General features: G+C 64.2%; 87 protein-coding genes, 1 tRNA gene, 1 pseudogene and 1 riboswitch. Of the genes and pseudogenes, 31 read left to right on the top strand and 58 right to left on the bottom strand.

The annotated features are described in order from the left end of the window. Positions 1-236: 236 nt before the first annotated feature. The 23 genes from LB535_RS26695 to LB535_RS26585 form a co-directional block, all read right to left on the bottom strand. On the bottom strand, positions 237-920 hold the full coding sequence (locus LB535_RS26695) for an ABC transporter ATP-binding protein (RefSeq protein WP_181164814.1): 684 nt from the start codon (positions 918-920) through the stop codon (positions 237-239). Continuing rightward, positions 917-2,203 carry a lipoprotein-releasing ABC transporter permease subunit gene (locus LB535_RS26690; RefSeq protein ID WP_140839951.1) on the bottom strand — a complete coding sequence of 429 codons (1,287 nt, stop codon included), beginning with the start codon at positions 2,201-2,203 and terminating at the stop codon, positions 917-919. The genes LB535_RS26695 and LB535_RS26690 overlap by 4 nt, the downstream gene beginning before the upstream one ends. After that, positions 2,200-3,528 carry a proline--tRNA ligase gene (gene proS / locus LB535_RS26685; protein WP_224634296.1) on the bottom strand — a complete coding sequence of 443 codons (1,329 nt, stop codon included), beginning with the start codon at positions 3,526-3,528 and terminating at the stop codon, positions 2,200-2,202. The genes LB535_RS26690 and proS overlap by 4 nt, the downstream gene beginning before the upstream one ends. Before the next feature lie 574 nt (positions 3,529-4,102). Beyond that, on the bottom strand, positions 4,103-4,387 hold the full coding sequence (locus LB535_RS26680; protein ID WP_224634295.1) for a DUF1467 family protein: 285 nt from the start codon (positions 4,385-4,387) through the stop codon (positions 4,103-4,105). Beyond that, on the bottom strand, positions 4,384-4,788 hold the full coding sequence (gene mce, locus LB535_RS26675) for a methylmalonyl-CoA epimerase (protein WP_224634294.1): 405 nt from the start codon (positions 4,786-4,788) through the stop codon (positions 4,384-4,386). The genes LB535_RS26680 and mce overlap by 4 nt, the downstream gene beginning before the upstream one ends. Positions 4,789-4,916: 128 nt before the next feature. After that, positions 4,917-6,587 carry a ribonuclease J gene (locus tag LB535_RS26670; RefSeq protein WP_224634293.1) on the bottom strand — a complete coding sequence of 557 codons (1,671 nt, stop codon included), beginning with the start codon at positions 6,585-6,587 and terminating at the stop codon, positions 4,917-4,919. 96 nt (positions 6,588-6,683) lie between these two features. Next, on the bottom strand, positions 6,684-7,505 hold the full coding sequence (locus LB535_RS26665; RefSeq protein ID WP_224600903.1) for a biotin--[acetyl-CoA-carboxylase] ligase: 822 nt from the start codon (positions 7,503-7,505) through the stop codon (positions 6,684-6,686). A gap of 4 nt (positions 7,506-7,509) precedes the next feature. Further along, entirely contained in the window at positions 7,510-8,946 is a 1,437-nt protein-coding gene (gene nuoN / locus LB535_RS26660) for an NADH-quinone oxidoreductase subunit NuoN (protein WP_224634292.1), read from the bottom strand. A 14-nt stretch (positions 8,947-8,960) separates the two neighbouring features. Further along, on the bottom strand, positions 8,961-10,466 hold the full coding sequence (locus LB535_RS26655) for an NADH-quinone oxidoreductase subunit M (RefSeq protein WP_224600899.1): 1,506 nt from the start codon (positions 10,464-10,466) through the stop codon (positions 8,961-8,963). Then, positions 10,466-12,439 carry an NADH-quinone oxidoreductase subunit L gene (gene nuoL / locus LB535_RS26650; protein WP_224634291.1) on the bottom strand — a complete coding sequence of 658 codons (1,974 nt, stop codon included), beginning with the start codon at positions 12,437-12,439 and terminating at the stop codon, positions 10,466-10,468. The genes LB535_RS26655 and nuoL overlap by 1 nt, the downstream gene beginning before the upstream one ends. Before the next feature lie 11 nt (positions 12,440-12,450). Beyond that, on the bottom strand, positions 12,451-12,759 hold the full coding sequence (gene nuoK, locus LB535_RS26645; protein ID WP_027168992.1) for an NADH-quinone oxidoreductase subunit NuoK: 309 nt from the start codon (positions 12,757-12,759) through the stop codon (positions 12,451-12,453). Position 12,760: 1 nt separating this feature from the next. Continuing rightward, positions 12,761-13,381: an NADH-quinone oxidoreductase subunit J gene (locus LB535_RS26640; protein ID WP_140545674.1), complete on the bottom strand. Its 621-nt coding sequence runs from the start codon at positions 13,379-13,381 to the stop codon at positions 12,761-12,763. 228 nt (positions 13,382-13,609) lie between these two features. Beyond that, positions 13,610-14,101: an NADH-quinone oxidoreductase subunit NuoI gene (nuoI, locus tag LB535_RS26635; protein ID WP_095764866.1), complete on the bottom strand. Its 492-nt coding sequence runs from the start codon at positions 14,099-14,101 to the stop codon at positions 13,610-13,612. Beyond that, on the bottom strand, positions 14,101-15,144 hold the full coding sequence (gene nuoH, locus LB535_RS26630) for an NADH-quinone oxidoreductase subunit NuoH (protein ID WP_095764865.1): 1,044 nt from the start codon (positions 15,142-15,144) through the stop codon (positions 14,101-14,103). The genes nuoI and nuoH overlap by 1 nt, the downstream gene beginning before the upstream one ends. A gap of 2 nt (positions 15,145-15,146) precedes the next feature. Next, positions 15,147-17,228, bottom strand: a complete 2,082-nt coding sequence (nuoG, locus tag LB535_RS26625) for an NADH-quinone oxidoreductase subunit NuoG (protein ID WP_224634290.1) — start codon at positions 17,226-17,228, stop codon at positions 15,147-15,149. A gap of 74 nt (positions 17,229-17,302) precedes the next feature. Then, positions 17,303-17,986 carry an NADH-ubiquinone dehydrogenase gene (locus LB535_RS26620; RefSeq protein WP_224545457.1) on the bottom strand — a complete coding sequence of 228 codons (684 nt, stop codon included), beginning with the start codon at positions 17,984-17,986 and terminating at the stop codon, positions 17,303-17,305. Positions 17,987-18,061: 75 nt separating this feature from the next. Beyond that, on the bottom strand, positions 18,062-19,366 hold the full coding sequence (gene nuoF, locus LB535_RS26615; protein WP_095764862.1) for an NADH-quinone oxidoreductase subunit NuoF: 1,305 nt from the start codon (positions 19,364-19,366) through the stop codon (positions 18,062-18,064). A 10-nt stretch (positions 19,367-19,376) separates the two neighbouring features. Beyond that, the gene (locus tag LB535_RS26610; RefSeq protein WP_224634289.1) at positions 19,377-20,699 is read right to left on the bottom strand and encodes an NADH-quinone oxidoreductase subunit E; all 1,323 of its coding nucleotides are present in this window, start codon (positions 20,697-20,699) and stop codon (positions 19,377-19,379) included. Beyond that, complete coding sequence (locus LB535_RS26605; RefSeq protein ID WP_224634288.1) at positions 20,700-21,890, bottom strand: NADH-quinone oxidoreductase subunit D; 1,191 nt, start codon at positions 21,888-21,890, stop codon at positions 20,700-20,702. Positions 21,891-21,956: 66 nt separating this feature from the next. Beyond that, entirely contained in the window at positions 21,957-22,334 is a 378-nt protein-coding gene (locus LB535_RS26600; RefSeq protein WP_140839930.1) for a four helix bundle protein, read from the bottom strand. Between the two features lie 61 nt (positions 22,335-22,395). After that, complete coding sequence (locus tag LB535_RS26595; protein WP_095764859.1) at positions 22,396-22,998, bottom strand: NADH-quinone oxidoreductase subunit C; 603 nt, start codon at positions 22,996-22,998, stop codon at positions 22,396-22,398. 4 nt (positions 22,999-23,002) lie between these two features. Further along, complete coding sequence (locus tag LB535_RS26590) at positions 23,003-23,584, bottom strand: NuoB/complex I 20 kDa subunit family protein (RefSeq protein WP_224634287.1); 582 nt, start codon at positions 23,582-23,584, stop codon at positions 23,003-23,005. Continuing rightward, positions 23,575-23,940: an NADH-quinone oxidoreductase subunit A gene (locus tag LB535_RS26585; RefSeq protein WP_042643187.1), complete on the bottom strand. Its 366-nt coding sequence runs from the start codon at positions 23,938-23,940 to the stop codon at positions 23,575-23,577. Before LB535_RS26585 ends, LB535_RS26590 begins: the two co-directional genes overlap by 10 nt. A gap of 334 nt (positions 23,941-24,274) precedes the next feature. Here LB535_RS26585 and LB535_RS26580 point away from each other — a divergent pair, with 334 nt between their 5' ends. From LB535_RS26580 to LB535_RS26545, 8 genes are all read left to right on the top strand, one after another. Then, on the top strand, positions 24,275-25,474 hold the full coding sequence (locus tag LB535_RS26580) for a winged helix-turn-helix domain-containing protein (RefSeq protein WP_224634286.1): 1,200 nt from the start codon (positions 24,275-24,277) through the stop codon (positions 25,472-25,474). A 30-nt stretch (positions 25,475-25,504) separates the two neighbouring features. Further along, a riboswitch (cobalamin riboswitch) is annotated at positions 25,505-25,708 on the top strand. A 39-nt stretch (positions 25,709-25,747) separates the two neighbouring features. Beyond that, complete coding sequence (locus tag LB535_RS26575) at positions 25,748-26,179, top strand: DUF1636 family protein (protein WP_224634300.1); 432 nt, start codon at positions 25,748-25,750, stop codon at positions 26,177-26,179. Further along, entirely contained in the window at positions 26,176-27,213 is a 1,038-nt protein-coding gene (gene cobW, locus LB535_RS26570) for a cobalamin biosynthesis protein CobW (RefSeq protein WP_224634285.1), read from the top strand. The genes LB535_RS26575 and cobW overlap by 4 nt, the downstream gene beginning before the upstream one ends. A 16-nt stretch (positions 27,214-27,229) precedes the next feature. Continuing rightward, positions 27,230-30,994 carry a cobaltochelatase subunit CobN gene (locus LB535_RS26565; protein WP_224634284.1) on the top strand — a complete coding sequence of 1,255 codons (3,765 nt, stop codon included), beginning with the start codon at positions 27,230-27,232 and terminating at the stop codon, positions 30,992-30,994. Continuing rightward, entirely contained in the window at positions 30,991-32,466 is a 1,476-nt protein-coding gene (cobG, locus tag LB535_RS26560) for a precorrin-3B synthase (protein ID WP_224634283.1), read from the top strand. The genes LB535_RS26565 and cobG overlap by 4 nt, the downstream gene beginning before the upstream one ends. Beyond that, entirely contained in the window at positions 32,467-33,099 is a 633-nt protein-coding gene (locus LB535_RS26555; RefSeq protein WP_224634282.1) for a precorrin-8X methylmutase, read from the top strand. It begins immediately after the preceding gene. Beyond that, the gene (locus tag LB535_RS26550) at positions 33,096-33,854 is read left to right on the top strand and encodes a precorrin-2 C(20)-methyltransferase (protein ID WP_224634281.1); all 759 of its coding nucleotides are present in this window, start codon (positions 33,096-33,098) and stop codon (positions 33,852-33,854) included. Before LB535_RS26555 ends, LB535_RS26550 begins: the two co-directional genes overlap by 4 nt. Next, positions 33,851-34,612: a precorrin-3B C(17)-methyltransferase gene (locus LB535_RS26545; RefSeq protein WP_224634280.1), complete on the top strand. Its 762-nt coding sequence runs from the start codon at positions 33,851-33,853 to the stop codon at positions 34,610-34,612. Before LB535_RS26550 ends, LB535_RS26545 begins: the two co-directional genes overlap by 4 nt. Here the strand turns inward: LB535_RS26545 and LB535_RS26540 are convergent. Beyond that, a complete protein-coding gene (locus LB535_RS26540; RefSeq protein WP_224634299.1) occupies positions 34,579-35,346 on the bottom strand; it encodes a cobalt-precorrin-6A reductase in 768 nt (255 codons plus the stop codon). The genes LB535_RS26545 and LB535_RS26540 overlap by 34 nt on opposite strands. A gap of 1 nt (position 35,347) precedes the next feature. Between LB535_RS26540 and cbiE the strand changes: the two genes are divergently transcribed. The 8 genes from cbiE (at position 35,348) to LB535_RS26500 (ending at position 42,219) form a co-directional block, all read left to right on the top strand. After that, positions 35,348-36,589, top strand: coding sequence for a precorrin-6y C5,15-methyltransferase (decarboxylating) subunit CbiE (gene cbiE, locus LB535_RS26535; RefSeq protein ID WP_224634279.1), 1,242 nt, complete (start codon positions 35,348-35,350; stop codon positions 36,587-36,589). Beyond that, on the top strand, positions 36,586-36,972 hold the full coding sequence (locus tag LB535_RS26530; protein WP_224634278.1) for a cobalamin biosynthesis protein: 387 nt from the start codon (positions 36,586-36,588) through the stop codon (positions 36,970-36,972). The genes cbiE and LB535_RS26530 overlap by 4 nt, the downstream gene beginning before the upstream one ends. Next, positions 36,969-37,733, top strand: a complete 765-nt coding sequence (gene cobM / locus LB535_RS26525) for a precorrin-4 C(11)-methyltransferase (RefSeq protein WP_224634277.1) — start codon at positions 36,969-36,971, stop codon at positions 37,731-37,733. The genes LB535_RS26530 and cobM overlap by 4 nt, the downstream gene beginning before the upstream one ends. Continuing rightward, positions 37,730-38,545, top strand: coding sequence for a uroporphyrinogen-III C-methyltransferase (gene cobA, locus LB535_RS26520; RefSeq protein WP_224634276.1), 816 nt, complete (start codon positions 37,730-37,732; stop codon positions 38,543-38,545). Before cobM ends, cobA begins: the two co-directional genes overlap by 4 nt. Continuing rightward, positions 38,542-39,858: a cobyrinate a,c-diamide synthase gene (locus tag LB535_RS26515; RefSeq protein ID WP_224634275.1), complete on the top strand. Its 1,317-nt coding sequence runs from the start codon at positions 38,542-38,544 to the stop codon at positions 39,856-39,858. The genes cobA and LB535_RS26515 overlap by 4 nt, the downstream gene beginning before the upstream one ends. Then, positions 39,855-40,622, top strand: coding sequence for an adenosylcobinamide-GDP ribazoletransferase (cobS, locus tag LB535_RS26510; protein WP_224634274.1), 768 nt, complete (start codon positions 39,855-39,857; stop codon positions 40,620-40,622). The genes LB535_RS26515 and cobS overlap by 4 nt, the downstream gene beginning before the upstream one ends. A gap of 24 nt (positions 40,623-40,646) precedes the next feature. After that, positions 40,647-41,657, top strand: a complete 1,011-nt coding sequence (cobT, locus tag LB535_RS26505) for a nicotinate-nucleotide--dimethylbenzimidazole phosphoribosyltransferase (protein WP_224634273.1) — start codon at positions 40,647-40,649, stop codon at positions 41,655-41,657. Positions 41,658-41,886: 229 nt separating this feature from the next. Beyond that, positions 41,887-42,219 (top strand): hypothetical protein, encoded by a 333-nt coding sequence (locus LB535_RS26500; RefSeq protein ID WP_224634272.1) that lies wholly within the window; start codon positions 41,887-41,889, stop codon positions 42,217-42,219. 176 nt (positions 42,220-42,395) lie between these two features. Here LB535_RS26500 and LB535_RS26495 read toward each other — a convergent pair. Both LB535_RS26495 and LB535_RS26490 read right to left on the bottom strand, forming a co-directional pair. Then, positions 42,396-42,471 (bottom strand) — tRNA-Lys (locus LB535_RS26495). Between the two features lie 162 nt (positions 42,472-42,633). After that, entirely contained in the window at positions 42,634-43,536 is a 903-nt protein-coding gene (locus LB535_RS26490; RefSeq protein ID WP_224634271.1) for a PhzF family phenazine biosynthesis protein, read from the bottom strand. A gap of 132 nt (positions 43,537-43,668) precedes the next feature. Here LB535_RS26490 and LB535_RS26485 point away from each other — a divergent pair. The 3 genes and pseudogenes from LB535_RS26485 (at position 43,669) to LB535_RS26475 (ending at position 46,867) form a co-directional block, all read left to right on the top strand. Then, a pseudogene (locus LB535_RS26485) lies at positions 43,669-44,944 on the top strand (efflux RND transporter periplasmic adaptor subunit). A 4-nt stretch (positions 44,945-44,948) separates the two neighbouring features. After that, positions 44,949-45,653: an ABC transporter ATP-binding protein gene (locus LB535_RS26480; RefSeq protein WP_224634269.1), complete on the top strand. Its 705-nt coding sequence runs from the start codon at positions 44,949-44,951 to the stop codon at positions 45,651-45,653. Continuing rightward, positions 45,650-46,867: an ABC transporter permease gene (locus LB535_RS26475; protein ID WP_224634268.1), complete on the top strand. Its 1,218-nt coding sequence runs from the start codon at positions 45,650-45,652 to the stop codon at positions 46,865-46,867. The genes LB535_RS26480 and LB535_RS26475 overlap by 4 nt, the downstream gene beginning before the upstream one ends. A gap of 74 nt (positions 46,868-46,941) precedes the next feature. Here LB535_RS26475 and LB535_RS26470 read toward each other — a convergent pair whose 3' ends face one another. Then, positions 46,942-47,658, bottom strand: a complete 717-nt coding sequence (locus LB535_RS26470) for a hypothetical protein (protein WP_224634298.1) — start codon at positions 47,656-47,658, stop codon at positions 46,942-46,944. A 5-nt stretch (positions 47,659-47,663) separates the two neighbouring features. Further along, complete coding sequence (locus tag LB535_RS26465) at positions 47,664-48,776, bottom strand: endonuclease/exonuclease/phosphatase family protein (protein ID WP_224634267.1); 1,113 nt, start codon at positions 48,774-48,776, stop codon at positions 47,664-47,666. A gap of 166 nt (positions 48,777-48,942) precedes the next feature. On the opposite strand from LB535_RS26465, the gene LB535_RS26460 reads away from it, so the two are divergent. Then, complete coding sequence (locus LB535_RS26460; RefSeq protein ID WP_224634266.1) at positions 48,943-49,527, top strand: BA14K family protein; 585 nt, start codon at positions 48,943-48,945, stop codon at positions 49,525-49,527. A 170-nt stretch (positions 49,528-49,697) separates the two neighbouring features. Next, positions 49,698-49,982, top strand: coding sequence for a PilZ domain-containing protein (locus LB535_RS26455; protein WP_095764807.1), 285 nt, complete (start codon positions 49,698-49,700; stop codon positions 49,980-49,982). A gap of 183 nt (positions 49,983-50,165) precedes the next feature. Here LB535_RS26455 and ilvC read toward each other — a convergent pair whose 3' ends face one another. From ilvC to LB535_RS26440, 3 genes are all read right to left on the bottom strand, one after another. Continuing rightward, the gene (gene ilvC / locus LB535_RS26450; RefSeq protein ID WP_140724924.1) at positions 50,166-51,185 is read right to left on the bottom strand and encodes a ketol-acid reductoisomerase; all 1,020 of its coding nucleotides are present in this window, start codon (positions 51,183-51,185) and stop codon (positions 50,166-50,168) included. A gap of 26 nt (positions 51,186-51,211) precedes the next feature. Then, a complete protein-coding gene (locus LB535_RS26445; RefSeq protein ID WP_263490954.1) occupies positions 51,212-51,862 on the bottom strand; it encodes a TetR/AcrR family transcriptional regulator in 651 nt (216 codons plus the stop codon). Between the two features lie 132 nt (positions 51,863-51,994). Next, positions 51,995-52,450 (bottom strand): MarR family winged helix-turn-helix transcriptional regulator, encoded by a 456-nt coding sequence (locus LB535_RS26440; protein WP_224634265.1) that lies wholly within the window; start codon positions 52,448-52,450, stop codon positions 51,995-51,997. A 96-nt stretch (positions 52,451-52,546) separates the two neighbouring features. Between LB535_RS26440 and LB535_RS26435 the strand changes: the two genes are divergently transcribed. Next, positions 52,547-52,852, top strand: coding sequence for a Rieske (2Fe-2S) protein (locus LB535_RS26435; protein ID WP_224634264.1), 306 nt, complete (start codon positions 52,547-52,549; stop codon positions 52,850-52,852). A 1-nt stretch (position 52,853) separates the two neighbouring features. Further along, positions 52,854-53,573, top strand: coding sequence for a glutathione S-transferase family protein (locus tag LB535_RS26430; protein WP_224634263.1), 720 nt, complete (start codon positions 52,854-52,856; stop codon positions 53,571-53,573). Here the strand turns inward: LB535_RS26430 and LB535_RS26425 are convergent. Next, the gene (locus LB535_RS26425; protein ID WP_224634262.1) at positions 53,527-54,756 is read right to left on the bottom strand and encodes an FAD-dependent oxidoreductase; all 1,230 of its coding nucleotides are present in this window, start codon (positions 54,754-54,756) and stop codon (positions 53,527-53,529) included. The two genes, LB535_RS26430 and LB535_RS26425, sit on opposite strands and share 47 nt — an antisense overlap. A gap of 83 nt (positions 54,757-54,839) precedes the next feature. Beyond that, the gene (locus LB535_RS26420) at positions 54,840-55,250 is read right to left on the bottom strand and encodes a winged helix-turn-helix transcriptional regulator (RefSeq protein WP_095764800.1); all 411 of its coding nucleotides are present in this window, start codon (positions 55,248-55,250) and stop codon (positions 54,840-54,842) included. 267 nt (positions 55,251-55,517) lie between these two features. Here LB535_RS26420 and LB535_RS26415 point away from each other — a divergent pair, with 267 nt between their 5' ends. Continuing rightward, on the top strand, positions 55,518-56,411 hold the full coding sequence (locus LB535_RS26415) for an SDR family oxidoreductase (protein WP_224634261.1): 894 nt from the start codon (positions 55,518-55,520) through the stop codon (positions 56,409-56,411). Between the two features lie 145 nt (positions 56,412-56,556). On the opposite strand, the gene LB535_RS26410 is transcribed toward LB535_RS26415, so the two are convergent. The 3 genes from LB535_RS26410 to LB535_RS26400 form a co-directional block, all read right to left on the bottom strand. Then, complete coding sequence (locus LB535_RS26410) at positions 56,557-58,473, bottom strand: potassium transporter Kup (protein WP_140839874.1); 1,917 nt, start codon at positions 58,471-58,473, stop codon at positions 56,557-56,559. A gap of 147 nt (positions 58,474-58,620) precedes the next feature. Beyond that, complete coding sequence (locus tag LB535_RS26405; RefSeq protein WP_224634260.1) at positions 58,621-60,534, bottom strand: potassium transporter Kup; 1,914 nt, start codon at positions 60,532-60,534, stop codon at positions 58,621-58,623. Positions 60,535-60,620: 86 nt separating this feature from the next. Next, a complete protein-coding gene (locus LB535_RS26400) occupies positions 60,621-61,361 on the bottom strand; it encodes a pyridoxine 5'-phosphate synthase (protein WP_224522795.1) in 741 nt (246 codons plus the stop codon). Between the two features lie 109 nt (positions 61,362-61,470). Between LB535_RS26400 and LB535_RS26395 the strand changes: the two genes are divergently transcribed. Then, positions 61,471-61,869, top strand: coding sequence for an STAS/SEC14 domain-containing protein (locus tag LB535_RS26395; RefSeq protein ID WP_224634259.1), 399 nt, complete (start codon positions 61,471-61,473; stop codon positions 61,867-61,869). A 230-nt stretch (positions 61,870-62,099) separates the two neighbouring features. Here the strand turns inward: LB535_RS26395 and LB535_RS26390 are convergent, their stop codons facing one another. The 9 genes from LB535_RS26390 to LB535_RS26350 all read right to left on the bottom strand — a co-directional run bounded on the left by LB535_RS26390 (position 62,100) and on the right by LB535_RS26350 (position 73,045). Beyond that, positions 62,100-63,227: an ATP-dependent RecD-like DNA helicase gene (locus LB535_RS26390; protein WP_095764795.1), complete on the bottom strand. Its 1,128-nt coding sequence runs from the start codon at positions 63,225-63,227 to the stop codon at positions 62,100-62,102. 140 nt (positions 63,228-63,367) lie between these two features. Further along, positions 63,368-63,709: a nitrile hydratase accessory protein gene (locus tag LB535_RS26385; protein WP_224634258.1), complete on the bottom strand. Its 342-nt coding sequence runs from the start codon at positions 63,707-63,709 to the stop codon at positions 63,368-63,370. Continuing rightward, on the bottom strand, positions 63,696-64,355 hold the full coding sequence (nthB, locus tag LB535_RS26380) for a nitrile hydratase subunit beta (RefSeq protein WP_224634257.1): 660 nt from the start codon (positions 64,353-64,355) through the stop codon (positions 63,696-63,698). The genes LB535_RS26385 and nthB overlap by 14 nt, the downstream gene beginning before the upstream one ends. Further along, positions 64,352-64,969: a nitrile hydratase subunit alpha gene (gene nthA / locus LB535_RS26375; protein WP_224522798.1), complete on the bottom strand. Its 618-nt coding sequence runs from the start codon at positions 64,967-64,969 to the stop codon at positions 64,352-64,354. Before nthA ends, nthB begins: the two co-directional genes overlap by 4 nt. A gap of 64 nt (positions 64,970-65,033) precedes the next feature. Further along, positions 65,034-68,186 (bottom strand): efflux RND transporter permease subunit, encoded by a 3,153-nt coding sequence (locus tag LB535_RS26370; RefSeq protein ID WP_224634256.1) that lies wholly within the window; start codon positions 68,184-68,186, stop codon positions 65,034-65,036. Then, positions 68,183-69,487, bottom strand: a complete 1,305-nt coding sequence (locus LB535_RS26365) for an efflux RND transporter periplasmic adaptor subunit (RefSeq protein ID WP_224634255.1) — start codon at positions 69,485-69,487, stop codon at positions 68,183-68,185. Before LB535_RS26365 ends, LB535_RS26370 begins: the two co-directional genes overlap by 4 nt. A gap of 356 nt (positions 69,488-69,843) precedes the next feature. Then, complete coding sequence (locus LB535_RS26360; RefSeq protein ID WP_224634254.1) at positions 69,844-70,440, bottom strand: LysE family translocator; 597 nt, start codon at positions 70,438-70,440, stop codon at positions 69,844-69,846. A 106-nt stretch (positions 70,441-70,546) separates the two neighbouring features. Next, on the bottom strand, positions 70,547-71,122 hold the full coding sequence (gene ilvN / locus LB535_RS26355; RefSeq protein ID WP_027169049.1) for an acetolactate synthase small subunit: 576 nt from the start codon (positions 71,120-71,122) through the stop codon (positions 70,547-70,549). Positions 71,123-71,263: 141 nt separating this feature from the next. Continuing rightward, the gene (locus LB535_RS26350) at positions 71,264-73,045 is read right to left on the bottom strand and encodes an acetolactate synthase 3 large subunit (protein ID WP_140839856.1); all 1,782 of its coding nucleotides are present in this window, start codon (positions 73,043-73,045) and stop codon (positions 71,264-71,266) included. A 583-nt stretch (positions 73,046-73,628) separates the two neighbouring features. Between LB535_RS26350 and LB535_RS26345 the strand changes: the two genes are divergently transcribed. Beyond that, positions 73,629-75,437 carry an NAD(P)/FAD-dependent oxidoreductase gene (locus LB535_RS26345; protein WP_224634253.1) on the top strand — a complete coding sequence of 603 codons (1,809 nt, stop codon included), beginning with the start codon at positions 73,629-73,631 and terminating at the stop codon, positions 75,435-75,437. 52 nt (positions 75,438-75,489) lie between these two features. Here LB535_RS26345 and LB535_RS26340 read toward each other — a convergent pair whose 3' ends face one another. Together LB535_RS26340 and LB535_RS26335 are read right to left on the bottom strand one after the other, a co-directional pair. After that, on the bottom strand, positions 75,490-76,080 hold the full coding sequence (locus LB535_RS26340; protein ID WP_224634252.1) for an HD domain-containing protein: 591 nt from the start codon (positions 76,078-76,080) through the stop codon (positions 75,490-75,492). After that, positions 76,077-77,228, bottom strand: coding sequence for a gamma-butyrobetaine dioxygenase (locus LB535_RS26335; RefSeq protein ID WP_224634251.1), 1,152 nt, complete (start codon positions 77,226-77,228; stop codon positions 76,077-76,079). The genes LB535_RS26340 and LB535_RS26335 overlap by 4 nt, the downstream gene beginning before the upstream one ends. 110 nt (positions 77,229-77,338) lie before the next feature. Between LB535_RS26335 and LB535_RS26330 the strand changes: the two genes are divergently transcribed. Continuing rightward, a complete protein-coding gene (locus LB535_RS26330; protein WP_224634250.1) occupies positions 77,339-78,223 on the top strand; it encodes a LysR family transcriptional regulator in 885 nt (294 codons plus the stop codon). On the opposite strand, the gene LB535_RS26325 is transcribed toward LB535_RS26330, so the two are convergent. Genes LB535_RS26325 through LB535_RS26315 form a run of 3 tightly spaced genes read right to left on the bottom strand, consistent with a single transcriptional unit; the run spans position 78,215 to position 79,673 of the window. After that, positions 78,215-78,754 (bottom strand): GNAT family N-acetyltransferase, encoded by a 540-nt coding sequence (locus tag LB535_RS26325; RefSeq protein WP_224634249.1) that lies wholly within the window; start codon positions 78,752-78,754, stop codon positions 78,215-78,217. The genes LB535_RS26330 and LB535_RS26325 overlap by 9 nt on opposite strands. A 38-nt stretch (positions 78,755-78,792) precedes the next feature. Next, positions 78,793-79,101, bottom strand: a complete 309-nt coding sequence (locus LB535_RS26320) for a hypothetical protein (protein ID WP_140839842.1) — start codon at positions 79,099-79,101, stop codon at positions 78,793-78,795. A gap of 5 nt (positions 79,102-79,106) precedes the next feature. After that, positions 79,107-79,673, bottom strand: a complete 567-nt coding sequence (locus LB535_RS26315) for a helix-turn-helix domain-containing protein (RefSeq protein WP_224634248.1) — start codon at positions 79,671-79,673, stop codon at positions 79,107-79,109. Between the two features lie 153 nt (positions 79,674-79,826). Between LB535_RS26315 and LB535_RS26310 the strand changes: the two genes are divergently transcribed. Further along, on the top strand, positions 79,827-81,659 hold the full coding sequence (locus LB535_RS26310; RefSeq protein ID WP_224634247.1) for an ATP-binding protein: 1,833 nt from the start codon (positions 79,827-79,829) through the stop codon (positions 81,657-81,659). Between the two features lie 167 nt (positions 81,660-81,826). On the opposite strand, the gene LB535_RS26305 is transcribed toward LB535_RS26310, so the two are convergent. Then, positions 81,827-82,618 (bottom strand): GGDEF domain-containing protein, encoded by a 792-nt coding sequence (locus tag LB535_RS26305; RefSeq protein ID WP_224634246.1) that lies wholly within the window; start codon positions 82,616-82,618, stop codon positions 81,827-81,829. 125 nt (positions 82,619-82,743) lie between these two features. Continuing rightward, positions 82,744-83,688 (bottom strand): tRNA (adenosine(37)-N6)-dimethylallyltransferase MiaA, encoded by a 945-nt coding sequence (gene miaA, locus LB535_RS26300; protein WP_224634297.1) that lies wholly within the window; start codon positions 83,686-83,688, stop codon positions 82,744-82,746. Here miaA and serB point away from each other — a divergent pair. Further along, the gene (serB, locus tag LB535_RS26295) at positions 83,678-84,565 is read left to right on the top strand and encodes a phosphoserine phosphatase SerB (RefSeq protein WP_224634245.1); all 888 of its coding nucleotides are present in this window, start codon (positions 83,678-83,680) and stop codon (positions 84,563-84,565) included. The two genes, miaA and serB, sit on opposite strands and share 11 nt — an antisense overlap. Continuing rightward, entirely contained in the window at positions 84,562-85,134 is a 573-nt protein-coding gene (locus tag LB535_RS26290) for a GNAT family N-acetyltransferase (RefSeq protein WP_140839832.1), read from the top strand. Before serB ends, LB535_RS26290 begins: the two co-directional genes overlap by 4 nt. A 46-nt stretch (positions 85,135-85,180) precedes the next feature. Here the strand turns inward: LB535_RS26290 and LB535_RS26285 are convergent, their stop codons facing one another. The 6 genes from LB535_RS26285 to LB535_RS26260 all read right to left on the bottom strand — a co-directional run bounded on the left by LB535_RS26285 (position 85,181) and on the right by LB535_RS26260 (position 90,881). Next, positions 85,181-86,698, bottom strand: a complete 1,518-nt coding sequence (locus tag LB535_RS26285; RefSeq protein ID WP_224626145.1) for a DegQ family serine endoprotease — start codon at positions 86,696-86,698, stop codon at positions 85,181-85,183. A gap of 147 nt (positions 86,699-86,845) precedes the next feature. Beyond that, entirely contained in the window at positions 86,846-87,031 is a 186-nt protein-coding gene (locus LB535_RS26280) for a DUF2065 domain-containing protein (protein ID WP_224634244.1), read from the bottom strand. A 5-nt stretch (positions 87,032-87,036) separates the two neighbouring features. Next, on the bottom strand, positions 87,037-87,987 hold the full coding sequence (gene hflC / locus LB535_RS26275; protein WP_224522814.1) for a protease modulator HflC: 951 nt from the start codon (positions 87,985-87,987) through the stop codon (positions 87,037-87,039). Further along, positions 87,987-89,102 (bottom strand): FtsH protease activity modulator HflK, encoded by a 1,116-nt coding sequence (hflK, locus tag LB535_RS26270; RefSeq protein WP_140839826.1) that lies wholly within the window; start codon positions 89,100-89,102, stop codon positions 87,987-87,989. The genes hflC and hflK overlap by 1 nt, the downstream gene beginning before the upstream one ends. Positions 89,103-89,349: 247 nt before the next feature. Next, positions 89,350-89,868 (bottom strand): dihydrofolate reductase, encoded by a 519-nt coding sequence (locus LB535_RS26265; RefSeq protein WP_224545409.1) that lies wholly within the window; start codon positions 89,866-89,868, stop codon positions 89,350-89,352. After that, positions 89,868-90,881 carry a DUF4424 domain-containing protein gene (locus LB535_RS26260; RefSeq protein ID WP_224634243.1) on the bottom strand — a complete coding sequence of 338 codons (1,014 nt, stop codon included), beginning with the start codon at positions 90,879-90,881 and terminating at the stop codon, positions 89,868-89,870. The genes LB535_RS26265 and LB535_RS26260 overlap by 1 nt, the downstream gene beginning before the upstream one ends. Positions 90,882-91,024: 143 nt before the next feature. Here LB535_RS26260 and cobF point away from each other — a divergent pair, with 143 nt between their 5' ends. Further along, the gene (gene cobF / locus LB535_RS26255) at positions 91,025-91,789 is read left to right on the top strand and encodes a precorrin-6A synthase (deacetylating) (RefSeq protein ID WP_224634242.1); all 765 of its coding nucleotides are present in this window, start codon (positions 91,025-91,027) and stop codon (positions 91,787-91,789) included. Positions 91,790-91,884: the final 95 nt, after the last annotated feature.

Genomic DNA, 91,884 nt, shown 5'->3' with positions numbered 1-91,884 from the left:
CGTCGCAAGGAAGCTCCTGGTCGTCCTCAACGCTATCATTCGCGACAAAACCGCATTCGCGTGAACACAGTTGCCATTCCGTGAGATTGATGCTTCGCTACGGTGCGGAACAAGGCTTCTAAAAGCCACCCTCTGCCCCCTCTGCGGCGTCGCATTCTTCGGCAGAGGTAACGGAATGGATCCTAGGGTCTTCGCTCCGCTTCGCGGAGCTTTGCCCTAGGATGACGACATTGGGCCTATAGCGGCACGACCTTACCCTCGGCCAACGTCACGCGCCGGTCCATGCGTCCGGCGAGCTCATGGTTGTGGGTGGCGATCAGCGCCGCGAGGCCCGATTGCCTGACCAGCGCCTCCAGCGCATCGAACACATAGGAGGCGGTGACCGGATCGAGATTGCCGGTCGGCTCGTCGGCCAGCAGCACCAGCGGCGCGTTGGCGACGGCGCGGGCAATGGCGACGCGCTGCTGCTCGCCGCCGGAAAGCTCGGCCGGCCGGTGCTGCGCGCGCTTGCCGATCTGCATATAGTCGAGGAGCTGCGCCGCGCGCTCGGATGCTTCCTTGCGGCCGAGCCCCTTGATCAGCTGCGGCATCATGATGTTCTCGAGCGCGGAGAACTCCGGCAGCAAATGATGGAATTGATAAACGAAGCCGACATCGTTGCGGCGGATCGCGGTGCGCTCCTCGTCCGACAGCCGGCCGCACGCACGGCCGGCGAGGATCACGTCGCCCGCGTCGGGCCGCTCCAGCAGCCCCGCCGTGTGCAAAAGCGTCGACTTGCCGGTGCCCGACGGCGCCACCAGCGCCACCATCTCGCCGCGCCTGAGCGAAAAGTCGGCGCCATTCAAAATGGTGAGCTTGCGCGGCCCCTGGACATAGTGCCGCTCGACGCCCTTCAACTCGATAATGGCCTCGGCCATCATTCGTACCTCAAGGCTTCGACGGGATCGAGCCGGGCGGCCCGCCAGGCCGGGAACACCGTCGCGAGGAACGACAGGCCAAGCGCCATGATGACGACATAGGTGGTCTCGCGCGGATCCATCTTTGCCGGCAGCTGGCTGAGGAAATAGAGCTCGGGATTGAACAGGATCCTGCCGGTCATCCAGGAGAAGAACTGGCGGATCGATTCGATGTTGAGGCAGATGACGACGCCGAGCAGCACGCCGGCGATCGTGCCGGTGACGCCGATCGCCGCGCCCGTCATCAGGAAGATGCGCAGGATCGCGCCGCGCGAGGCGCCCATCGTGCGCAGGATGGCGATGTCGTGGCCCTTGTCCTTCACCAGCATGATGAGGCCGGAAATGATGTTGAGCGCCGCCACCAGCACGATCAGCGTGAGAATCATGAACATGACGTTGCGCTCGACCTGCAGCGCCGAGAAGAAGGTCTCGTTGCGCTGGCGCCAGTCGACGAGGTCGACCGGCCGCTGCGCCGCCTGCTCGACCAGCGGCTTCAGCGCGTCGACATTGTCGGGATTGTCGACATAGATCTCGATGGTCTGGGCTCGCCCGTCCATGTTGAAATAGAGCTGCGCTTCCGAGAACGGCATGTAGACGATCGAGCTGTCATATTCCGACATGCCGACCTCGAAGATCGCCGCCACCTTGTAGCCCTTCATGCGCGGCGTGGTGCCGAGCGGCGTCACATCGCCGTCCGGCGAGATCAGCGTGATGGTGTCGCCGAGCACTAGCCCGAGGCTTTCGGCCATGCGCTTGCCGATCGCCACGCCGTCGCCGGTGTCGAAACCGTCGAGCGTGCCCTGCTTGATGTTGCTGGCGACGATCGAAATCTTGCCGAGGTCCTCGCCGCGGATGCCGCGCACCAGGGCGCCCGTGCCGCCGCCGACATTGCCTTGCGCCAGGACCTGGCCGTCGATCAGCGGGATGGCGTATTTGACGCCCGAAACACCGTTGATGCGGCTCGCCACCTGGGCGTAGTCCTCCAGCGGCGAATCGAGCGGCTGCACGATGAGATGGCCGTTGACGCCGAGGATGCGGGTCAGCAATTCGGCGCGGAAACCGTTCATCACGGCCATGACGACGATCAACGTCGCGACTCCGAGCATGATGCCGAGAAAGGAGATCGAGGCGATGACCGAGATCACCGTCTCCTTGCGGCGCGATCGCAGATAGCGCCACGCCACCATGCGCTCGAAGCCGGAGAAAGCGCCCGCCGCTGACCTGGCCGCTGCCGCCGCCTCGTTCATGCGGCGATACCCAGGCGTTTCTTGGCCTCGGCGATCGGCAGCGTCTCGCGCTCGCCCGACCTGCGGTTCTTGATCTCGATCTCGCCGGCGGCCACGCCGCGCGGACCGACGATCACCTGCCAGGGCAGGCCAATCAGGTCGGCGGTGGCGAATTTGCCGCCGGGACGCTGATCGGTGTCGTCATAAAGCACGTCCTTGCCGGCTGCGTTAAGCGCCGCATAGAGCTCGGCGCAGACGCGGTCGCATTCGCCGTCGCCGACCTTCATGTTGATCAGGCCGATATCGAAGGGCGCCACCGCTTCCGGCCAGATGATGCCGTTCTCGTCATGGCTGGCCTCGATGATCGCCGCGACCAGGCGCGACGGACCGATGCCGTAGGAGCCGCCCGAGGCGTAATGGTCCTTGCCGTCGGGGCCGGTCACCTTGGCGTTCATCGGCTTGGAGTATTTCTCGCCGAAGTGGAAGATGTGGCCGACCTCTATGCCGCGCGCCGAGACCTGCTCGCTTGGCGGAACGTTCGCCCAGGCCGCCTCGTCATGCATCTCGTCGGTGGCGGCATAAGGCGTCGTCCACTTCTTCACGATGTCGCCGATCTCTGCATCGTCGGAGAAGTTGGTGCCGGCGCCCGGCACGTCGAGCGTCAAATAAGCGCGGTCGCAGAACACCTGGCTCTCACCGGTCTCGGCCAGGATGATGAACTCATGGCTGAGGTCGCCGCCGATCGGACCGGTGTCGGCGCGCATCGGAATGGCCTGCAGGCCCATGCGTGTGAAGGTCCTGAGGTAGGAGACGAACATGCGGTTGTAGGCGGCCTTGGCGCCCTCGAAATCGAGATCGAACGAATAGGCGTCCTTCATCAGGAACTCTCTGCTGCGCATGACGCCGAAGCGAGGGCGCACCTCGTCGCGGAACTTCCACTGGATATGGTAGAGGTTGAGCGGCAGGTCCTTGTAGGACTTCACATAGGCGCGAAAAATCTCGGTGACCATCTCTTCGTTGGTCGGCCCGTAGAGCATGTCGCGGTCCTGGCGGTCCTTGATGCGCAGCATCTCCTTGCCGTAGTCGTTGTAACGGCCGCTTTCGCGCCACAGATCCGCCGACTGGATGGTCGGCATCAGGATTTCCAGCGCGCCGGCGCGGTTCTGTTCCTCGCGGATGATCTGGCAGACCTTGTCCAGCACGCGCTTGCCCAATGGCAGCCACGAAAAGCTGCCCTGCCCCTGCTGGCGGATCATGCCGGCGCGCAGCATCAGCCGGTGCGAGACGATCTCGGCCTCGCGGGGATTTTCTTTGAGAATGGGCAGGAAATAGCGCGACAAACGCATGGACTGGTCCGTGAGTGAAAATGGCGGCGCGGGGAATCGGCGCAACCGAGGCTGCTTGCCCGGGCTTCATAGCCATTTCATGGCCGAATGGAAACCCGAGTGCCCCAAAGTATCGGGCCTTCTGCACCTTACCAAAAAGGCGATTTTGGCTGCAAAGTGCCGCAAATGGCTTTTTGATCGATTCACAAGCAAGCCCTGCCGCACTATTGTGCAGTGCAGCACGATATTGCCTGTTTCGAGGCAAAATTCTTCGTGACATTTTCACCTGCCTTGGTCTAGTGTGCGCCGATAACCGAGAGGGCGGAGAAAAATCTGCTCTCCTACGCGGTCAAAGTCTTGGGAGGATGCGATCTAGGCGCGGTAACTCGCTGCCGCCGGACACCGGAAACGGATCGGACGCGTTTAAATTGCAAGGCCTTGTGCCTTGCATTTTTTTTGTGCAATCATCTGCTTAGCGCGATCATCTGCCAAACGGCGTCAGCCACGGTTGGCCGCCGAATTCGGAAGCCGGCTTCCGAATTCAACCTTGGCGCGCGTATGCTGCTCATTACTTGCGGAAACTATAATGACGGTCTCAGTGACTGGCGTCTGGCGTGAAGTCCGGCATGAAACGCATGATATCGTCGAAGCTGAATCCCAGGCCCATCGTCAGGCCGTAGAGAATGCCCATCACGACCACCGTTACGATCGTCGCGCGAACGAAGGCGCGCAGCATGTGCGGGCCGCGCGGTGCGCTGGAAACGGTGCCAAGCGTGACATCCTGGTCGTCGTCCTGGGTGCGCAGGCTGAACGGAAGAACAACGAACAGCACCAGCCACCAGGTGACGAAGAACAGCGCGGCGAACAGTATCCAATTCATGCCTGCTCCAGTTCGACCAGCGTGCCGAAGAAATCCTTGGGATGCAGGAACAGCACCGGCTTGCCATGCGCGCCGATCTTCGGATTGCCGTCGCCAAGCACACGCGCGCCGCTTACCTTCAAATGGTCGCGGGCAGCCATGATATCGTCGACCTCATAGCAGACGTGATGCATGCCGCCCGAAGGGTTCTTCTCCAAGAATGCCGCTATGGGCGACGTCTCGCCCAGCGGCTCCAGCAGCTCGATCTTGGTGTTGCCGACATCGATGAACGCCACGGTCACGCCATGCTCCGGCAGCGCCTGCGGCTCGCCCACTCGCGCGCCCAGCGTATCGCGATAGGCGGCCATTGCCGCGGCCAGATCCGGCACAGCAAGCGCGACATGGTTCAGGCGTCCAAGCATAAAGCGCTCCGCTTTTAGGGGACTAAGGGAGTAGGGCAGTAAGGGAGTAGGGAAAAAATCTCGGCGTATACAAATCTATCGCCTTTTCCCTACTGCCCTACTGCCTTACTCCCCTACTCCCTTGTTCGTCACCGCGTGACGAACACCGTCACCAGCGGCTTCTTGCCCCAGGCTTCGTTGGCGGCGCCGCGCACTGCGCGGCGCACCGCCTCCTGCACCAGGTCGAGGTCTTTTCGGCGCTGACGCGGAATGGAGTCCACCGCGCCGATTGCCGCATCGAGCATCAGATCCTCCAGCGTCTCGCCGCGGGCATCCGCTTCGGCGACGCCGATCGCCACCAGGTCGGGGTCGCCGGCAAGCTCATATTTGTCGTCGAGCACGACATTGACCGCGACATGCCCGGCGAAGGAAAGCTTGCGACGGTCGCGTATGCCCATCGCCTGGTCGGTGCCGATCAGCGAGCCATCCTTGTAGAGCCGCCCGAACGGCACCTGATCGATGATCGTCGCCGGCCCTGGCCAGAGCCTCAGCATGTCGCCGTCGCGCACCTGCGCCACCTGGCCGATGCCCGACATCGACATCAGCGAGCCCTGCGCCACCAGATGCGCCGCCTCGCCATGCACGGGGACGCCGATCTGTGGCCGCACCCATTCATACATCTTGCGCAATTCGCTGCGGCGCGGGTGGCCGGAGACATGCACCAGCGCGTCGCCGTCCTCGATGATCTTCATGCCGAGATCGATCAGCCGGTTCTTGATCTCGAGAATTCCCTTTTCGTTGCCGGGAATGGTGCGCGAGGAAAACACCACCGTGTCGCCGGCCGTCAGCGCCACCGACTTCATCTCGTCGCGTGAAAGCTTTGCCAGCGCCGCCAGCGGCTCGCCCTGGCTGCCGGTGCAGATGATCACCAGGTTCTCGCGCGGGATATAGCCATAGTCCTCCTCGGCGATGAACTCCGGCAGCCCGTCCATGTAGCCGAGCTCGCCCGCCACATCGATAACACGCTTCAGCGATCGGCCGAGCACAAGGCATTGCCGGCCGGCATCGCGTGCCGCCTTGGCGATCGAGACGATACGCCCGACATTGGAGGAGAAGGTCGTGACCGCGACGCGCCCCTTCGCGCTCTCGATGACACCCTTGAGGCCTTCGCCGACAGCGACTTCCGACGGCGACTCCCCTTCCCTCAGCGCGTTGGTGGAATCGCAGATCAGCGCCAGCACGCCCTTGTCGCCATAGGCGCGGAAACGCGCCTCGTCGGTCTTCGGGCCGATCGTCGGCGCCGGGTCTATCTTCCAGTCGCCGGTGTGGATCACGGTGCCGGCGGGTGTGGTGATCGCCAGCGACATCGGCTCGGGAATCGAATGCGCCACTGGAATGGCCTCGATCTCGAAAGGTCCGATGGTGAATTTCTCGCCTGCCCGGTAGATCGACGCCGGGATCTTCGGCGCGCCCTGCTCGCCCTGCCGCTTGGCCTCGAGCAGGCCGGCGGTGAACGGCGTCATCCAGACCGGGACTTTAAGCTTCGGCCAGATATCGAGCAGCGCCCCGTAATGATCCTCATGCGCATGGGTGATGACGATGCCGCGCAGGCCGTCGATATTCTCCTCGATGAAACGCGTATCGGGCAGGATGAGATCAACGCCGGGATGTGCCGAGTCCGGAAAGGTGACGCCGACATCGACGATGATCCATTCGCGCGCGTCGGCGGGCCCATAGCCGTAAAGGGCGAAGTTCATGCCGATCTCGCCGACGCCGCCCAGCGGCGCGAAGACGAGCTCGGCGTTTTCTCTATTCGCCATCAATTCTTTCCTTCCTGGCCGCTTTGGCCAAGTCGTTGGCGCAATTTCGGGAAAAGCGTGTCACAGCTTTTCGTCCGGAATTGCACAAAAACAAAATTATACCCGGGCCGAGGCGACCGCGCCGAAATGCACGTCGCCGGCCGCGATCGTCAGAACCGATCCCTCATCGTCGCGGATCACAAAACGGCAGTCCTCGTCAATGGTTTCGAAGACGCCGCGCACCACATTGCCGTCAATTCTGACAGCAACCTCGCCGCCGAGCCCTGCCGCGCGGGCAAGCCAGCGCTTCCTGATAGCATCGAGCCCGCGCCCGTCATCCCACAGCCTGGCATACTCGCTCCAGGCATCCGAAAGCGCCAGGAACAGCGTTTCGGCATCGCAAGTCGCGCCCAGCGCCTGCAGCGACGTCGCCGGATAAGGCAAATCCTCAGGGTAAGCCACGACATTGACGCCGATACCGATGGCGACGGCAAAGCGGCCGCCATCGAGCATCGCCGATTCCAACAGGATGCCAGCAAGCTTGGCGCCCGACGCCAGCACGTCGTTCGGCCATTTCAATTCGAAGCGGTTGCGGCCCTGGCTCGCGCCGTCGACGGCGACGGCGATCCGGCCCTTCGGCACGACGGCGTCGAGCGCGTCGGCCAGCGCAAGCCCCGCGACGAAGCCGAGCGTCGCGGCAAGCCGGAGCTCGCCGCCCGGAACCAGAAGCAGCGTCGCCGCGAGATTGCCTTCTGGCGTTGCCCAGGCGCGGCCACGCCGGCCGCGGCCGCTCTCCTGCTTCTTCGAAACGACCCAGAGCTTGCCGGGATCGCCGGCGCGCGCGTGTTCCAGCGCCAGCGCGTTGGTCGAGCCGACGCTGTCATGCGCCTCGAGCCGGAACCCCTCCGACGCCGCGGTTGGAGCCAGCCGAAATGCCATCCCGTCAGAAGAAGGTCTTCGCAGCGGCTTCGGCATAATTGCCGATCGGCCCGCCGATCAGCACATAGAACAGCACGAAGGCGCCGCTGACGCCGAGCACGAGGCGCAGCTCGCTGGCCATCGGCACGAAGCCGCCGACCGGCTCGTCGAACCACATGATCTTGATGATGCGCAGGTAATAATAGGCGCCCACCACCGAGGCCAGCACGCCGATAATCGCCAGCGCGTAGAGATGCGCGTTAATGGCGGCGAGGAACACGTACCACTTCCCCCAGAAGCCGGCGAGCGGCGGAATGCCGGCCAGCGAGAACATCAGGATTGTGAGGATTGTGGCCATGATCGGGTTGGTCGAGGCGAGACCGGAAAGATCGCTGATCTGCTCGACATTGCCTTCCTTGCGCCGCATGGCGAGGATGAAGGCGAAAGTGCCGAGCGTCATCACCAGATAGATCAGCATGTAGATGGCGACGCCGCGCACGCCGGCCTGGCTGTTGGCGGCAAGGCCGACCAGCGCGTAGCCCATATGGCCGATCGAGGAATAGGCCATCAGGCGCTTGATGTTGGTCTGGCCGATGGCCGCGAAAGCGCCAAGCGCCATCGAGGCGATCGAGATGAAGACGACGATCTGCTGCCAGTCCGAGGCAATCGGCTTGAAGGCGCCCATGGTGACGCGCACGATCAGCGCCATCGCCGCCATCTTCGGGGCGGCTGCCAGGAACGCGGTGATCGGCGTCGGCGCCCCCTCATAGACGTCCGGCGTCCACATATGGAACGGCACGGCCGAGATCTTGAAGGCGAGGCCTGCCAACACGAACACCAGGCCGAAGACGAGGCCGAGCTGGCGCTCGCCGCTGCCAAGCGCCGTCGCGATTTCCTGGAAACCGGTATTGCCGGTGTAGCCGTAAACGAGGCTGATGCCGTAGAGCAGCATGCCCGACGACAGCGCGCCGAGGACGAAGTATTTCAGGCCGGCTTCGGTCGAGCGCAGATTGTCGCGGTTGATCGCCGCCAGCACATAGATCGCCAGCGACTGCAGCTCGAGCCCGAGATAAAGCCCTATCATGCCGTTGGCCGAGATCATCAACATCATGCCCAGCGTGCAGAGCAGCACCAGCACCGGGAATTCGAACTTGTCGAAATGTTCCTGGCGCGCGAAGCGCATCGACATGACCAGCGTCACCGCTGAGCCGATCAGCGCCAGCATCTTCATGAAGGCGCTGAAGGCATCCTGCACGAAGGCGCCGCCATAGGCTGAGCCCTGCCCGCCGGCGAAGGCAAGCCACAGTCCGGCCACCACCAGCACGAGGACGGCCAGGCCGGTCACGGTCATGGTGCTGTTGGAGCGCGAATAGGCCCCGATCATCAGGAGCGCCAGCGCACCGACGGCGAGGATCAGTTCCGGCGTCGAGAGCGAAAGGCTGGAGAGAAGGTCCGGCGTCATGGTCTATTCCCCAGTCAGTTCGCCGCCGCGGTCTGCGCGGAATTGATGGATGCGGTGACGTTGGTGACGAGCGTCTTGACCGACTGGGCCGTCGCGTCGAACACCGGCGCCGGGTAGACGCCGAAGAAGATGACCAGCACCACCAGCGGGTAGACGATCGCCTTCTCACGCGGCGAAAGGTCGAGCAGGTTTTTCAGGCTGTCCTTGGTCAGCGCGCCGAAGATCACCCGGCGATAGAGCCACAGCGCGTAGGCCGCCGACAGGATGACGCCGGTGGCGGCGAAGAACGCCACCCAGGTGTTGACCTTGAACACGCCGAGCATGGTCAGGAACTCGCCGACGAAGCCGCTGGTGCCGGGAAGGCCGACATTGGCCATGGTGAAGATCATGAACACGGTGGCGTATTTCGGCATGTTGTTGACCAGACCGCCATAGGCATCGATCTCGCGCGTATGCATGCGGTCGTAGATGACGCCGACGCACAGGAACAGCGCGCCCGAGACGAGGCCGTGGCTGAGCATCTGGAAGATCGCGCCCTGCACGCCTTCCTGGTTCATCGCGAAGATGCCCATGGTGACGAAGCCCATATGGGCGACCGACGAATAGGCGATCAGCTTCTTCATGTCCTCCTGCATCAGCGCCACCAGCGAGGTGTAGATGATGGCGACGACCGAGAGCGTGAACACCAGCGGCGCGAACATCGCCGACGCCTCCGGGAACATCGGCAGCGAGAAGCGCAGGAAGCCGTACCCGCCCATCTTCAGCAGGATGCCGGCCAGGATCACCGAACCGGCGGTCGGCGCCTCGACGTGGGCGTCCGGCAGCCAGGTATGCACCGGCCACATCGGCATCTTCACCGCGAAGGAGGCGAAGAAGGCGAGCCACAGCCAAGTCTGCATGTTGGCCGGGAAATTATGCGTCAGAAGCGTCGGAATGTCGGTGGTGCCCGACTGGAAGAACATCGCCATGATGGCGAGCAGCATCAGCACCGAGCCGGCGAGCGTGTAGAGGAAGAACTTGAACGAGGCATAGACGCGCCGCTTGCCGCCCCAGACGCCGATGATGATGAACATCGGAATCAGGCCAGCCTCGAAGAAGACGTAGAACAGCACGATGTCGAGCGCGCAGAACACGCCGATCATCAGCGTCTCGAGGATCAGGAAGGCGATCATATAGGCCTTGACCCGCTTCTCGATCGCATCCCAGGAGGCCAGTATGCAAAGCGGCATCAGGAAGGTGGTCAGGATGACGAACAGCATCGAGATGCCGTCGACGCCCATGTGGTAGGAAATGCCCGAATCCAGCCAGGCGTGCTTCTCGACGAACTGGAAGCCGGCCTGCGAATTGTCGAAGCCCGTCCAGATGAACAGCGAGATCACGAAGGTGAACGCCGTCGTGATGAATGCGATGGCGCGGATGTTGCGGCGCGCGTTTTCGCTGTCGTCGCTGATGAATAGGATGAGCAGAACACCAACCAGCGGCAGGAAGGTGACCAGCGAGAGGATTGGCCAGTCGGTCATCAGAGCATCATCCAGGTGACGAGAGCGGCCACGCCGATCAGCATGGCGAAGGCATAGTGATAGAGATAGCCGGTCTGCAGCTTGACGACCCTGTTGGTGACGTCGACGACGCGCGCCGAGATGCCGTCGGGGCCGAGGCCGTCGATGACGGCGCCGTCTCCGGTCTTCCACAGGAACCTGCCGAGGCGCTTCGCCGGCCGCACGAACAGGAAGTCGTAGAGCTCGTCGAAATACCACTTGTTGAGCAGGAACCCATAAAGCAGGCGATGATTGGCGGCGACGCTTCGGGGAAGTTCCGGCGAGCGAATATAGAATTTCCAGGCCACCGCGAGGCCGATCAGCATGGCGACGAACGGGGCGAGCTCTACCCAGAGCGGCAATTCATGGATCTCATGCAGGATGTGGTTTTCCGGCAGCGTGAACAGCGAAGCCTTCCAGAATTCGGCGTAACCCTCGCCGATGAAGGCGCCGTGGAAGATGATACCGGCAAACAGCGCGCCGGCGGCCAGCACATAGAGCGGCACCAGCATCACCGGCGGCGATTCGTGGACATGGTGCATGACCTCATGGCTGGCGCGCGGCTCGCCGTGGAAGGTCATGAAGATCAGTCGCCAGGAATAGAAGCTGGTGAAGCAGGCGGCGACCACCAGCAGGATAAAGGCGAAGCCGGCGACCGCATTGTGGCTGGCGAAGGAGGTCGCGATGATGGCGTCCTTGGAGAAGAAGCCGGCAGTGCCGATCACCGTTGCCGGAATGCCGACGCCGGTCAGCGCCAGCGTGCCGACGATCATCATCCAGTAGGTCGCCGGGATCAGCCTGCGCAGGCCGCCCATCTTGCGCATGTCCTGCTCGTCGGACACGGCATGGATGACCGAGCCGGAGCCGAGAAACAGCAGCGCCTTGAAGAAGGCGTGCGTGAAAAGGTGGAAGATCGCCGCGCCATAAGCGCCGACGCCTAGCGCCACGAACATGTAGCCGAGCTGCGAGCAGGTCGAATAGGCGATGACGCGCTTGATGTCGTTCTGGACGAGGCCGACGGTCGCCGCGAAGAAGGCGGTGAATGCGCCGATGAAAGTGACGACGGTCAGCGCCGAATGCGAAAGCTCGAACAGCGGCGAAAGCCTCGCCAGCATGAACACGCCGGCGGTCACCATGGTCGCCGCGTGGATGAGCGCGGAGACCGGCGTCGGGCCTTCCATCGCGTCCGGCAGCCAAGTGTGCAGCGGCACCTGCGCCGACTTGCCCATGGCGCCCATGAAGAGCAGCAGGCAGACCACCGTCAGCGCCGTCTGCTTGTCGAGCGCTTGGCCGAGGAAGGTGAGCACGGCAGCACCCGCCGGCGCGCCTTCGGCCGGCAGGAAGGATGCGGCATTGGCGAACACGGTGCTCAGATTGACCGAACCGAACAGCACGAACACGCCGAAGATGCCGAGCGCGAAGCCGAAGTCGCCGACGCGGTTGACGACAAAAGCCTTGATGGCGGCGGCATTGGCCGACGGCTTCTTGTACCAGAAGCCGATCAGCAGATACGAGGCGAGACCGACGCCCTCCCAGCCGAAGAACATCTGGATGAGGTTGTCGGCCGTCACCAGCATCAGCATCGCGAAGGTGAACAGCGACAGATAGGCGAAGAAACGCGGCCGGTTCGGATCGTAGTGCATGTAGCCGATCGAGTAGATATGGACCAGCGCCGACACGGTGTTGACGACGACCAGCATAACCACCGTCAGCGTGTCGATCCTGAGCGCCCAGGAGGCGTCGATGCCGCCCGACTGGATCCAGCGCAGCACCGGCACGGTGAACACCTCGCCATGGCCGAAGCCGACGGTGAAGAAGGCAACCCACGACAGCACCGCCGCGATCACCAGGAAGCCGGAGGTGATGTATTCGGAAGCCTTGGCGCCGAGCGAATTGCCGAACAGGCCGACGATCAGGAAGCCGAGCAGCGGAAGGAAGACGATAGCCTGATACATGATGGTTCCCGTCAACCCTTCATCGCGCTCACGTCTTCGACCGCGATCGAGCCGCGGTTGCGGAAGAAGACGACAAGAATGGCAAGTCCGATCGCGGCTTCAGCGGCTGCGACCGTCAGCACGAACAGGGCAAAGACCTGTCCGACAAGGTCATGCAGCGCCGCCGAGAAAGCGACGAAGTTGATGTTGACCGCAAGCAGGATGAGCTCGATCGACATCAGGATGACGATGATGTTGCGGCGGTTCAGGAAGATGCCGAACACGCCGAGCGTGAACAGGATCGCCGATACCGTCAGGTAGTGTGCAATGCCGACGACCATCTCAGATGCCCTCGCCCGATTTGACCTTGCGGATTTCCATGCCCGTCGCCGGCGTGCGGGCGACCTGCGCGGCGATCGACTGCCGCTTGACGCCTTCCTTATGGCGCAGCGTCAAGACGATGGCGCCGATCATGGCGACCAGCAGCACAAGGCCGGAAATCTGGAAATAATAGAGGTAGTCCGTGTAGAGGATGTCGCCGAGCGCCGCCGTGTTGGAGCGCGTGGCGAGATCCGGCGTCGCCTTGGCGACCGTCGAGGCGAGCTGCGGCGCAAATGTGTAGCCGCCGAGCACGACGATCAGCTCCGCCGCCAGGATCAGCCCGACCAGCGCGCCGATCGGCGCGTATTGCAGCGCGCCCTCTTTCATCTCGGCAAAGTCGACGTCGAGCATCATGACGACGAACAGGAACAGCACCATAACCGCGCCGACATAGACGACCAGCAGGATCATCGCCAGGAACTCGGCGCCGGTCAGCATGAACAGACCCGCGGCGTTGAAGAAGGTGAGGATCAGGAAGAGCACCGAATGCACGGGGTTGCGCGACGAAATGACCATGAAGGCCGACGCCACGGCGATAAAGGCGAAGAGGTAGAAAAAGGCCGCCTCTAGTCCACTCAGCATGGGTTCCCCCGGGTTCCAAATTCCGACTCCGACCCGCCTCCGGTTCGAAACCGCGTGTTCCTTAGACGGACGACGTTGCGCCGTCCACTTTCTTGTTCCTTCTCCCCGTTTGCGGGGAGAAGGTGGCCCGAAGGGCCGGATAAGGGGCACAGCAAGTTTCCAGACGCTGGCGCCGCCCCTCATCTGCCTGCCGGCATCTTCTCCCGTAAACAGGGAGAAGCACGCTAATCACCTATAGGGCGCATCCAGCGCGATGTTGCGCGCCAGCTCCCGCTCCCAGCGATCGCCGTTCGCGAGCAGCTTTTCCTTGTTGTAGTAGAGCTCCTCGCGCGTCTCGGTCGCGAATTCGAAATTCGGCCCTTCGACGATGGCGTCGACCGGGCAGGCTTCCTGGCAGAAGCCGCAATAGATGCACTTCACCATGTCGATGTCGTAGCGCACGGTGCGGCGCGTGCCGTCATTGCGGCGCGGGCCGGCCTCGATGGTGATGGCCTGCGCCGGACAGATCGCCTCGCAAAGCTTGCACGCGATGCAGCGTTCCTCGCCGTTCGGATAGCGGCGCAGCGCATGCTCGCCGCGGAAGCGCGGACTGATCGGCCCCTTCTCATGCGGATAGTTGATCGTTTCCTTCGGCGCGAAGAATTGGCGCATCGACAGGAAGAAGGCGCTGACGAAATCCTTCAGCAGCAGCGATTTTGCGGCCTGGGCCAGAGCGGACATCACGCAAACCCCGTGATCTTGAGGAAGGCCGCGGTGGCGACGACCATGAACAGCGAGATCGGCAGGAAGACTTTCCAGCCCAGCCGCATCAGCTGGTCGTAGCGGTAGCGCGGCACAAAAGCCTTCACCATGGAGAACATGAAGAACATCAGGCAGATCTTCAGCACGAACCAGATCACCCCAGGTATCCAGGTGAAGGGCGCGAAGTTGAACGGCGGCAGCCAGCCGCCGAGAAACAGGATGGTCGCCAGCGCGCACATCAGGACGACGGCGACATACTCGCCGAGGAAGAAGAGCAGGAACGGCGTCGACGAATATTCGACCATGTGGCCGGCGACGAGCTCCGATTCCGCTTCCACCAGGTCGAAGGGCGGACGGTTCGTCTCGGCAAGCGCGGAAATGAAGAACACCACGAACATCGGCAACAGCGACAGCCAGTGCCAGTCGAGGAAGGTGTTGGGCAGGCCGAGCCGCGTGCCGAGACCGTCCTGCTGCGACATGACAATGTCGGAGAGGTTGAGCGAGCCGACGGTGAGCAGCACGGTGACGATGACGAAGCCGATCGAGACTTCGTAGGACACCATCTGCGCGGCCGAGCGCAGCGCGCCGAGGAACGGGTATTTCGAGTTCGATGCCCAGCCGCCCATGATCACGCCATAGACCTCGAGCGAGGAGATGGCGAAGACATAAAGGATGCCGACATTGATGTTGGCGATCGCCCAGCCCTCATTGACCGGAATGACAGCCCAGGCCGAAATCGCCAGCACCGCCGAGACCAGCGGCGCCAGAAGGAACACGCCCTTGTTGGCGCCCGACGGGATCACCGGCTCCTTGAAAACGAATTTCAGAAGGTCGGCAAAGGCCTGCAGCGTTCCCCATGGACCGACGACGTTCGGCCCACGCCGCAATTGCACCGCCGCCCAGATCTTGCGGTCGGCATAAAGCAGATAGGCGACGCCGATCAGAAGCACGACGATCAGCACGACCGACTTCAACAGGATCAGCAGCGTCGGCAGCACGTAGAAGGAGAAGAAGGTGTCCATGCTTATTCCGCCGCCTGCTTGAAGCCGCTCTTGGCCAGCGCCGAGCATTCGGCCATCACGGCCGACGCCCGCGCGATCGGGTTGGTGAGATAGAAGTCCTTCACCGGCGAGGTGAAGGTGCCCTTGTTAAGCCGGCCGCCGAGCTTCGCCACTTTGGCGATGTCATCGCCGCTGCCCGCCTGCACCTGGTCGATGCGGGCGAGATGCGGGAATTCGCCATAGAGTTTGGCACGCAGCTGCGCCAGCGAATCGAAGGGCAGCTTCTTGCCGAGCACGTCGGAGAGCGCCCGCAGGATCGCCCAGTCCTCGCGCGCCTCGCCAGGGGCGAAGCCGGCGCGGTTGGTCTGCTGCACACGGCCTTCCGTGTTGACATAGGTGCCCGACTTCTCGGTATAGGCCGCGGCCGGCAGGATGACATTGGCGCGGTGCGCGCCGGCATCGCCATGCGTGCCGATATAGACGACGAAGGCGCCGCCGGTCTTGGCCATGTCGATCTCGTCGGCGCCGAGCAGGAAGAGCACATCGGTCTCGCCCAACATGCCGGCGACGTTCTTGCCGCCCTCGCCCGGCACGAAGCCGACATCGAGGCCGCCGACTCTTGCCGCTGCGTTGTGCAGCACCGCAAAGCCGTTCCACTCGGCTGTGACCGCGTTGACGGCAGCCGCGAGCCTGGCTGCCTGGCCGAGCACCGCTGCGCCGTCGGTGCGCGCCAGCGCGCCCTGGCCCACGATGATCAGCGGATGCGTGGCCTTGCTCAGCACCTCGAAGAACTTGCCGTTGCCGTCGGCAAGGTCCTTGAGCGATTCCGGGCCGGCGCCGATCAGCTCATAGTCGTAGCGTGTATCGCCGATCTCGCCGATGACGCCGACCGGCAGATTGCCGACGCGCCAGCGCTTGCGGATGCGGGCGTTGAGCACCGAGGCCTCGAAGCGCGGATTGGCGCCGATGATCAGCACCGCATCGGCCCGCTCGATGCCTTCGATGGTCGGGTTGAAGATATAGCTGGCGCGGCCGAGCGACGGATCGAGCGCTGCGCCATCCTGGCGGCAGTCGATGTTCTTCGAGCCGAGCGCGGCCATCAGCAGCTTCAGCGCGTAGATTTCCTCGACCGCGGCGAGATCGCCGGCGATGGCGCCGATCCGCTCGGGCGCGGTCTTTGCAACCTCGTCCTTGATCGCGGCGAAGGCTTCCGCCCAGCTTGTCGAAACGAGCCTGCCATTCTTGCGCACGTAAGGGCGGTCTAGGCGCTGCGTGCGCAGGCCGTCCCAGATGAAACGGGTCTTGTCGGATATCCACTCCTCGTTCACCGCCTCGTTGACGCGCGGCAGGATGCGCATCACTTCACGGCCTCTGGAGTCGACGCGGATCGCCGAGCCGACCGCGTCCATGACGTCGATCGATTCCGTCTTGGTCAGTTCCCACGGCCGCGCCTGGAAGGCGAACGGCTTGGAGGTCAGCGCGCCGACCGGGCACAAATCGATGACGTTGCCCTGCAACTCCGACGTCATCGCCTGTTCGAGATAGGTGGTGATCTCGGCATCCTCGCCGCGGCCGATCAGGCCGAGCTCGGAAATGCCGGCGACCTCGGTGGTGAAGCGGACGCAGCGCGTGCAATGGATGCAGCGGTTCATCACCGTCTTGACCAGCGGGCCGATATACTTGTCCTCGACCGCGCGCTTGTTCTCATGATAGCGCGAGGAATCGACGCCGAAGGCCATTGCCTGATCCTGCAGATCGCATTCGCCGCCCTGGTCGCAGATCGGGCAATCGAGCGGATGGTTGATCAGCAGGAACTCCATCACGCCTTCGCGGGCCTTCTTGACCATCGGCGTGTTGGTGAAGATTTCCGGCGGCTCGCCATTCGGGCCCGGGCGCAGGTCGCGCACGCCCATGGCGCAGGAGGCCTGCGGCTTGGGCGGACCGCCCTTCACCTCGATCAGGCACATGCGGCAATTGCCAGCGATCGACAGCCGCTCGTGGAAGCAGAAGCGCGGCACTTCCGCGCCGGCGTCCTCGGCCGCCTGCAGCAGCGTGTAATGGTCGGGTACCGTGATCTCTTTCCCGTCGACCTTTAGCTTTGCCATTCGCCTCAAACCTCTGCGGATGTCCCGCAATCTATCCTTCCGGGCGCGACTGAAGCCGCGCCCGGCATTTCAATTCACTTCTTCGCGGCGAGCGCCGCGGCCTGGGCAGTCCAGTTGTCGCGGCCGATACGGCCGGCGAGCGACAGGTAATCTTCCACCCAGGCGATCTCTTCCGAGGTCCAGGCGGCGATCTGGCCATAGGTCCAGATGCCGAGACCGTTGAGCACCTTTTCCAGCTTCGGTCCGACACCCGAAATCGCCTTCAGGTCCGACGGATTTGCCGGCTTGTCGACGGCCTTAGGCTGCCTGAAATCCTCAGGCATCAGCCCCGTTGCGGCCGGTTGGGCGACAATATCGGCCCCGGTCGCGTCGAGCGCTTTCTCGGTCGCGTTCGCCGCTATGTCGGTCACATCCTGGGCGAAGGTCTGAGCCCTGGCGATCAACGTCTCGGTCGCCTTGCGCGCCTTGGAGGCGTTGGCGGCCGCTTCATGCTGCGCCTCGAGATCGTCGAGGAAAGGCTGGAACATGCGCTGCGAAGCCTCCAGCGCGCCGGTGAACGCGCCCATCCACATGCCGACGGCGTGGTTGGCCAGACCGATGCTGAGCGCCGACATCGCGGCGGCGCCCGCGACTGGATGCGCCAGAAGGTTGACGGCGCTGGCCATCTCCTTCGGCATCATCTTGGTCAGGTCCTGGTTCATCTTCTCGAGTTGGTCCAAATCAGGCACGAACGGATAGGGTATCGAATACGGCGCCATAGAGATCTCCTGGTCGTTTCTTCGTATGCCCGCCCCAGTTTTTCAGTCTTCGGGCCAAGCCCGTATTTCGTAGTCTTATTCCGCCGCCACCATTACCGGCTCGACCCGGTGCGCGTTGCGCGAAAACTCGTCGATGCGGCGTTCCACCTCGCCGCGGAAATGCCGCATCAGGCCCTGGATCGGCCAGGCGGCCGCGTCGCCCAGCGCGCAGATCGTGTGGCCCTCAACCTGCTTGGTGACGTCGAGCAGCATGTCGATCTCGCGCTTCTGCGCCTCGCCGCGCACCAGCCGCTCCATCACCCGCCACATCCAGCCGGTGCCTTCGCGGCACGGCGTGCACTGGCCGCAGCTCTCATGCTTGTAGAAGTAGGAAAGCCTGGCGATCGCCTTCACGATATCCGTCGACTTGTCCATGACGATGACGGCGGCCGTGCCGAGGCCGGATTTCAGGTCGCGCAGCGCGTCGAAATCCATCGGCGCATCGATGATCTGCTCGGCCGGCACCAGCGGCACTGAAGCGCCGCCCGGAATGACCGCGAGCAGATTGTCCCAGCCGCCGCGGATGCCGCCGCAATGCGTCTCGATCAGCTCGCGGAACGGGATCGACATCGCTTCTTCGAAAGTGCACGGATTGTTGACGTGGCCGGACACGCAGAACAGCTTGGTGCCGGCATTGTTCGGGCGACCGAAGGACGAGAACCAGGCGGCGCCCCGGCGCAGGATGGTCGGCGCCACCGCGATCGATTCGACGTTGTTGACGGTGGTCGGGCAGCCATAGAGGCCGACATTGGCCGGGAATGGCGGCTTCAGCCGCGGCTGGCCCTTCTTGCCTTCCAGGCTTTCGAGCAGCGCCGTCTCCTCGCCGCAGATATAGGCGCCGGCGCCATGATGCATGTAGATATCGAAGTCGTAGCCGGATGTGTTGTTCTTGCCGATCAGCTTGGCCGCGTAAGCCTCGTCGATGGCGCGCTGCAGCGCCTCACGCTCGCGGATGAACTCGCCGCGCACATAGATGTAGGCGGCGATCGCGCCCATCGCGAAGCCGGCGACCAGCGCGCCCTCGACCAGCGTGTGCGGATCGTTGCGCAGGATATCGCGGTCTTTGCAGGTGCCGGGCTCGGATTCGTCGGCGTTGATGACCAGATAGCTCGGCCGTCCGTCGCTCTGCTTGGGCATGAACGACCACTTCAACCCCGTCGGGAAGCCGGCGCCGCCACGGCCGCGCAGGCCCGACGCCTTCATCTCGTTGATGATCCAGTCGCGCCCCTTGGCGACGAGGCCTGGCGTGTCGTCCCAGATGCCGCGCGACTGCGCGCCGGCCAGCGACTTGTCGAACAGGCCGTAGATGTTGGTGAAGATGCGGTCTTTGTCCTGAAGCATTTGTCGTCCCTCAGACCGGCTTCTTGCCGAAGACGCGGATGTATTCGGCGACGCCGCCCTTGGCGAGCGCCTTGGCCTGCTTCACCCAGTCGTCGCGCTCGATGCGGCCGCGGAAATTGAGATAGCCGTCGACCCATTCGCGCTCGGCCGTCTTCCAGGCGGCGACCTGCGCGAAGGTGTAGATGCCCAGCGAATGCAGGGTGCCTTCTATCTTCGGGCCGACGCCGGAGATCAGCTTGAGATCGTCGACCGTTGCCGGGCGCTCGATGCCGGCCGGCCGGTTCTTGTCATCGAGCGAAGGCTTCGTCGTCTTGGCGACAGGCTGCTTGGTCTCCGGCGCCTTGAAAGCCGTGGCCGGCTCGGCCTTGGTCTTCGGCCCGCTGCGCGGCTTGGAAACGGCCTCGACTTCCGGAGAAGCCTGATTGGCGTTGGCGGCCGAATGGCGCGGCGCCCTGACGCTGGCGCCATTCTCGGTGGCCGGGGCGACCTTGACCGGCGACGGCGTGTTGAGCGCCGGGCTGGTTTCAGCCGCATGGGTCTTCGGCTTGCTGGATTTTGACGGTCCAACCGGGCCAGAGGCGGCCGGAGCTGGCGCCGAGCTTACCGGCGCAGCGGGTGCCGGGGCTGCGGCGGAAGCTGCAGGCGGCGCCGACGCGAGAGCTTCCTTGGCGGCTTTCGCCGCCGCCCTGGCTTCCTTGTCGCGCGTCGACTTCAGGATCGCCTTTTCGCTGGTCAGCGTCGTCAGCCCGGTAGCCGGCTCGGACCCGTGGCGGCCGTTCTGCGGACCAGGCTTCACCTCGGCGCCCTTGCCGGCGTCGTAGAGATCGATGATCTCGGCCAGCCGCTCGGGCGTCAGGTCCTCGAAAGTGTCCTTGAAGATCATGACCATCGGCGCGTTGACGCAGGCGCCGAGGCATTCGACCTCCTCCCACGACAGCGTGCCCTTGTCGTTGGTATGGAACTGGTCGTGATGGATTTTCGAACGGCACACATCCATCAGCGCTTCCGAGCCGCGCAGCATGCAGGGCGTGGTGCCGCAGACCTGGATATGGGCGCGCGTGCCGACCGGATTGAGCTGGTACTGCGTGTAGAAAGTCGCGACTTCGAGGCCACGGATGCGCGGCATGCCGAGCATGTCGGAGATCGTCTCGATCGCCGCCTTGGTGACCCAGCCTTCCTGCTCCTGCGCGATCATCAGCAGCGGGATGATGGCCGACTGCTCGCGACCCTTTGGGTATTTGGCGATCCACTGCTGGGCGGCTGCCGCGTTCGCCTCGTTGAAGGCGAAGGTGGCGGGCTGGACGCTGGCTTCTGCGAGACGGCGGACTGACATTTAGCGATCGACCTCACCAAACACGATGTCGAGGGAGCCAAGCACGGCAGTGACGTCGGCCAGCATGTGGCCGCGGCACAGGAAATCCATGGCTTGCAGATGCGCGAAACCGGGCGCGCGCAGCTTGCAGCGATAGGGCTTGTTGGTGCCGTCGGAGACCAGGTAGACGCCGAATTCGCCCTTCGGCGCCTCGACGGCCGCATAGACCTCGCCGGCCGGCACGCGGTAGCCCTCGGTATAGAGCTTGAAGTGATGGATCAGCGCTTCCATCGAGCGCTTCATCGCGGCGCGCTTCGGCGGCACAACCTTGCCGTCGAGGTTCGACACCGGGCCGGCGCTTTCCTTGCCGAGCAAGAGATCGACGCATTGGCGCATGATCCTGGCCGACTGGCGCATCTCTTCCATGCGCACAAGATAACGGTCGTAGCAGTCGCCGTTCTTGCCGATCGGAATGTCGAAATCCATCTCGGAATAGCATTCATAGGGCTGCGATTTGCGCAGGTCCCAGGCGGCGCCCGAGCCGCGCACCATCACGCCAGAAAAGCCCCAGGCCCAGGCGTCGGCCAGCGACACCGTGCCGATATCGACATTGCGCTGCTTGAAGATGCGGTTGCCGGTCAAGAGCGCGTCGAGATCGTCGACCGACTTCAGGAACGGGTCGATCCACTTGCCGATGTCCTCGACCAGCTTCTGCGGCAGGTCCTGATGGACGCCGCCCGGCCGGAAATAGGCCGCATGCATGCGCGAACCGCTAGCGCGCTCATAGAACACCATCAGCTTTTCGCGCTCGACGAAGCCCCACAGCGGCGGCGTCAGCGCGCCGACATCCATGGCCTGCGTCGTCACATTCAAGATGTGCGACATGATGCGACCCATCTCGGAATAGAGCACACGGATCAGCTGACCCCGCTTCGGCACCTCGATGCCGAGCAGGCGCTCGGCCGCGAGCGCGAAGGCATGCTCCTGGTTCATCGGCGCGCAATAGTCGAGCCGGTCGAGATAGGGCACGGCCTGCAGATAGGTCTTGGCCTCGATCAGCTTCTCGGTGCCGCGATGCAGCAGACCGATATGCGGATCGACGCGGTCGACCACCTCGCCGTCCAGCTCCAGCACCAGGCGCAAAACGCCATGCGCCGCAGGATGCTGCGGGCCGAAGTTGATGTTGAAGTTGCGGACGGAGGTTTCAGCCATCGTGGCGCCTCTGGCGACGAGTCAGTAGTGAGTAGTGAGTAGTATTCATCAATCTCAATGCCTGCTTCATTCCGCCTGCTTGGCCTGCACCGTCCGAATGAGAGATCTCGTCATCTTTCCAATCTCTTCGCATCGCACCAGCAGTTCAATCTCATTGTCTTTTTCTAACAAGCCAACCCGGCATGCCAGGAGTATGTGCGTTTCCAGTTCCTTCAACGAACCCTGCGCCATGCGCAGAAATTGAACGAATGAACCTCTGTTCTCACGACCATACCCCTCAGCGATATTGGCGGCGATAGATGCCGCCGAGCGGCGCATCTGGGAGGTCATTCCATAGATCTCGTCCTTCGGAAAACCTTTGGTGACGCGATAACAATCTTCGGCAAGGACCATCGCCGATTGCCACACCATCAGGTCGCGATAAGATTCGATCCGCTTTTCCAATTCCTTCCCTACTGACTACTCACTACTCACTACTCACTACTCACTACTCACTACTTCCTACTCACTGTTTCGCCTTCTCATCCCCGGGAAGGACGTAATCCGTTCCTTCCCACGGGCTCAAGAAGTCGAAATTTCTGAATTCCTGCTTCAATTCCACCGGCTCGTAGATCACCCGCTTGGCCTCGTCGTCGTAGCGCACCTCGACGAAACCGGTCAGCGGGAAATCCTTGCGCAGCGGATGCCCCTCGAAACCATAGTCGGTGAGAATGCGGCGCAGGTCCGGATGGCCCGAGAACAGCACGCCGTAAAGGTCGTAGGTCTCGCGCTCGAACCAGTCGGCACCCGGATAGACGCCGGTCAGCGACGGCACCAGCGTCTCCTCGTCGGCCTGGACCTTGAGCCTGATGCGGACATTCTGCTTCGGCGACAATAGGTGATAGACGACGTCGAAGCGCCTGGCGCGCGACGGGTAGTCCGCTCCGCAGACATCGATGATCGAGATGAACTGGCAGCGCGGATCGTCGCGCAGGAAGGTCGCGACCTCGATCAGGTTGCCCGGTTCAACTGAAACCGTGAGCTCACCATAGGCAAGCACGGCTTCGCCGATGCGGCCGGAGAGCTTCTCGCCGAGATAGGTGGAGAGTTCGTTCAACGCCAGGGTCATCGGCTCACCGTTCGATCGTGCCGGTGCGGCGGATCTTCTTCTGCAGAAGGAGAATGCCGTAGAGCAGCGCCTCCGCGCTCGGCGGGCAGCCGGGCACATAAATGTCGACCGGCACGACGCGGTCGCAGCCGCGCACCACCGAATAGGAATAGTGGTAGTAGCCGCCGCCATTGGCGCAGGAGCCCATCGAGATGACGTAGCGCGGCTCCGGCATCTGGTCGTAGACCTTGCGCAGCGCCGGCGCCATCTTGTTGGTCAGCGTGCCGGCGACGATCATAATGTCGGACTGGCGCGGCGACGCGCGCGGCGCGACGCCGAAACGCTCCGAGTCATAGCGCGGCATCGAGGTGTGGATCATCTCGACCGCGCAGCAGGCGAGGCCGAAGGTCATGAACATCAGCGAGCCGCTGCGCGCCCAGGTGATCAGCGCCTCGGTCGAGGTGACGAGAAAGCCCTTGTCGGCCAGCTCATTGTTGATTTCGAGGAAGAAGGGATCGTCCTCCCCCACCGGCCTGCCGGTGTTGGGGTCGATGATGCCCTTGGGCTTCGGCGCGACGAGGGTGCCTGAACTCTCGTTCAATCCCATTCCAGCGCTCCTTTTTTCCATTCATAGGCAAAACCGATGGTCAGCACCGCCAGGAACACCATCATCGACCAGAAGCCGAGCATGCCGAGCTTCGAGAAGGACACCGCCCACGGGAACAGGAAGGCGACCTCGAGATCGAAGATGATGAACAGGATCGACACCAGGTAGAAGCGGATGTCGAACTTCATGCGGGCGTCGTCGAACGAGTTGAACCCGCATTCATAGGCGGAAAGCTTTTCCGGGTCGGGATTGCGGTAGGCCACAAGGAACGGAGCGATGATGAGCGCCAGACCGACGATCATCGCCACGGCGATGAACAGCACGATAGGCAGGTACGAACTTAGGAGTGCGCTCATGCGGCGACTTTCCTTCGGCGGGGGCAGTTCATTTTGATTACAGCAACGAACTCTAATGCGGAAGCGTGACAGATTAACCGCTGAACCGTTTTAAGGGGCCCATGCTGCAACGCGGCGAGGGTTAGCGCAGCGGTTTCGGTGACGCAAGTCAAACGTTGTTCAAATCGCGGCTCTGGACGCCTTATCGGAAGAAACTGGTCCGATCCGCTCCTGTTTGATTTCCTTCAGTTTTTACTCCAGTTTTCTCTCCTGACATATCTACCGCCATTTGCCTGCTAGCATGGCCGGAATCACCGGCTAAAAATCCAACGGACGATCGGGGCAAGGACACCTGATGAAGGACAAGATTTCGCTGGCCATGGCGAGGCGCGTCGCGCTGGGCGCGCAAGGGTTCAACGACCCTCGCCCCGCAGGAGTTCCGGATCGTCGGCACCTCGCCCGGGTGCTTTCGCGAACCGGCCTTCTGCAGATCGATTCCGTGAGCGCGGTGGTGCGGGCGCATTATATGCCGCTCTATTCGCGCCTCGGCCCCTACCCGCTTACGCTGCTCGACAATGCCGCAGTCACCCGCAAGCGCGCCGTGTTCGAATACTGGGCGCATGAGGCGTCGTTCCTGCCCGTGGAGACGTACCCGCTGATGCGCTGGCGCATGCAGCGCGCCGAGCAGGGCGACGAGATGTATCTCGGCCTGGCGAAATGGGGCCGTGAACGCAAGGAAATGATCGACGAGATATATAGAGAGGTCGCCGATCGCGGTCCGATCGCCGCGTCCGACATCGAAGGCCACAAGGGCAATGGCGGCTGGTGGGGCTGGAGCGAGGCCAAGCACGCTTTCGAATGGCTGTTCTGGGCCGGGCGCATCACCACCGCCTACCGCCGCGGCTTCGAACGCTATTACGACCTGCCCGAGCGCGTTTTGCCGCAGGCGGTCCTCGACCTTCCCATTCCCTCGGTCGAGGACGCGCATCGCGAATTGCTGCGCATTTCCGCCCGCGCCCATGGCATCGCCACCTATGGCGACCTGCGCGACTATTTTCGTCTCGCGCCGGGCGACACGAAGGATCGCATCGAGGAACTGGTCGATGCCGGCGAATTGCTGCCGGTGAAGGTCGAAGGTTGGGACAAGACCGCCTATCTCCACAAGGACGCCCGTTTCCCGCGCCGGATAGAGGCGCGCGCCCTGCTCGCCCCTTTCGATCCCGTCGTCTTCGAACGCACCAGGACGGAGAAACTCTTCGATTTCCGCTACCGCATCGAGATCTACACGCCGGCCGAGAAACGCCAATATGGCTACTACGTGCTGCCCTTCCTGCTCGGCGATCGGATCGTCGCCCGCGTCGATCTGAAAGCTGACCGCCCGGCCAGCATCTTGCGCGTCCACGCCGCCTACGCCGAGGCCGGCGCCCCACCCGAAACGGCCGCCCAGCTCTTCGACGAGTTGAAGCAGATGCAGGGCTGGCTCGGCCTGGAGGCGATCGAAGTGACGCCGGCCGGCGACCTCGGGCCGGCGCTGGCCGACATCGCGGTGTCGTAGCTGCGCGTTGACAGGGACCTAGCCGTAAGCCTAAATCCTGACCCAGACGGTCTTCTCCCGGCAAAGGGAGGAGCCAAGAGGGAATGCGGTGCGGGCCAACACCCAAATCCGCGGCTGTCCCCGCAACTGTAAGCGACGAGCCTCTGCCGAAAACCACTGGGATGTTCCCGGGAAGGCGGCATTCAGGGTGACGACCCGCGAGCCAGGAGACCTGCCGTCTGAGACTTTAAGTATCCGAATGCCCGGCGGGTTTTCCGGGCAAGGAGCATGGTTTTGGATCGCAACGGCAGTTTCCCGGCAAACAGTGCGGACATTCCGTCCGAGCCCGATGCTTTGGCTGGCGTCACCGTCATCGTCTGCTCATCCTGCCGCGACGAGACCGGGTCGGATGCGCATCCGCGCGCCGGCGCGCTGCTTGCCGAAGACACGCGTCGGGCTGCTTGCGGCGAAAAGATCGACATCCGTACCGTCGAATGCCTCGGCAACTGCAAGCGCCGGCTAAGCGCCGCGCTGCTGCGCGACGGCTGCTGGAGCTACGTCTTCGGCGATCTGGACACGACCAGCGGCGCCGATCTCGTCGCCGGCGCAAAGCTCTTCGCCACCTCGACCGACGGCCTCATCCCCTGGCGCGGCCGGCCCGATTCTCTCAAGCGCGGCCTGGTTGCCCGCATCCCTCCCCTCGACATGCTGAAGGACCGACCATGAACGCATCCGTTTCCCGCGTGCCCTGCACCGTCGTCACCGGCTTTCTCGGCGCCGGCAAGACGACGCTGATCCGCAACCTGCTCGAGAACGCCAAGGGCAAGCGGCTGGCGATCATCGTCAACGAGTTCGGCGATGTCGGCATCGACGGCGAGATCCTCAAGGGCTGCGGCGTCGACTCTTGCCCTGAAGAAAACATCGTCGAGCTCGCCAATGGCTGCATCTGCTGCACCGTTGCCGACGATTTCGTGCCGGCGCTCGACCAGATCCTGTCGCTCAACCCCAAGGTCGATCACATCCTGATCGAGACCTCGGGCCTCGCTCTGCCGAAGCCGCTGGTGCAGGCGTTCCAGTGGCCGAGCGTGAAGAGCCGCGTCACGGTCGATGGCGTCATCGCCGTGGTCGACGGCCCGGCGCTCGCCGACGGCCGCGTCGCTTCCGATGTAGATGCCCTGCAGGCGCAGCGTGCGGCGGACGATTCCCTCGACCATGACGATCCGGTCGAAGAGGTGTTCGAGGACCAGATCGCCTGCGCCGACCTGATCATCCTGTCGAAAAGCGACCTGATGGATGCGGCAGGCTCCGCCCGTGCCAACGCCGTCATCGGCGAGCATGTCGCGCGCGCCGTCAAGGTCGTGCCGACAGCGCAGGGCAAGGTCGATTCGGCCGTGCTGCTCGGCCTTGGTCTTGCGGTGGAGGACGACATCGAGAACCGCAAGACCCATCACGACGACGAGCTCGATCACGAGCACGACGATTTCGATTCCTTCGTCATCGACATCCCGTCGATCGCCAACCCCGACGAGCTGGCCAAGCGCGTCGCCCTTGCCGCAGAGCAGGAGAACGTCTTGCGCGTCAAAGGCTTCGTCGAGGTCGGCGGCAAGCCGATGCGGCTCCTGCTGCAGGCTGTCGGCCCGCGCGTCAATCATTACTACGACCGCGCCTGGACGGCTGAGGACGATCGCCGCTCGCGGCTCGTTGTCATCGGCCTCAAGGGGCTGAACCGCCCGGCGATCGAGCGTATCCTCGCCGGCTGAGGCAATCCGGACCGCGATGCACATCCTCGCCACCACATCCGCTTCGCTCGACGATCTCGCCGAGCCGATCGACCTCAGGCAGACGCCTGCGGATGTCGTGGCCCTGTCCTTCACCGACAGCGATCTCTCCGGCCTGGCCGCTGCCTGGAAGGCGGATGCGGAGCGGCTGCCGTCGATGCGGCTTGCGGCGCTGCGCGACCTTCGCCACCCGATGTCGGTGGACCTGTGGATCGACAGCGTCACCCGCCACGCCAGGGTCATCCTCGTCCGCATCCTCGGCGGCTATGACTGGTGGCGCTACGGCTGTGACCAGCTCGCCGCCCTGGCGCGCGAACGCGGCATCAAGCTGGCATTGCTGCCCGGCGAAAGCCATGACGAGGACCAGCGCCTGATCGAAGCCTCGACCCTGCCGCGCGCCGAGCTGGACGCGTTGCTCGGCTATTTCCGCGAAGGCGGTCCGGCCAATATGAACGCGCTGGTGCAAAGGCTGGCAAGGCTCGCCGGGTCGGATGCGGCCGTGGCCGAACCGGTCAGCGTGCCGAAGGCGGGATATTATCAGCCTGGGCTGGGAGTTGTCGAAAAGCCAGTCCTGTCGAGCGTCGGCGATCCTTCGCCCCCCCCTCTGTCCTGCCGGACATCTCCCCCTCAAGGGGGGAGATCAGCTGTCACCCAAGCCGGCTCTATCTCTGCTTCGTCAAATATCGAGCTAGCTGAAACATCTACAGTTGGCGAAACCGTCGACCACAGAGCAATCTCCCCCCTTGAGGGGGAGATGTCCGGCAGGACAGAGGGGGGGGCGACAGAACTCGACGCTACCAACTTCAGCGCCCCGGTCATCCCCATCCTCTTCTACCGCTCGATGCTGCTTGCCGCCGACGTGGCACCGATCGACGCACTCGTTGACGCCCTGTGTTCGCAAGGCCTAGCGCCTGTGCCGATCTTCGTCTCCAGCCTCAAAGACGCGGCATCCCTGGCCTTCGTCGAAACCGCCCTCACCTCCCTGAACCCCTCCGCTATCGTCACCGCCACCGCCTTCGCCTCCGGCGCGGAACCCGGTGCCGAGACCCTCTTCGACCGCGCGGGCGTACCGGTGTTCCAGGTCATCGTCGCCACCACCAGGCGCGAGGTCTGGGAAAAGAACCAGCGCGGCCTGGCGCCTGCCGACCTTGCCATGCATGTCGTCCTGCCCGAGCTCGACGGCCGCATCCTGGCCGGCGCCATCTCCTTCAAGGGCGAGGTCGAGACCGATCCGGCGCTGGCCTTCCGCGCCTTGGCCAACCGGCCCGAGGTGGACCGCGTGGCGCAAGTTGCCAAGCGGATCGCGGCGTTCATCCGCCTGCAGCGGATGGAGCGGGCCGAGCGCAAGCTGGCGATCCTGATCCCGGATTATCCGAGCGCGCCAGGGCGAACCGGTTACGCCGTTGGGCTTGATGTGCCCTCCAGTGTGCTTGCGATGCTGCATGACCTGAAGGAACAGGGCTATGCGGTTGAGGGGATTCCGCAATCGCCGCGGGCCTTGCTGGATGTGCTGGAAGTGGGCGGGCTTGGCCTCTCCTTAGGGGACTACTCCGCCTTTTCGGTCGAACTCCCGAGGGAAGCGCGCGATGCAGTAGAGGCCGCGTGGGGCAAGGCAAAAGGGATAGGTTCGCGCGAGGCACCCCCCTCTGTCCTGCCGGACATCTCCCCCTCAGGGAGGGAGATTGCCCTGTCACTACCGCTTTCGCCAATCGGCAGTGTTGCAGGTGGAGCGCCGGCGCCCGAACTGCCAATCTCCCCCCTAGAGGGGGAGATGTCCGGCAGGACAGAGGGGGGCGCGACAGAACGCCAGCCTTGGCAGCTAGCAGGTGAAACAACCTTCCCCTTCCGCGCCGCGACCTTCGGCAACGTCACCGTGGCGCGGGCACCCGACCGCGGCCGCTCGGCCGACCGCCGCGCCGACTATCACGACCCGACGCTGCCGCCGCGCCACGAGCTGATCGCTTTCGGCCTCTGGCTGCAGAAATCGCTCGGCGTGCATGCCATCATCCATGTCGGCGCGCATGGCACGCTGGAATGGCTGCCGGGCAAGACGGTGGCCCTCTCCGGAACCTGCTTCCCGGAGATCGTCACCGGATCGCTGCCCGTCATCTATCCATTCATCGTCTCCAATCCGGGCGAGGCGGCGCAGGCCAAGCGCCGCATTTCGGCCGTCACCCTCGGCCATCTGCCGCCGCCGCTGACCGGCGCCGGCCTCGACGAGGCGCAACTGAAACTCGAGCGGTTGGTCGACGAATATGCGCAGGCCGACGGCCTCGACCGCCGCCGCCGCGACCGTCTGGCCAAATTGATTGTCGAGACGGCGCAAAAGACTGGCCTTGCTTCCGAAGCCGGCGTTGCCGGCACAGACGCTCCGGACGAAGCGCTGCGCCGCATCGACGCCTGGCTCTGCGACCTCAAGGATTTCGCCGTCAAGGACGGGCTGCATGTCTATGGCCGCGCACCGGAAGATGAAGTCGACCCGCTGCGCCGGCAAAGCGCGGCGGCCGAAATAGCCAACCTGCTCGCCGCGCTCGATGGCCGTCACGTCAAGGCCGGCCCTGCCGGCGCCCCGGCGCGCGGTCGCTCCGATGTGCTGCCCACCGGCCGCAACCTCTTCACCTCCGATCCGCGCACAATGCCGACGCCAACCGCCTATGACCTCGGCCAGGCGGCGGCGGAGGAAGTGTTGCGCAGCTATATGCAAAGCCATGGCGACTGGCCGCGCTCGCTGGTCATCGACCTCTGGGGTTCCGCCTCGTTGCGCACCGGGGGCGAGGAGATCGCGCAAGGTCTGGCGCTGATGGGCTGCCGGCCGCAATGGGATGCCGCGACGGGCCGCGTCACCGGTATCGAGGTGCTGCCGCCGGCCACGCTCGGCCGCCCGCGCGTCGACGTCACCTGGCGCATCTCCGGCCTGTTCCGCGACATGTTCCCGACCCAGATCGCATTGATCGACGCCGCTGCCAACGCGGTCGCCAGCCGCGACGAGGACGATACCGAGAACCCGCTCGCCGCAGCGACGCGCGCTCAGGGGAAGATCAGCCCGCGCATTTTCGGCACCTCACCGGGAACTTATGGCGCCGGCGTCGAGGACTTGCTGTCGCGCGGCGAATGGGGCGCGCGCGAAGAGATCGGCCGTGCCTATCTCGACGCCACCTCGCACGCCTATGGCGGCGCCGAAGGCGAAGCGATCTCGGCGCCCGGCGCTTTCGAAGGCCGCATCGCCGAAGCCGATCTCCTCGTCCACACCGGCGATGACCCTGGCCGCGACATCCTTGAAGGTTCGGCCGACGTCGCCTTCATCGGCGGCTTTTCGGCCGCCCTTGCCGCGCTCGGCAGGAATGCCGACGTCATCGTGCTCGACACGACCGACCCGAAAAAGCCGAAGCCGCGTTCGGTCGGCGAAGCGGTATCGCGCGTGGTCCGCGCCCGTGCCGTCAACCCGCGCTTCATTGCCGGCCAGATGCGCCACGGCCCGCGCGGCGCCTCGGAATTCGCCGAGACCGTCGACCGTCTGGTCGGCTTCGCCGAAACCACCCATGCCATTTCGGGCGCGCTGATCGAGGCCGTTCATGACGCCTATGTTGGCGACCCGGACGTCCGCGCCTTCCTGCTGCGCGAGAACCCGGCGGCTGCCAAGGTCATCGCCGAACGGTTCCTCGCCGCGCGGCGACGCGGCCTTTGGCATCCGCTCAGGAATTCCATCGACGACGATCTCGCGGCCTTGTTCGCCGAGGCCCAGGCAAGCGAGGTGGCGGCATGAACGCATTCTCGCGCCGTGGCGCTTGCCCTGCTCTAAGCGCGCCGATGCAGACCGGCGACGGGCTGCTGGTGCGGCTCAACCCAGTCGCTGGAGGAATTTCGCCGAAGTCGCTGATCGGGCTCGGCGAATCCGCCTTGCGTCACGGCAACGGCATCATGGAGGTGACGGCGCGCGGCAACCTGCAGATTCGTGGTTTGACGGCCGAAAGCGCCCGGTTGCTGGCGGACGAAGTGGATGCGCTGGGCATCGCGGTGCGCAGTGGCGTTCCGGTCGAGACGGGGCCGCTGGCGGGAATCGATCCGGAAGAGAACGCCGATCCGCGGCCGGTGGCGGAGCGGATCAGGGCGGCGATTGAAAAGGCCGGGTTGACGCCGCGGCTGGGGCCGAAGGTGTCGGTGGTTGTCGATGGCGGCGGACAGCTGACGATGGATGCCGTGACGGCCGATGTGCGGCTGAAGGCGATGCAGGCTGCGGCGGGCATCTGGTGGAGCGTGTCGATTGCCGGCGACGGGCGGAGTGCGAAGCCGCTCGCGGCGGTCGATGCTGATGGCGCACGCGACATTGCAGTCGCGGCTCTTCGGATGGTCGCCGAAAAAGGTCGCGAGGCGCACACCCGGGATCTTTCGGAGAGACAGTTGGCTTCTCTCGCAGGCTGGCATTCCGTCGCGCCCCCCTCTGTCCTGCCGGACATCTCCCCCTCTAGGGGGGAGATTGGCAGTTCCCGCACCGGCTCTCCACTTTCCGCGTTGGAGATTGGCGAAAGCCGCGGTGACAAGGCAATCTCCCCCCTTGAGGGGGAGATGTCCGGCAGGACAGAGAGGGGGGCGCAGGAACGCCAGCCCGCGAGAAGTCCCATTGGCCTATTCAATCTAGGAAACAACACCGCCCTAGGCATCGCCCTGCCCTACGGCAGCATGCCGGCGCAAAACCTCATCGATCTCGCCACCCAAGCCGCGAACCTCGGCGCCTCCGAAATCCGCCTCGCCCCAGGCCGAGCCCTGCTCTTCCTCGGTCTCTCCGCCCCCTCCACGCTCCAATCCTCCGCCGCCGCTCTCGGCTTCGTCACCGACCCCGCCGACCCGCGCACCCGCATCGCCGCCTGCCCAGGCGCGCCGGCCTGCGCGTCCGGCCGCATCGCCACCCGTGCCATCGCCGAAACGATCGCAAAAGAAAGCGCGGACCTTCTCGACGCCTCGCTGTCTCTCCACATCTCCGGCTGCGCCAAGGGCTGCGCGCATCCCGGCACCGCTGCGCTCACCCTGGTCGGCGACGAAAACGGAGCCGGACTTGTCGTGGACGGGACTGCGAAGGCTCTTCCTGCCGCGTACAGGCCGGGCTATGACGCCGCGCGCGGGGTCGCCGGCATCCTTGCCGCGATCCGCGACGGAAGACATCAGCGCGAAACCGCCGCCGCCTGCCTGAAAAGACTTGGCGCGGCCGGCATCGCCGAACTCTATCGACGGAACCAGTGAATGGCCGCCTACGACTATATCCATGACGGAACGGCGATCTACGAGCGCTCTTTCGCCATCATCCGCGCCGAGGCGGACCTGTCTCGCTTCTCGGAGGCGGAGGCCGATGTCGCGATCCGCATGATCCATGCCTGCGGCCAGGTCGAAGTCGCCAGCCATTTCGTCTTCTCGAACGATTTCGTAGCCGCCGCCCGCACGGCGCTCGCCGCCGGCGCGCCGATCTTCTGCGATGCCGAGATGGTGGCGCACGGCGTCACCCGCGCCCGTCTGCCGGCCGGCAATGAGGTGATATGCACGCTGCGCGAACCGCGCACGCACGACATCGCCAGGCAAATCGGCAACACCCGCTCGGCCGCGGCGATCGACCTCTGGGGCGAGCGCATGGCCGGCTCTGTCGTCGCCATCGGCAACGCGCCGACCGCGCTCTTCTATCTGCTTGAGAAGCTGCGCGACGGCGCGCCGAGGCCGGCCGCGATCATCGGCATGCCTGTGGGCTTCGTGGGTGCCGCCGAATCCAAGGATGCGCTGGCCGACAATTCCTACGGCGTGCCTTATGCCATCGTGCGCGGCAGGCTGGGCGGCAGCGCCATGACCGCCGCCGCGCTCAACTCTCTGGCGAGGCCCGGCCTGTGAACGCGATCGTGGAAGGCCGTCTGGTCGGCGTCGGCACCGGCCCCGGAGATCCGGAGCTTCTGACACTGAAGGCGGCGCGCGCGTTGGCAGAGGCGGACGTCGTCGCCTATTTCGCCAAGCGCGGCAACAACAGCAATGCGCGTGCCATCGTCGAGGCGCGCTTCCGGCCGGACATGATCGAGCTGCCGCTGCTCTATCCGGTGACGACGGAGATCGACAAGGATCACGACGACTACCGCGCGCAGATCGCCGATTTCTACGAGCAATCGGCCGAACAGGTGGCCGAGCATCTCGGCGCCGGCAGGATGGTGGCGGTGCTGTCGGAGGGCGATCCGCTCTTCTACGGCTCCTACATGCATCTGCATGTGCGGCTTGCGCACCGCTTCTCTACGGAAGTCATCCCCGGCATCACCGCCATGTCCGGCTGCTGGTCCGCCACCGGCCTGCCGATCGTCCAGGGCGACGACGTGCTGAGTGTGCTGCCCGGCACGATGAGCGAATTCGAGCTGACCCGCCGCCTCGCCGACACAGATGCCGCCGTCATCATGAAGGTCGGCCGCAACCTGCCAAAAATCCGCCGCGCGCTGGAAGCGACCGGCAAGCTGGCGAAGGCCGTCTATGTCGAGCGCGGCACCATGCCGGGCAGCGTCTCGATGCGGCTTGCCGAAAAGCCGGACGACAAGGCGCCCTATTTCGCCATCGTGCTGGTTGCCGGCTGGTCGGCCCGCCCGGGGGCCGCCGGAGCAAAATCATGAGCGGCCGTCTTACCGTCATCGGTCTCGGGCCCGGCAATGCCGACCAGGTCACGCCGCAGGCTGCCAATGCCGTGGCCGAGGCTTCCTTCTTCTATGGCTACAAGCCCTATCTCGACCGGCTGGAACTGCGGCCGGACCAGACCCGCATCGCCTCCGACAACCGCGAGGAGCTCGCCCGCTCCAACGAAGCGCTGGCCAAGGCCGCAGAAGGCCACAATGTCGCCGTCGTTTCCGGCGGCGATCCCGGCGTCTTCGCCATGGCCGCCGCCGTCTGCGAGGCGATCGAAGCCGGCCCTGAAGAATGGCGTGCCATCGACGTCTCGGTTGTCCCGGGTGTGACTGCAATGCTTGCCGTCGCCGCCCGCATCGGCGCGCCACTCGGCCATGATTTCTGCGCCATCTCGCTCTCCGACAATTTGAAGCCGTGGGAGCTGATCGAATTGCGCCTGCTGGCAGCGGCCGGCGCCGGCTTCGTCGTCGCGCTCTACAATCCCATCAGCAAGGCTCGCCCCTGGCAGCTTGGCCGCGCCTTCGAATGCCTGAAGGCGATCCTGCCCGGCACCACGCCAGTGATCTTCGGCCGGGCTGCCGGCCGGCCCGACGAGCGCATCGAAGTCTCTCTGCTGGCGGACGCCGACGCCGAAAAGGCCGACATGGCGACCTGCATCATCATCGGCTCGCCGGAGACCCGCATCATCAAGCGCGGCGAAAAACCAGCGCTGGTCTACACGCCGCGTTCTGCAACGGGATCGAAATGATGATCGACCTTTGCCGCCAGCGCATCGACGGTCTCAGTCGAAGGAACGTCCGGCAAACGCGGTCGGCGGATCAGGATCACTTCGATACCAAGCGCCCGCGCAGCGGCGATCTTGCCATAGCTCGCCTCGCCGCCGCTGTTCTTCGAAACGACGGCATCGATACCGTATTTTTCGAGCAACGCCCGTTCATCCGCTTCCGGAAACGGTCCGCGCGCCAAAAGGTAAAGTGCATCGGGCACGGCAAGCTTCGGCTCGACCGGGTCGACGCTGCGGATCAGGTAGCGGTGCTGCGGAGCGACTTCGAAGGCGCCGGCCTCCTGACGGCCGATCGCCAGGAAAACGCGGCGCGGCGCCTCGCCAAGCGCCTTCGCCGCCTCAGTGACGCTGTCGACCAGCGTCCAGCGATCACCGGCCACGGGCTCCCATCCAGGACGCCGCAGCGCAAGGACCGGCACGCCAGCCTGCGCAGCCGCTTCTGCGACGTTGGCCGAGATACGCGCGGCGTATGGATGCGTGGCGTCGATCAGCAGATCGACGTGTTCTTCCCGAAGATAGGCAGCCAGCCCATCTGCGCCGCCAAAGCCGCCGACACGCACCGGCACGCCTTGCGCGACCGGGCTTTCAGTGCGGCCGGCCAGCGACAGCGTGACCGAAAAATCGTCGCGACGGGCGAGCTTCCCGGCCAATTGCCGGGCTTCCGTCGTTCCGCCGAGGATCAGGATATGGTGGGTCATCATGCCTGCTAAGGGTCCGCGCGCCGCCAAGCCAGCCTCAAAATGGCTCACGATCGTCGGCATCGGCGAGGACGGTGTAGCGGGTCTCGGCGACGAGGCCAAGCAGCGGATTGCCGAGGCCGAGATCGTCTTCGGCGGGAAGCGGCATCTCGGCCTTGTCGCGTCGCTGGCCAAGGGGAAAGCGCGCCCGTGGCCGACGCCCTTCGATGCCGAAATGCGCGACGTGCTGGCGGTCGCGGGCAAAAAAATATGCGTGCTCGCGTCCGGCGACCCGTTTTTCCATGGTGTCGGCGCCACGCTGGCGCGCAAGGTCAATCCGGATGAGATGCTCGTCCTGCCGGCGCCCTCGTCTCTGTCGCTGGCCGCGCCCCGTCTCGGCTGGGCATTGCAGGACGTGGAGACAATCTCGCTGCACGGCCATTCGATCGACCTGATCCGGCCTCTGCTCCATTCCGGCGCGCGTATCCTGGCGCTCACCTCCGACGCCGACGCGCCGGCGGCCATCGCCGCACTGCTCGACGAGCTCGGTTTCGGCCCTTCGCGACTGACGGTCCTCGAAGCACTCGGTGGGCAGGATGAGGCACGCCGCACCGCTCGCGCCGAAGCCTTCGATCTCGAAAACGTCAATCCGCTCAACGTGCTGGCGATTGAAATTGAATCAACACCGGATGCCCGCGTCCTGCCTCTGACCGTCGGCCTTGCCGATCACCTGTTCGAGCATGACGGTCAGATCACCAAGCGCGAGATTCGCGCGATCACGCTGTCGGCGCTGGCGCCCCGGCGCGGTGAGTTGCTGTGGGACATCGGCGCCGGTTCCGGCTCGATCGGCATCGAGTGGATGCTGGCTCATTCCTCTATGCGCGCCATCGCCATCGAAGCCAATAGCGAGCGCGCCGCCCGTATCCACCGCAACGCCGCGCATTGCGGCGTGCCCGGCCTCGTCGTGATCGAAGGAGCCGCGCCTAAGGCGCTGGCAAAATTGGAGACGCCCGATGCCATCTTCATCGGCGGCGGCGGCAGCGATGCCGGCGTGCTGGAGAAGGCAATCAAGGCGCTGCGTCCCGGCGGCCGGCTCGTCGCCAATGCGGTGACGCTGGAGATGGAGGTGCTGCTGCTCGACCAGCACAACAGACGCGGCGGCGACCTGACCCGCATCGCCCTGTCGCGCGCGGCGCCTGTCGGCTCGATGCAGGCGTGGCGACCGGCCATGCCGGTCACGCAGTGGAGCTGGGTCAAGCCATGATGGTCGCAGGTATCGGCAGCCGCAAAGGTGTGACGGCGGGCGACGTTCGCGCCGCGATCGAGACCGCGCTTGAGGCGCATGGGCTTACGATGACGGCGCTTTCTGCATTGGCGACGGGTGAAATCAAGCGCGATGAGCCGGCGATCTTCCTTGCCGCCCGAGACCTCGACCTCCCCGTGCTCGTCATCTCCGACGCCGCACTGCAATCCGTCTCGTCCGGCACAGTCAGTCGCTCCGACGCGTCGCAGGCCCAGGCCGGCACGCCTTCGGTTTCGGAAGCCTCGGCCCTGGCCGCGGCCGGAAAAGGTGCGAACCTGCTTGGACCGCGCATCGTGCTCGGTCCGGTGACCTGCGCCATCGCCATCAGCGGAGATGCGCCATGACCGTCCATTTCATCGGCGCCGGTCCAGGTGCGGCCGATCTCATCACGCTGCGCGGCGCCCGGCTGCTGGCCAGTTGCCCGGTCTGCCTCTATGCCGGCTCGATCGTCGCGCCGGAACTGCTCGAGCATTGCGCGCCAGGCACCAAATTGATCGACACCGCGCCGATGTCGCTTGACGAGATCGAGGCCGAATATGTCGCCGCGCACAAGGCTGGGCAGGACGTCTCGCGCCTGCATTCCGGCGACCTTTCGGTGTGGAGCGCGGTGGCCGAACAGATCAGGCGGCTGGAAAAGCACGGCATCCCCTACACATTGACACCTGGCGTTCCCTCCTTCGCGGCGGCAGCGGCCGCACTTCGCCGCGAGCTCACCATTCCCGAACTCGCGCAAAGCCTGGTGCTGACCCGCGTCTCCGGCCGCGCCTCGAAAATGCCGCCGGGCGAGACGCTGGCCGGCTTCGGCCGCACTGGCGCCACGCTTGCCATTCATCTCGCCATCCATGCCATCGAGCGCATCGTCGCGGATCTGACGCCGCTTTACGGCGCCGAATGTCCGGTCGCGGTCGTCTTCCGCGCCTCCTGGCCGGACGAGCGCATCCTGACCGGCACGCTGGGCACCATCGAAGCGCAATTGGCGGAAAACCCGATGGAACGCACGGCGATCATCTTCGTCGGCAGCGCTCTCGCCGCGCAGGATTTCGGCGAAAGCTCATTGTACGACGCCCACTACCAGCGGCGTTTTCGCGGACGGGATGGATTGTGAACGGCAGCGCCAATACGAACGGACGGGCTAATGTGGAGCAGGCGCTGGCGCGGCTGAACTTCAAGCCGCGCGAGCTTGAGCCAGGCCATGTCTGGCTGGCCGGCGCCGGCCCCGGCGACCCCGGCTGCCTGACGCTGGAGGTGCTGGCGGCACTTGGGCAATGCGATGCGCTGGTCTATGACGCGCTGGTTTCGCCCGATGTCGTCGCGGTAGCCCAGGGTGCCGAGCTTTTCTACGCCGGAAAACGCGGCGGCCAGCCCTCGATGAAACAGGACGACATCAACACCCTGCTGGTGCGGCTGGCCCGCGAAGGCCGTCGAGTCGTGCGCTTGAAGGGCGGCGACCCCTATATTTTCGGCCGTGGCGGCGAAGAGGCTCTGGCGCTCGCGGGCGAAAGAATTCCGTTCCGGGTGCTCTCCGGCCTGACCTCGGGCCTCAGCGCGCTGGCCGCCACCGGCATTCCCGCCACCATGCGCGGCATCAACAAGGCCGTGATCCTCGCCACCGGCCACGGCGCCGGCACCGATGACGACATCGACTGGTTGGCGATCGCCCGCACCGGACAGCCGGTCGTCGTCTATATGGGCATGGCCAATTTGCCGGTGATCGCGGCAAAGCTGCTCGAGGGCGGCCTCGCGCCATCGACCCCGGCCGCCGTGATCGTGGCGGCAACCACTCCGCAGGAGCGCATCGTGGTCGCCACGCTCGCCAACATCGCTGACGAGGCCGCGGCCGCCGGGCTCGCTTCGCCGGCGCTGATCGTTGTCGGCGGCATCGTCGCCATGCGCGCGGCACTGACGGGCGGCGCATGACGGCGCGCGCAATCATCATCGGCGCGCCGCGCTCCGGCTCGGGCAAGACCAGCGTCACCATCGGCCTGTTGCGTGCGCTTGCGCGGCGCGGGCTGAAAGTGCGCGGCGCGAAGTCCGGACCGGACTATATCGACCCGGGCTTCCACGCCGCCGCGACCGGCCTGTCAGGCGTCAACCTCGACAGCTGGGCGATGTCGCCTTCTCTGCTCAATGCGCTAGCGGCCGAAGCCGCGGACGACGCCGAATACATTATCCTTGAAAGCGCGATGGGCCTGTTCGACGGCATCCCCGCGCCGCAAGGCCGCTCCGGCTCGGCTGCCGATCTCGCCCGCCTCTACGGCCTGCCTGTACTTCTGGTGCTCGACGTTTCCGGGCAGTCGACCACGGCGGCGGCAGTGGCCAAGGGGTTTGCCACCTACGACCCGGACGTGCGCATGGCCGGCGTCATTCTCAACCGCTTGGGCAGCGAACGCCACCGGCGGCTTTCCGGCGACGCGATCGAGGCAATCGGCCTGCCCGTGGTCGGCGCCATCCTGCGCGATCCGACGCTGAACTTGCCGGAGCGGCATCTCGGCCTCGTCCAGGCCGGCGAGCACGAGAACCTGATGGCGCATCTCGACCGGCTGGCCGACATGGTCGAGAAGTCGCTCGACATCGACGCCATCCTGGCGCTGGCGACCCCGCTGCAACCCGCGGCCGGCGATTTTGGCGATGCCTTGCGGCCGCCCGGGCAGCGTATCGCGCTGGCGGAAGACGCGGCCTTCACCTTCCTCTATCCACATGTCGCCTCGCATTGGCGCAAGGCAGGCGCCGAGATCGTGCCTTTCTCGCCGCTTGCCGACGAGGCGCCCTCGCCGGACTGCGATGTCTGCTGGCTGCCCGGCGGCTATCCCGAGCTCCATGCCGGCAAGCTCGCGGCCGCGACCAACTTCCAGTCAGGAATGGCGCGCTTCGCGGCGGCGAAGCCGGTTCACGGCGAGTGCGGCGGCTTCATGGTGCTGGGCGAAGTGCTGGAAGACGCAGAGGGCGAGAGCCACAAAATGCTTGGCCTGCTTGGCCATTCGACCAGCTTCGCCAAACGCAAGATGAACCTCGGCTATCGCGAGGCGCGGCTGCGCGCCGCCTGTCCGTTGGGACCGGAGGGCACGCTGATCCGCGGTCACGAATTCCACTACGCGCAGATGCTTGCTGCCGGCAATGACGAGCCCTTGGCCGACCTCGCCGACGGCCAGGGCAATCCGCTCGGCGCCTCAGGCTACCGGCGCGGCCATGTCAGCGGCACCTTCTTCCATGCCATTGCGAGGGGCGCATGAGCGGCCCTTCCGCGCCCCGGCAAGTGCTTGACGATATCGGCCTCAGCCTCGTCTTCTTCACCCGCCTGCGGTTGCCCTCGAGCGATTTCGGCGGCCGCAGCCTGGCGGATGCGATCTGGGCGGCGCCCTTTGCCGGCCTCGCGGTGGCGATCATCGGCGCACTCGTCTACGCCATCGCCTACAGTTTGGGTCTTGCCAGCGGCCCGGCCGCGGCGCTCACCCTCGCCGCGACGATGCTCGTTACCGGCTGCCTGCATGAGGACGGACTTTCCGATATCGCCGACGGCTTTTGGGGCGGCAGGACGCGCGACAGGAAGCTGGAGATCATGCGCGACAGCCGCATCGGCGCCTATGGCGCGGCCGCGCTTGGGCTGTCGCTGCTCATCCGCTGGAGCGCGCTGTCCGAGCTCGCCGGTCCGGGCCACGTATTCCTGGCCCTGCTTGCCGCGCATGCCGGCTCGCGCGGCCTGTTCGGCGCCTTCATGCATCTTCTGCCACCGGCCCGCAGCGACGGCCTGTCTGCGAATGCGGGCTCTGTCACAAGCGAGACCGCCATCATAGGTGCTGCGCTTGGCGCGGTGGTGTTGCTGGCGCTCGGCCTTGGCGGCGCGATCGCGGCGCTCATCCTGCTCGGCCTGGTCTTCATGGCGTTCCGCGCTCTTTGCCTCAGCCAGATCGGCGGGCAGACCGGCGACACGATCGGCGCGCTGCAGCAGCTCGGCGAGATCGCCGTGCTGCTCGTCGCTTCCATCTGCCTTTCCTGATTCACTTTCGGAGACCTTTCCCCCATGAGCTTCAAATCCCTCGAAGACCTTCGCGCCGCCTGCCTCGACCTCCCGTCCGGCAGCGATGCGGCCGCCAGCGCCGTCGCGAGGCGCCAGGACACGCTGACCAAACCGCAGGGCAGTCTCGGCCGGCTGGAAGCGATCGCCGCCTGGCTCGGCCGCTGGCAGGCGCGCGACATGCCGAAGCTCGACCATGTGAAGGTTGTCGTCTTCGCCGGCAATCACGGCGTCACCGCGCAGGGCGTGTCGGCCTATCCTTCGGAAGTCACGGTACAGATGGTGGCGAATTTCGCCGGCGGCGGCGCGGCCATCAACCAGCTTGCCCGCGTCGCCGGCGCCAAGCTCGACGTCATTCCGCTCGACCTCGACCATCCGACCGGCGATTTCACGCAAGTGCCGGCGATGGACGAAAAGGCGTTCCTCGCCGCCGTCTCGGCCGGCTACGACACGGTAACCAAGGATCTCGACCTCGTCTGCTTCGGCGAGATGGGCATCGGCAACACGACGCCTGCGGCGGCGATCTCGACGGCGCTTTTCGGCGGCGGCGCGGAAAAATGGACCGGCCGCGGCACCGGCGTCGACGATGCCGGGCTGCTGCGCAAGGTCGTGGCCATCGAGGCCGGCCTCAAGCGCCATGCCGATGCGCTCTCCGATCCGCTGAAGATCGCTGCCGCCCTTGGCGGGCGCGAGCTGGCGGCAATCCTCGGCGCCACACTCGCCGCGCGCAAGAACAACGTGCCGGTGCTGCTTGACGGCTTCGTCTGCACCGCAGCCGCAGCACCTCTGGCGAGGCTGCATCCGACCGGGCTGGCCCACACCATCGCCGCCCATGTCTCGGCCGAAGCCGGCCACCGCCGCCTGCTCGAAGCGCTCGGCCTGCCGCCGCTGCTCGATCTCGGCATGCGGCTCGGCGAAGGCTCCGGCGCCTGCCTTGCCGTCAACATCGTGCGTTCGGCACTGGAATGCCACGCGAAGATGGCGAGCTTTGCCGAGGCCGGCGTTTCTGAAAAGTGACGGGATTGGTCCGGCTTACGCAATTTCTGTTTCTGCAAATCGGCTTAATATTATCTAAACTTAGCGGATTTGACGGCTGCACTGATCTGACCACGGATCACTTAAAGATCCTCTTACCAACAATTGCAAATGATTTGTGATCATCCTCACAGATAAAACTCTGACGCCATGCCAAATCATACCTCGTTATTACCCCATAATTGAGGTTTCTTCAGAAAAGGAGGAAGGCATGGCTCGTTCAATTAGAGTACTCTACCGGGGAATGAAAGGTACAATTCGTCAGAACTTCAATTGGGACCCGATCAACCTAGACTCGGTGGTGATCATAACAGCAGCGGAATTTATACCTGCCTTCGGTGGCTTTGGTGGCGGACCGAAGACGCTTGGGCGCCCAAATCTTGGCTCCGCTAATGTTTATGTGACCAATGTTGGCCCCCACGGCGTGGCCGGCGGGGAAGCAGGAGGCGTTGAATTCCTTCTTCATGTCGACTGGGACAACCCATTGGACATCGTTGCGACCATCACCGTTCTGGATGACATCGAGGAATTCTTCCAGGCGTAGCGGACATCTTCCGTGGCCTAGTGCGGCATTGGCACTTGCGGCTTGATCCTGCGATCGCCGGTTGGGCATCAGTCGTCATGAGAGCTGTCTGACGGGCGATCGTTGCAGGTCTTGAGCTTTAACAGCTCAATCCGCCGCGAAGGCGGGCTAAAAAGGAGAAATACCATCGGAAAAAATGGTGGGTGTGCACAGGATCGAACTGTGGACCCGCTGATTAAGAGTCAGCTGCTCTACCAACTGAGCTACACACCCACACCGCCGGAAAACTCAGCGTCGGCGGCGCATATAGCCGCCGCTTTCGGTCATGTCCAGCCCTGCCGGATCATTTCCCGACAAATCGACACGGCATGATCGCGAAAAGTGGATTCCGGTTTTTCGGGAAAAGATCATGCCTGCCAAAAAAGCCCGCAGGTGTCACACGAATAGCTTGCCTTCAGCCACCTTGACCGCGTGGCCGCCAATGCGCGCGGAGGCCAGTTTCCCGCCATCGACATTGAGCTCGAGCCGGATGCGCGACGGCCGGCCCATTTCCAGCCCCTGCTCGATCCAGAGCTGCGAGATGCCGTCGGTCGGGGCGTCGAAATGCATGACGGCGCCGGCAAAGGCGGCCGCGGCCGAACCGGTCGCCGGGTCCTCATAGGAAGGCGTGCCGGGCACGATCATGCGCACGTGGAAGGCGCTGTCGTGATGGACCCGCTCGCGGCAATAGACATAGGGGCTGGCGAAGGCCCATTCGCTCTTGCGCGGCGCCAGTTCCGACCACGCCTGGTTGTCGAGCCGGATCTTGGCCGCCTCCTCCAGGCCGGCAACGGGAATCGTCACATAAGGCACGCCGGCCGACCAGAAGGCAACGCGGTGATTCTCGAAGCCGATCTCGTGCGGGGCAAGGCCGAGCGCGGCGCCGATCGCGTCCGGGTCAGCCTTGAGCTCCAGCGGTTCCGGCAGTTTCGCCAGGTCGAACTCAGCGAATGTCGAGCCGTCATGCTTGCTCACCGCGCAACGCACCGGCCCGATATTCTCCTCCAGCACGAAAATGCCGGCGGCCTCGCCGGCGAGTTCGGCCAGCGCGATCGCCGAGCCGACCGTCGGATGCCCCGCGAAAGGCATCTCATAGTCGGGCGTGAAGATGCGTATGCGGTTGCGATGCTTCGGATTGTCGGGAGGCAGCACGAACACTGTCTCAGACAGATTGAATTCACGTGCGATCGCCTGCATGCCGGCAGTGTCGAGCCCGTCGTTGTCCAGCACCACCGCAAGCGGATTTCCAGCCAGCCTTTCGGTGGTAAACACATCGTAAAGCAAGTAATTGCGCGCCATGGAGAAAACCTTTCGCCTCGCCCCGAATTTCTGCCTCAATCCAAACATGAGGGAAATTTAATTTGAAATTCGAACCTTAAGGCCTGATTTGTGGACGGATAGGGACATCCATTTTCAGCATAGGGGTCCGGCGTGGACCAGCTTGTCAATCCGCCAAACGCGGAATCCGGTACTTCCATAGAGGCTCGACCGCAAGGGCGTAAGCCGCAAGCGTCGCCGCTTCTGGTTCTACGCGCTGCTGACGATAGCGATCATCACGGCCGGCATTGCCCTCTATCGGTCGTATGCCGCAGCACCTCCCAGGATAGAATACACCACCGTGCCCGCGGCGATCGCCGACCTCACTGTCGCGGTATCGGCCACCGGCACGCTGCAGCCGCTGACCCAGGTCGACATCTCCAGCGAGCTTTCCGGAATCGTCCGCTCGGTCGCGGCCAATGAAAACCAGCAGGTCAAGAAGGGCGACGTGCTGGCGACGCTCGACACCGCCAAGCTCGAAGTCCAGATCGAGCGCGCCACCGCCTCCGCCAAGGCGGCGTCGGCCGCCGTCGAGGACGCCAAGGTGACCTTGCAGGAAAACGAGAACGCGGTTGTGCGCGCAAACGCGCTGACCAAGCGCGGCATGGCGACGGACCAGTCGCTCGAAGCGGCGACGGCGACGCGCGACCGCTCGAAGGCGGCGCTCGACAGCGCCGAAGCCAATCTCGCCATCGCCCAGGCAGATCTCAAGGCGCAGCAGACCGATCTCGCCAAGAGCACCATCTATGCGCCGATCGACGGCATCGTGCTGACGCGCTCGGTCGATCCCGGCCAGACCGTCGCGTCCTCCCTGCAGGCGCCGGTGCTCTTCGTCATCGCCGCCGACCTTCGCAACATGGAATTGCAGGCCGCGGTCGACGAGGCCGATATCGGCCAGGTCAAGCCCGGCCAGCATGCCCGCTTCACCGTCGACGCTTTCCCGGACCGACCCTTCGACGCCGAGATCCGCGACATCTCCTACGCCTCGGTCACCACCGATGGCGTCGTCACCTACAATGCCCGCCTCGAAGTCGACAATGGCGAGCTTCTCTTGCGGCCCGGTATGACGGCCACGGTCTCGGTCGTGACCCGGCAGGCCAAAAGCGTGCTTACCGTCCCGTCGACCGCCTTCCGCTATCGCCCGATGCAACAGCAGGCACGCGGCTGGAGCCTTAGCGACCTCTTCACCGGCCGCGTGGGCCGCCCCAACCGGCAGCGCGAGGCAACGAAGGCGCCGACCGACGGCTCGCGCACGCTCTATGTGCTGGAGAATGGCCGGCCACGTCCGGTCAACGTCAGGATCGGCTCGACCGACGGCGAGCTGACCGAGATCACCTCCGGCCTCGACGAAGGCGCGCAAGTCATCACCGGCGCGCAGCAGCGGAGCTGACGAAATGTCGGCTCCCCTGCTCATCGATTTCGACCAGGTCTGGAAAACCTATGGCGAGGGCGAGGCTCGCGTGCAGGCGCTGGCCGGCGTCGATCTCGCCATCCGGCGCGGCGAATTCGTCGCCATCATGGGTCCCTCGGGCTCGGGCAAATCGACGGCGATGAACATCATCGGTTGCCTCGATACGCCGACGGCCGGAACCTACTGTTTCATGGGCATCGATGCGGGCCGCCTCGACCGCAACCGCCGCGCGCTTTTGCGCAACCTCTATGTCGGCTTCGTCTTCCAAGGCTATAATCTGCTGCCGCGCACCACCGCCGCGGAAAATGTCGAGCTGCCGCTGATCTATCGCGGCGTTGCAGCGCGTGAGCGCCGAGATCTCGCCATGCAGGCGCTGGCCGAGGTCGGACTGGTCGGGCGCGAGCACCACACGCCGGCCGAGCTTTCCGGCGGCCAGCAGCAGCGCGTGGCGATAGCCCGCGCCATCGTCACCAGACCGACGCTACTCGTCGCCGACGAGCCCACCGGCAATCTCGACACGGCGCGCACACACGAGATCATGGAACTGCTGACAAGGCTCAACGCCGAACTCGGGCTCTCCATCGTCATGGTCACGCATGAGGCCGATGTGGCGGACTATGCCGGCCGCACCGTCCGTTTCCTCGACGGCCATGTCGCCTCCGACACCTTAGCGGAGCAAGCGGCATGATCTGGGAGACCGTCCGCCTCTCGCTGCGCTCGATCCGCCGCAACGTATTGCGCTCGTTCCTGACGCTGCTTGGCATCGTCATCGGGGTCGCGGCCGTCATCGCCATGCTCACCATCGGCTCCGGCACGACGGAGAAGGTCAAGGCCGATATTTCCAAGCTCGGCAGCAACCTGCTCGTCGTCCGCGCCGGCCGGCCGGCAGGCCCCGGCGGACCGGGAGGGCTCGACCAGGCGGTGCGGCCGCTGGCCGAAAAGGATGTCGCCGCGCTCGTCGCGCATCTGAGCGGCGCGCGCGCGATTTCGCCTGCCTCGCAAAAGCAGGTCCGCGTCATCTTCGGCACCGAAAGCCTGACCTCGGGCGTGACCGGCACCGACAGCGCCTATCTCGACGCCCGCGACTGGAAACTGGTGTCAGGCCGCCCGTTCAGCGATTCCGAAACGCGCGCCGGCGCCGGTGTGTGCCTGATCGGCGAAACCGTGCGCCAGCAATTCTTCGGCGCCGGCGATCCGGAGGGTGAGGTCATCCGCGTCAACCGCACCTCCTGCAAGATCATCGGCCTGCTCGAGGCCAAGGGCTATACCGGCTTCGGCCAGGACCAGGACAATGTCGTGCTGATGCCGCTGCACGCCTATCAACGGCGCATCGCCGGCAACCGCGACATCGACAACATCTATATCGCCGCCGACGACCGCACCCCGACCACCGAGCTGCAGCCGCGCGTCGAGGACATTTTGCGCGACACACGCCGTATCACGCCCGACCGCGATCCCGATTTCGCCATCCGCGACATGACCCAGATCGCCGATGCGATGACCAGCGCCACCACGACCATGACCGGCATGCTCGGCGCCGTCGCCGGCGTCAGCCTGCTGGTCGGCGGCATTGGCATCATGAACATCATGCTGGTCTCGGTCACCGAACGCACGCGCGAGATCGGCATCAGGCTGGCCATCGGCGCGCATGAAAAACACATCCTCATCCAGTTCCTGGTCGAGGCGACGGTGCTGTCGCTCTTTGGCGGCATCATCGGCATCCTGATCGGGCTTTCGCTGGCTGGCCTCGCCTCGATGACGCTGACGATACCTTTCGCGCCAAGCCCCGCCGTCATCCTGCTCGCCGTCGGCTTCTCGGCGCTGATCGGCATGGTGTTCGGCTTCTTCCCGGCGCTGCGCGGCGCAAGGCTCGACCCGATCGACGCGCTCAGGCACGAATAGTCAGAAAACAACGTTCCGCGCCTGTGCCCCCCTGATCTTGCGGTGAGGCGGCGCTGAAAGAGCGGGGGGTGCCGCTAACGATCGCCGCCGAAATGCCATTCGACCAGCGGCTTCATGTGCGGCATCAGGCCGGCGGGCAGATCGCCGGCGTGGCGGATGATCACCGGCCCTTCGATCTCCGGGTCTGTCTCGGTAGCGACGAAGGCGCTGATGCGGCGCGCCAACTCGTCGGCGGACTCCGCGACCCGGTAGCGGCGGAAGATGACCGTACCGCTTGCCGTCGATAGCGCGTGATAGCGCCGTCCGCGTTCAGCCGTCGAAAGGTCGAGGCCGGTCTCCTCCCTCACCTCGCGGATCATGTTGAAGTCGACATCGACCAGTCCGTCGCGGAAATCGATCGGCTCGAACGAGCCGGCGGCGAAATAGACGCGGCCGGCATTGACCGTATGCGGCCCCATGCGGATCGCGACCAGCGCATTGTCGCCGGCGACCAACACGGCATGCGCGTAGGCGTGCTCGGCGCCGGAATTCTCGCGCCGCTTGCGCCACAGCATGAAGGTCGAATAGTTGACTGCGTGGCAGCGGCCGACGAGGCGACCGTCGCGGTAGGCAAGCTCGGCAAGCAGCACCACAGCGCCGTCGAACAATGCCGGATTGGCGGCGATCTCCCGCCGCCAGTTCTCGGCGATGGCTGCCGCATTGCTCAGCGCGAAGGGATGTGGGCCGGGATCGAGGCGGACGTCGACCGCATCGACCGGAAGGATGACGTTGCGCGGCAGGTCGAAACTCAACAGCGTCATGCCATGTCCAGTGTGATCGCCACCGGGCAATGGTCCGACGCTTTCGGCCTGTCCCAGCCCGCGCGCGGGAAACGTACGACCTCCTGTCCGGGCGGAAAGATGGTGCGCCAGGGCTGGCCGTTGCGGATGATGTCGGGAACGGCGGTGGCGTTCTTCGCGGCCAGCCCCTTCGACAGCAGGATATAGTCGAGCTGGCAAAGGTGCCGCTCCTCCGGGCCGCGTGTATGGTAGAAGCTCCAGCGGTCCATCTCCGGACGCCGCTCGACAACATTCTCGCAAAAGCCGCCGGCGGTGAGCACATCGATCGAGGACCGGGCTTCGTCTATGACCTCGAAACGGTAGCCGTCGATGGCGTCGCCATCGATCTTCACGCGTTGCCGGTAATCGTTCATGTCGCCGCAGATCGCCCAGCGTTTGTCGGCGGCATGGTCCTTGCCGAAACGCTCCTCGACGATTCGGCGCACCGCTTGCGCTTCCGCGATGCGCAGCGGCATCGACGCCTGGCGGCCATCCAGCCCGTTGCGCGGCGGCCCCATCGATTTGAAATGCACCAGATAGAGCGTTAACGGCACGCCGCCGACCCTCAGGTCGATCTCCAGGCAGTCGCGGCGAAAGACACGCTCATTGGCGAGATAGCCGAGCGCGGCGAGCTCCGGCGTGAACAGCCCGAACTCCTCGAAGGTGACATAGGCGTGGCTGGTCATGCGCACGAAGTCGATCGGCTGCCCTTGCGCTGTTTCGTTGCGCATCATCACCGCGACATCGATGCCGCGCGTATCGTTGCCGGCGGTGGTGTATTTCTGCCGGTAGCCCTGGCCGATCATCTTGAACAGATAGCCATATTCGAAAGCCTTCAGCGCCTCGATATTGTCGACCTCCTGCATGCAGATGATGTCGGCGCGGGTGGCTGCTATGGCGAGCGCCGTCAGCTGGCGCGTGTCGTCGGACTGGGCGATGGCACGGGCCTGCTCGAGAACCCGGTATTCGGCCTCGCTCTGGATATCGAACAGCGCCAGCGTGCGGTCTTCATTGAGCTGGTTGCGATAGCCCGAGAAATCGAACCTGCTCATCAGGTTCTCGACGTTGAAGGTGGCAAGCCGAAGCGACATGGCCGTGACCTTTGCCCGCAAGCGGGGACGAAAACAAGAGCCAGGCCGATGCTCGTTATGGTTGATGGAACCTTTCCGTTCATCCTCCGTTCAGACGGAAAGTTCCAACAATGGGCCTCTTCCCGGGGTGTGCTGGGCGTGGGGCCTTTGCTCCTTGGAGAGTGAAATGAAACCGCTTTTCTCTTCCCTTCGATCCGGGCTCCTGGCCCTCGGTTTCGTTGCCGGCGTGACGGCACCGTCGGTGGCCGGCCCGATCCTGCAACCCGATCTGTCGACCGCAACCAGCACGGCGGCAACCATCATACCCATCCGCGACAGCTGGGCCGGCGGCAATGACCGGCGGGGGATGTATGATTGGCGCTGGCGGCGCGGTGGCGACTGGCGGGGCCGGGATTTCAGATGGCGCGGCGACGACTTCCGCTCTCGTCATTTCTCCCGCAACTGGGATGGCGGCGACTGGCGCTGGCGGCATCATCGCCATCATCGGCGCTTCGACAATGGTGACGCCGCCCTTCTGGGGCTTGGGCTAGGCCTGGGCCTGGGTAGCCTCGCCTACAACAACTACTACGATCCATATTATTACGACCCCTACCCGCGCTACGTTCAGCCGCGGCGCATCTACCGGACCGAGCGGCTTTCCAGGGCCCATGTCCAATGGTGCTACGACCGCTACCGGTCCTATCGGGCCTGGGACAATACGTTCCAGCCCAATTACGGCCCGCGCCGGCAGTGCATATCGCCCTATATCTGAGCCCTTCGGCAGGAAGGATGAGACGGCGCCCTTCGCGGCGCCGTTTTATTTTGCCGAACCTGTGTCCGCCATCGGCCGATAACCCTAAATTCATCGGCGGCGGCTATTCATCCATGCCGTTGTCCCTCAATATGACGATTCGCGCGAACGGGGTGCGAGACGTGCACGCCATGGCCGAAAACGAACACAGAAACCAACACAGGCAACGCGTGCTCAAAGGCGCGGCGATCCTGACCGGCATCAACAATTCCGAGGTCAGATGCACGGTGCGCAACATGCATGCTAACGGCGCAGAGTTGAAAGTGCCGATCGATGCGCGCGTGCCGGACGAATTCCTTCTCTATGTGCCGATCGACGGCATCGGCTACAGGGCGGTGGTGCGTTGGCGCCGCGAGGACCGCATCGGCGTCGAGTTCACCGGCACCGAGCCCAAGCCGCACTGGCACTACGGCTAGATCCCGGACCCGACCAGCTAGCTTGGCAAAGAAAGGCCGGCGGATCGCTCCGCCGGCCTATGGGATGCAACGGTGAAATCGAAGATCAGTTCTTCGCCTTGTCGACCAGCTTGTTCTTGGCGATCACCCGCGCGACCGCAGGGCGAAGCCCGAGGACGCGCAGGCAAAAAGATGTGGATCGCCTTAGTTCTTCGCCTTGTCGACCAGCTTGTTCTTGGCGATCCACGGCATCATCGCGCGCAGCTTGGCGCCGACTTCCTCGATCTGGTGGCTGTCGTTGCCACGGCGGATGCCCTTGAAGCGCGACAGGCCGGCGCGATATTCCTGCATCCATTCCGAGGTGAACTTGCCGGTCTGGATGTCCTTCAGGATGCGCTTCATCTCGGCCTTGGTCTCGGCGGTGATGATGCGCGGACCCGAGACATATTCGCCCCATTCGGCGGTGTTCGAGATCGAGTAGTTCATGTTGGCGATGCCGCCTTCATAGATCAGGTCGACGATCAGCTTCACCTCGTGCAGGCACTCGAAATAGGCCATTTCCGGCGCGTAGCCGGCTTCCACCAGCGTCTCGAAACCAGCGCGGATCAACTCGACCAGGCCGCCGCACAGCACCACCTGCTCGCCGAACAGGTCGGTCTCGCATTCCTCGCGGAAATTGGTCTCGATGATGCCCGAGCGGCCGCCGCCGACGCCGCAGGCGTAGGAGAGCGCGAGGTCGAGCGCGTTGCCCGAAGCGTCCTGGTTGACGGCCACCAGGCACGGCACGCCGCCGCCCTTCTGGTATTCGCCGCGCACCGTGTGGCCCGGGCCCTTCGGCGCGATCATGACGACGTCGACCGAAGCCTTCGGCTCGATCAGGCCGAAATGCACGTTGAGGCCGTGCGCGAAGGCGATCGCGGCGCCGTCGCGGATGTTCGGCGCGATCTCGTTTTTGTAGATGTCGGCCTGCAATTCGTCGGGCGTCGCCATCATCATCAGGTCGGCCCATTTGGCGGCGTCCGCCACGCTCATCACCTTGAGCCCGTCGGCCTCGACCTTCTTGGCGGTCGCCGAGCCGGCCTTCAGGCCGATGGCGATCTCCTTGACGCCGGAATCCTTGAGATTGAGCGCGTGCGCCCGGCCCTGGCTGCCATAGCCGATGATGGCGACCTTCTTGCCCTTGATGAGGTTCAGATCGGCGTCACGATCGTAATAGACACGCATTGTGGTCTTCCTTCCCGTTTTGAAGATCAGAGGGCCTGCGGCCCGGTTTTTGCTCCGAAAAGAGCGAGAAACTGTTGCGTCGCGCGGCGGGCATCGCCGCCGATCGTCGCCCCAGTCAAATCCACCCGATCGCCGAGCAGCAGACGAATCTGCACGTCCCGGCCGACCAGGCCGAAAAAGGTCCGGAACGCCGTCTCGGCGTCCTCGAAATCGAGCAGTCCTGCCTGGCGTCCGGCTTCGAGCACAGGCTTCAGGCGCTTCGCCAAGGCAAAGCGGCCGTTCTGCAGCACGACGGCGCCGAGATCGTCCTTGCCCGAGCCGGCATGGCTGACCGCGACACGGTTGAGCGCAATCGAGGTGTCGCTGGAAATTACCTTGAGCCAGTCGGATGCGAAGCGTTCGAGGCTCGCGGTCAGCGAGGCAAGGTCGAGCCCTTCGCGATCGACCGGCGCCACGCGCACTTTGGACGCCTGCCACTGCACTGTCGCCGTCAGCAGCCCGTCGCGGTCGCCGAACCATTTGTAGAGCGTTTCCTTGGAGCAGCTTGCCCGCCGCGCCACCGCGGTCATCGTCAGGTTGTCGCCCTCCTCGACCAGCAGGCGAAGCGCCGCATCCAGAACGGCCTGCTGGCGCTCGGTGAGCGTCTCGCTGTTGTCGATGTCGGCGCCTGCCTGCAGCACGTTCTGTCCTGTTTTTCCGGTCGCTCGGATGCGTACCGTACGTTACGGTTCGGCTTATTGCGCATTCCGGTTTTGGATGCAAGGGGCGCGGCGAAAAATGACCGGCGGAAACAGCGAAAAGCTCGGCAGCTAATCGCTCGTCGGTGGATCGCGAAGCCGTCCGAGCAGGCTGGCCAATGTCTTCAGGTCCTGGGCCGGAAGCCTGTCGCCCATCAGTTGCGCGATCGAAGCGCCATAGACGGCCCAGATGCGGCGGCGCATGTCCCGACCGCTTGGCGTGATGCGCACGGTCTGGCCCCGGCCGTCATCGGAGACCGGCAGCTTTTCGACCAGGCCGTCCGCCTCCAGCCGGGCCAGCAGCCGGGAGACGCTATACTGCGCCAGCAAGACGCGGTCGATCAGCTCGAACGGCCGCAGCCCTCCCTCGCCCGCTTCCGCCAGCTCGTGCAGCACATCATACCAGCCTAGCGGCGGCAGCCCGCTGGCCTTCAGCGCGTCCTCGGTCTTTTCGACCAGTTGGCGCGAGACGCGCATGAGGCGCGCCCAGGCGGTGACGGCTTCGGGCGATGGGGATTTCTTCGTCATCGGCGCAGCCTAGCGGATAGATGCAAATGCATCAAGCTTGACGATCGATGCAAATGCATTCATATAGATGCAAACGCATCGATATGGAGTTCTCCGATGAAACATGAAATCTGCAAGATCGCCGATATCCCGCAAACCGGCAGCCTGATCGCGCCCTTCTTCGGCCGCGAGGTCCATGTCTGGCGCAGTGGCGAGCGCATCCGCGCCGCGGCCAATGCCTGCCTGCATTTCGGCGGGCCGCTGGAATGCAAGGACGGCTCACTTGTCTGCCAATGGCACGGCGCGAAATTCGACATGGCAAGCGGCGAGCGCCTGGAAGGCCCGGCGCCGAAGGGCTCCCGCCTGATGTTCCTGTCGACCCGCGTCGAAGACGGCGCGCTGAACTATGTCTGGGGGGAATGAGATGACCGCCAGGCTCACCCTCGTCAGCCATCACCTCTGCCCCTACGTCCAGCGCGCCGCGATCTCGCTTGCCGAGAAAGGCGTGCCGTTCGAACGGGTCGATGTCGACCTTGCCAACAAGCCCGACTGGTTCAAGGCGGTCTCGCCGCTCGGCAAGGTGCCGCTGCTGCGCGTCCGGCATGGCGACGCGCAGGAAGTCATTTTCGAATCCGCCGTCATTCTCGAATTTCTCGAGGAGACGGAGGCCAATCCCTTGCACCCTGCCGATCCGCTGCTGCGGGCCAGGCATCGCGCCTGGATCGAATTCGGCTCGGCGATCCTCAATGCCATCGGCGGTTTCTATTCCGCTGCCGATGAAGCCGCTTTTCTCCATGAAAGCGGAGGTTTGTCCGGGATGTTCGCGCGTGTGGAAGCAGAACTCGCGGCAAGGCAAAGCGGTCCGTGGTTCGCCGGAGATCGTTTCTCGCTGGTCGACGCCGTCTACGGACCGGTCTTCCGCTATTTCGACACGTTCGACCGCATCGGCGACTTCGGCATTCTGGACGGCAAGCCGCTCGTCCAGGCATGGCGCGCGGCCTTGAGCAAACGGAAATCGGTGAAGGAAGCCGTCGGTCTGGACTATCCGCAGCGGCTGCATGCCTTCCTGCGGGCAAAGGGATCTTACCTGTCCGAGATCATCCGGCTGCAGGCCATTGCAACTCCGCAAGCCCGATCCGCCTGAACGGGTCGACTACCGTACCAGCAACCATGGCCGCAAGGAATTGCGGCCCTGGCGGAACTCTCGCCAGCGCCGCCACCATACGGTCGCGGACAAAGGGCAAGGCCGCGGAGTCCGACTGGTAGAATGGCGTCAGCGACCGTGACAGCGCCTGGAAGACGCGCACATGCCAACGGCGCGCACTTACATAGGTCGCCAGCGCTTCATCTATGCCGTTCGCGTGCTCCAGCGCATGGCTGAGCGCCGCGGCGTCGAGCAGCGCCATGTTCGCGCCTTGCCCGAGCTGCGGGCTGGTCGAATGCGCGGCATCGCCGATGACGGCAAGCCGCCGGCTGGCGGGCAGCGTCATCGTGTGGTGGCCATAGCGGGCGAGCGAGAGCTGCTCGAAACTGTCGATCTGGCTGGTGAAAGCCTCGCACTCTGGCCACACAGAGACCACCCTCGCTTTCCAGGCATCGAGTCCCTTCGCCTTTATCTGTTCAGCATCGGCCGGCTTGAGGCTCCAGAAGAAGGCCGCCATCTCTTGCGCGCCGGGCTCCGGCCGGCCGATCGGCAGCACGCCGACCATGACGCTCGCCTTGTCATAGCGCTGCAGCAGCGCGCTTCTGTCAAAGCCGTCCCGCCATCCAAGCGACGCCCAGAATGCGCCATAGGCGAGCGGCCGTGGCATGGCGTTATCGCCGAGATATGACCGCAGTTTCGAGCGCGCGCCGCTGGCATCGACAATGAGGTCGAACGGTCCTAGCCGCCTGCCGTTGCCGCAGACCAGCGTCGCGCGCTCGCCGACTTCCAGCGTTTCGACCTCGACATCGGTTTCGATGGCAATCGCTTCGCGCAAGGCGGCGCGGTAGAGCACCCCGAACAGCGCCGCCCGATGCACGGCGAGGCCGAAGCGGCGGCCGCGCCGCGCGTCATAGCGGACTTCGAGCACCGTGCGCCCGCTGCCGGCGTCAGTGCCGTGCAGCCGCTCGATGCGGCTGCCAAGTGAAAGGATCTCATCGAGCAGGCTGAGATCGGCGAGCACGGTCAGCCCGGTCGGCTGCAGGATGAGGCCTGAGCCGACAGGCCTCGGCGCGTCGAAACGCTCGAAAATGATGACCTTGTGTCCGGCCCGCTTGAGGTAAAGCGCTGCCGCCAGCCCGGCCGGACCAGCGCCGGCAATCGCGATCTCGTAAGACTTGCCCATCGTCCCCCAACCCGACCCTGCGGGGACAATCCCGCTTGGAACGCGCCGGATCAATCGGGCGCTTTGACGCTTGTGTCGAGAGATCAGCCCTGGGCGGTGTCGAAGGCGGCGCGCGCATCGCGCACCGCGTCATGATTGAGTTCGGCCCATTGAACGAGCTGTTGCAGAGGCAGGAACATCGAACGTCCAAGATCGGTCAGGCTGTATTCGACGCTCGGCGGCTTGGTCGGAAACACCTCGCGGTGCACGTAGCCGTCCCGCTGCAGATCATGGAGCGTCTGCGTCAGCATGCGCTGCGAGATGTCGGGAACCAGCCGGCGCAGCTCGCCAAAGCGATAGGGCTTCTCGGCCAGTGCCATCACCAGCAGCGAACTCCATTTGCCGCTGATGCCCTGGATCACGTCGCGGACCGGACAATCGGCGAAATTGGCGCCGTTCGTCATGGCCTTGTAGACCTCGAGCTTGGCTTTCAGATTGAAGATCTTGCTGTCCATCACGACATCCGCTGATCGAAACTAAAGCATGTCTCCCGAAAGTGGGAACCGGTTTCGGGATAAAGACATGCGTAAAATCAAACCTAGCGCATGGAGCGAATCTGAAAGATCGCGACGCGCTTTAGGCCGGCCGGGGTGGTTCCCTGGCAGTGCCTACCTCCCGAAAAACTGCCTTCTTTACGGCCTGCGGTCAATTCCTATTTTAGCGCTGGTCTCTTTTTGAGACCAGCAATCAGACCCGCCATTGGCATTTTCAAGGGATACCCGATGACCGAAACCCTTCTCGTAACCGGTGCTTCCGGCCATCTTGGCCGCGCCGTCATCAATCATCTGCTTGGCGAACGGAAAGTCGCGCCAGCCAATATCATCGCCACCACACGCAACCCGGAAAATCTCGCCGATCTGGCTGCGCGGGGCGTCGCTGTGAGAGCCGCCGACTTCGACGATAAGGCTTCGCTGGAAGCAGCGTTCACGGGCGCCGACCGGGTGCTTGTCATCTCGACCGGCGAGCTCGACCTGAAAAGCGACCGGCGCCTGAAGCAGCACCAGGCAGCGGTGGCCGCCGCCAAGGCGGCCAAGGTCTCGCATCTGCTCTACACCTCAATGCCCAATCCGGAGCCCGGCTCGCCGGTGCTGTTTGCCGGCGACCATTACGGCACCGAAGAGGCGATCAAGGCGAGCGGCATCCCCTACACCATCTTCCGCAACGGCTGGTATCAGGAGAACCTGTTCAGGTCGCTGCCGCATGCCATTTCGTCGGGCAAGTGGTACAGCTCGGCCGCCGACGGCCGCATCGCTCACGGCGCGCGCGACGATATGGCGGCCGCCATCGCCGCCGGCCTCGCATCCGGCTCCAAGGAAAGCCACATCTACACGCTGACCGGCCCGCAGGCCTATACCACGAATGAAATTGCGGCGCTGGTAAGCGAAGTGACCGGCAAGCCGCTGGAGGTCATCCAACTGCCGGACGAGGCGCTGACCGAAGGGGTGAAAGCGGCGGGCGTTCCCGAGGACTTCGCCCGCATCATCGTCTCCTTCGATGCCAACACCCGCGCCGGCCGCATAGGCGAGGTGACCGATGCGGTCGAGAAGCTCTCAGGCCGCAAGCCGCGCACGCTGAAACAGTTCCTCGAAGCGAACAAGGCCGCATTGCTCGGCTGAAGTCTGGCGCGCCTGGGAGGTCGTCCCCCCGGCGCGCTTCACTTCGATTTCTTGGGGATCCGAGCCGGATCAGGCTCTCAGCGGTCGCGACAAGCGCGCCTTTCCGAGATGCGGTGTCCAGCCGCGACCGGCACGGCGCAGCCTCTCAGATCGCGACCTGCGTGCCAATCTCCACCACGCGTCCGGTGGGAATCTGGAAATACTCCGTCGCGTCCGACGCGGTCTTCGCCAGGCCGATGAACAGCCGATCCTGCCAGATCGGCATGCCGGAATTGGGCGAGGCCTTAAGCGAGCGCCGCGACAGGAAGAACGACGTCGTCATGATGTCGAACTTCCAGCCCTGCTTGCGGCAGATGGCCAAGGCGCGCGGAATGTTCGGCTGCTCCATGTAGCCGAAGGTCAGCGTCACGCGCATGAAAAGCTCGTTGACCGTCTCCAGCTTGACGCGCTCGCTGTCGGGCACCACAGGCTGCGGCGCCGTCACCACCGACAGGATGACGTTCTTTTCGTGCAGCACCTTGTAGTGCTTGAGGCTGTGCATCAGCGCCGTCGGCGCGCTCAGCGGATCGCTGGTCAGGAACACGGCGGTGCCCGAGACCAGCTGCGGCTTCTTCTTCAACAGGTTTCCCGCCAGGAAATCGAGCGGGATCTCGTTGCGCCGCGTCTTGTCGAAGAGGTAGCGGCTGCCGCGCACCCAGGTCCACATGCCCAGGATGATGGCGAAGGCGACCGCGAGAGAGGCCCAGCCCCCCTCGAACACCTTGACGATGTTGGAGGCGAAGAAGCCTATGTCGATCAGGGCGAACACCGCCGTCAGGCCGATCGCCGGCCAGATATTCCACTTCCAGATGCGTGTCATGACGATGAACAGCAGCGTCGTCGTCACCAGCATGTTGCCTGTGACGGAAATGCCATAGGCCGAGGCCAGCCTGCTGGATTCGCCGAAGCCAACCACCAACAGCATCACCACCAGCGCCAGGAGCATGTTGACGCGCGGCATATAAACCTGGCCGGACTGCTTCTCCGACGTATGCAGGATTTCGAGTCGCGGCAGCATGTTGAGCTGCACCGCCTGTCTGGTCAGCGAATAGGCGCCGGAGATGACGGCCTGGCTGGCGATCACGGTCGCTGCGGTCGCAAGGACCACCATGGGGATGAGTGCCCAGCCCTCATTCATCTCGAAAAACGGGTGGCCGACCGTGCCCCCCTTGGCAAGCACATAGGCGCCCTGCCCGGCGTAGTTCAAAAGCAGGCAGGGAAACACGATCGCAAGCCAGGCCAGCACGATCGGCTTACGGCCGAAATGGCCGAGGTCGGCATAGAGCGCCTCGGCGCCGGTGACGGCCAGGAAGACGGCGCCGACCGTGACGAAGGACACGTCGGGCGAATTGATGAAGAAGGCCACGATGTAGTGCGGGCTTATGGCCCACAGGATTTCCGGGTCCGAGATGATGTGCTTCAGCCCGGAAACGCCGATGGCAAGGAACCATATGGCGGTGACCGGCCCGAACACCAGGCCCACACCGCCCGTGCCGAAACGCTGCACCGCAAACACGGCTGCGAGAATGAGCAATGTCAGCGGCACCACATAGGGCTGGAAGGCGGGTGTGACGACGTTCATGCCCTCGACCGCCGACAGCACCGAGATGGCTGGCGTGATGACGGCATCGCCGAAGAACAGCGACGCGCCGACGATGCCGATGCCGAGCACGATCGCCGAGCGTGTCGGAAAAGTGCCGCGCGCCAGCGCCATCAGCGACAGCACGCCGCCCTCGCCGCGGTTGTCGGCGCGCAGCACGAACATGATGTATTTCACCGTGACCGTGATGGTGAGCGACCAGATAATCAGCGACAGCACGCCTAGAATGTCGGCGCGGTTGGCCACGTCGCCGCCCGACGAGGCGTGCAGCGCCTCGCGGAAGGCGTAGATCGGGCTCGTGCCGATATCGCCATAGACGACGCCGAGCGCCCCCAGCATCAACACCTTGGCGCTGTGCTGTTCGATCTCTGGATGGCTCGATTGGTCGACGGGTTCTGCCTCAGCACCATTGGCAAGGGCCATGGACCACACTCCGATAAAACGCGCGGTGCTCTACGCTTGCTGCAGTGCAATATCAAGTGCCCTAGCGTGAGGGCTCCCATGCCGCCGACGCACGGCTTCACTGTGCACGGAGCGCGCCTGCATCGTCATCCGATAGAAACGGCCTCGTCAGATAGCGACCTGCGTGCCGATCTCGACCACGCGTCCGGTGGGAATTTGGAAATACTCCGTCGCATCCGCTGCCGTCCGCGCAAGGCCGATGAACAGCCGGTCCTGCCAGACCGGCATGCCGGAATTGGGCGAGGCCTTAAGCGAACGACGCGACAGGAAGAACGACGTCGTCATGATGTCGAACTTCCAGCCCTGCTTGCGGCAGATGGCCAAGGCGCGTGGAATGTTGGGCTGCTCCATGTAGCCGAAGGTCAGCGTCACCCGCATGAACAGCTCGTTGACCGTCTCCAGCTTCACGCGCTCGCTGTCCGGCACGACCGGCTGCGGCGCCGTCACCACCGACAGGATGACGTTCTTTTCGTGCAGCACCTTGTAGTGCTTGAGGCTGTGCATCAGCGCCGTGGGGGCGCTCAGCGGATCGCTGGTCAGGAACACGGCGGTGCCCGAGACCAGCTGCGGCTTCTTCTTCAACAGGTTTCCCGCCAGGAAATCGAGCGGGATCTCGTTGCGCCGCGTCTTGTCGAAAAGGTAGCGGGTTCCGCGGATCCAGGTCCACATGATCAGGCCCATGAGGCAGGCGACGGTGATCGACACCCAGCCCCCTTCGACGATCTTGACAACGTTGGCCGAGAAGAAGCCGAGATCGATGACGCCGAACAGCAATGCCAGCGCCAGTGCGGCCGCAACCTGCCATTTCCAGAGCCAGCGCATGACGACGAACAAAAGGATCGTCGTCATCAGCATCTCGCCGGTCACCGAAATGCCATAGGCCGAGGCGAGCGCGCTCGAGCTGCCGAAACCGACGACCAGAAGCATCACGCCGAGTGCCACCAGGAGATTGACCCTCGGCATATAGATCTGGCCGCTCTGCATCTCGGAAGTATGCTGCACTTCGATACGGGGCAGAAGGTTGAGCTGCACCGCCTGCCTTGTCAGCGAGAAGGCGCCGGAAATGACGGCCTGGCTGGCGATGACGGTGGCCGCGGTCGCCAGGCCCACCATCGGCATCAGCGCCCATTCGGGCAGCATCTGGAAGAACGGGTTGGTGGGCTTGCCGCCATGCGAGAGCACGAAGGCGCCCTGCCCGAAATAATTCAGGAGCAGGCAAGGGAAAACGATTGCGAACCAGGCCATCACGATCGGCTTGCGGCCGAAATGGCCGAGGTCGACATAGAGCGCCTCGGCGCCGGTGACGGCCAGGAACACGGCACCCACCGTGACGAAGGCGCCCGTCGGCGTGGTGGCGAGATAATAGATCGCGTAATATGGATTGATCGCCAGGAAGACGGACGGGTCGTCGACGATATGATAGACCCCAGCCGCTCCGATGGCCACGAACCATGTCGCCGTCACCGGTCCGAACACCGCCGCCACCTTGCCCGTGCCGAAGCGTTGCACGGCGAAAAGCACGGCCAGGATGACCAGCGTGATCGGGACCACATAGGCATCGAGCGCCGGGGTGACGACTTTCAGGCCCTCAACCGCCGAAAGCACCGAGATCGCCGGCGTGATGATCGAATCGCCGAAGAACAAGGCCGCGCCGCAAAGGCCGATAACCAGGATGAAACGCGAGCCCGGGGGGTAGGCGCTGCGCGCCAGCGACATCAGCGACAGCGTGCCGCCTTCGCCCTTGTTGTCGGCCCTGAGCACGAAGGCGACATATTTGATCGTGACGATGATGGTGAGCGCCCAGACGATCAGCGACAGCACGCCGAGCACGTCATGGCGGGCGACCGAGCTTGACGAGGCATGCAGCGCCTCGCGGAAGGCGTAGATCGGGCTCGTGCCGATATCGCCGTAGACGACGCCCAGCGCGCCAAGCATGAGAACCTTGGTGCTGTGCTGCCGCTCGGTTTCGGCATGGCCCGAGCGTTCGAGGGATTCCGTCTCGCTGGCGTTGGCTAGCACCATGAACCCCATTTCATCAGATTCGCCACGCTTCGAGGTCGCCGCAACGCGCGGGACGCACCGAAACTGCCGGAGTTACGCAAGGCGCCCTACCATCCGCAGGCCTTCAAGAACCGCCCGACAGTGCCGGCCATGCCATACTCCAGCGCATCCGCTGTCAACCCATGTCCGATCGATACTTCGGCTAATGCCGGAATGCGTTTGGCCAGCGGCGGCAGGTTCTTCACGGTCAGATCGTGGCCGGCATTGACACCGAGCCCGGCCGCGAACGCCGCATCAGCGGTTTTTCCCAACCTTTCCAGTTCTTTCGCCGCCTTTGCGGAATCAGAATGGTAACCTCCATATGGCCCGGTATAGAGCTCGATGCGGTCGGCGCCGGTGTCGCGAGCCGCACTGACCGCGTCCGGATCCGCGTCGGAAAACAAAGACACGCGAAACCCGCCCTTCTTCAACCGCTTGACGATCGGAGTGAGGAACGCCGCCTGGGCGACGAAGTTCCAGCCATGGTCAGAAGTCGCCTGCGCAGGGTCGTCCGGCACCAGCGTCACTTGCTCGGGCTGGTTCTTTTCGACAAGCGCCAGAAAATCCTCGGTCGGGTAGCCCTCGATGTTGAACTCCGCGCCCGGAAACTCATCATCGATCAGCGCCCTGATCTCCGGCAGGTCGGAATACCTGGTGTGCCGCTCGTCAGGGCGCGGATGGACCGTCAGCCCGTGCGCGCCGGCGGCAAGCGCTATGCGGCCAAGTCCGGTCACGCTCGGCCATGGCAGGTCGCGACGGTTGCGCAGCATGGCGACGGCGTTGAGATTGACCGAAAGCTTGGCGGGCATGAGCTGGGGTCCAGTGGATCGGCGCGCATCTATAGCGCCTTTGACGGGAACAGATAGAGGGTTTCGCGTGTTCCAGGGGATAGATGGAGGCTAAGATAAGGATTTGCCAGTGAATTTCCTCGAAGCCGTGCCGGCGATCCGCCGCATCGAGACCAATCGCGATGCGCTTTTCGCCATCGAAGTCGTCGGCGATGTCTCGCCGGCCGATGCGGAAAACCTGTTCGGCCTGCTGGAGGCCGCCTACGCGCTGCATCCCAGGATCGACGTGCTGGTGAGGTTGACTGACGAGGAAAGCGTCGACTGGGCCAATATCAAGCAAGACACGCTCAAGCAGGGCGTGGCCGACGCGATGCAACATGTCGTGCGCTGCGCGGCCATCGGCGAGCCGAGCTGGGCCCCGCTCGTCGCCGGCCTTTTCCCCAAGACGCTGCCTTTCGAATTCAGGCGCTTTGGCGTCGACGACGAGGAAGCCGCCTGGCAATGGCTTGGCGCAAGACCAACGGACTAGGGTTGTTGAGATTCAGGTCAGACCGAGCCGGAGTCGAAGACGGGCGCGAAGCGACCAAACTGGATGGTTTCCGGGAACCGGCCTACGCCGGCCTTAGCCTTCCTAGAGCGGAGACGCTTATGAGAGCTTCGGCCGGCGAAGGCCGGAGCGGAGCGTGCTTGACGTATGTGAGCACCGGAAGCGCAGGAAGCCGCCATTTGCAGGCCGGCCTCACCTGAATGCCAACAACCCTAGCGCACGACCGTCAGCCGCTCGGCGGCGCGGGTGATGGCGGTGTAGAGCCAGCGCTGCCTGGTCTCCTTGAACGCCCAGCTCTCGTCGAACAGCACCACGTCGTTCCACTGCGAGCCCTGTGCCTTGTGCACGGTCAGCGCATAGCCGTAATCGAAATCGTCGAAGCGCTTCTTCTGCTGCCAGGGGATCTCGGCATCCGGATCCTCGAATGCCGCCTTGAGCAGCTTGATCTTGGCGACGCCGCGGTCGGGGTCGTCCTCTTCCGGCGAGACCAAAAGGTTGATGCCGGGCTTCACCGTCTCGCGCGACGAGGTCATCACCTTCCACAGCGAACCGTTGAGCAGCCCCTTGGCCGGGTCGTTGCGCAGGCAGACCAGCTTGTCGCCGGCTTGCGGGAAGTCGGCGTTGAACCCCTTCAGCTCGCGCAGCCTTTGATTGTAGCGCCGGCGCGTGCGGTTGGTGCCGACCAGCACCTGATCGGCCTTGAGCACCAGCTCCTGGTTGACTGCTTCCCTGCCGATCACCTGCGCCGTGCCGTAGTCGCCATGCATGAATTCGCGGCCCTCGCGCACGTCGAGCGCCAGCCGGATGATCGGATTGTCGCGCGCCTGGCGATGGATCTCGGTCAACAGAACGTCCGGCTCATGCTCGGTGAAGAAGCCGCCGCCCGAGATCGGCGGCAGCTGCGCCGGGTCGCCGAGCACCAGGATCGGCGTGCCGAAACTCTGCAGGTCGCGACCGAGCTGCTCGTCGACCATCGAGCATTCGTCGATGACGACAAGCTTGGCGCGCGAAATCGGGCTTTGCCGGTTGAGCGAGAAGGTCGGCGACATCGAGGTCTTGCCGGTCACCTCGTCCTCGACCGATTCCTCGCCCTTCGGCCTGTAGATCAGCGAATGGATGGTGCGGGCGTTGGTCGCGCCCTTCGAGCGCAGCACCTGCGCCGCCTTGCCAGTGAAGGCGGCGAACTGCACCTGGCCGTCGACATGCTCGGCGAAATAGCGCGCCAGCGTCGTCTTGCCGGTGCCGGCATAGCCGAACAGCCGAAAGACCTGCGGCCGGCCCTCCTTGAGCCAACGCCCGACCGCTTTCAAAGCCTCATCCTGCTGGGGAGAAAATTCCATCAGTGCGACAGACCGGATTCGCAGGCGAAAGACAAGATTGGCCGCCATATCGACCGTTGCCGGCTGCTAGCGCTAGCCTCGACAACTCAGGCTACCAGTCGCCAATCGGAACGTAAAGAGAACAAAACGATCTATCGGCCTTAGCCTGGATCGTTCTCCAGCAGGATCGGCTTGCCATGCGGTGTGGCGTGCGCGGCACGTTCCCAAGCGGCGGCCAGTTCATCCACCTCACCCTTGCCGGCGACCCCTTTTCGCGACAACAGCTTCTCCAGCGCCGCCAGCCAATGCTCGTAATAATCGTGACCGTCCGTTGCCGCGCCTGGCTGCTTCACCTCGGCGGCTAAGGCCTCCGCCCATTCGCTCCACGAAAACAGGCCGTTGCCGTGCAGCGCAACGGTCAGTGCGAAGGCTTCGGCCTGCCACGGCTCGGCAAAGACCGGCTCATCGAAACCAGCCGGCAACGCACCTTCATGCCGGCTCAAGATAGCTCTCCCAGGCGTCGATCGAGACGCTGAGCGTCGGATCGGCGCCTTCGCCCCAGATCTCGGCCCCGTCGAACACCACGGTGTAGACCCATTGCGGGTTCTCGCCCTTGCCGTGCGCATTGCTGTCGGGGAAGACGAAGCCGTCGCGCACCGCCTCGATCCTGCCGTTCTTGCCGCGCGCATAACGCGGCAGGCGCGTATGGCCGGTCGGGTTGAAATTCTTCGTCCGCACACGATCGCCCGCGCGGAAACGCGCCGGCGCGGCGACCGGCCGGTTGCACGGCCCGCCCTTAGCGAGCACTGCGGGTACATCCGCCGCCTTCAGCACTCTTTTCGGCACCGTGGCCGCATCCACGGCCTTGCCGGCGGCAAGGTCGCGCTCGGTGATGAAGCCGTGGCGTTTCAGGAGCGTTTCCAGGGCCTTGATCCAGATCTGGTAGTAGCTCGATGAGTAATAGTCGGCGGGATGCAGCGATTCCCGCGCATGCCGGCTCTCGTCGATATTCCAGGCGCCCATGCCGCCGGCGGTGAGCGTCACGCCCAGCGCCCGCCGCTCCCACGCCGCGTGGAAATAGGGCTCGTCCTTCTCGGGCGCGACCGGCCCGAAACCCATTTGACCGCCGAGATCCTGCGGTCCGTTCATGCCGGTTCCCCTTCCGGCTCTTTGGCAAGCGCGGTGCCGATCATCGCATCGCGGCTGACCAGTCCGGCGAGCTGCTCTTCGCTCCAGCCCTCGGTCCCCTTGGGACGCATCGGCACCACCAGGTAGCGAAGCTCTGCCGTCGAATCCCAGACGCGGATTTTCTTCTCCGCCGGCAGTATCAGTCCGAACTCCTCCAGCACCCCGCGCGGATCGATGACCGCCCGCGAGCGGTAAGGCGGCGCCTTGTACCAGACCGGCGGCAGGCCGAGCACCGACCACGGATAGCAGGAGCAGAGCGTGCAAACGACGAGGTTGTGCGTCTCCTCGGTGTTGAACACGGCCTGCATGTGCTCGCCCTGCCGGCCGGTGTAGCCCAGCGACGCGATCGCCGCGGTCGCGTCGCGCTTGAGCCATTCGGCATAGTCAGGATCGTTCCAGGCCTTCGCCACCACCCGCGCGCCGTTGCGCGGGCCGATCTTCGTCTCATAGGTGTCGACGATGACGTCGATGGCCGCAGGGTCGATCAGGCCCTTTTGGGTCAGGATCGTCTCCAGCGCGCGCACGCGCGCCGCGAACGGATCGAGCTCGTTGTCGTGGTCATGATCATGGGACATGGTCACAGACTAGGATCGGCTGCGGCCGGCCGCAAGCGCCACGGCTTGGGCCAGTCGGAGCGATCTACTCGGCTGCCGTCTTCTGCGGCTCGGGTTCGCCGTCGAACAGCGAGGCTTGCTCGCCGCTTTCCACCACATGCAGCGCCGGCCGGCTCTTCTTCGACGAGAAGCTGAGCAGCCAGCCCGAGAAATTCTCGAAATAGACGTAGATCACCGGCGTGACGAACAGCGTCAGCGCCTGCGAGGCGAGCAGGCCGCCGACCACGGCAACGCCGAGCGGCTGGCGCAATTCGGCGCTGGCGCCGGTGCCGAGCGCGATCGGGAACGTGCCCATCAACGCCGCAAGCGTCGTCATCATGATCGGCCGGAAGCGCATCAGGCAGGCTTTGTGGATGGAGTCCCTCGCCGACATGCCCTGCCGCCTGAGCTCCAGCGCGACGTCGACCATCATGATGCCGTTCTTCTTGACGATGCCGATCAGCATCAGGATGCCGATCACCGCGATCACCGACAGATCCATGCCGGCGAAGCGCAGCGCCACCACGGCGCCCAGCACCGCCGACGGCAGGCCGGTGAGGATGGTGAGCGGGTGGATGAAGCTCTCATAGAGCATGCCGAGCACGATATAGATCGTCAGGATCGCGCCGCCGATCAGCAGCCCCTGATTGGCAAGCGAATCCTGGAAGGTCTTGGCGGTGCCGGCAAAGCTCGTCGAGATCTCCTTCGGCATGCCGATCTGGTCTTTGAGCTGGTCGATGCGGGTCACCGTGTCGCCGAGCGATACGCCCTGCGGCAGGTTGTAGGAGATCGTCACCGCCGGAAGCTGACCGAGCTGATTGATCGTCAGCGCGCCGGCCGTGCGGTCGACATGGGCGAAGGCGCCGAGAGGCACCAGGCTGCCGCTCGCCGTCCGCATCTGGATGGCGAGCATCCGCTCGGGCGACCATTCGATCTTGGGATCAAGCTCGGTGATGACCTCATAGCTGTCGGCCGAACCGAAGATCGTCGAAACCTGGTCGGTGCCGAAGCCGCCATAGAGGGCGGAACGCAGCGTGTCGGTGTCGATGCCGAGTTGGGCGGCCTTGTCGCGGTCGATTACCAGCGAGGCCTGCAATGCGTTGTTTTGCAGGTCGCTAGTGACGTCGGTGAATTTCGTATGGTCCGCGGCCATCGCGTCGTTCAGCTTCTGCGCCCAGATGTCGGTCTGGCCGGTGTCGAGCCCCTGCACCACGAGCTGATAGGCGCTGGCCGACGACCGCGAGCCGAGCCGCAGGTTCTGCACGGGCTGCATGTAGGTCTCGATGCCCGCCACGCCGGCCAGCTGGCGTCTGAGATCCGAAAGCACCTTCTCGATGTTGGGCCGCTGATCCTTGCCCTTGAGCTGGACGAAGAGCTGGCCCTGGTTGAGCGCGTTGTTGCCGCTGCCCGCCGACCAGGCCACATGGTCGACATAGGGCGACTTCGAAAACACGCTGGCCACCTGCCCTTGCAGCTTCGCCATGGCGTCGAACGAGATGTCCTGGCGCGCGATCGTGGTCACCGATATCTGGCCGATATCCTCCTGCGGAAAGAAGCCCTTCGGGGAGACCTGGATCACCCACACCGACGCCGCGGCGGTCGCGATGAAGACGAGGAACACCAGGAAAGTGTTTCGCAGGCAGAAGCCCAGGATCCGGTCATAGCCGCGCGTGATGAGGTCCGGCTTATGGCCGGGGGCGTGCTTTTCGCGATCGGCCTTGGTCACCGACAACAGACGCGAGCAGAGCATCGGCGTCAGCGTCAGTGACACGAACATCGAGGCCAGGATGGCGACGGTCACCACGACGGCGAATTCGTTGAAGATGCGGCCGATGACGCCGCCCATCAGAAGCACGGGAATGAACACCGCCACCAGCGAGATCGAGATCGAGATGATGGTGAAGCCGATTTCGCGCGCTCCCTTCAACGAAGCGTCGAAGGCGGACAACCCGTCCTCTTCCATATGGCGGAAGATGTTTTCCAGCATGACGATGGCGTCGTCGACGACAAGACCGACGGCCAAAGTCAATCCCATCAGCGAGATATTGTCGATCGAGAAGCCGAACAGGAACATCGCGCCAAGCGTGGCGATCAGCGAGATCGGCACCGCCACCGCCGGGATGATCGTCGCCGTCACCCGGCGCAGGAATACGAAGATCACCAGCACCACAAGCGCGATGGTCAAGAGCAGCGTGAACTGGACGTCGTCGACGGCCTGGCGGATCGATGTCGAGCGGTCATTGAGCAGCTTGATCTGGGCGGCGCCCGGCATCTGGTCCTGGAAGGACGGCAGCATCGCCTTGACCTTATCGACGACGTCGACGGTATTGGCGTCGGGCTGGCGCTGCACGGCCATGATGATCGCGCGCGTGCCGTCATACCAGCTCGCCGTCGTCGTGGTCTGCACGGAATCGACGACCCGCGTCACGTCGCCCAGCCGCACCGGACGGCCGTTCTTGGTGGCGATGATGAGGTTGGAGAAGCCTGCGGCGTCGGTAAGCTGCGTGTTGGCGGTAATCGTCAGCTGCTGCTTGTTGTTCTGCAGCACGCCGAGCGGAGTGTTGCTATTGGCCGAAGTGACCGCAGCCTGCAGCTGATCGATCGAGATTCCGCGCGCGGCGAGCGCGGTCGGATCGATCTGGATGCGCACGGCGTATTTCTGCTGGCCGAAGATCGAGACCTGGGCCACGCCGTCGATGGTCGACAGCGACGGTGACATGACGTTTTCCGCGAAGGCGTCGAGGTCGGTCAGCGGGACCGTGTCGCTGACCAGCGACATCAGGAGGATCGGCGCGTCGGCCGGATTGACCTTGCGATAGCTTGGCGGCGAGGTCATTTCCGGCGGCAGCGATCTTTGCGTTCGCGCGATCGCCGCCTGGACGTCCGCCGCCGCGGCATCGATGTCGCGGTTGAGCACGAACTGGATGGCGATCGAGGTCTGGCCGAGCGAATTGGTGGTCGAGATCGAATCGATGCCGGCGATCATCGCGAATTGCTTGATCAGCGGCGTCGCCACCGATGTCGCCATCGTCTCCGGCGACGCGCCGGGAAGGCTGGCCGAAACGTTGACCACCGGAAATTCGGCGCTGGGCAGCGCCGCTACCGGCAGGAACTTGTAGGCAAAAATACCGCCCAGAATGAGGGCGAACGACATCAGAAGGGTGGCGACAGGCTTGCGGATGCAGAATTCGGAGATCATTGGCTCGCCCCGCCGGCCTTGTCGGCCTCCGCGACCTTGGGCGATGCCTGTTCACCGGATCCCGCGGCGGCTTTGCCTTCATGCACTGCTGCGCCGTTTTTCAACCGTGTCTGGCCTTCGACGACGACCTTCTCGCCGCTCTTGAGCCCGTCGCTGATGGCGCTGTTTTGGCCTTCCGTCAGCGCCACCTGCACCGGCCGCATCTCGACGGTGTTGTCCGGCTTGACGACATAGACGAACGGCCCCTTCTGGCTGGGCTGCACCGCGACCGTCGGCACCGAGGTCATCTGCGGCATCATGCCGGCCTCGAGCACCACGTTCACATATTGCCCAGGCCACAGCGAAAGATCCGGATTCGGTATGCTCGCCCGCGTGGCGATGGTGCCGGAGGCCGTATCGACGCTGGAATCGACGAAATCGAGCGTGCCCTTGCCGATCGGCGTGGGATCGCCGCTCTTGGTCAGCGTCACGTCGCCTTGCTGCGGGTCGGCTAGCGCCTTATGCAAAAGGGCAAGGTTGCTCTCGGGCAGCGTGAAGTTCACCTGCAGCGGATCCATCTGCGTGATGGTGACCAGCGGCGTCGAGCTGCTCGAGTTGCCGTTGCTGGTGGTGACGAGATCGCCGACCGAGACGTTGACCGCGCCGAGCCGGCCCGAGATCGGCGCCGTAATCGTTGCATAGCTCAATTGCACGGTGTCGGCATCAATGGTCGCCTTGTCGGCGTCGATGGTGGCGGCCGCGGCCTTCTGGGCCGCCAGCGCCTGATCGTAGGTCTGCTGCGTGCCGGCCTGCTTGGCGACGAGGTCCTTGGCGCGCTGCAGATCGGCCTGGGCGCTCACCAGCATCGCCTGGTCCTTGGCGAGCTGCGCCTGATCCTTGGCGAGCTGCGCCTTCAGTGCGCGGTCATCGAGCGAAATGAGCAGATCGCCGGCCTTGACCATCTGCCCGTCCTTGACCGCGATCGACACGATCTGGCTGGAAACACGGGCATTGATATTGACCACCTCCGGTGACGAGACGAAGCCGATGGCATAGCGGCGGATCGGAAAATCGGCTGTCGTCGCGGTGGCGGAGACGATCGAGGCCGAACGCGGACCGCCGCCTTTCGCATTGTCGCCTTTCGCATTGTCCGGGGCACCGGCCGCTTTATCGCCGCTCGCCGTCTTGTCCGTCGCGGCCGCGCTTTCCTGCTTGCTCGAAATCAGCTGTTGGACCTTGGCCAACGTCGTCGGCGAAAGATAAAGCCCGGCGCCCGCCAGGCAGGCGACCGCAACAACTGCAAAGGCGATTTTTCCGCGCATCGACAAATAAGCCTTCTACCCGACACGCCGATCCCGGTGGTCCATTCTAGCTCGCTTCACGGCCTCGTGCCGCGATTTTCGTGGAGTAGATAGGACAAGGCTTTGGCCGAAAAGGGCCAAAACGGGGCATTACGAAGATTTAATGTGCACTGCACAATAGCTAAGCAGCCGGCAAACGAACCCAACGAACGCCTCTGCGACCAGTCCGAAAACTGTCAGATGTGTTGAGATTCAGGTCAGGCCGAATCGAAAACGATGGTTTTCGAGAACCGGAGCGGAGCGTATTTTCCTACGTGAGCATCGGAAGCGCAGAAAGCCAGCGTTTGCAGGCCGGCCTCACCTGAATATCGGCACATCTAACGGAGCATCGGCCACAGCGTCGCCGCCAAGAGCACGCCCATGGCGATGTTGAACCGTTTCAGCCGCACCGGATCCGACAGGAAGCCGCGCAGCGCCGTGCCGAAGCCGGCCCATACCGAAACGCTGGGCAGGTTGACGATGGTGAAGGCGATCGAGATGAGCGCCACCGAGACGAACGGGTGATCGGCATTGGTGTAGACGGCCATCGCGGTGATCGCCATCACCCATGCCTTGGGATTGACCCACTGGAATGCGGCGGCGTCGATGAAGCGCATCGGCCGTCCCTGCGCCCCCTTTCCGTCGCTTATCGAGCGCGACATGGCGATCTTCCAGGCGAGGTAGAGCAGGTAGGCGGCGCCGGCGATCTTCAGCGCCGTATGCAGCGCCGGCACCGCGGTCAACACCGCGCCGAGCCCGAAGCCGACGGCCAGCAGCAGGACCAGAAAGCCGATGCTGATGCCCAGCATATGCGGAACCGTCCTGGCGATGCCGAAATTGACGCCGGAAGCGAGCAGCATGAGGTTGTTCGGCCCCGGCGTGATCGAAGTCACGAAGGCATAGACCAACAGGGCAAGGAATGTGTCGAGCGACATGTTATCCTCCCAGATATGTCAGCCTTACTGTCCTTTTAGCAAATGCGCAAAAGCCAGAAACGGGCAACCGCCGGGCCAAAGTTTTGAAACAGGACGGTCGTCCTGTTCACATTCCCTGCGGACCGCGGTTCATCGCGGCGACGCCGGTGCGGCAGATCTCGACCAGGCCGAGTGGCTTCATGATGGCGATGAACTGGTCGAGCTTGGAGCCCTTGCCGGTGATCTCGAAGATGAAATGCTCGGTGTTGGCGTCGATGACCGAGGCGCGGAAAGCATCCGCGAGCCTCAGCGCCTCGACCCGGGCGTCGCCTGTGCCGGCGACCTTCACCAACGCGAGCTCACGTTCCAGCGGGCGCTCCTGCCCAAGCTCATGCGAGCGCACGGTCAGGTCGACCACCCGGTGCACCGGCACGATGCGCTCGAGCTGATGCTTGATCTGCTCCATCACATGCGGCGTGCCGCGCGTCACGATGGTGATGCGCGACAGATGCTTCTCATGCTCGGTCTCTGAAACGGTAAGGCTTTCGATGTTGTAGCCCCGACCGGAAAACAGGCCGATGACGCGGGCAAGCACGCCCGGCTCATTGTCGACCAGCACTGAAAGCGTGTGCGTTTCCGGCTTTTCGGTTTCCTTGGCGATAAAATAGGCGGAGCCGGTCGGTTGAAGGTGCTGTGCGTTCATAAGGTGAATCTCGATTTCAGACTTTGAGCTAATTCTCTGTTTGCGCACGGCTTTCTTGCGACAGCCCCGCCTTGATGGCTGGTGTTATGGATGGAGCATGATGTTGCCCGAAAACCGCTTCTCACTTTTCGGCATCATGCTCTAAACCAATTCCCTGCCCTTGGCGTCGATGGCGTTGGCCACCGCCTCGTCGGTCGCCTCGTCGGGCAGCAGCATCTCGTTATGCGCCTTGCCCGACGGGATCATCGGGAAGCAGTTGGCCAAGGTCGCCACGCGGCAGTCGAACAGCACCGGCTTCTTCACCGTGATCATCTCGCGGATCGCGTCGTCGAGCTCGTCCGGCTTGTCGCAGCGAATGCCGTGGCCGCCATAGGCTTCCGCCAGCTTGACGAAATCCGGCATCGCCTCGGTGTAGGAATGCGACAGCCGGTTGCCGTGCAGCAGCTGCTGCCATTGGCGCACCATGCCCATATACTGGTTGTTGAGGATGAATATCTTGATCGGCGCCTCGTATTGCACCGCCGAGCTCATCTCCTGCATGGTCATCTGCACCGAAGCATCGCCGGCAATGTCGATGACCAGCGCGTCGGGATGCGCGATCTGCACACCGAGCGCCGCCGGCAGGCCGTAGCCCATCGTGCCCAGCCCGCCCGAGGTCATCCAACGGTTCGGCTTGTCGAAATGATAGTGCTGCGCCGCCCACATCTGGTGCTGGCCGACCTCGGTGGTGATGTAGGTGTCCTTATCTTTGGTCAGTTCGTAGAGCCGCTGGATCGCGTATTGCGGCATGATGACGTCGTTGTTCATCTTGTAGGCGAGCGAATCCCGCGCCCGCCATTTCGCGATCTGCTCCCACCAGGGATAGAGCGCCTTCTTGTCGACCTTGGCGGTCGCCCGCCACAGCCGCACCAGATCCTCCAGCACCCGGCCGACATCGCCAAGGATCCCGACATCGGCATGGACGTTCTTGTTGATCGAGGACGGATCGATGTCGATGTGGATCTTCTTCGAGTTCGGCGAGAACGCACTGAGCCGGCCGGTGATGCGGTCGTCGAAGCGCGCGCCGATGCAGACCATCACGTCGCAATCATGCATCGCCATATTGGCTTCGTAGGTACCGTGCATGCCGAGCATGCCGACCCAGTTCTTGCCGGACGCCGGATAGGCGCCGAGCCCCATCAGCGTCGAGGTGATCGGAAAACCGGTGAGATCGACCAGCTCGCGCAGCAGATGGCTGGCTTCCGGACCGGAATTGATGACGCCGCCGCCCGAATAGATGATCGGTCTCTTCGCGCCCGCCATCAGCTCCACAGCGGCCTTCACCTTCTCCAGATCGCCCTGGACCTTCGGCTGGTAGCTGGTGCGCGGCGCCGTCTGCGGCGGCACGTAGATGCCCTTGGCGAACTGCACGTCCTTCGGGATGTCGACCACGACCGGGCCGGGACGCCCCGTCGTCGCGACATGGAAGGCCTCATGGATGGTGGCGGCGAGCTGGTTGACGTCCTTCACCAGCCAGTTGTGCTTGGTGCAGGGCCGCGTGATGCCCACCGTGTCGCATTCCTGGAAGGCGTCGGAGCCGATCAGCGAGGTCGGCACCTGGCCGGTCAGGCAGACCAGCGGGATGGAATCCATCAGCGCGTCCTGCAGCGGCGTCACCGCATTGGTGGCGCCGGGGCCGGACGTCACCAAAAGCACGCCGGCCTTGCCGGTCGAGCGGGCATAGCCTTCGGCCGCGTGGCCGGCGCCCTGCTCGTGCCGCACCAGAATGTGCTCGACCTCGTCCTGCTGGAAAATCTCGTCATAGATCGGAAGCACGGCGCCGCCCGGATAGCCGAACACATGCTTGACGCCGTTGTCCTTCAGCGCCTGCACCACCATTTCAGCGCCCGTCATTTCGCGCCGCTCGTTCTGTCCGTTGCTCATCGGTCTGGTCCCGTAATGTTCGCCGCCTGGCGATTTGCTGGTCGTTTAGTCGTGTTCAAGGCAATAAAAAAGGCCCCCGAGGGAGCCTGTGTGATGCGCATGGGAGGTTTTCGCCCGGCGGTTACACCGCCTTGCCCACGCGCCAGCCTACGAGAATGAGTGCCGTTTTCATGGGCGCGGACAATAAGGGCCAAAACGCGGGCTCGTCAATGGGGTCCAGCGCGAATTCACTCGCCTGTGAGAGACGGCGCCTGCGCACAACCACCCACAGCTACCATAGTACAGTTGAGCGTCGCTCTCCGACGCACCACTATACGCTGGCAAAAGACGTGCGAGGAGGACGCATGGCTGGCGAGCACATACGCGAGATCGAGCAGGTCCTGTCCGGCGTGCGATCGTCTCGCGACGATGTCATAGTTCAATCCTGGCTGCGCTGCATCGATACCCGTCGACTCGACCCGGCACGGCCGATCCAAGCCCATATCGTCCTAACAGATTGATTTCATTGCAATCGCTCATGAGCATCGCGGTTGGCAGGCTGCTTACTGCTCATGCCGGACTCTAGCAAAGTGGAGGAGAACAAATGCTCGAGAGAACACCCACCACCAAGGCGCAAGCGCTGCTCGACAAGTTCGGCAAGGCGCTGGAAGCCGGCGACATCGACAGCGCCGTCAACTGCTTCCAGGCCGATTGCTACTGGCGCGACCTCGTCACCTTCACCTGGAATCTGAAGACGATGGAGGGCCAGGACCAGATCCGCGACATGCTGCAGGCGACGCTGGCCAGCACCAAGCCGGCCGGATGGGCGGTGGCCAAGGGCGAGGAAGCGAGCGAAGACGGCGGCGTCATCACCGCCTGGATCACCTTCGAGACGAGCGTGGCGCGCGGCTTTGGCCTCGTGCGGTTCAAGGGCGACCTGATCTGGACCCTGCTCACCACCATGGCGGAGCTGAAAGGCCATGAGGAGAAGGCCGGCTTCACGCGTCCTCTCGGCGCCAAGCACGGCCACGGCAAGGGCCGCAAGACGTGGCGTGAGGAGCGCGACGACGAGATCGCCGAGCTCGGCCACACCAAGCAACCCTATGTCGTGATCATCGGCGGAGGCCAGGGCGGTATCGCGCTCGGCGCCCGGCTGAAACAGCTCGGCGTGCCTACCATCATCGTCGAGAAGAACGAGCGTCCGGGCGACTCTTGGCGCAAGCGCTACAAGTCGCTCTGCCTGCACGACCCGGTCTGGTACGATCACCTGCCCTATATCGACTTCCCGAAGAACTGGCCGGTCTTCGCGCCCAAGGACAAGATCGGCGACTGGCTGGAAATGTACACCAAGGTGATGGAGCTGAACTATTGGTCTTCCACCACCGCCAAATCCGCCAAATACGACGAGAAGGCCAAGGAATGGACGATCGTCGTCGAGCGCGGCGGCAAGGAGATCGTGCTCAAGCCGAAGCAACTGGTGCTGGCGACCGGCATGTCGGGCAAGGCGAACTGGCCGAAATACAAAGGCCAGGACATCTTCAAGGGCGAGCAACAGCACTCCTCGACCCATCCCGGACCGGACAAATACCGCGGAAAGAAGGTGGTGGTCATCGGCTCCAACAACTCGGCCCACGACATCTGCGCGGCGCTGTGGGAAGGCGGCGCCGACGTGACCATGGTGCAGCGCTCGTCGACCCACATCGTCAAGTCGGACACGCTGATGGATATCGGGCTTGGCGCGCTCTACTCCGAGCAGGCGGTGGAGAGCGGCATGACGACGGGCAAGGCCGACATGATCTTCGCTTCATTGCCCTACCGCATCTTGCATGAGTTCCAGATCCCGCTTTACCGGCAGATGAAGGAACGCGACGCGAAATTCTACGACGACCTGGAAAGGACCGGCTTCATGCTCGACTGGGGCGACGACGGCTCGGGCCTGTTCATGAAATATCTGCGCCGCGGCTCCGGCTACTACATTGACGTCGGCGCCTGCGACCTCGTCATCGACGGCTCGATCAAGCTGAAGAGCGGACCGGGCGCCGCGGTGCAGGAACTCACCGAAACCGGCGTCAAGTTCGTTGACGGCACCGAATTGCCGGCTGACTTGGTGATCTATGCCACCGGCTACGGCTCGATGAACGGCTGGGCCGCCGACCTCATCTCGCAAGAGGTGGCGGACAAGGTCGGCAAGGTCTGGGGCCTCGGCTCCGCCACCACCAAGGATCCGGGTCCCTGGGAGGGCGAGCAGCGCAACATGTGGAAGCCGACGCAGCAGGAAGCGCTCTGGTTCCACGGCGGCAACCTGCACCAGTCGCGCCACTATTCGCAGTATCTGTCGCTGCAGCTCAAAGCCAGGCAGGTCGGCCTGCCGACGCCCGTCTATGGGCTGCAGGAGGTGTACCACAAGAGCTGATGCACGGCGCTCTCGCAGAAAGCAGAAGCCCGGCCAACCGGGCTTCTATCATCTAAGCCGCGTTTTCAGCCGCGAACTTCTTCACCACCCGCTCGAGCAACGGCACGTAGTCGCGAAAGGCCCGCGTCTTCATGTCGGCGATTTTGCCGCTTTCGTCCCAGATGCGCACGCGCACCGCTTCCTCGTGGAAGGGATTGCTGCGGAACTCAGCCACCTCCTCCGCGCTCATCGGCCCGCCCTGCAGCGACAGCGTATGCACCGAAGCCGGCGACAGCTTGCTGAAATAGGTCGGATCGGTGGCGCAGAGATAGCGCTTGGCCGAGACATGCAGCCTAACGCATTCGACGATGAGCGGCGGGAAGAAGGGCGCCAGCACCTCACCGCCCGCCTCGTCATGGTGCTTGTCCTCGACGTCGTCGGGCGAATAGGTGCCGAACTCGCTGGTGTAGTGGCCGATGTCGTGCAGCAGCGCCGCCGCCACAAGCTCCTCCGGCGCGCCGTCCTGTTCGGCCAGCCACGCGCCCTGCAGCATATGCTCCGACATGGTGACCGGCTCGCCGAGATAGGATTCGGCGCCGCGGCGCTCGAAAATATCGGCGATGAATTCGACGATGTTGCCTGCGTTCAATTCGTTGGGCTTCATTCCACCGCCTCCTTGCAACCATGCTCGATCGCCGCAAGCGTCGACAGCACGCCGTCCTTGTCGGCGTAGCAGCCCTGCAGCCAGCGCTTGCCGCTGCCGGAAAACGCCTTGCGCGCATGCATGACGCGGGTGTTGTCGACGATGAAGGATTGCCCCGCCTCGAGCTTGAACGTCACCTCGAAGGCAGGATCCTCGATCAGCTCGGCGAAACGGCGATAGGCCGCGTAGTATTTCTCCATGTCGGCGAAGGGCACGTCGACCGCCGGCGCCAGCGAGCGGTTGTTGAAGCGGATGCAGATGAGCTCCCCATCGGGCCCGAGCTCGATCATCGGCCGCTTGGACTGCAGCCGCACGCCCGACGAGCCGGCATATTCGAAACGCGCCGGACAGGAAGAGAGCAGCCGGAAGCCATCCGGATTTTCCGACTGAAGTGCGGCAGCCACCGCGAACCCGTCGATGACGCTGGACTCGCCGCCTTCGACCGTGTTCTCGATGCAGGCGAGGATCTGCAGCGTCGGCACCGGATCGCGATAGGGATTGTCGGTATGCGCCTGCAGCCCGAGATTGGTGTAGGCGAGATTGTTTGGATTGACCTCGGCCCGCACCTCGAACCAGCGCCCGTAATTGGTTTCCCTGATGTAGCCGAACAGGTCCGCCACCTTGCACAGCGCGCCGGATTCGGCAGGCAGACCGTCCATCACGGCAAAGCCGCAACTGCGGACCGCGGCCAGCCAGTGCCGCAGCACATCGCTGTCGCGGCTGGCATCGGCATAGGCCGCGCGCGGCACGGAATCCTGCATCGTGGCTTTCGTCCAGCGCTCAATGTCGCCTCCCGTCCAGCCGGGCTCGCGCGCCTCCTGGCGATCGTAGGCATGACTGCGCAGCCAGCCGGCGGGAAAGCCGACGGTCTTGCCTTCGGGAACGAATGTGACTTCGAGCAACTCGCCCTTGATCTCAGCCGCGCCGATCCGCGTCTCGGCCGGAATGTCGAGGATGGTGATCAGCCGCTGCCCGTTGCCGGCGCTGCGCGTCTTGTCGTCCAGCGCGTTGTCGCGCAGCCATATGGCATGGAAGCGGCTGCGCGCTCCGTCCTTCCAGCCAAGCTCGATGGTTCGTCCCTCGTCGCCCAGCGTCACTGTCGTCAACATGCCCAAAAGCTCCCATCCTAGATCCGCGGCTGCGGGTACGGATTGCATGGTGGCTTCATCAAAGGCATAATTCAAATTATCGTTTTTCGGGTGATGGCGCTAAATTTCTGATGGCTGGAAGAACTCTCGATGCGATTCCTCCGCTCGACTGGCTGCGCAGTTTCGAGGCTGCCGCCCGCCTGTCGAACTTCACCGCCGCGGCCGCCGAGCTCGGGCTCACGCAAGCCGCCGTCAGCCAGCACATCCGTTTTCTGGAGGAGCGGCTCAAAACGCGATTGTTTGCGCGTCTGGCACGCGGCGTGGCTCTGTCGCCGGAAGGTGCTGCCTATCTCCCGCACATCCAGTCGGCATTCGCGACGATCGGCAACAGCACCAACGAGCTATTCGAGCCGCGTGCCGTGCAGATCGTCAGCATCCGCGTCCCCATCTCTTTCGCGATGCTGGTGCTGGTCCCGGCTCTTCCGGACCTGGCAAAGGTGCTGCCGCAGATCCGGCTCGATCTGGTGACCATCCATCGGCCGACCGACTACGACCAGCCGGGCTCGGCGCTCGACATACGTTTCGGCAACGGATCCTTTCCCGGGCGCGAGGCCGACCGGCTGACCGTCGAGCGGCTTGTCCCGGTCGCGGCTCCGCCGCTCGCCCAAGGTGGCGAGTGGACGTCGTTGCCGCTTCTCCTGGTGGCGGGCGCGCGCGAGATGTGGGCGGAATGGTTCGCCGCCGCGGGGCTTGCCGGCCATCCCCGGCGCTCGCACCGCTTCGACAGTTTCGTCGCCGCCATGGAAGCCGCGAAGGCCGGCGCCGGGGCGCTGCTCGGCTCGCGGCCACTGATTGACGCGGCCCTCAAGGACAAGGTTCTCGTCAGGCTTTCGGATTTCGAGCTTTCGAGCCCGTCGGGCCATTTCCTGACGAGACCGTCATTAACGCGACTGTCCGGCGCGGAGCAGGATTTTCGCCGCTGGCTTCTGTCGCACATTGCCGGAAGTTCAGGATAGCGTGCCGGCCGCTGCCCCGATCCCTTTCCAATAGATGAGGGTGCCGGTGAGCCCGCCGTGTGGCTTGAGCGCGAAATCGGGGATCTCACCGGCCAAGGTGAAACCAAGTTTCTCATAAAGCCCGGCCGCGCCCTCTTCGCTGGCCGTGTCCAGCACCAGCAGCGTACGGCCTTTCTCGACGGCCACTTTCTCCGCTGCCCGCATCAGGGCGGTCGCGATGCCTTTGCCGCGATGGTTCCGGCCGGTCATCAGCTTGGCGATCTCGGCGCGGTGCGGTTGGTTGGGCGGGAAGTCGAGCAACAGCGTGACGGTGCCGGCAAGCAGCTCGCCATGCCATGCGCCCAGCACCGCCCTTTCGCCGCGCGCCGCCGCGGCAAGCGACTTGCGCCAGAAATCCCGCGCCGCCTCCGCCGACAATGGATGCATGAAGCTCACCGACCCGCCGGCGGCGACGGTCTCGATCAGCAGATCGGCGAGCATCGCGATGGTCGCCGCATCGTCGCGCAACGCCCGGATTTCAAGGGAGTTCATGCTGGTGCTCTCCAGGTGATGATATGTCGTTGACGAGGTCATTCGAAATGGCTGATGCGTTTGCGTCGTCGCGCCCGCCTGATTTCGGCGATGCGGTCGGCGTCGTCCTCGCTGAGATGACGGCCGCGCTCCAAAATCTCGAGCGTATATTCCTCGTAGGTCAGACCGAGCCGTTCGGCTCTCTCCAGCCGCATCAGCATGACGGCGTGGCTTGGCGCCTTCCAAGCCTTGTCGTGGGCGGCGCGCCAGGCGAGGAAAATGTAGGCATCGCCCTTGCCCCAGGGTGGGCCGTCATAGTCGTCGAGCGGCGGCCCGCCATTGTGCGAGCGTTTTGGCCGGCGAGACATCGGAGTCAGTCTCTGACCAGCGCCACGAGATACTCCGCCGCACCCGGTCCGGGAGCATGAAAGACGCAATCCGAGGGCGCGCCCAGCGCCAAGCAGTCGCCAGACTCGAGCCGGTGCACCACATCGCCCTCGGTGAAATCCAGCCTTCCGTCGATCAGCCATATCTGCTGTTTGATGAAGGCGTAGGACGCCGCCGGCAGACTGACCTTGGCACCTGCCGGAAGGCTGACCCTGACCAGTTCCAGCGGCATCTGCGATGCCGGCGATAGATGACGCCTGATGTACCCGGTTGCCGGATCCTGCCAGATCGGCTGCTCGTCCCGGCGCGAAATGCCGCCGCCTTGCATCTCGGCCCGTGCGATCAGCGTCGACAGCGTCATGCCGAAGGCCGCCGCGATGCGCACCAGAAGCGCCGCGGTCGGACTGGTCGTACCGCGTTCGATGGCGCTCAGCATCGCCTTCGAAACGTCCGAGCGCTCGGCCAATTCGGCAAGCGACCAGCCCCTCAGCGTTCTTTCGGAGCGTATCCGCCTCCCGATCGTGGCGGTAATACCATTCGATATATCATCCATTCGTCCAATATATCGGATTTTCTCGGCCTGGAAAGAGGCCAGTCGATCGAATTGTCACGGCGGGCTTAACGCTGCCTACACCATCCGACCTCACCTGACTTTAACCCCGATTGGGTAGGGTCGAGGCTCCAGGGGAATGGGATCAGGTCAGCCATGTTTGTCGAACGCGAAGCCTCCGTTGGCGAACCGACTTCGCAGGAGCGCCGCAACATCCAGCAGAACGACAAGCGGATTCTGGGCAATGTCGTGCAATGCGACGGCGCGCGCGCCACCATCAGTGCCCATGCCGAAGACACCGAAGGCGCGATCAGCGGCCTTTGGACGGTCGGTAAGATGATCTCCATCAATCTCGGTTCGACACGAACGGTCGGCCTTGTCTATGCCATCGGCAAATCGGATCGCGCCTGGAACCACGAAGGGCAGAATCCGATCGAGGTCAGCGTCGAATTGGTCGGCGAGGTTCGCGACGGCGTCGAGCCCGGCGCCAAGCCGGTGTTCGACCGTGGCATCACCACCTACCCGCACATCGGCGCCATTGCTCACCGCATCCGAACCCGCGACCTGCAGGCGGTCTACGATCTGGCCGGGCGCCATTCGGTGACCATCGGTACCCTGTCGCAGGATGAATCGATCGATGCCAACATCGCCATCGACGACACGCTGGCGCGTCATTTCGCCATCGTCGGCACCACCGGTGTCGGCAAGTCGACAGCTGTCTCGCTGCTGTTGCGCAAGACGATCGAAGCGCGTCCGGATCTGCGCGTGCTCATCCTCGACCCGCATAACGAGTTCGCCGCCTCGCTGCCGGAATATTGCGTGAAGGTCGATTCCAAGACGCTCGACCTGCCGTTCTGGATGTTCAGGCTGGAGGAGTTCGCCGAAGTGCTGTTTCGCGGCCGCGAGACGGTGCCGGAGGAAGTGGATGTCCTGCGCGACCTGATCCCCGCCGCCAAGAACCTTTATCGCAACCCGAATTCCGGCACCTATGTCAGGCGCGGCAGCGACGCGCTGACGGCGGACACGCCGGTGCCCTACCGTGTCGCTGATCTCATCAAGCAGATCGACGAGCGCATGGGCATGCTCGAAAGCAAGAACGACCGCCCGACCTTGAAGTCGCTGAAAACGCGCATCGAATCGGCCGCAGCCGATCCGCGCTACCGCTTCATGTTCAATTCGCGGCTGATCGAGGACACCATCCACGAAACGATCGGCAACATTTTCCGTGTCCCCAACCATGGACGCCCGGTCACCTGCTTCGAGATGGCGGGCATGCCTTCGGAAGTCGTCAATTCGGTCTGCTCGGTGCTGGCACGCCTGGCCTTCGACCTGGCGCTGTGGAGCGAGGGCCGGCTGAAGCTGCTGCTGCTTTGCGAGGAAGCCCATCGCTACATGCCGGCCGATCCGCGTCTCGGCTTCGCGCCGACAAGGCACGCGCTGTCGCGCATCGCCAAGGAAGGCCGCAAATATGGCTGCTATCTCGGCGTCGTCACTCAGCGTCCGGGCGAGCTCGACCCGACCATCCTGTCGCAGTGCTCGACCTTCTTCGCCATGCGGCTTGCCAACGAGCAGGACCAGGCCATCATCCGCTCGGCGATCGCCGATTCCTCGGCCTCGACCTTGGCGTTCCTCTCCTCGATGGGGCAGCGCGAAGCCATCGCCTTCGGCGAAGGCGTGGCGACCACCATGCGGCTGAAGTTCGAGAAGCTGCCGCAGGAGTTCATCCCGGGCACCGCGAAGGGCGAGAAGATCGATCCCTCCGTGGACGGCAACGACGTCGATCTCGCAATGATCGTCGAGCGGCTGCGCAACGTGCCGAAGCCGCAGCAGGCCATGGCCTTCGCCGAGGCTGTGGATTCTTCCCGCCAGGCCGGCGACCCGGACTACAAGAAGCCGGCCACCGCCGCGCGCGTGCAGCCGGACGACGACTTCGACACGCGCTACGGCCTGAAGCCCTCGACCTTCGGCATGCGCCAGCTCAACGATTGAACGACCAACTTCGCAAGCACAGCCAAATTCCGAACAGGAATTCATCAGGCCGGATCGAATGACGTGGCTTTCGAGAAGCCAGAGCGGAGCGGACATGTAGTCCGTGAGCACCGGAAGTCGAGAAAGGCGCGTCAGTCGACCAGCCTCACGAATTTAGTGGTGGAATTTTAGGCGCAGACGCGGTTGCGGCCCTGCTTCTTCGCCTCATAGAGCTGGCGGTCGGCGCGGCGGTAGAAGTCCTCCGCGCTCTCCTTGTGGTCCCAAACGGCAAGGCCGACGCTGGTGGTGACCTTCAGCCGCACATTGCCCGACATGATCGACATGTTGGCGACCGCCTTGCGGATGCGCTCGGCGAACCTGGCCAGCAATTCGACATCCATGTTGGGGGTGACGACGGCAAACTCCTCGCCGCCCAGCCGCGCCACCACGTCGTGATAGCGCGTCATGCCCCGCAGGCAGCTGGCGACGGCCCTCAGCACCTCGTCGCCGACGTCATGGCCATGCGTGTCGTTGACCTGCTTGAAATGGTCGAGATCGAGGATCATCAGTCCGACCGGCCTGTCGATGCGGCGAAACTCGTGAAGATATTCGCGCAGCGCATCATCGAAATAGCGGCGGTTCTGCATTCCGGTGAGACTGTCGGTGAGCGCCGCCTGCTCGAGCGTCTGCGAGCGGGCACTGAGCGAAACCGTCATGGCCCTGAGCTTGCCCTCTTCCCGCACCTGGCCGCGGATCAGCGGGTAGATGAAGAAGGTGCCGAAGAACAGCGCGGTTGCCAGCAGCGCCCCGGTGACGAACAGAAGTTTGTTGAGATAGACGATTCTGTCGACGCGCGATGCGGCATCGAGGTCGGCGGCGATGTCCTGCAACTGGCCATAGGCATGGAAGGTCACCAGGCCCGCGGCCAGGATCACAAAAATAAAGACGAAAAATGCGGATTCCGCCTTATGGAAACGCATCAACTCCCCGCGGCACTGTAGCCCCAAAGGTTATGGCATGGCCGACCTTACGGACCGTTAATCCGAACAACCCTGGCGAGAATTGGAGCCGGCGATTTTAAGGCGCTGATTGAAAAAACTTTTAGTCAGTCCTGAACAGCCGGTTCGTCGCCCGGCCGCAGCCTGCGCCACTCCGCGCCCAGCTGATGTCTGAACCATGTCGACTGGCGCTTGGCATATTGCCGGGTCGCGATCTTGGCGCGCTCAATGGCTTCGGGAAAATCCGATTGTCCGGCCATCGCCGCCTGCAGCTCCCGCACGCCGATCGCTTTCATCGCCGGCAGGTCCGGATCGAGGCCGAGCGCGGTGAGTCGACGCACCTCGTCGAGAGCGCCCTTGTCGAGCATCTGGTCGAAGCGCGCCTCGATGCGCCGGACCAGTTGCTCGCGGTCCGGCTCGATGACCAGGAAGCACGCGCTGTCGCGATCGATCAGCGGCCGTCCGCGCACCGCCTGCCATTCGAGGATCGAGCGCCCGGAGGCGTCGAGCACTTCGAGCGCCCGCACGATACGCTGGCCGTCGGTCGGCCTGAGTTGCATGGCCATAGCCGAATCCTCGTGCATCAGCAGGCGATGCAGCCTTTCGGCCCCTTGCTCCTTGAGCTCGTAGCGCCAGCGCTCGCGGACGGACGCCGGAATGTCCGGCATATCCGAGATGCCTTCGGTCAGCGCGCGGAAGTAGAGCCCGGTGCCGCCGACGAAAGCGACCGGACGGCCCGACAGCACGCCGTCTTCGATCAGCTTTGTCACGTCGCGCAGCCAGGCGCCGGTGGAATAGGCGGTGGCGGGATGGACATGGCCGTAAAGGAAATGCGGAACGCGTGCCATTTCGGCGGCGCTCGGCCGCGCCGTCAGGACGTCGAGCACCGAATAGCCCTGCATGGAATCGGTGTTGACGATGATCCCGCCATTGCGTTCGGCGAGATCGAGCGCCAGCGCCGACTTGCCGCTGGCGGTCGGCCCGGCTATCAGGGTCGCGTTCTTGATGCGGCCTTCGCCCGCCTGCCTGCCGGAATCTTCGATGCCGCTGATCGCCACTTTAGTGTCCCGTCCAGAAGCCCGCGCCGTGCCGGCCTCGCTTGCGAATATGGCCTTGCGGGCCGCCGGCGCAAGCGCCGTTCATTGGCTGGCTGAGGACGTCGCCTGCGACCTCGTTTTGCCGCAGACGCCGGATATCGGCAAAATGACCGCCAATCTGCGCGCGGCGCTGGCTTCCGAGCCGGTCGACGTCATCGTCCAACCGGCCGAAGGCAGGCGCAAGAAGATCCTGCTCGCCGATATGGATTCGACCATGATCGACCAGGAATGCATCGACGAGCTTGCCGACGAGATCGGCGTCAAGGATCATGTGGCGGCGATCACCGTGCGCTCGATGAATGGCGAGATCGCCTTCGAGCCCGCCTTGCGCGAGCGCGTCGCCTTGCTGAAAGGCCTCGACACAGCCGTGGTCGACCGCATCATCGCCAATCGGCTGACGCTCGCCGCCGGCGGCCGCGCGCTGGTGCAAACGATGCGCGCCAATGGCGCCTGGACGGCGCTGGTCTCCGGCGGCTTCGACGTCTTCACCAGCCGCATCGCCGCCATGCTGGGCTTCCAGGAAAACCGCGCCAACCGCCTGATCGAGAAAGACGGCACGTTCACCGGCATGGTGGCCGAGCCGATCCTCGGCCGCGCCGCCAAGGCCGAAGCGCTGCTCGATATCGCGAAGAGGCTCGGACTGACCACCGAGGACGCGATTGCGGTTGGGGACGGCGCCAACGACCTCGATATGATCCGTCTTGCCGGCACTGGCATCGCGCTTCACGCCAAGCCGGTTGTGGCCGAGCAGGCCCGCATCCGCATCGATCACGGCGATCTGACCGCGCTGCTCTATCTCCAGGGCTATCGCCGGGATGAGTTTTCAGAATGAAGCCGATCCGCACCGAGCGCCTCATCCTGCGCAACTGGGAAGAGCGCGACCGCGCGCTTTTCCACCGCATCAACTCCGACGAGCGCGTGATGGAATTCTTCCCGTTCCGCCGCGACCGTGCGACCGCCGACGCCATGATGGACGAATTCCGCGGGTGGATCGAGGAGGATGGCTACGGCTTCGCCGCCGCCGAGATCGCGGCCACCGGCGAATGCATCGGCTTCGTCGGTCTCCTCGATACGGATGATGTGCCATCGCTACCGGACGGCACGATCGAGATCGGCTGGCGGCTGGCGCCGGAATTCTGGGGCAAGGGCTATGTCACCGAAGCGGCTGAAGCCTGGCTCGCCTATGGCTTCGAAACGCTTGGCGTCGACGAAATCGTATCGTTCGCGGTCGCCGACAATCATCGTTCGGTCGCAGTCATGAAGCGACTCGGCATGCAAGCCGATGCGGGCGCCGATTTCGATCATCCGAGCGTTCCCGACAGCCATCCGCATCTCAAGCGGCATGTCCTCTACAGGCTGTCGCGCCGCGACTGGCAGGCACGAAAAAGGGCGGCTCGCTAGCCGCCCTATTCATTGAAACACCAATCGGTTACCGGACGTTCCGGACTCAATCCATCCGGATCGTTACGAAGCGCAGTTCGCCGGTCTTCGACGCCAGCATCAAGAGCGCGTTCTTGCGGCCCTGCTCCTTCAGCGCGCCGATCCGGTCCATCACGTCCTTCGGCGTGCCGACCGATTCCTGCGCGATCTCGGTGATCACCTCGCCGGGCTGGATGCCGCGCTCGGCCGCCGCCGAATTCTTGGCGACGTCGGTGATGACCACGCCGGACACATCGGCCGCGATGCCGAACTTCTGCCGTGTCTGGTCGTTGAGCTCGCCGACCGTCATGCCGAGCACCGAGGCCGTCGACACCGGAGGCGTCGCCTTGTCGCCCTTGTCCTGGTCGGTGTTGCCGTTCTCGCCGCTGGCCAGCTTCTCGCCGTCCTCCAGCCGTCCGAGCGTCACCTTGACGGTCTGCTCGACGCCCTTGCGCACGATGACGACGTCGACCGCCTTGCCGACCGGGCTTTCGGCGACGACACGCGGCAGGTCGCGCATTTCATGGATATCCTTGCCGTCGAACTTGATGATGACGTCGCCGGCCTGCACCGAACCGTTGTCGACCGGCCCGCCCTTGATGACGCCGGCCACCAGCGCGCCCTTGGCGGTCGCCATGCCGAGGCTTTCGGCGATGTCCGCCGTCACCGGCTGGATGCGCACGCCAAGCCAGCCGCGCCGCGTCTCGCCATACTGGCGAAGCTGGTCGACGACGCCGGCGGCAAGCTGCGAGGGGATGGAAAAACCGATGCCGATCGAGCCACCCGACGGCGAGATGATTGCCGTATTGATGCCGATGACCTCGCCCTCGGCATTGAACAGCGGGCCGCCGGAATTGCCGCGGTTGATGGCGGCGTCGGTCTGGATGAAGTCGTCATAGGGGCCGGAATTGATGTCGCGGTTGCGCGCCGAGACGATGCCGACCGTCACCGTGCCGCCCAGGCCGAACGGATTGCCAATCGCCATCACCCAGTCGCCGACGCGCATCTTGGTGGAATCGCCGAATTTCACCGCCGTCAGCTTGTGGCCCTTGGGGTCGACCTTCAGCACCGCGACATCGGTCTTGGTGTCGGTGCCGACGAGCGTCGCCTTCAGCGTGACGCCGTCGGAGAAATTGACCTCGATATCGTCGGCATCGGCGATGACGTGGTTGTTGGTCACCACAATACCCTGCTCGGCGTCGACGACGAAGCCGGAGCCGAGCGACTGCACCTTCTGCCCGGCGCCGCCCTTGTCGCCGCCACGGTTCTTGAAGAAATCGTCGAAGAAGTCCTGGAACGGCGAGCCCTCGGGCAGCTGCGGCATCGGCACCGCGCCCGGCCCTTCCGTGCCTTTCACCGTCTGTGAGGTCGAGATGTTGACCACCGCGCCAAGCAGGCGCTCGGCGAGATCGGCGACCGAGGGCGGCCCGTCGGAGGCGATCGTCGGCGTGACGAAGGACGGGACGGCAACAATGCCGACCGCGAATGCGGTGGCGCCGGCGAAGACCATGCGCCGCGCCGCGCGCAACAGGGTGTCGGATATCATCGTGGCCTCCCGGTGTGTCTGAAAAGGGCAGGCGTTTTCCGCAAAGACGCCCTGTTCGGCTCATGTTGGCAAGAAATACGGCACGTTTGCGGCTATGCCAGTCTTCTCAGGATAAATCGTCCGTCGCCGCGGCACCAATGAATTTCATCAGCCGCGAACCAGCCACACAATGGCGACGCCAACCGCGATTGCCGCCAATCCTCCGAACCGCAGCGCGTTCTCGGGCATCGACTGCATTTCGCTCGCCAGTTTCCCGGCAAGGCCCGGAAACCCGCCATAGACCAGGCCCTCTATCACCAGGACCAGCCCGATCGCCGCGACAAAGTCCTGCACCGCCGCTACTGGGCGGTGCTGGGTTGGGCGGCCGGTGCGGCAGGCGTCGCGGGCGCGGCCGGCTGCCCGGGCTGAGGCTTGCTGCCCGGATCGCGGAAGTAGCGGAAGAACTCGGATTCGGGCGAGAGCACCATCGTCGTTCCGGTGCTGTCCAGCGCCGTGCCGTAGGCATTCATCGAGCGATAGAAATCGAAGAAGGCCGGATCGCGCTTATAGGCGTCCGCGAAGGTCGCGCTGCGCTGCGCCTCGCCTTCGCCGCGCAGGATTTCCGATTCCTTCTGCGCCTCGGCGACGATCTCGACAACCTCGCGGTCGGCACGCGCCCTGATGCGCTGCGCGGCCTCGTTGCCGCGCGCCCTCAGACGCTCGGCTTCCGCCAGGCGCTCGGCCTTCATGCGGTCATAGGTCTGCTGCGAGACCTCCGCCGTCAGGTCGGTCCGGCGGATGCGCACATCCTCGATGTCGAGGCCGAGCGAGGTCGCGTCGGGGCGAAGCTGATCGCGCACCTCGCGCATCATGACGCCGCGTTCCTCCGAAAGCGCGGCCTCGAAGTCGCGCAGGCCGTAGACACGGCGTAGCGCCGCATCGAGACGTGTCCGCAGCCGTGCCTCGGCCAGTTCAACCTGACCGGACACCGCCGCGCGGAACGTGCGAGGATCCGAGATGCGATAGGCGATGAAGGCGTCGACCTCGTAGAACTTGCCGCCCGAGACCTGGACGCGGATGTTGTCGAGGTCGAAGCGCATCACCCGCTTCTCGACCATCTGCACGCTGTCGGCATCGAAGAAGGCGAACGGCGCCTTGAAGTAGATGCCGGGCTCGTTCTTGACGTCGATGATCTCGCCGAACCTGAGCACGATCGCCTGCTGGCCGGCATTGACCACGAACACCGCGGAGTAGAGCAGGAACAGAAGGACGGCAGCGATGACGGCGATGATGGGAAGACGGTTGGCCATCACTGGTTGCCTCCCGTCGTGACGCCGCTCAGCGGGGCCGGCGCCGGCTGCGCTTTCGGCTGCAAAGCCGGCAGCGGCAGGTAAGGCAGCACGCCCTGACCGTTCCCCTGCTCGACGACGACCTTGTTGGAGTCCTTCAGGATCTTCTCCATGGTTTCGAGGTAGAGGCGCTTGCGCGTGACGTCGGGCGCCTTGGCATATTCGTTGTAGACGGAGATGAAGCGCTGCGCCTCGCCTTCCGCCTCCTGCACCACGCGATTCTTGTAGGCGGCGGCGTCCTCGCGGACCTGAGCCGCCTGGCCGCGCGCCTGGCCGAGCTTCTGGTTGGAATACTGGTTGGCCTGCTCGACGAACTTGTCCTCGTCCTGCTCGGCGCGCTGCACCTCGTCGAATGCGTCGGCCACCTCGCGCGGGGGCGCTGCGTCCTCGATCGAGACTGCGTTGACCTGGAGACCGGTCTTGTAGCCGTCGAGCGTGCCCTGGATGATCTCGCGCACCCCGGTTGCGATACCCTGGCGGTCGTCGCGGAAGATGTCCTGCGCCGGCCGCCGGCCGACGACTTCGCGCATGGCGCTCTCGGCGACCTGGGTCAGCATGCCGTCGGGATCTGAAACATCGAACAGATAGGCTTTGGGATCGGAGACCTGGTAGGCGACCGAGAACTGCACGTTGACGATGTTCTGGTCGCCCGAGAGCATCAGCCCGGAGCCGCTGCTCGACCCGCCGCCGATGCTGACGAGCTGCTCGGAGATTTTGGCGGTCTCGACCGTTTCGATCGGCCACCAGTGGAAATGCAGGCCCGGCTGCGAAAGCTCGGACTTCGGCTGGCCGAAGCGCAGTTCGACCGCAACCTCGTCGGGCTGCACGGTATAGATCGCCTTGAAGGCCCACAGCACGATGAGCGCCACCGCGATCAGCCCGAGCACGGCCGGGCTCGCGCCGCCGCCGCCCGGAAGCGCGCGTCGCAGCCTGTCCTGGCCGCGGCGGATGATGTCCTCAAGATCGGGGGGCGAACCCTGCGGGCCGCTTGGCCCTTTCGGTCCCTGCCCCCAGGGCCCCTGATTGCCGCCGCCGCCCCATGGGCCGCCGCCACCGCTCTTGTCGTTCCAGGGCATGAATGTCCTTTCGCTTCGGTTCCCTCAGGCCTTGCGGCGCAATCCTAGCGCATGACCACGAAAACCCATATCGGTTTTCGAAAAGGAATCATGCCCCAAAATCAAAGTATTACGGCGGCCTGTTGCGCGTCCGGTTGGACGCGCGCCGCTGCAACACCGTTCTTCTATAGGGACGCCTTGACCCGCTTTCAACGCGATGTGCCATCGTCCCCGTGCGATTTGGACGGGTAGCGACCCTTTGTCGTCGTCAACGATCGTCGCGCCGGCGCTCGTAAACGGTGTAACGCGTGGCGTGGCTGTCTTTCTCGCCGGCAGGAAAATCCTCGGCGCTGACGACCTGCCAGATGCTTGGATCGATCGGCGGGAAATGCGCATCGCCATCGACGCTGGCCAGCACATGGGTCACATGCAGCCGGTCGGCAAGCGGTAAGGCCTGGGCATAGATCTCGCCGCCACCGACCACGCAGATCTCCTCCGCTCCCGCCATGCAGCGGCCGCGCACCTTGGCGAGCGCGATCGCGTCATCCAGCGAATGGGCCACCTCGATGCCCTCGGCGCGCCAGGCCTTGTCGCGCGTCACCACGATATTGAGCCGGCCGGGCAGCGGCCGGCCGATGCCTTCATAGGTCTTGCGGCCCATGATGATCGGCTTTCCCATCGTGTCGGCCTTGAAGCGCTTGAGATCGGTGGAAAGCCGCCACGGCAGGCCGCCTTCGCGGCCGATCACGCCGTTTTCGGCGATGGCGACATAGATCGCGATATCCATCAGCCGCCGTTCCCGCCATTGTCCGACGGCTCAAGCAGAAGGATGTCGATATCGTGCTCGGGATAAAAATCCTTCGCGGTGACCTCGAACGTCGTCGGCCCGACCTTTTTGACATTGTCGCCGCAAAACGAGACGAGGTTTTTTGGGGTGCCCTTGTCGATGGTGAGCTTGAAATTGCCAATCGTCCCGGCCGCCCAGTTGCCGCCGGTGGTCAGGATATAGGCGATGCGGCTCTCGTAATATTTCGGATAACCGTCCGGATTTGCCTTGGCCGCCTTGCGCACCGCGTTCTCGAACGTCTGATCCATGCAATAGCGGGTCTTGTAGGCCGCATACTGGCCCTGGAACTGCCCATCATAGAAAAAGCTGACCGAGGAGGTGCCCCCGACGCTGGGCTTGTAGCGGTGCGAGACATGAACCTCCTTGTTGGCCGGGAAGGTCGAGCGCCACCAGTAGGTCGAGCGCAGCTGCCAGAACGGCGCAAAGGTGGTTTGCATGCCCGAGCCGTCATCGGCGGTATCTTCGATGATGATGCCGCGATCTTCCCAGTCCTTGGCGATATCCTTGGGCAGCTTCGCCAGCACCGCCTTGGCGGCGCCGCCGAATGGATAGAGCGGCACGTTCTGCGCCTTGAGGTCGGCGGTGATGTCGATGCCGAGCGCCAGCGCCTTTTGCTCCAGCTGCGGCTTCGCATCGACGCCGTCGATCGTCACCTCGAAGCCGAGGAAATTATCGCTCTGAGCCTCCGGGATTGCCGGCATCTCGTTCGGATCGCCCTCGATGTCGGGCATCGGGAACGCGACTATGGAGCTGACATCCTTGTCGGTGTTGTTGCGGAAGACATAGTCGACCGTCACCTTCTCCGGCGAGATGAAAAGGTCCTCGCTCTGCATGGCGACGGCGTCGCTGCGCGACAGGATCAGCCCGCCTGTGCCGAGCTCGGCGACGGAATCATTGGCGAAGGCCGGAGCGGCCGTTATTACAAGCGCTGCGGTCGTTACGGTGCGTAACATGGACCCCCTCCTCTGTGCCGCGATACCCGGATCAGCCGGATGCGCTCTTCCATCTACCCGTTTCAAGATAGCGTTTCAAAGCCCTTCGTCACCGGATACGGGTACTTCTGGACACCGCGTCGCCGATCGGGCAGGAGATCGCCATGCGCAAGCTTCTCGTCATCGGCATCGGCGCCGGCAATCCCGACCACATGACGGTCCAGGCCATCGACGGCCTGAACCGCGCCGACGCGCTGTTCATTCCCGACAAGGGAGCGAAGAAGAACGATCTTGCCGATCTGCGCCGGCAGATCTGCGACCGCTTCGTCACCAATCCGAAATCGCGCCGGGTCGAGTTCGATGTGCCGGTTCGGGCCGAACCGACATCGTCCTATCGTGTGACAGTCGACGACTGGCACGAAGCGATCGCCGATATCTATGAGGCTCTGATCCGCGACGAGCTTGCCGAAGATGGCTGCGGCGCGTTCCTGATCTGGGGCGATCCGTCGCTCTATGACAGCGCGCTGCGCATCCTCGAGCGCGTGCGCCTGAGAGGCAATGTCGGTTTCGAGCTCGAGGTCATCCCCGGCATCACCGCGATCCAGGCGCTGGCCGCCGCCCACGCGACCGCGCTCAACCGCATCGGCGATTCGATCCTGGTGACGACCGGTCGCCGGTTAACCGAAGAAGGACTGCCAGCCAATGCCGGCTCCACCGTCGTCATGCTCGACGGCAAATGCGCCTTCAACACGCTTGCCGACAAGGACGTCCTTATCCAGTGGGGCGCCTATCTCGGCACGCCCGACGAGATCGTCATCTCCGGACGCCTGGGCGACGTCGGTGCCGAAATCGAAAGGGTTCGTGAAGACGCCAGACGAAAGAAGGGCTGGATCATGGACATTTATCTGCTGAGAAAATCAGGGGAGTAAGGGAGTAGGGGAGTAAGGCAATAGAGAGCGCACATCGCATGCGCAGGCGGCCAGGACGTCACATCCTACTCCCCTACTCCCCTACTCCCCTACTC

The sequence above is a fragment of the Mesorhizobium sp. CA10 genome (assembly GCF_020165285.1).
GTDB lineage: Bacteria > Pseudomonadota > Alphaproteobacteria > Rhizobiales > Rhizobiaceae > Mesorhizobium.
This window is presented reverse-complemented; position numbering and strand designations above follow the sequence as displayed.

Bases quoted from the DNA above. Each gene is read 5' to 3' on its own strand.
- LB535_RS26695 (WP_181164814.1), bottom strand. From the start codon at position 920: ATGATGGCCGAGGCCATTATCGAGTTGAAGGGCGTCGAGCGGCACTAT.
- LB535_RS26690 (WP_140839951.1), bottom strand. From the start codon at position 2,203: ATGAACGAGGCGGCGGCAGCGGCCAGGTCAGCGGCGGGCGCTTTCTCC.
- proS (WP_224634296.1), bottom strand. From the start codon at position 3,528: ATGCGTTTGTCGCGCTATTTCCTGCCCATTCTCAAAGAAAATCCCCGC.
- LB535_RS26680 (WP_224634295.1), bottom strand. From the start codon at position 4,387: ATGAATTGGATACTGTTCGCCGCGCTGTTCTTCGTCACCTGGTGGCTG.
- mce (WP_224634294.1), bottom strand. From the start codon at position 4,788: ATGCTTGGACGCCTGAACCATGTCGCGCTTGCTGTGCCGGATCTGGCC.
- LB535_RS26670 (WP_224634293.1), bottom strand. From the start codon at position 6,587: ATGGCGAATAGAGAAAACGCCGAGCTCGTCTTCGCGCCGCTGGGCGGC.
- LB535_RS26665 (WP_224600903.1), bottom strand. From the start codon at position 7,505: ATGGCATTTCGGCTGGCTCCAACCGCGGCGTCGGAGGGGTTCCGGCTC.
- nuoN (WP_224634292.1), bottom strand. From the start codon at position 8,946: ATGACGCCGGACCTTCTCTCCAGCCTTTCGCTCTCGACGCCGGAACTG.
- LB535_RS26655 (WP_224600899.1), bottom strand. From the start codon at position 10,466: ATGACCGACTGGCCAATCCTCTCGCTGGTCACCTTCCTGCCGCTGGTT.
- nuoL (WP_224634291.1), bottom strand. From the start codon at position 12,439: ATGTATCAGGCTATCGTCTTCCTTCCGCTGCTCGGCTTCCTGATCGTC.
- nuoK (WP_027168992.1), bottom strand. From the start codon at position 12,759: ATGGTCGTCGGCATTGCACACTACCTGACGGTATCGGCGATCCTGTTC.
- LB535_RS26640 (WP_140545674.1), bottom strand. From the start codon at position 13,381: ATGCTGAGTGGACTAGAGGCGGCCTTTTTCTACCTCTTCGCCTTTATC.
- nuoI (WP_095764866.1), bottom strand. From the start codon at position 14,101: ATGTCCGCTCTGGCCCAGGCCGCAAAATCGCTGCTGCTGAAGGATTTC.
- nuoH (WP_095764865.1), bottom strand. From the start codon at position 15,144: ATGGACACCTTCTTCTCCTTCTACGTGCTGCCGACGCTGCTGATCCTG.
- nuoG (WP_224634290.1), bottom strand. From the start codon at position 17,228: ATGGCAAAGCTAAAGGTCGACGGGAAAGAGATCACGGTACCCGACCAT.
- LB535_RS26620 (WP_224545457.1), bottom strand. From the start codon at position 17,986: ATGGCGCCGTATTCGATACCCTATCCGTTCGTGCCTGATTTGGACCAA.
- nuoF (WP_095764862.1), bottom strand. From the start codon at position 19,366: ATGCTTCAGGACAAAGACCGCATCTTCACCAACATCTACGGCCTGTTC.
- LB535_RS26610 (WP_224634289.1), bottom strand. From the start codon at position 20,699: ATGTCAGTCCGCCGTCTCGCAGAAGCCAGCGTCCAGCCCGCCACCTTC.
- LB535_RS26605 (WP_224634288.1), bottom strand. From the start codon at position 21,890: ATGGCTGAAACCTCCGTCCGCAACTTCAACATCAACTTCGGCCCGCAG.
- LB535_RS26595 (WP_095764859.1), bottom strand. From the start codon at position 22,998: ATGACCCTGGCGTTGAACGAACTCTCCACCTATCTCGGCGAGAAGCTC.
- LB535_RS26590 (WP_224634287.1), bottom strand. From the start codon at position 23,584: ATGGGATTGAACGAGAGTTCAGGCACCCTCGTCGCGCCGAAGCCCAAG.
- LB535_RS26585 (WP_042643187.1), bottom strand. From the start codon at position 23,940: ATGAGCGCACTCCTAAGTTCGTACCTGCCTATCGTGCTGTTCATCGCC.
- LB535_RS26580 (WP_224634286.1), top strand. From the start codon at position 24,275: ATGAAGGACAAGATTTCGCTGGCCATGGCGAGGCGCGTCGCGCTGGGC.
- cobW (WP_224634285.1), top strand. From the start codon at position 26,176: ATGAACGCATCCGTTTCCCGCGTGCCCTGCACCGTCGTCACCGGCTTT.
- LB535_RS26565 (WP_224634284.1), top strand. From the start codon at position 27,230: ATGCACATCCTCGCCACCACATCCGCTTCGCTCGACGATCTCGCCGAG.
- cobG (WP_224634283.1), top strand. From the start codon at position 30,991: ATGAACGCATTCTCGCGCCGTGGCGCTTGCCCTGCTCTAAGCGCGCCG.
- LB535_RS26555 (WP_224634282.1), top strand. From the start codon at position 32,467: ATGGCCGCCTACGACTATATCCATGACGGAACGGCGATCTACGAGCGC.
- LB535_RS26545 (WP_224634280.1), top strand. From the start codon at position 33,851: ATGAGCGGCCGTCTTACCGTCATCGGTCTCGGGCCCGGCAATGCCGAC.
- LB535_RS26540 (WP_224634299.1), bottom strand. From the start codon at position 35,346: ATGACCCACCATATCCTGATCCTCGGCGGAACGACGGAAGCCCGGCAA.
- cbiE (WP_224634279.1), top strand. From the start codon at position 35,348: ATGCCTGCTAAGGGTCCGCGCGCCGCCAAGCCAGCCTCAAAATGGCTC.
- LB535_RS26530 (WP_224634278.1), top strand. From the start codon at position 36,586: ATGATGGTCGCAGGTATCGGCAGCCGCAAAGGTGTGACGGCGGGCGAC.
- cobM (WP_224634277.1), top strand. From the start codon at position 36,969: ATGACCGTCCATTTCATCGGCGCCGGTCCAGGTGCGGCCGATCTCATC.
- LB535_RS26515 (WP_224634275.1), top strand. From the start codon at position 38,542: ATGACGGCGCGCGCAATCATCATCGGCGCGCCGCGCTCCGGCTCGGGC.
- cobS (WP_224634274.1), top strand. From the start codon at position 39,855: ATGAGCGGCCCTTCCGCGCCCCGGCAAGTGCTTGACGATATCGGCCTC.
- cobT (WP_224634273.1), top strand. From the start codon at position 40,647: ATGAGCTTCAAATCCCTCGAAGACCTTCGCGCCGCCTGCCTCGACCTC.
- LB535_RS26500 (WP_224634272.1), top strand. From the start codon at position 41,887: ATGGCTCGTTCAATTAGAGTACTCTACCGGGGAATGAAAGGTACAATT.
- LB535_RS26490 (WP_224634271.1), bottom strand. From the start codon at position 43,536: ATGGCGCGCAATTACTTGCTTTACGATGTGTTTACCACCGAAAGGCTG.
- LB535_RS26480 (WP_224634269.1), top strand. From the start codon at position 44,949: ATGTCGGCTCCCCTGCTCATCGATTTCGACCAGGTCTGGAAAACCTAT.
- LB535_RS26475 (WP_224634268.1), top strand. From the start codon at position 45,650: ATGATCTGGGAGACCGTCCGCCTCTCGCTGCGCTCGATCCGCCGCAAC.
- LB535_RS26465 (WP_224634267.1), bottom strand. From the start codon at position 48,776: ATGTCGCTTCGGCTTGCCACCTTCAACGTCGAGAACCTGATGAGCAGG.
- LB535_RS26460 (WP_224634266.1), top strand. From the start codon at position 48,943: ATGAAACCGCTTTTCTCTTCCCTTCGATCCGGGCTCCTGGCCCTCGGT.
- LB535_RS26455 (WP_095764807.1), top strand. From the start codon at position 49,698: ATGGCCGAAAACGAACACAGAAACCAACACAGGCAACGCGTGCTCAAA.
- ilvC (WP_140724924.1), bottom strand. From the start codon at position 51,185: ATGCGTGTCTATTACGATCGTGACGCCGATCTGAACCTCATCAAGGGC.
- LB535_RS26440 (WP_224634265.1), bottom strand. From the start codon at position 52,450: ATGACGAAGAAATCCCCATCGCCCGAAGCCGTCACCGCCTGGGCGCGC.
- LB535_RS26435 (WP_224634264.1), top strand. From the start codon at position 52,547: ATGAAACATGAAATCTGCAAGATCGCCGATATCCCGCAAACCGGCAGC.
- LB535_RS26430 (WP_224634263.1), top strand. From the start codon at position 52,854: ATGACCGCCAGGCTCACCCTCGTCAGCCATCACCTCTGCCCCTACGTC.
- LB535_RS26425 (WP_224634262.1), bottom strand. From the start codon at position 54,756: ATGGGCAAGTCTTACGAGATCGCGATTGCCGGCGCTGGTCCGGCCGGG.
- LB535_RS26420 (WP_095764800.1), bottom strand. From the start codon at position 55,250: ATGGACAGCAAGATCTTCAATCTGAAAGCCAAGCTCGAGGTCTACAAG.
- LB535_RS26415 (WP_224634261.1), top strand. From the start codon at position 55,518: ATGACCGAAACCCTTCTCGTAACCGGTGCTTCCGGCCATCTTGGCCGC.
- LB535_RS26410 (WP_140839874.1), bottom strand. From the start codon at position 58,473: ATGGCCCTTGCCAATGGTGCTGAGGCAGAACCCGTCGACCAATCGAGC.
- LB535_RS26405 (WP_224634260.1), bottom strand. From the start codon at position 60,534: ATGGTGCTAGCCAACGCCAGCGAGACGGAATCCCTCGAACGCTCGGGC.
- LB535_RS26400 (WP_224522795.1), bottom strand. From the start codon at position 61,361: ATGCCCGCCAAGCTTTCGGTCAATCTCAACGCCGTCGCCATGCTGCGC.
- LB535_RS26390 (WP_095764795.1), bottom strand. From the start codon at position 63,227: ATGGAATTTTCTCCCCAGCAGGATGAGGCTTTGAAAGCGGTCGGGCGT.
- nthB (WP_224634257.1), bottom strand. From the start codon at position 64,355: ATGAACGGACCGCAGGATCTCGGCGGTCAAATGGGTTTCGGGCCGGTC.
- nthA (WP_224522798.1), bottom strand. From the start codon at position 64,969: ATGTCCCATGATCATGACCACGACAACGAGCTCGATCCGTTCGCGGCG.
- LB535_RS26370 (WP_224634256.1), bottom strand. From the start codon at position 68,186: ATGATCTCCGAATTCTGCATCCGCAAGCCTGTCGCCACCCTTCTGATG.
- LB535_RS26365 (WP_224634255.1), bottom strand. From the start codon at position 69,487: ATGCGCGGAAAAATCGCCTTTGCAGTTGTTGCGGTCGCCTGCCTGGCG.
- LB535_RS26360 (WP_224634254.1), bottom strand. From the start codon at position 70,440: ATGTCGCTCGACACATTCCTTGCCCTGTTGGTCTATGCCTTCGTGACT.
- ilvN (WP_027169049.1), bottom strand. From the start codon at position 71,122: ATGAACGCACAGCACCTTCAACCGACCGGCTCCGCCTATTTTATCGCC.
- LB535_RS26350 (WP_140839856.1), bottom strand. From the start codon at position 73,045: ATGAGCAACGGACAGAACGAGCGGCGCGAAATGACGGGCGCTGAAATG.
- LB535_RS26345 (WP_224634253.1), top strand. From the start codon at position 73,629: ATGCTCGAGAGAACACCCACCACCAAGGCGCAAGCGCTGCTCGACAAG.
- LB535_RS26340 (WP_224634252.1), bottom strand. From the start codon at position 76,080: ATGAAGCCCAACGAATTGAACGCAGGCAACATCGTCGAATTCATCGCC.
- LB535_RS26335 (WP_224634251.1), bottom strand. From the start codon at position 77,228: ATGTTGACGACAGTGACGCTGGGCGACGAGGGACGAACCATCGAGCTT.
- LB535_RS26330 (WP_224634250.1), top strand. From the start codon at position 77,339: ATGGCTGGAAGAACTCTCGATGCGATTCCTCCGCTCGACTGGCTGCGC.
- LB535_RS26325 (WP_224634249.1), bottom strand. From the start codon at position 78,754: ATGAACTCCCTTGAAATCCGGGCGTTGCGCGACGATGCGGCGACCATC.
- LB535_RS26320 (WP_140839842.1), bottom strand. From the start codon at position 79,101: ATGTCTCGCCGGCCAAAACGCTCGCACAATGGCGGGCCGCCGCTCGAC.
- LB535_RS26315 (WP_224634248.1), bottom strand. From the start codon at position 79,673: ATGGATGATATATCGAATGGTATTACCGCCACGATCGGGAGGCGGATA.
- LB535_RS26310 (WP_224634247.1), top strand. From the start codon at position 79,827: ATGTTTGTCGAACGCGAAGCCTCCGTTGGCGAACCGACTTCGCAGGAG.
- LB535_RS26305 (WP_224634246.1), bottom strand. From the start codon at position 82,618: ATGCGTTTCCATAAGGCGGAATCCGCATTTTTCGTCTTTATTTTTGTG.
- serB (WP_224634245.1), top strand. From the start codon at position 83,678: ATGCCGCTGATCGCCACTTTAGTGTCCCGTCCAGAAGCCCGCGCCGTG.
- LB535_RS26290 (WP_140839832.1), top strand. From the start codon at position 84,562: ATGAAGCCGATCCGCACCGAGCGCCTCATCCTGCGCAACTGGGAAGAG.
- LB535_RS26285 (WP_224626145.1), bottom strand. From the start codon at position 86,698: ATGATATCCGACACCCTGTTGCGCGCGGCGCGGCGCATGGTCTTCGCC.
- hflC (WP_224522814.1), bottom strand. From the start codon at position 87,987: ATGGCCAACCGTCTTCCCATCATCGCCGTCATCGCTGCCGTCCTTCTG.
- hflK (WP_140839826.1), bottom strand. From the start codon at position 89,102: ATGCCCTGGAACGACAAGAGCGGTGGCGGCGGCCCATGGGGCGGCGGC.
- LB535_RS26265 (WP_224545409.1), bottom strand. From the start codon at position 89,868: ATGGATATCGCGATCTATGTCGCCATCGCCGAAAACGGCGTGATCGGC.
- LB535_RS26260 (WP_224634243.1), bottom strand. From the start codon at position 90,881: ATGTTACGCACCGTAACGACCGCAGCGCTTGTAATAACGGCCGCTCCG.
- cobF (WP_224634242.1), top strand. From the start codon at position 91,025: ATGCGCAAGCTTCTCGTCATCGGCATCGGCGCCGGCAATCCCGACCAC.